General features: G+C 29.8%; 83 protein-coding genes, 2 other RNA genes, 4 pseudogenes and 2 riboswitches (2 of these 91 running past the window's edge). Of the genes and pseudogenes, 22 read left to right on the top strand and 67 right to left on the bottom strand.

The genetic code is table 11. From position 1 onward, the window contains the following. From AXY43_RS24735 to AXY43_RS24720, 4 genes are all read right to left on the bottom strand, one after another. A protein-coding gene (locus AXY43_RS24735; RefSeq protein WP_039772904.1) for a PrsW family glutamic-type intramembrane protease crosses the window boundary here: on the bottom strand, positions 1–269 show its start. Its footprint begins 835 nt before the window's first position; 269 of the gene's 1,104 nt are visible here — the first part of the coding sequence; its start codon is at positions 267–269; the stop codon falls past the left edge of the window. A 221-nt stretch (positions 270–490) separates the two neighbouring features. After that, entirely contained in the window at positions 491–2,056 is a 1,566-nt protein-coding gene (locus AXY43_RS24730) for a hypothetical protein (RefSeq protein ID WP_105412315.1), read from the bottom strand. A gap of 45 nt (positions 2,057–2,101) precedes the next feature. After that, positions 2,102–2,749 (bottom strand): Fe-only nitrogenase accessory AnfO family protein, encoded by a 648-nt coding sequence (locus AXY43_RS24725; protein WP_023975849.1) that lies wholly within the window; start codon positions 2,747–2,749, stop codon positions 2,102–2,104. A 491-nt stretch (positions 2,750–3,240) separates the two neighbouring features. Continuing rightward, positions 3,241–3,804 carry a GNAT family N-acetyltransferase gene (locus AXY43_RS24720; protein WP_012058179.1) on the bottom strand — a complete coding sequence of 188 codons (564 nt, stop codon included), beginning with the start codon at positions 3,802–3,804 and terminating at the stop codon, positions 3,241–3,243. A 154-nt stretch (positions 3,805–3,958) separates the two neighbouring features. On the opposite strand from AXY43_RS24720, the gene AXY43_RS24715 reads away from it, so the two are divergent. Continuing rightward, positions 3,959–4,783 carry an MBL fold metallo-hydrolase gene (locus AXY43_RS24715; protein WP_105412314.1) on the top strand — a complete coding sequence of 275 codons (825 nt, stop codon included), beginning with the start codon at positions 3,959–3,961 and terminating at the stop codon, positions 4,781–4,783. A 155-nt stretch (positions 4,784–4,938) separates the two neighbouring features. Here the strand turns inward: AXY43_RS24715 and AXY43_RS24710 are convergent, their stop codons facing one another. Then, positions 4,939–5,895, bottom strand: a complete 957-nt coding sequence (locus AXY43_RS24710; RefSeq protein WP_105412313.1) for an NAD(P)-dependent oxidoreductase — start codon at positions 5,893–5,895, stop codon at positions 4,939–4,941. A 280-nt stretch (positions 5,896–6,175) separates the two neighbouring features. Here AXY43_RS24710 and AXY43_RS24705 point away from each other — a divergent pair, with 280 nt between their 5' ends. Then, a complete protein-coding gene (locus AXY43_RS24705) occupies positions 6,176–6,610 on the top strand; it encodes a CBS domain-containing protein (RefSeq protein ID WP_012058176.1) in 435 nt (144 codons plus the stop codon). A gap of 109 nt (positions 6,611–6,719) precedes the next feature. On the opposite strand, the gene AXY43_RS24700 is transcribed toward AXY43_RS24705, so the two are convergent. The 15 genes and pseudogenes from AXY43_RS24700 to AXY43_RS24630 all read right to left on the bottom strand — a co-directional run bounded on the left by AXY43_RS24700 (position 6,720) and on the right by AXY43_RS24630 (position 23,525). After that, entirely contained in the window at positions 6,720–7,940 is a 1,221-nt protein-coding gene (locus AXY43_RS24700) for a Zn-dependent hydrolase (protein WP_017209570.1), read from the bottom strand. 32 nt (positions 7,941–7,972) lie between these two features. Next, a complete protein-coding gene (gene preA, locus AXY43_RS24695; protein ID WP_171781196.1) occupies positions 7,973–9,472 on the bottom strand; it encodes an NAD-dependent dihydropyrimidine dehydrogenase subunit PreA in 1,500 nt (499 codons plus the stop codon). A gap of 143 nt (positions 9,473–9,615) precedes the next feature. Further along, on the bottom strand, positions 9,616–10,983 hold the full coding sequence (gene hydA, locus AXY43_RS24690) for a dihydropyrimidinase (protein WP_023975844.1): 1,368 nt from the start codon (positions 10,981–10,983) through the stop codon (positions 9,616–9,618). A 240-nt stretch (positions 10,984–11,223) separates the two neighbouring features. Beyond that, a complete protein-coding gene (locus tag AXY43_RS24685) occupies positions 11,224–12,285 on the bottom strand; it encodes an ABC transporter substrate-binding protein (protein WP_012058172.1) in 1,062 nt (353 codons plus the stop codon). A 155-nt stretch (positions 12,286–12,440) separates the two neighbouring features. Further along, positions 12,441–13,208 carry an ABC transporter permease gene (locus AXY43_RS24680; protein WP_077831006.1) on the bottom strand — a complete coding sequence of 256 codons (768 nt, stop codon included), beginning with the start codon at positions 13,206–13,208 and terminating at the stop codon, positions 12,441–12,443. A gap of 12 nt (positions 13,209–13,220) precedes the next feature. After that, positions 13,221–13,997: an ABC transporter permease gene (locus AXY43_RS24675; protein ID WP_077831007.1), complete on the bottom strand. Its 777-nt coding sequence runs from the start codon at positions 13,995–13,997 to the stop codon at positions 13,221–13,223. Between the two features lie 2 nt (positions 13,998–13,999). Continuing rightward, positions 14,000–14,833, bottom strand: coding sequence for an ABC transporter ATP-binding protein (locus AXY43_RS24670; RefSeq protein WP_023975841.1), 834 nt, complete (start codon positions 14,831–14,833; stop codon positions 14,000–14,002). Between the two features lie 72 nt (positions 14,834–14,905). Then, the gene (locus AXY43_RS24665; RefSeq protein WP_023975840.1) at positions 14,906–16,057 is read right to left on the bottom strand and encodes an iron-containing alcohol dehydrogenase; all 1,152 of its coding nucleotides are present in this window, start codon (positions 16,055–16,057) and stop codon (positions 14,906–14,908) included. A gap of 13 nt (positions 16,058–16,070) precedes the next feature. Continuing rightward, positions 16,071–17,395 (bottom strand): annotated as a pseudogene (locus tag AXY43_RS24660) (aminotransferase class III-fold pyridoxal phosphate-dependent enzyme). 226 nt (positions 17,396–17,621) lie between these two features. Further along, positions 17,622–18,776, bottom strand: coding sequence for a PucR family transcriptional regulator (locus AXY43_RS24655; protein ID WP_023975838.1), 1,155 nt, complete (start codon positions 18,774–18,776; stop codon positions 17,622–17,624). Positions 18,777–19,052: 276 nt separating this feature from the next. After that, a complete protein-coding gene (locus AXY43_RS24650) occupies positions 19,053–19,412 on the bottom strand; it encodes a hypothetical protein (RefSeq protein ID WP_039770417.1) in 360 nt (119 codons plus the stop codon). A gap of 277 nt (positions 19,413–19,689) precedes the next feature. Next, a complete protein-coding gene (locus AXY43_RS24645) occupies positions 19,690–20,967 on the bottom strand; it encodes an FAD-dependent oxidoreductase (RefSeq protein WP_077831009.1) in 1,278 nt (425 codons plus the stop codon). A gap of 200 nt (positions 20,968–21,167) precedes the next feature. Then, positions 21,168–22,346 carry an iron-containing alcohol dehydrogenase gene (locus AXY43_RS24640; protein WP_077831010.1) on the bottom strand — a complete coding sequence of 393 codons (1,179 nt, stop codon included), beginning with the start codon at positions 22,344–22,346 and terminating at the stop codon, positions 21,168–21,170. A 206-nt stretch (positions 22,347–22,552) separates the two neighbouring features. Continuing rightward, complete coding sequence (locus tag AXY43_RS24635; protein WP_242986152.1) at positions 22,553–22,927, bottom strand: hypothetical protein; 375 nt, start codon at positions 22,925–22,927, stop codon at positions 22,553–22,555. Positions 22,928–23,156: 229 nt separating this feature from the next. After that, entirely contained in the window at positions 23,157–23,525 is a 369-nt protein-coding gene (locus AXY43_RS24630) for a hypothetical protein (protein ID WP_039770408.1), read from the bottom strand. Positions 23,526–23,948: 423 nt separating this feature from the next. On the opposite strand from AXY43_RS24630, the gene pknB reads away from it, so the two are divergent. Then, the gene (pknB, locus tag AXY43_RS24625) at positions 23,949–25,418 is read left to right on the top strand and encodes a Stk1 family PASTA domain-containing Ser/Thr kinase (protein ID WP_039770406.1); all 1,470 of its coding nucleotides are present in this window, start codon (positions 23,949–23,951) and stop codon (positions 25,416–25,418) included. Between the two features lie 34 nt (positions 25,419–25,452). On the opposite strand, the gene AXY43_RS24620 is transcribed toward pknB, so the two are convergent. Both AXY43_RS24620 and AXY43_RS24615 read right to left on the bottom strand, forming a co-directional pair. Continuing rightward, entirely contained in the window at positions 25,453–26,559 is a 1,107-nt protein-coding gene (locus AXY43_RS24620; RefSeq protein ID WP_031276074.1) for a DUF3810 domain-containing protein, read from the bottom strand. Positions 26,560–26,832: 273 nt separating this feature from the next. Next, positions 26,833–28,827 (bottom strand): FAD-dependent oxidoreductase, encoded by a 1,995-nt coding sequence (locus AXY43_RS24615; protein ID WP_023975830.1) that lies wholly within the window; start codon positions 28,825–28,827, stop codon positions 26,833–26,835. Between the two features lie 209 nt (positions 28,828–29,036). Here AXY43_RS24615 and AXY43_RS24610 point away from each other — a divergent pair, with 209 nt between their 5' ends. After that, positions 29,037–29,582: a PadR family transcriptional regulator gene (locus tag AXY43_RS24610; protein ID WP_023975829.1), complete on the top strand. Its 546-nt coding sequence runs from the start codon at positions 29,037–29,039 to the stop codon at positions 29,580–29,582. 492 nt (positions 29,583–30,074) lie between these two features. Then, positions 30,075–30,593, top strand: a complete 519-nt coding sequence (locus AXY43_RS24605) for a hypothetical protein (RefSeq protein WP_023975828.1) — start codon at positions 30,075–30,077, stop codon at positions 30,591–30,593. Between the two features lie 52 nt (positions 30,594–30,645). On the opposite strand, the gene aspD is transcribed toward AXY43_RS24605, so the two are convergent. Further along, positions 30,646–32,280, bottom strand: coding sequence for an aspartate 4-decarboxylase (gene aspD / locus AXY43_RS24600; RefSeq protein WP_023975827.1), 1,635 nt, complete (start codon positions 32,278–32,280; stop codon positions 30,646–30,648). A 230-nt stretch (positions 32,281–32,510) separates the two neighbouring features. Between aspD and ffs the strand changes: the two genes are divergently transcribed. Continuing rightward, an RNA gene (ffs, locus tag AXY43_RS24595) (signal recognition particle sRNA large type) lies at positions 32,511–32,776 on the top strand. Between the two features lie 275 nt (positions 32,777–33,051). Here ffs and AXY43_RS24590 read toward each other — a convergent pair. Continuing rightward, positions 33,052–34,257 (bottom strand): MFS transporter, encoded by a 1,206-nt coding sequence (locus AXY43_RS24590; RefSeq protein ID WP_012058154.1) that lies wholly within the window; start codon positions 34,255–34,257, stop codon positions 33,052–33,054. A gap of 333 nt (positions 34,258–34,590) precedes the next feature. Between AXY43_RS24590 and AXY43_RS24585 the strand changes: the two genes are divergently transcribed. Both AXY43_RS24585 and aguB read left to right on the top strand, forming a co-directional pair. Beyond that, a complete protein-coding gene (locus tag AXY43_RS24585; protein WP_023975826.1) occupies positions 34,591–35,634 on the top strand; it encodes an agmatine deiminase family protein in 1,044 nt (347 codons plus the stop codon). A 22-nt stretch (positions 35,635–35,656) separates the two neighbouring features. Then, positions 35,657–36,535 carry an N-carbamoylputrescine amidase gene (aguB, locus tag AXY43_RS24580; RefSeq protein WP_023975825.1) on the top strand — a complete coding sequence of 293 codons (879 nt, stop codon included), beginning with the start codon at positions 35,657–35,659 and terminating at the stop codon, positions 36,533–36,535. Between the two features lie 437 nt (positions 36,536–36,972). Here aguB and AXY43_RS24575 read toward each other — a convergent pair whose 3' ends face one another. The 4 genes from AXY43_RS24575 to murQ form a co-directional block, all read right to left on the bottom strand. Next, positions 36,973–37,818, bottom strand: a complete 846-nt coding sequence (locus AXY43_RS24575) for a MurR/RpiR family transcriptional regulator (RefSeq protein ID WP_017209592.1) — start codon at positions 37,816–37,818, stop codon at positions 36,973–36,975. Positions 37,819–37,856: 38 nt separating this feature from the next. Beyond that, positions 37,857–38,930, bottom strand: a complete 1,074-nt coding sequence (locus AXY43_RS24570; protein ID WP_023975824.1) for a DUF871 domain-containing protein — start codon at positions 38,928–38,930, stop codon at positions 37,857–37,859. Positions 38,931–39,072: 142 nt separating this feature from the next. Continuing rightward, a complete protein-coding gene (locus AXY43_RS24565; RefSeq protein WP_077868573.1) occupies positions 39,073–40,434 on the bottom strand; it encodes a PTS transporter subunit EIIC in 1,362 nt (453 codons plus the stop codon). Between the two features lie 14 nt (positions 40,435–40,448). Then, positions 40,449–41,369 carry an N-acetylmuramic acid 6-phosphate etherase gene (gene murQ / locus AXY43_RS24560; protein ID WP_435867744.1) on the bottom strand — a complete coding sequence of 307 codons (921 nt, stop codon included), beginning with the start codon at positions 41,367–41,369 and terminating at the stop codon, positions 40,449–40,451. A gap of 374 nt (positions 41,370–41,743) precedes the next feature. Here murQ and ssrS point away from each other — a divergent pair. After that, a non-coding RNA gene (ssrS, locus tag AXY43_RS24555) (6S RNA) lies at positions 41,744–41,936 on the top strand. Between the two features lie 104 nt (positions 41,937–42,040). On the opposite strand, the gene AXY43_RS24550 is transcribed toward ssrS, so the two are convergent. Both AXY43_RS24550 and AXY43_RS24545 read right to left on the bottom strand, forming a co-directional pair. Continuing rightward, a complete protein-coding gene (locus AXY43_RS24550) occupies positions 42,041–42,733 on the bottom strand; it encodes an SIMPL domain-containing protein (protein WP_181246074.1) in 693 nt (230 codons plus the stop codon). Between the two features lie 164 nt (positions 42,734–42,897). Continuing rightward, positions 42,898–43,362, bottom strand: coding sequence for a hypothetical protein (locus tag AXY43_RS24545; protein ID WP_023975820.1), 465 nt, complete (start codon positions 43,360–43,362; stop codon positions 42,898–42,900). A 377-nt stretch (positions 43,363–43,739) separates the two neighbouring features. Here AXY43_RS24545 and bioB point away from each other — a divergent pair, with 377 nt between their 5' ends. After that, complete coding sequence (gene bioB / locus AXY43_RS24540; RefSeq protein ID WP_023975819.1) at positions 43,740–44,702, top strand: biotin synthase BioB; 963 nt, start codon at positions 43,740–43,742, stop codon at positions 44,700–44,702. A gap of 35 nt (positions 44,703–44,737) precedes the next feature. After that, positions 44,738–45,283 carry a biotin transporter BioY gene (locus AXY43_RS24535; RefSeq protein ID WP_023975818.1) on the top strand — a complete coding sequence of 182 codons (546 nt, stop codon included), beginning with the start codon at positions 44,738–44,740 and terminating at the stop codon, positions 45,281–45,283. 477 nt (positions 45,284–45,760) lie between these two features. Here AXY43_RS24535 and AXY43_RS24530 read toward each other — a convergent pair whose 3' ends face one another. From AXY43_RS24530 to AXY43_RS24495, 8 genes and pseudogenes are all read right to left on the bottom strand, one after another. Then, the gene (locus AXY43_RS24530) at positions 45,761–45,964 is read right to left on the bottom strand and encodes a hypothetical protein (RefSeq protein WP_012058142.1); all 204 of its coding nucleotides are present in this window, start codon (positions 45,962–45,964) and stop codon (positions 45,761–45,763) included. Between the two features lie 117 nt (positions 45,965–46,081). Then, a riboswitch (cyclic di-GMP riboswitch) is annotated at positions 46,082–46,165 on the bottom strand. Positions 46,166–47,034: 869 nt separating this feature from the next. Further along, complete coding sequence (locus AXY43_RS24525; RefSeq protein ID WP_023975817.1) at positions 47,035–48,429, bottom strand: NAD(P)/FAD-dependent oxidoreductase; 1,395 nt, start codon at positions 48,427–48,429, stop codon at positions 47,035–47,037. Between the two features lie 26 nt (positions 48,430–48,455). Continuing rightward, positions 48,456–48,560, bottom strand: a riboswitch (purine riboswitch). Between the two features lie 247 nt (positions 48,561–48,807). Further along, positions 48,808–49,418, bottom strand: a pseudogene (locus AXY43_RS24520) (ECF transporter S component). Positions 49,419–49,754: 336 nt separating this feature from the next. Beyond that, complete coding sequence (locus AXY43_RS24515; protein WP_181246075.1) at positions 49,755–51,155, bottom strand: hypothetical protein; 1,401 nt, start codon at positions 51,153–51,155, stop codon at positions 49,755–49,757. A 127-nt stretch (positions 51,156–51,282) separates the two neighbouring features. After that, positions 51,283–51,564 (bottom strand): SoxR reducing system RseC family protein, encoded by a 282-nt coding sequence (locus AXY43_RS24510; RefSeq protein WP_023975814.1) that lies wholly within the window; start codon positions 51,562–51,564, stop codon positions 51,283–51,285. 240 nt (positions 51,565–51,804) lie between these two features. Next, positions 51,805–51,987: pseudogene (locus tag AXY43_RS24505) on the bottom strand (DsrE/DsrF/DrsH-like family protein); the annotation flags it as partial. A gap of 123 nt (positions 51,988–52,110) precedes the next feature. After that, complete coding sequence (locus AXY43_RS24500) at positions 52,111–52,266, bottom strand: zinc-ribbon domain-containing protein (RefSeq protein WP_012058137.1); 156 nt, start codon at positions 52,264–52,266, stop codon at positions 52,111–52,113. Positions 52,267–52,409: 143 nt separating this feature from the next. Next, positions 52,410–52,907 carry a CarD family transcriptional regulator gene (locus tag AXY43_RS24495; protein ID WP_012058136.1) on the bottom strand — a complete coding sequence of 166 codons (498 nt, stop codon included), beginning with the start codon at positions 52,905–52,907 and terminating at the stop codon, positions 52,410–52,412. 504 nt (positions 52,908–53,411) lie between these two features. Here AXY43_RS24495 and fba point away from each other — a divergent pair. Then, entirely contained in the window at positions 53,412–54,278 is an 867-nt protein-coding gene (fba, locus tag AXY43_RS24490) for a class II fructose-1,6-bisphosphate aldolase (protein ID WP_012058135.1), read from the top strand. A gap of 80 nt (positions 54,279–54,358) precedes the next feature. Here the strand turns inward: fba and AXY43_RS24485 are convergent, their stop codons facing one another. Then, positions 54,359–54,715 carry a hypothetical protein gene (locus tag AXY43_RS24485; protein WP_023975042.1) on the bottom strand — a complete coding sequence of 119 codons (357 nt, stop codon included), beginning with the start codon at positions 54,713–54,715 and terminating at the stop codon, positions 54,359–54,361. Between the two features lie 247 nt (positions 54,716–54,962). Here AXY43_RS24485 and AXY43_RS24480 point away from each other — a divergent pair, with 247 nt between their 5' ends. Next, the gene (locus AXY43_RS24480) at positions 54,963–56,312 is read left to right on the top strand and encodes a [Fe-Fe] hydrogenase large subunit C-terminal domain-containing protein (RefSeq protein WP_023975043.1); all 1,350 of its coding nucleotides are present in this window, start codon (positions 54,963–54,965) and stop codon (positions 56,310–56,312) included. 137 nt (positions 56,313–56,449) lie between these two features. Here AXY43_RS24480 and AXY43_RS24475 read toward each other — a convergent pair whose 3' ends face one another. Beyond that, positions 56,450–58,483, bottom strand: a complete 2,034-nt coding sequence (locus AXY43_RS24475) for a penicillin-binding transpeptidase domain-containing protein (RefSeq protein ID WP_023975044.1) — start codon at positions 58,481–58,483, stop codon at positions 56,450–56,452. Between the two features lie 177 nt (positions 58,484–58,660). After that, on the bottom strand, positions 58,661–59,038 hold the full coding sequence (gene gloA, locus AXY43_RS24470) for a lactoylglutathione lyase (protein ID WP_012058131.1): 378 nt from the start codon (positions 59,036–59,038) through the stop codon (positions 58,661–58,663). A gap of 298 nt (positions 59,039–59,336) precedes the next feature. Between gloA and cax the strand changes: the two genes are divergently transcribed. Then, a complete protein-coding gene (gene cax, locus AXY43_RS24465; protein ID WP_105412310.1) occupies positions 59,337–60,383 on the top strand; it encodes a calcium/proton exchanger in 1,047 nt (348 codons plus the stop codon). Positions 60,384–60,460: 77 nt separating this feature from the next. Here cax and AXY43_RS24460 read toward each other — a convergent pair whose 3' ends face one another. Beyond that, positions 60,461–61,381: a magnesium transporter CorA family protein gene (locus tag AXY43_RS24460; RefSeq protein WP_023975046.1), complete on the bottom strand. Its 921-nt coding sequence runs from the start codon at positions 61,379–61,381 to the stop codon at positions 60,461–60,463. Positions 61,382–61,663: 282 nt separating this feature from the next. Here AXY43_RS24460 and AXY43_RS24455 point away from each other — a divergent pair, with 282 nt between their 5' ends. Both AXY43_RS24455 and AXY43_RS24450 read left to right on the top strand, forming a co-directional pair. Then, positions 61,664–62,230 (top strand): LemA family protein, encoded by a 567-nt coding sequence (locus tag AXY43_RS24455; protein ID WP_012058128.1) that lies wholly within the window; start codon positions 61,664–61,666, stop codon positions 62,228–62,230. Beyond that, entirely contained in the window at positions 62,227–63,021 is a 795-nt protein-coding gene (locus AXY43_RS24450) for a TPM domain-containing protein (RefSeq protein WP_105412309.1), read from the top strand. The genes AXY43_RS24455 and AXY43_RS24450 overlap by 4 nt, the downstream gene beginning before the upstream one ends. 87 nt (positions 63,022–63,108) lie before the next feature. Here AXY43_RS24450 and AXY43_RS24445 read toward each other — a convergent pair whose 3' ends face one another. The 16 genes from AXY43_RS24445 to AXY43_RS24370 all read right to left on the bottom strand — a co-directional run bounded on the left by AXY43_RS24445 (position 63,109) and on the right by AXY43_RS24370 (position 78,533). Continuing rightward, positions 63,109–63,378, bottom strand: a complete 270-nt coding sequence (locus AXY43_RS24445) for a late competence development ComFB family protein (RefSeq protein ID WP_012058126.1) — start codon at positions 63,376–63,378, stop codon at positions 63,109–63,111. 235 nt (positions 63,379–63,613) lie between these two features. Beyond that, the gene (locus AXY43_RS24440; protein WP_023975048.1) at positions 63,614–64,573 is read right to left on the bottom strand and encodes a methyl-accepting chemotaxis protein; all 960 of its coding nucleotides are present in this window, start codon (positions 64,571–64,573) and stop codon (positions 63,614–63,616) included. A gap of 14 nt (positions 64,574–64,587) precedes the next feature. Further along, positions 64,588–65,619: an FIST signal transduction protein gene (locus AXY43_RS24435; protein ID WP_023975049.1), complete on the bottom strand. Its 1,032-nt coding sequence runs from the start codon at positions 65,617–65,619 to the stop codon at positions 64,588–64,590. A 266-nt stretch (positions 65,620–65,885) separates the two neighbouring features. Then, positions 65,886–67,217, bottom strand: a complete 1,332-nt coding sequence (locus AXY43_RS24430) for a CCA tRNA nucleotidyltransferase (RefSeq protein WP_023975050.1) — start codon at positions 67,215–67,217, stop codon at positions 65,886–65,888. Positions 67,218–67,323: 106 nt separating this feature from the next. Beyond that, positions 67,324–68,220 (bottom strand): MurR/RpiR family transcriptional regulator, encoded by an 897-nt coding sequence (locus tag AXY43_RS24425; protein WP_012058122.1) that lies wholly within the window; start codon positions 68,218–68,220, stop codon positions 67,324–67,326. 224 nt (positions 68,221–68,444) lie between these two features. Continuing rightward, positions 68,445–69,155, bottom strand: coding sequence for a pseudouridine synthase (locus tag AXY43_RS24420; protein WP_012058121.1), 711 nt, complete (start codon positions 69,153–69,155; stop codon positions 68,445–68,447). Between the two features lie 193 nt (positions 69,156–69,348). Continuing rightward, the gene (locus tag AXY43_RS24415) at positions 69,349–69,600 is read right to left on the bottom strand and encodes a ground-like protein (protein WP_105412308.1); all 252 of its coding nucleotides are present in this window, start codon (positions 69,598–69,600) and stop codon (positions 69,349–69,351) included. Between the two features lie 169 nt (positions 69,601–69,769). After that, positions 69,770–70,837: a hypothetical protein gene (locus tag AXY43_RS24410; protein WP_023975052.1), complete on the bottom strand. Its 1,068-nt coding sequence runs from the start codon at positions 70,835–70,837 to the stop codon at positions 69,770–69,772. Continuing rightward, positions 70,818–71,714 carry an ABC transporter ATP-binding protein gene (locus tag AXY43_RS24405; RefSeq protein WP_105412307.1) on the bottom strand — a complete coding sequence of 299 codons (897 nt, stop codon included), beginning with the start codon at positions 71,712–71,714 and terminating at the stop codon, positions 70,818–70,820. Before AXY43_RS24405 ends, AXY43_RS24410 begins: the two co-directional genes overlap by 20 nt. After that, positions 71,698–72,096, bottom strand: a complete 399-nt coding sequence (locus AXY43_RS24400) for a GntR family transcriptional regulator (protein ID WP_011969208.1) — start codon at positions 72,094–72,096, stop codon at positions 71,698–71,700. The genes AXY43_RS24405 and AXY43_RS24400 overlap by 17 nt, the downstream gene beginning before the upstream one ends. Then, positions 72,089–72,616 (bottom strand): hypothetical protein, encoded by a 528-nt coding sequence (locus tag AXY43_RS24395; RefSeq protein ID WP_023975054.1) that lies wholly within the window; start codon positions 72,614–72,616, stop codon positions 72,089–72,091. The genes AXY43_RS24400 and AXY43_RS24395 overlap by 8 nt, the downstream gene beginning before the upstream one ends. A gap of 202 nt (positions 72,617–72,818) precedes the next feature. Further along, entirely contained in the window at positions 72,819–74,315 is a 1,497-nt protein-coding gene (yjeM, locus tag AXY43_RS24390; RefSeq protein ID WP_023975055.1) for a glutamate/gamma-aminobutyrate family transporter YjeM, read from the bottom strand. Positions 74,316–74,560: 245 nt separating this feature from the next. Then, on the bottom strand, positions 74,561–74,965 hold the full coding sequence (locus AXY43_RS24385) for a YmaF family protein (protein ID WP_011969205.1): 405 nt from the start codon (positions 74,963–74,965) through the stop codon (positions 74,561–74,563). A 249-nt stretch (positions 74,966–75,214) separates the two neighbouring features. Next, a complete protein-coding gene (locus AXY43_RS24380; RefSeq protein ID WP_017209624.1) occupies positions 75,215–76,492 on the bottom strand; it encodes an FAD-dependent oxidoreductase in 1,278 nt (425 codons plus the stop codon). Continuing rightward, positions 76,489–77,478, bottom strand: a complete 990-nt coding sequence (locus AXY43_RS24375) for a sulfide/dihydroorotate dehydrogenase-like FAD/NAD-binding protein (protein ID WP_023975056.1) — start codon at positions 77,476–77,478, stop codon at positions 76,489–76,491. Before AXY43_RS24375 ends, AXY43_RS24380 begins: the two co-directional genes overlap by 4 nt. 200 nt (positions 77,479–77,678) lie before the next feature. Continuing rightward, positions 77,679–78,533 (bottom strand): D-alanyl-D-alanine carboxypeptidase family protein, encoded by an 855-nt coding sequence (locus tag AXY43_RS24370; protein ID WP_023975057.1) that lies wholly within the window; start codon positions 78,531–78,533, stop codon positions 77,679–77,681. A 141-nt stretch (positions 78,534–78,674) separates the two neighbouring features. Between AXY43_RS24370 and AXY43_RS24365 the strand changes: the two genes are divergently transcribed. Further along, on the top strand, positions 78,675–79,217 hold the full coding sequence (locus tag AXY43_RS24365) for a DUF2953 domain-containing protein (RefSeq protein ID WP_023975058.1): 543 nt from the start codon (positions 78,675–78,677) through the stop codon (positions 79,215–79,217). Positions 79,218–79,240: 23 nt separating this feature from the next. Continuing rightward, positions 79,241–79,711: a GerW family sporulation protein gene (ytfJ, locus tag AXY43_RS24360; RefSeq protein WP_011969200.1), complete on the top strand. Its 471-nt coding sequence runs from the start codon at positions 79,241–79,243 to the stop codon at positions 79,709–79,711. 166 nt (positions 79,712–79,877) lie between these two features. Here ytfJ and scpB read toward each other — a convergent pair whose 3' ends face one another. The 4 genes and pseudogenes from scpB to AXY43_RS24340 form a co-directional block, all read right to left on the bottom strand. Then, positions 79,878–80,468, bottom strand: coding sequence for an SMC-Scp complex subunit ScpB (scpB, locus tag AXY43_RS24355; protein WP_039771842.1), 591 nt, complete (start codon positions 80,466–80,468; stop codon positions 79,878–79,880). Next, positions 80,461–81,207 (bottom strand): segregation/condensation protein A, encoded by a 747-nt coding sequence (locus AXY43_RS24350; RefSeq protein ID WP_023975061.1) that lies wholly within the window; start codon positions 81,205–81,207, stop codon positions 80,461–80,463. The genes scpB and AXY43_RS24350 overlap by 8 nt, the downstream gene beginning before the upstream one ends. Before the next feature lie 426 nt (positions 81,208–81,633). Then, positions 81,634–82,823 (bottom strand): annotated as a pseudogene (locus AXY43_RS24345) (D-alanyl-D-alanine carboxypeptidase family protein). Between the two features lie 176 nt (positions 82,824–82,999). Next, entirely contained in the window at positions 83,000–85,189 is a 2,190-nt protein-coding gene (locus AXY43_RS24340; RefSeq protein ID WP_105412306.1) for a DNA topoisomerase III, read from the bottom strand. A 563-nt stretch (positions 85,190–85,752) separates the two neighbouring features. Between AXY43_RS24340 and AXY43_RS24335 the strand changes: the two genes are divergently transcribed. Together AXY43_RS24335 and AXY43_RS28200 are read left to right on the top strand one after the other, a co-directional pair. Continuing rightward, a complete protein-coding gene (locus tag AXY43_RS24335) occupies positions 85,753–86,244 on the top strand; it encodes a hypothetical protein (RefSeq protein ID WP_105412305.1) in 492 nt (163 codons plus the stop codon). A 126-nt stretch (positions 86,245–86,370) separates the two neighbouring features. Further along, positions 86,371–86,526 carry a hypothetical protein gene (locus AXY43_RS28200; RefSeq protein ID WP_011969194.1) on the top strand — a complete coding sequence of 52 codons (156 nt, stop codon included), beginning with the start codon at positions 86,371–86,373 and terminating at the stop codon, positions 86,524–86,526. Positions 86,527–86,685: 159 nt separating this feature from the next. On the opposite strand, the gene AXY43_RS24330 is transcribed toward AXY43_RS28200, so the two are convergent. From AXY43_RS24330 to glyA, 3 genes are all read right to left on the bottom strand, one after another. Beyond that, entirely contained in the window at positions 86,686–86,934 is a 249-nt protein-coding gene (locus AXY43_RS24330; RefSeq protein WP_011969193.1) for a hypothetical protein, read from the bottom strand. Positions 86,935–87,060: 126 nt separating this feature from the next. Beyond that, positions 87,061–87,576 (bottom strand): isochorismatase family cysteine hydrolase, encoded by a 516-nt coding sequence (locus AXY43_RS24325; protein WP_054249133.1) that lies wholly within the window; start codon positions 87,574–87,576, stop codon positions 87,061–87,063. Positions 87,577–87,796: 220 nt separating this feature from the next. After that, a complete protein-coding gene (glyA, locus tag AXY43_RS24320) occupies positions 87,797–89,032 on the bottom strand; it encodes a serine hydroxymethyltransferase (protein WP_023975066.1) in 1,236 nt (411 codons plus the stop codon). Positions 89,033–89,379: 347 nt separating this feature from the next. On the opposite strand from glyA, the gene AXY43_RS24315 reads away from it, so the two are divergent. After that, positions 89,380–90,138: a threonine/serine ThrE exporter family protein gene (locus AXY43_RS24315; protein WP_105412304.1), complete on the top strand. Its 759-nt coding sequence runs from the start codon at positions 89,380–89,382 to the stop codon at positions 90,136–90,138. A 64-nt stretch (positions 90,139–90,202) separates the two neighbouring features. After that, positions 90,203–90,652, top strand: a complete 450-nt coding sequence (locus AXY43_RS24310) for a threonine/serine exporter family protein (RefSeq protein ID WP_011969189.1) — start codon at positions 90,203–90,205, stop codon at positions 90,650–90,652. 10 nt (positions 90,653–90,662) lie between these two features. Here the strand turns inward: AXY43_RS24310 and AXY43_RS24305 are convergent, their stop codons facing one another. Both AXY43_RS24305 and AXY43_RS24300 read right to left on the bottom strand, forming a co-directional pair. Then, positions 90,663–91,220: a hypothetical protein gene (locus tag AXY43_RS24305; RefSeq protein ID WP_077723651.1), complete on the bottom strand. Its 558-nt coding sequence runs from the start codon at positions 91,218–91,220 to the stop codon at positions 90,663–90,665. A gap of 76 nt (positions 91,221–91,296) precedes the next feature. Beyond that, positions 91,297–91,398: the 3' portion of a DUF6483 family protein gene (locus AXY43_RS24300; RefSeq protein WP_023975068.1), read on the bottom strand. 558 nt of this gene lie beyond the right edge of the window; only the last 102 of its 660 coding nucleotides appear in the window; the start codon falls outside the window, past its right edge; its stop codon occupies positions 91,297–91,299.

The raw sequence follows: 91,398 nt of genomic DNA, 5'->3' as shown, positions 1-91,398 counted from the left end.
CCGCAAATAAATGTATTTTCTCTCTCTTCTGGTGTGTGCTTTTTAAATACATTAACAACTAGATCTCTTAATCTTAATTCTACTTTCCCGCTTCCTCCCGCTATTTTGTTTAACTCGCTCAAAAAACTATCATTTCCATTATTAGTTTCTTCTTTAGCTCTTATATAATTTTCATCACTATCAAGATTTAGTCCGCATGAACTACAAGACTTTGAATTATTAGCAGTTTTTTTCTTGCAATTTGGACATTCCTTAGTGTTTTTTTCCATACATCTATCCTCCTTCAATCTGGTTCTAATTATTTTTCCCAATATTTTTTTTGTAATTCAAATTTTCTGATTACATACCCAACCTATCCCCTAATAAGTATAAAAATAATTTCTACATCCTTTAACACTTGCTAAATATCATAAATTAATTAATTCATTTTTTTATGAATTAATTTATAACTCACCCATAAATTCTTTGTTACATAAAAATTTAATTATTTCTAGTATATATACTCTTCATTATTTCCTTCGCATGTAATTATTTTTTCGATAATTTCTCCCTCTACAAGATCTATATTCGTCTTTCCTATATATCCAAATTTACATTTATTAAGCTTAATAAAATCCATAGCTCTATGAAACGTCGAATGATTCATATATTGGGTATAAAAAAATATGTAATCAGCTGTATTTAAAATTCTTATATCAAAGTTTTCGTTGAAACCATTTAACATTCTTATTTCTGGATATTTTATTCTAAATCGCCTTCTCCATTCCTTATCTCCGCCAATTATAATAATTTTTTTGATGATAGTATATTTCTCTAATCTTTTGTTAGAATCCGAAATTCTGTGATTAGTATCAGAATTAAACTCATATTCTTTTAAATATTCTAAATCCAATTTTAAAATCTTTTCTTCATTTAATTTGTTCTCAAGAATTCTAATTTGATCTTCCTTCTTCTTTATTTCTAATTTATATATGCTATCTAGCTTGCTTAATTCAGACTTCAATCTCTTTTCATACATTAACTTTTCCTTGTTAAAATAATCAAGTTTATTTTTTAAGCTAATGTTTTCTTTTTTAACTTCAATCATCTGCTCTTCTAATATGCTTAATTTATAGCTACTTGACTCCTCCATATTATTAAAATATAAGTTTCTTGCCTTCGTATACTCATTAATAAGTGATTGCATAAATATTCCACTAATAATAGAAAATAAAATTATGTCTGAGTCTTCATTTTTTACTATCCTCACATAAGGCAGTATAATTTTCTCAATACAAATAAATTGCGAGTCTTCAAACATACTCTCTATATTAATCCCATTCATTATAAACAAATCTTCTAAAATTTCGCCTAACTTTCTAACATCTTCATTATTATTTCTCAAGATATCTTTAAAATTATATATCTTCCCAAACTTTCGCTTTATTAGCAACCTAACTTCTTTTATTCTATTCTTATAATTATCAAACTCCATATCAATATTTTGATTTATAAAATTTTTAGATTCAAACTCCTCAATATCGTTTAGAATAGAAATTACGAACCCTTGATCTACTATTTCTGGTGAAATATAAATAGCAAAATATAGATATACTGCCGCATCAAATTTTGCTTCTATATTTCTAGTTATTAAATCCATTTTCATGTACCTATTTTTCAATATTTTCTTATCATGCTTCTTTACAGCATTATATATAATTGGATAATACTTTCTAAGAACTTTAATAATTTTGCTTCTTAGCATACTATCCGTTTCCCCTTCTATAAGTACCCCAACAATCCTACGTGAATATATTTCTTGTTCAATATTTGCTTGCTTTATAGTAGTATAATTTATACAAGTGTCATTTATAGCCGCATTATAATATTTCAGTCTATCCTCATAATATATTTTATCAATATCTTTTTTCATTTCTTTGCTTCTCGTTAGACTTATACTTATATTAGCAAATATATAATTTCTTATAATGTTACTATCAATATTTAAATGTTCAGCAATAATTTTTGAAAAAGAACTTACATTTATCTTTCTATTATTACGCACTTCAATATCCACTATTTTTTCCTCCTTGCATTTAATACTGAATCTAGAATCTAAATCCTAATACCCATCATAATTATTTATTACAACAATATAATCACTTTCTCCAATCTTTGAAAACTGAAATTTAAGATTCAATTTTGTTAAATCTTCCTCTAACCAATTTGGAATATGACTGCAGGCTATTATTAGCTCATTAAAAATTTTTCTATTTAGAAATGGCTTCAAAGCTTGCTTAGACGTAATACCTATATTATCCTTCTGCAAATTCTTAAGATTTAATATATAACGCCCACATCCCCCATTACCTAATGAGATAATAAATTGCCCATCATTACTTATATCTGAATGATTTATAAATTTACTTACTTTCTCTTCCTCTTTTTCTTGTTCTAATATATAATCCAAAAAACATATTGGATTTCCATCCATATTCCACAAACTCAATCCCATTTTATCCAATGTAGTATGAACTAAATCTGAAAAATTCTTAGCAACAAAAACTTTGCATTTTCCTAGCTCTTGCACAATATTTAAAACTTCTAAGTAACTTTCTTTACTATCCTTTGTATAACAGAATTCAAATACTAATTCTTTAACCACTCTCCATTCATTTCTCTGCTTTGTAAAAACCTTAATAAATTTGGTTTTCTCATATTCAGTAACCTCTCCAAAATCATTTACACAAACTGCAATTTCATTAACCATAAATACCTCCATGTTTATACTTAATTTCTGTAAATTCTTTTGTAATAAATTTTATTTTTAGTTACAAAAGAATTTGATCTTTTTAATTAACAGAAAGAACAAAATCGCAGGCGACTGTGGAGCCTGAGATTTTTTCACGCATCTGCCTTTTCGAACGCATGTGAGAAAAATTTGGCAGGCGAATAAGATTTCTTTTTTATTCTTTTTAAAATACAAGAACTAATCAATCAACTTTTTTTAAATTATCCACAAATTTTATTGGAATATAATTTTCTCAAGGAATAAAAAAAGCCTAATTCATATACTTTTTTAGTATAAAAATTAGACTTCATAGCCATTTTGAAAGAATTAATTTATCTTTATTTTTTACAGCTTTGATTTAGATAGCTATTTAATAACATTATTATATATTTTAAAATTACATTTTTCAATAAGCCTTTGCTATTATTTAATCTAGTAAAAATAGACCTTTTATATTTTAAGGATTTAAACTATACATAACTCAATTCAACATATTTTGAATATAAGCTTCCTGGAATTATTTCTTTATATATATCCTTTAATCCTGAATAAATTGCCAAATCATCAAGATCTACATTACATAAACACATAATGCAATAATCTATATCAAATAATTTACAATAAATATCTGTCATTCTCATCCCGTTTCTTTTATAAAAGTCAATTCTTCTTTTCCTAATAATTTTCTCGCTTTCATTAGGTCCGCATTCTACTCTCTCTACTTCTACTATAATTCCATCATAATTTCTAAAATGCTCCTGTAGTATATTTAAAAATTCACTTCCAATTCCTTCATCTCTATGTTCTTTACATACCGCATAGTAATCAATTAACAAATATGATTTTGATGAAGCTAAAAGTGCGTATGCTAGAAGTTCATTATTATTATACAAACCTATACATATGTAATTTTTTCTTTTATTAAGTTTCTGTATTACATCAAGAGGCTTTAATTCCCCATACGGAAAATCTTTTATCATATGTTCATTATAGATAATTTCAATATCTTCGTTATTTAGTTCTTTTAGATTCATTTTCGTTCATCCTATCATTATCTTATTTTCTCAAAACTATTTCTCTAATTATAACATATTTTTTCTATTCTCAAATTCTTACTATTCAAAAAAATAATTACAATATGAACCACTTGTGGTAATATATAATTATTTCAAAAAGGATGGTGTTATTATGAAAACTGGAATTGAATTGATAAAAGATATTGATGAATGTATTTTAGAAAAGGGAGATGTTGCGTTCTGGTGGCTTGGACAGCTAGGATATGTTATTAAGATAGCTGAAACCACCATCTATTTAGATGCGTTTCTATCGGATTGGCCTAATAGAAATATTCCTCCACTATTAAAGCCAGAGGAAATTGTCAATGCAGATTTTATAATTGGCACTCATGATCATCCTGACCATATTGATCGAGATGTATGGCACCACTTATCTATTAGTTCACCCAACGCAAAATTTGTAGTTCCAAAGCTTCTTATCACTGAGCTTTCAGATGACTTAAAAATACCTAAAAATAGATTTATAGGTCTGGATGATGGATTATCCATTTCAGAAAAAGATTTAAAAATATCCGCAATTCCTTCAGCTCATGAGTTTTTAGATCAAGATTCGTCCGGGCATTATCCATACTTAGGTTATATAATTGAGGGAAATGGATGTACTGTATACCATTCTGGTGATACCTGTATGTATGATGGTATCTTCTCAAAATTAAGGCAGTGGGATAACTTTGACATTATGTTTCTTCCTATCAATGGGCGAGATGCTAAAAGATATAGGGAAAATTTAATAGGAAATATAACTTATCAAGAAGCAGTTGATTTAGCTGGAACTATTAAACCGAATTTGGTCGTTCCAGGGCACTATGAAATGTTTGATGATAATAGCGAAAATCCTATATTGTTCTATGATTATCTTAATGCAAAATATCCTGGAATTAAATGCTGGATTGGAGATCATGGTGAGATGGTTAAAATATGTAAAGCACATAGATGAGCAAATAACCTCACTAATTTTCTAAGTAGCAATAAACAACTAGTATATATCCCAACAATTATTATTAACTAATTGCTGGGATATAGTTTTTGTCATATAAAACCTAGTGAATATATTGTAAATCTCAAAACATACGCATTACTTGATACTTAATCTTAAACAATAATATTAACAGGTTCGTTCTTAATAAAAGCTTCGATATTATTTGCTAATAAATTTATAAGCCTTTGCCTAGACTCAAAACATTTCCAACCTATATGTGGAGTAAGAATGACATTCTCCATGTTAAAAAGTGGATTATTTAATTCTGGAGGTTCTGGATCTTGAACGTCAAGTGCAGCACCTGCAATCTTTTTATTATTCAGAGCTTCAATTAAATCAGTTTCTTTTATAATGGCGCCTCTAGATGTATTTATAATGAATGATGACGATTTCATAAGATCTAATCTAGACTTGTCAATAAGATATCTTGTTTCTGTTGTAAGTGGACAATGTATTGTAACAAAATCACTTTCTTTTAGAAGTTCTTCAAGGCTGACAAATTTGATGTTTGAATCACCTAAATCTTTATAGCTTCTACTGTATACAAGTATTTTCATTCCCAATGCTTTAGCTACATTCATGACTTGTATTCCTATAGATCCAGCACCTATAATTCCAAGTGTTTTATTTTGTATTTCTATATGAGGGACCTGAAGATATTTAGTAAAATTACTGTAATTTTTATTTTCAATCATTCTTTGCTGCTGCGCTAATGATGAACTTAAATTTAGAATAAATGTAATTACTAGTTGTGCAACCGCTTCGCTGCTATATCCTGGTACATTGCATACAGATATACCCTTTTCTCTTGCTGCTATTATGTCAATATTATTATACCCAGTACCAGCCTCACAAATTAATTTAACACTGGATGGAAACTTTTCTATTAACTCCTTGCTAATTGTAAGTTCCTTTGTAATTACAATATTTTGTTCTTTTACCCGTTCTAAGATTTCATCATTGCTGCTATCTTCATATTTAGTCACTTTACCTAAATTATCTAGCGATGAAAAATCAAGTTGTCCATCAAAGTTTATTCTGCTTGCATTAAGAAACACAATATTATTCATTTTATCCTCCTACTTCTCTTTTTCACTTTTTATAGCGTGAAAGTATTAAGTAATATTACTCTACAATATTATAACATTTTAAATGTTAACTTTATCCTATTAATTAAAATTTAATAATATTTCACCTCTCTTAAAAAATAGATGTTTTTTCTGCATTTTTTATTTCAAGAATTAACATAAGTATTTCGATAAATCTATTCATTCTAAATTTTTATCAGCTAAGAAATTTTAATAATAAAAAACATATTCATAGGGAAATATATTTTTGGAGGTGATCATTATGCAAATAAAAGATGTAATGTCAAAAGATATAGTGAGTTTAAATTCAGAAGATTCTATTGAAAGAGCTGCTCAAATGATGAGACAATTTGACGTGGGCGCAATACCTGTTTGTGATAACTCAAACAAATTAGTTGGAATGATTACAGATAGAGATATTGCTTTGGATTGTGTAGCATCAGGTGCAAGTGCAGACCAACAAAAGATATGTGATTATATGACTTCAAATCCTGTTACAGGAAGTCCTGATATGGATGTTCATGATGCAGTAAGACTAATGAGCAGACATCAAATAAGAAGATTACCTATTGTAGAAAATAACAGTGTTATCGGTATCGTTTCTCTTGGTGATATTTCACAAGAACCAAATCTACAGGATAATGCTGAGGTTGCTCTTAAAAATATTTCAGAACCTGGAACAAACAATCATATATAAATGTTATATCAGTAAAAAATAGTACAATTATACTTTTTTTAATTGTAAATATAAAAACAATTTCATGATGTTTATGCCATGAAATTGTTTTTATTTAATGTTATAAAAATTAATTATTATCAATATCTAATATTGTCTTCAACAAAACATTTGCACCCTTTAAACAGTTTTCAAGTGGTGTAAATTCTTTTTCGCAATGACTGTGCCCCTTTTCACTTGGAACAAAGATCATTGTAGTTGGAATGATATCTGTAATAAATTGTGCATCATGTCCCGGACCACTATACATTCTTTTTGTTGAATATCCAAATTCTTTTGCATTTTTTTCAACATAATCTACAAAGTCAGAATAAAAATGAACTGTATTTCTTGACCAAGCTTTTTCATAACTTGTTTCACATTTTTCAACAACTTTAGGAATAGCCTTAATTATTTCAAGAACTTGATTAATTACTTCTGGATCTTGATGCCTTGCATCCAAAGTGAATTTAACATAATCAGGAATTACTGTATGGATATTTGGATGAGCTGAAATCTTTCCTGTTGTATATACTAGCTTACTATCAAGCTTGTCTAGTTCATCATGAAGATATTGAATAGTTTTTACAGCCGCATATAGAGCATCTTTTCTATATTTCATTGGAGTTGTTCCAGCATGATCTGCTTGACCTTTAAATGTAAATTCATAATTTATCATTCCACAAACCCCTTCAACTACCCCTATATCAATTTTTTCATCTTCTAAAACAGGTCCTTGTTCAACATGTAATTCAACTAGTGCCCTGTATTTTTCTGGATTCATTCGATTTTCTATTTTTCCCATATATCCACTAGCTTCTAATGCTTCCTTAAATGTAACTCCTTCAGTATCCTTAGATGCTAACATAACATCTTTATCAAATTTTCCTGTAATAACACCTGATGACATCATTGCTGGTTCAAAGCGCGCCCCTTCTTCATTAGTCCATATAACAACTGTTATTGGATGTTTATGAGCTATTTTTTCAGTTACTATAGTTTCTGCAACTTCTAATCCAGTAAGAACTCCCAAAATACCATCATAATTACCACCTTGTTTAACTGAATCAGCATGAGATCCCATCATAATAGCAGGTAACTTTTCCTCTCCTGGAATGGTTGCATATATGTTCGCCATATCGTCGGTTTTTATCTCCATACCAAGTGCTTTGCATCTTTTGCAAAATTCCTCTCTTGCTTCTAAAGCAGCAGGTGATAAAGACAACCTCGTGATTCCTCCTTTACCTGTATCCCCGAATTTACTAAATGTTGTGATTTTGTCTTGAAGCCTTTCTTTATTACAAGTTAACATATGAATATCCCCCTTTAAATTTAGTATAGTAATTATTTTTTCACTCTCTTTCCTGGTTCTACTGCTCTTGCAGGACATACAGTACTGCATAATTGACAGCCTACACATTTATCTACTAACAATATTGGCATTCTTGTATTTATGTCTACCTTAATTGCTTGATGCCCACCATCATAACATGATAAGTAACATCGTCCACATCCTATGCACTTTTGCCTATCAAACCTTGGATAACAAATACTATCTCTATCAAGTTTATCTGTTGGCACAATATTAGGTAAAGCACTACCAACAATTTCAGATATATTTTTATAACCTTGTGAACTTAAGTATAATTTCATCCCATTAATTAAATCATCGATAATTCTATACCCGTATTGCATTACAGACGTTGTTATTTGCAAATTTTCACATCCTAAGGCCATAAATTCAGCTGCATCTTTCCATGTTTCAATACCGCCCATCCCACTTATTGGCGCATCTTTTAGTTCTTCACAAGCTTTCATATCATGAATAAAGCGTAAAGCAATTGGTTTTACTGCTTTTCCTGAGTATCCTCCTACACTAGTCTTACCTTCAACATTAGGTTCCGATTCAAAGTTTTCTAGGTTTAGATTCATAATACTCTTAATTGTATTAATTGCTGCAATACCTGTTGCTCCTGCCTCCATTGCAGCCATTGCTGGTATTTCCATATTTCCAATATTAGGTGTCATCTTTGCAAGTATAGGTAAATTTGTTCCCTTTCTAGTAGCTTTAGTATATAGTGCTACCAAATCTGGATTTTGTCCAACATCTGAACCTACGCCTTTACTTGTCATATGCGGGCATGAGAAATTACATTCAATAATGTCTGCTCCTGCCTCTGTCATTAGCTTGGCCAATTTAGTCCATTCTTCTTCGTTTTGCCCCATGATTGATGCAACAATAATTTTGCTTGGATAGTCTTTTTTCAATCTTTTTAAAAATCCTATATTCTCTTCCAATGTGTGATCCGAAATCTGCTCTATATTTTTGAAACCAACAAATGGAACACTTTCTTTACTTAAAGCAGTAAACCTTGGTGAAACCTCCTTTGGTACAAACATTCCAATAGTCTTAAATGCTACCCCTGCCCAGCCCATTTCAAATGCTTTAGCTACCATTTCGTAATTACTTCCAACTACTGATGATGAAAGGAAAAATGGATTTTCACACTTCACCCCACAGAAGTCTATTTCTAAATCAACTTCATTTTCTTTAACTCTAGATTCAGTTGATATTGCTTTCATAACTTTGTCAATTGGTACTGATTCATTAATTTTCCCTTTTAAGCAAGCCTCCTTACATGGCTTTTCTTCACATGTGTCACAAGGAAGTAGATTGGGCAGTTTATTTACTGCCCCAGCCTTATTTTCAAACCTTAAAGAACGGATAATAGCATCCACTTCAATGGAGTGGGGACAAGCTTTGCGACAAGGTGCTTCATCGCACAACAAACACCCTGACACATATTCATTTGTTGAAATATCTTTATAAAATAAACTACTCATTTCCATTCCTCCTAAATTATCGCTTATCTGATGTTTAGCCACTATAACTCTCATTATTCTTAATCTGTAGATAACAGTATCATAATCCTAGATAACTTGAACTACAGTCCAGGCACCAAATATCACCTAAGCCAAGTTCCTATTTACTTTCTTCCTACTCGTTTCACAAATTGTCCAAATCCTGCTTTTCCAACGAATTCACCATTATCGTAAACTAAATTCCCACGCACATAGGTTTGAACCGGATATCCATGAAGAGTTTTTCCTTCCCAAATTGTATGATCATAATCTGAATGCATATTCTCTACCGAAATTGTGAAGTCTTTATTTGGATCATAAATTACAATGTCTGCATCTTTTCCAACGGTTAGAGAACCTTTTTCTGTACATCCAAATATTTTAGCTGGATTAAATGAACATAATTCTACCGCTCTATTAAAAGTTATTTTTCCTTCATTTGCTGCTGAAAGCATATATGGATATAAATTTTCTACACCTGCACACCCATTTGGAATCTTCGTAAAATCATCTTTCCCCCAGTCCTTTTCATAGCTTTGGAATGGGCAGTGGTCTGTAGCTACAGTATCAATATCTCCTGATTTAATAGCTTTCCAAAGTGCATCTTGACTTTCTTGCCCTTTCATTGGTGGTGAACATACAAAATTTCTGCCATCTTCTCTTTTATAAACATCGCACGTAAATTCCAAATATTGTGGGCATGTTTCAACATATATATCATGACCTTCTCTTTTGGCTTCAATAGCAGTTTCTAATCCTTCCTTGTCTGCCATATGAACTAAATATAGTGGGGCTCCTATGGATTTAGCTAAATGCACTGCCCTTTTATCTGCCTCAGCTTCAACAAATTCTGGTCTGCTTAAGTAGTGATACCATGCTGAAGTTTTTCCTTCTTTTAAGAAGTTTTCAATATTTAAATCAATCAAATCGGGATTTTCAGCATGGATGTTTGTCATCGCCCCAGTTTCTTTAGCCTTCAATAGTATTTTCACTAAAGTCGCATCATCCACCATCATCCCCTCTTTTTTATAAACTAAGAAACATTTAAAACTAGGTACTCCATATTCAACCGCATCTTCAAATTCATCTAAGATAGTTCCTTCATTTAAATCAGTTATGATACAATGAAATGCATAATCTACGCACGCCTCTGGATCACACATTTCTTTTCTTGTTTCAATGGTTTCAATTATTCCGTTGCCTTTTCTTTGCATTGGATAATCAAATACTGTTGTAACACCTCCGCAAGCAGCTGCCCGTGTTCCGGCAAGATAGCTGTCAGCTGAAACAGTACCTCCAAACGGCATAGCTAAATGAGTATGTGCGTCTATAGCCCCTGGTAATATTAACTTACCTTTAGCATCTACAACACTTGCACCTTCTTCTGAAAAACCTGTTCCAATCGCTACAATCTTTCCACCTTTTACAGCAAGGTCAGCTACATAAGATTCTAATGGTGTTACAATAGTTCCATTTTTAATAATTAAATCCATAAGTATTCTCCTTCCATTTATATATATCCTTAATATCTAAATAACTAATTTAGTTAATAATTTTCTCTTTAATGCTTCTGCTTTTTGTTGTACTTTTGATTTAGGCTTCCTAATATATTTGTATTTTTAATAAATTAGTTCTTTTGCGATAAATTACTTTCTTAAATTAAAATTTTTGTTATATAAATCTTAAGATGATTCTGTGTGGATTTAACCACACATGAATCAATTTTTATCATATTATTTTGTTGCTTCTTCCCAATACTTTGAAGTGAATGTTGTATCATCTACCACTGGAGTTTTAGCTAAATCTTTATTATAAAGTTTTAAGAAATCCCCTGTTTGCTTAATTGCATTCATATCTATTTGTCCAATTTTTGAAGTATCAAATCCTTGAGGTGCTACAAGTTTAGCAACTTCTTTCGCCATATAAACTTGGTGATCTAATGAAACTGATTTATCTACATCATAAACTGTTTTTCCTGCTGCTTCAGGATCTTGGACTGCATCTTTCCACCCCTTTATAGATGCCTTTAAGAAACGAACTAATAAATCTTTATTCTTACCTGCCCATTCAGAGTTTACAAATAAACAATCTTCCATCATTGCAACACTTTCATTGTTCATATCAATCACATTTAAATCCTCTTTCTTCATGCCGCCTTCAAGTAATAAACCAAATTCGTTATAAGTCATCGCTGATGCTGCATCAACTGATCCTTCTTTTAATTGATCCATTGTAAAGTCTTGTTGTACAAGTTTTAGGTCTTTTTCTTTATCTAAATTGTATTTTGAAAGTAGTGCAAGAAGTTCATATTCATTGCCACCAAACCAGTTACCTACTTTCTTACCAGCTAGATCTTTTGGCGAATTAATACCTTTTTCTTTTTTAGATACTAATAACATACCTGATTTTTGAAATACTTGAGCGATTTCTTGTAAATCATACCCTTGAGCTTGGTAAGTCATTAAACTTGAAACCCAAGTTACCCCTATATTGGCTACACCATTATAAACATTTTGTTCTGGAATAATGTCACTTCCTCCTGGAAGAATTTGAATATCTATTCCTTCATCTTTATAGTACCCTTTTGCTGCTGCTACGTAATATCCCATAAATTGTGATTGCGGAAGCCATTTTAATTGAAGTGTTACTTTTTCTAACTCCCCATCCTTCTTTGTAGTATCCTCTGATTTAGTTGCATCTTTCGCTGTTGTTTCTGATGTTTTTGATCCACATCCTATAAGCATCGTCCCCATCATTAATACAGCTAACCCTAAAGCTAATAACTTCTTTTTCATAATAAATTCCTCCTTATTAAATAAATATTATTTATCTTATACATGCCATCTGTGTGTTCTCTTGAAGTTCTAAGAGATATCGATGACTTTCAATTTTACTCATAAAGCAAATAGTATATTATGTTGAACTAAACTTTTCTATTTTAAAGTTGATATTATCTTTGTGACGCATGCCATTTTATGGTTCTACGTTCTATTAATAAAATAATTAAGTATAAAACAATCCCAACTAATGCTGCCATTACTATATAGGACCACCCCATGGCCATCATTCCTTTTCTTAAATTATCTTTAATTCCAAAACCAATACCTGAAGTTGATGCTGCAAAGTATTCACTTATCATAGACGCCATTATTGCTGCTGCCACATTAATTTTTAATGCAGTTAAAACACTCGGAAGACAATTAGGTAAACGAAGCTTGAAAAATATAATTTTTTCTGGTGCTGCATATGACTCTAATAAATCTTTTGCAAATGGTTTCAAATCATTTAATCCCCTATATGAGTTAATTGCCATTGCTGCCATACATACAACCGTTACAACACCAACCTTTTGTGCAAAACCGCTTGTAAACCAACGATTCATAATAGGCGATAATGCAACTATTGGAATTGCATTAAATGCTGCTATTACACTAAGTCCTGTATATCCCCACTTTGGAAACTGCGTAGCTATCACTGCGACAATAAATCCAATTATGCATCCTAAAGCAAGTCCTACCAATGCCCCTGAAACTGTAATCATCGTGTCAGTTAGAGCTTTAGAAAAATTATCACTTAAAGTTTTAATAATTTGTGATGGTACTGGTAATTGAAAGGGCTTAAAACCTAATGCATCATGAATGATACCAACTTGCCATGCGATTATAATCAATATTCCAAAACCTAAAGGCCATAAGACATTTTTAATTTTTTCATTCATAAAATTACCTCCCTATGTAGTCTGTTTCCTCCAAGGCATACAAATTTTTTCGAATAATATTACTATAAAATAACTCAAAATCCCCATTAAAGCGCTGGTAACTACTGATCCCCAGAATACATCTTTTGTTCCTGAGTATAACGAGTATAAAAGTTTCACTCCAATTCCACCACTTGAACCTAACATGTCAACTAAGATAGATGCTGTTATTGACATTGGTGCCGCTATTTTTAAACCAGCAAATAAATATGGCATTGAATATGGAATCATAAGCTTATAATATATGCTTTTCTTTTTTGCAGCATATGAGTATAGCAATTCTTTCTTATCGCTTTCTACACTATTTAATCCACTAAGCATATTTACTGAAACTGGAAAAAATGTGATATATGCTGCAATTACTATTCTAGAAGTATTCATATCCCTGACTAAAGTAAAGATTATAGGTGCTAACCCGAGTACAGGTATCATTTGTGATATTATTAAATAAGGTAATGATATTTTTTCTGCTATTTTCGACAAACTCATAATTATTGCTAAAACAAATCCTATTGCAGCTCCAAGTGCAAACCCAAATACAGCTCTTGAAAAAGTAAGTCCAGCTGCGCTCATTAAATCAGTGAAATTTTCTGCTATTGATATGATGACACTATGTGGATAAGGCAGTTTTGCTCCAGCCATTGGATCATGCATCACTTGTTCTAGAAAGAAAGCTGCTAATTCCCAAACTATAAAAATTCCTATAGCCCAAACTAGATTAACTTTATATTTCTCTTTCCTGCTAATCATAATCATACCCCCTCAAAGCTATTTCTTATTTTGGTTATATAATCATAAAATTGTTTTGACTGTTTTGACTCCATATTTCTTGGTCTTGGTATGTCAATATCAATCACAGCAGAAACACGTCCTGGATGTGGAGATAAAACCACAACTTTATCCGATAAAAATACTGCTTCTGAAATATTATGGGTTACAAAAACTACTGTCTTTTTGGTCTTTGTCCATATTTCTAAAAGATCTTCATGAAGCTTTTCACGTGTAAATTCATCTAAAGCTGAGAATGGTTCATCCATAAGAAGTATTTCCGGATTAATGGCTAATGCTCTTGCTATACCAACCCTTTGCTGCATCCCTCCACTTAATTCATAAGGATAATGCGTACCAAAGTTAGTAAGTCCAACTAGATCAAGCATTTCCGTAACTCTTGAAGTACGATCCTGCTTCTTCATTCCTAGAAGCTCCATTGGCATACAAACATTTCTTCTTACTGTTCTCCAATCGTATAGAACTGGATTCTGAAATACTATGCCATATTTCTTTTGAAGTCTTATTTCTCTTGGGCTTTGTCCTCGTACTATCACTTTTCCTGAAGAAGGTTGCAATAGATCAGCTATAATACGAAGTAATGTTGTCTTTCCACAACCAGAAGGACCTAGTAATGAAATAAATTCTCCTTCTTTGATTTCTAAATTAACATTCTTAAGCGCTGTTACTGGTTCTCCACCATTCTTATCTTGGTAAACCATACTTAAATCTTCAATTTTAATTTCTACTTTTTCTTCTTTCTTCCTAAAAGCATTTCTGCTTTCAAATTCTGTATCTATTTCATTTAACATACTCATTGATTTACGCCTCCTTTTAAACAAAAAACGGTACAAAACTATTTGTTTTGCACCGTTGCAATCACTTCATATTCACCATAATTTACTGTATATAATTAATAAGTCTTCCTTTTTAACTTCTTTTATAGTATTTGATGGACTTCCACTGTTCATAGCATCTTGCGCCATCTTATCTACGACTTTATTGAATTCTTCTTTATTAATTCCATACTCTTTTAAAGTTGGTATTTCACATATGTTACATAACTCTGTTAATTTTTCTAGAAAAGCTTCTGCTGCTTCCTTATCGCTTTTCTTATCATTTGTTGCATTAATTGCTCTACCTATTGCACCAAAACGTTCATAGCTTCCATCTAAAACATAAGATAAGCATTCCTTTATAAGCATAGCATTTGAAATTCCGTGAGCAACATGAAAATTAGCTCCAATTGGTCTGCTCATGCCATGTACCAAGGTAACTGAAGAATTATTTATACATACGCCAGCTTCATATGCAGCAATAGCCATTTCTTCTCTAGCCTTTTTATTTTCACCATCTTTATAAACCAATGGTAAAAACTCAAAAATTCTTTTGATTGCAGATAATGCGAAGGTATCTGTTAAGGAATTTGCTTTTCTTGATGTATAAGCTTCTACCGCATGAGTTAGGGCATCCATTCCTGTTGCCGCTGTTACGCTTTTAGGTGATGTCATTGAGAATTTGGAATCAATCACTGCCAAATCAGGTAGTAATGCTTCTCCCTTTAGAAGCATTTTTATATTCCTCTTTGAATCTGTAATAACCGTAAATTTGGTAGCTTCTGAACCTGTCCCTGCTGTAGTTGGAATCAAAACCAATGGTGGAAAATCTCCTTCAATTGTTTTTCCCATATAATCAGATATTGAACCTTCTAATTTTGTCATAGCAGCAATTGCTTTACCGCTATCTAATGAACTCCCTCCTCCGATGGCAATACAGAAATCACATTCAGCATTTTTATAAACTTTTACGCCACTTTCAATCATTATATCAGTAGGCTCTCCAATGATATCATTGAAAATTTCATATTCAATTCCTAAGTTATTTAAACAGTCTGTCAAAACTTTAACTGTTCCAATTCTAGTTACATTTTTTCCAGATACAATAAATGCTTTTTTTCCAAAGGATTTTATCAAATTTTCACTTGATTCTAATGCATTATCTCCAATAATCGTACGTCCTGGTAAACTAAATTCATATGCCATTTTCTCACCTCATCTAGATAAATTGTTTGTCTACAATTCCAAGTACTTCGTCTAATTTAGCTAGTTCCTCTTCTAACTGCTCCTTTGTAATTATTAATGGAGGAGCAACAAGTATCATGTTCTCATGAGTATATGTCATAAACTTTCTTTCCTTTAATAATCCTAGAATTTTCCCCATAACTCCTTCCGGATCCTTTCCATATGGTACTAAGGGTTCCTTGCTTCCTTTATCCTTTACTAATTCTACTGCTGAAAATAATCCAATATACCTCACATCTCCAACTGATGGGTGAGAAGCTTTCATCTCTTCTAGTTTTTCACCAAGTACACTACCTACTTCGTTAACATTTTTTAGTATACCTGCTTCTTCATAATAGTTTATACACGCTACACCTGCTGCACAAGCTAGGGGATGTCCACTATAAGTTAGTCCGCAAGATAATAAATTATCATCAAAGTAAGCTGTATTTCTTTACTTACTACAACTCCACCAAGTTGAACATATCCACAAGTAACACCTTTTGCAAAAGTTACTATATCTGGTTTTACATCAAAATTCTCAAAGCCAAACATTCTACCGGTTCTGCCCCAGCCTGTCATAACTTCATCACAAATCATTAAGATTTTAAATTCATCACATAAAGCTCTAACTCCTGGAAGATATCCTTTTGGCGGAATGATAACTCCATTTGAACCTGTTATAGTCTCTAAAACTATTGCAGCCACACTATCAGGTCCTTCATAAATTATTTGTTCTCTTAGCTTGGCCAAGTAATATTTTGTTGCAGCTTCTTCTGATTCGAATTCTATTGGTTCTCTATAAATATATGGATCAAAGAATTTTACGAATCCTGGAATACCAGGTTCTAATTGATATCTTCTAGGTTCACCTGTTAAATTACCAGCACCAAACGAAGATCCGTGATAACTTCTATAACGGCTGAACACCTTTGTCTTACCTGTGAACATTCTTGCTATCTTTACGGCATTCTCATTTGATTCTGCACCTGCATTTGTGAAAAATACCTTTCCCATATTATCAGGCATTAATTCAATGATCTTCTTTGCAAGCTTGGCTCTAGATTCGGCTCCATAAGATGGCCCTACAAAACAATATTTATCTACTTGTTCTTTTATTGCATCTCCAATCGCTTTATTTCCAAAACCTAAATTCATATTAACAAGTTGTGACGACATATCTGAATATCTATTTCCATCATAATCCCAAAAGTAAATACCATCAGCTTTTTCAACTGAAATAGGATTTAAATTTCTTTGTTTGCTCCATGATTGTAAATTATATTCTTTTAAAGTACTCCTAATTTCTTCACCATTCATCTTTATACACTCCCTCATATACATTTAATATTCTCCTCAAATAAAAAAACAGAACTTATTCAAGTGAACAAGCTCCGTTGCTGTTATCTCTATTAAATTCGTTTTTTCTTTAAGTTGTTTTTATTATATACTAGTAAAACTGTTATATCAATGAATAAGTGACTAAGTTTATTTGTGCAATTGCACATTTAGGCACATGAATATAAATAACAAGTCCCAAGTTTCCCTACATAACATCCTTCACAAAAAAACCTAAATAAAATCGTAGTTTTTCTTCTAAATTTGATGGATTATATCCAGTAATCTTTTCAATCTTTTTAAGCTGATTATTTACTGTATTCCTATGAATATATTGTTTTTCAGCAACAAGACTTTGACTACCGTTGTTCTGTAAAAACATATATAAGAAGCTCATTAAATCAGTATTATTTTCCTTATCATATTTTTCTAACTTACCTAGAGTATCATTGTAATATTCTTTAAGCACCTCTTTATCCTTAGCATTTAAAAGCAATTTATGAATATCTAATTTATCATAAAACACCATTTCTTTGCCTTGTTTTTTGGCCATCGTCATTGCCGTGAAAGCATTATTAAAATTCTCCGCCTGCATTTTAATACCTGCTTTATTTTCACTTATTCCCATATGAACCTTCCATGAAGGTTCATTCCAATTCTTAAAAAAAGTATCAACAAAATTAGTGACATCGTAATTTCCATAATTCACAAGAGCCAGAACCCAAGAATCTTTATATGAAAATGAAATATATAATTCATGAATACTTCTAGCTAATCTTTCTGAATACATTTTAATTTTATTCATATCAAATTCTAATTGATTGTCTTCTTTGTGTTCAAAGGACATGACTATAAAGCAGAAATGACTGTCTCTCAAATACCCATATCTCTCCATCTGTAAAATTAATGTTTCTATATCACCTGTTTTAAATATAATATTCTTAATCGTACTTGCTATACTTATTTCTACTTGCTCACTTTGCATTATTCGATAACATATATTCCGTGTTAAATCTACCATTCTTGTTTCCCATGGAATAGTATAAAGAGGCATTTTTATTCGGTCACAATATTCTATAACATCGTTAGGTATTGACTTGGTGTATGGCCCAATATTTACAACAAAAGCGCTTGCCCGAGCAGCATATAGCTTTTTTGTATATTCTAACAACCATCCATCGCCATCATTTAGAATGCCTGATGTAAGGACAACTTCATTTCCATGAAGAAATTCACTCACCTCATCATTTTCAATAATATGTACCCATTCCACTAGATTATTAAGGCCTTTCTGTCCTGCTAGCAGTTTCATTTGATACAAAACGGCCCCATTTCCAAATAATTTCCCTACAGTAATTGACATATTATCACCCCAATTTTATATAAAACTATAAGAGTTTTATGCCTATTATATCATAATTTTATTTTAATTAAATTTTATTAAATAATACAAAAACTTATTTATATTATTTATTTATAAACAGAAACTTAATAAAGTTAAGTTGGTTTTACAATTAGTACTATTTACTATAAAATAATTAGGATGTATTCTGCATAAAAAAATTCTACCCATATTACTTAAAGCAATAAATAAAGAGGCACTTTGATAAAAATCAAAATACCTCTTTATTTTGTTGCTTTACTTATTATTACTTGACTTTAAATATTCTTTAACACTTGGCGATATTCCTATAATATATACGCTAAAGATATACACTATCATTAACATAGTAATCATTATATTAGGCGAAATCATAATTGCTGCAACTGCCGCTAGAATGACAATTATAAGCAAAATTATCATTATAATCTTAGCCCATGCTTTTCCTTTAAATATAAAATATAAGAGAATAGCTTCTACTACAGTCCTAGTTAGTCCTGAAATTATTCCTATGTTTCCTTGCATAAAATAGCTAACTGCAGTTGTAACTATACTTACAGCTAATATTGCTATCACCATGGATAAAAATAGTTTTTTTCCTTTTTCTACACTTTTCATAATATCCTCCATAACAATGTATTAAACCAATTGGATATAACGTTTTAATTAAATAAGTTATCTCTCTTTATTTAGGACGTAATTATTATTAATAATTACTTATTTATTTTTACTTAACATTGCGTTATTATTCTTTAAAAATAAATATTTATGTACATTACCATATTTTATATTTATTATAACATGAATTCATAGAATTTATATTCTTATTTTCATTCATAATTATTGGGAAGCTAATAAAGGCTCCCCAAAATTTAATATTTTTAATTATAGAAACTTAGTTTTTACATTGCTTTGAAAATATATTTGTTAAATTTAGTTTTTTAACTCTTGATCTTATTTCATCATTATCTATGCTATACAATCCTAAATCTTTCATCCTTTCAAAATATTCTGCTCCTGAAAATGTATATCTTTCACTCATTTTTCCTTCCTTAACTTTGTCATTTGCATATGCAATAATATCACCTGTAGCAAGCTCTCTTGGCAATTCTAATAAAGACTTTTTCTCCAAATATTGAACTGCATTATAACCTGCTAAAGTCCCTGTAGTCATAGCCTCAGTATGACCTACAAAGAATCCACTTTTTTCACCTCCACAAAATAAATTTTCAACGCCATTTACTTGCATTGAATTATTTCTAGGCGCAGCACATAAATATCTAATTGAATTACCATTACTTCCAACCAGTGGATCTATATAAACTACATTTTCTAATCCTTTGATTTTCCTTAACTTGTCCAATGGATAGTGAGACGTCATAAGCTTTACGCGCCCCGTATCTAATAATATAATATTCTCCGCAAATTCTAAGGTAGCATATTGTTGGCATACCTTTTGTTCTAACTTTTCTAAATGTACATCTTCCTTAGGTATAGGAATAACTACAACTCCATTTTTCTCTAATTCTTTTATTATGTCTTTTGATAAAGATTCTCTAGGAAATTCACAAGATCCGCTCATTGCACCCTTCATTCCATTTGTTCTTTCTCCTACTAAGTCATTTACTCCTGCTCTACTGCTTATACTAACTCTTGCACCAAAGCTAGGACATCTTAATGTACACATGACGCATCCATTTCCATACTTCACACAATTAGGCATTGATCCTGTTGAGCCTGTAGTTTCTACAAATACATCTCCAGTTATAATATCTTTATTAAATAATACCAATGATTTTATTTTATTGCCTTCCATATTTACATCTGTTATTCTACTTTGCAAAAATATTTTAACTCCACATTCTATTAAATATCTTCGAACAATGGGTTCAGCTTTACCTATATCACATAGCCATGCATGTTTGTGCTCTGGGAAATCTATATTCTTATGAATTGCTATTGAATCCATAATTCTTATGAAATCACCTGCACCAAGATTTATCAGCTCTTCTGCAGCAGTATATCTTCCATTATTCCTCATTATTCCACCAACATTTCCTACTCCAAGTAGCAAATCAGTTCTCTCATATAACTCAACTTCTGCACCTAATTTTACTGCTTCTAATGCGGCAGAGCACCCTGCCCATCCTCCACCTATAATTATAACCTTCATTTTATTCTCCTTTAAAATAGTTATCTGTTATATATTGTATTCAATTTTTTGTCTAAGTTGAGTCTTATCATGTTTACTGATCAAATTCTCTAAAAATTTATCACCACCTATTAACATATAAAAGAGCCAAAAAGCTTATCTTGTATACTTTTTGGCTCTTTAAAGATTTATAACACTGACTATAATTCCCGAAATAATTTTTATCTAGCCATTATATAAATTTTTTTCATGTCTTCCATATTGAGCTTTTGAAATTCCCCTATGGTTCTAGTATCTTTGAAGCTACATTTATAAGCTAGGTCAGCAATTTGATCATCTGTCAAATTAACTCCAAGTTCTTTTATTGATATTGGCATATCAATAGAATGATAAAAACTTTCCATTGCTTCTATTCCCTCTAATGCAACTTTTTCTGGATTATAAAAGTCATTGGTTATTCCCATTACGTTTACAGCGAATTGTACAAAACGGCTTATATTACTTTTGTACACATACCTAGCCCAGCTTCCCCAAACTGCTGCCAAACCAGCTCCGTGGGCAACATCAAACATACCTCCAAGTTCATGTTCTAATTGATGACATGACCAATCACCAACTGAACCACATCCAGTTAAATCATTATGCGAAAGACTTCCTGCCCACATTACTTCAGCACGTGCATTATAATCTTTTGGATTTTTCATTAATATTTTTACATTATGAATTACTGTTCTCATTAATCCTTCGCTAATTCTATCTGTTATCTCCATGCTCTGTTCTTTTGTAAAATAACGTTCCATAGTATGCATTAATATATCAGTAGCTCCACTGGCAGTCTGATATTTAGGTAATGTATAAGTAAGTTCCGGATTCATAATTGCAAATTTACAACGTGCATACTCAGAATTACATCCTCTTTTCAGCCATCCTTCTTCATTTGTAATAACTGATGAATTGCTCATTTCACTTCCTGCAGCTGCAATAGTTAAAACTGCCCCAACAGGTAAGCAGCCGGTTGGAATAACTTTTTTACTATATATATCCCATACATCACACTCATTAGATATGCCATATCCTATTGCTTTTGCTGAATCAATAACACTGCCTCCTCCAACAGCTAATATAAAATCTACCTTTTCCTTTTTGCATAAATTGATTCCTTCATATACTTTTGAAAGTCTAGGATTAGGTACAACTCCACCTAAGCTAACATAATCGATTTCAGCTTCCTTTAAAGATTCAAAAATTTTATCCAAAAGCCCAGACTTTTTTGCACTGCTTCCACCAAAATGAACTAGGACTTTCTTACAATTTTGATTCTTTATAATAGTGCCGATCTGTTTTTCTGAATCCTTTCCAAAAATCACTCTCGTAGGAGCATAAAATTCAAAATTCTTCATTATTAATACACTTCCTTATTTCTAATTTAGTATTAAGTTCTTTAATAATATATTACTCCTTCGAGACAACTCTAAGTCAAGAGAAATATATGAATAAAATGGTAAAATAAAAAACTAACTTCTTGATTGCAAGAGTAAATTTATCTTACAAGAAGTTAGTATCAATTGAATACTCAACCTATCACAGCTTCAAATAAAAATTTATTTTAGAGTGTGATGTTATTCATTTCATTTATCATATTGGTGACTAGATCATCCATTCCTATATTCTCTAGCCCACTAGGAACTATAAAATTAGGATTGTCTAACTCTCCACCAGCTTTAGCTATAATTTGTTTTGCCCCTTCAGCATTATTTTCATCTGTATTTACAATTACCTTATAATTTACATCAGCTATTTCTTCAAAACCGCCCATACCGCTTACCATTGGATTTGCAGCTGCCATTGGCCCGTAACCTGGATCAACCGTAGGATTATCGTTAGATAGTATTAAGTTTGCCAGACTATTTGTGCTGCTTTCAGTGCCTAGCCTGTTTTGTCCAGGGTTATCATTTGTATAATGATCATTTATATCTGCCACAGCATCTTTTATACCTATTTTATTTAATGCTTCTACAACTTGATTAGTAGCTTTTATACCACTAAAGTAACCTTCTGTTGTAATCTTATTCAGTGGTATTTTTTCACTATGCTTAAACTATTATTCCTAAATCTTGAATATCTAAATATCTTTTTTAAATTCTTTACACTAAAAAGCAACTGCAGGGTTGCTTCATTTACCTATCCCACAATTGCTTTTTTATAATTACCTATTTATTGGGTTCACATGGATATATATAATTTCCTATGGTACGAACTCTTAATCTTTCTGGATCACATTCTTCTTGTTCTGGAATTACGAACACTACTTTACGCTCAATAGTTCCACATGCATCACGATCGCAAGGATCTTCATGTGCCATTGTTACAAATCCTTTGAATGCAAGTATTCTATCACAATCATCATATAAAATAGCTGCAATAGCTACTTTTTTGCCTAAGCAAACATTATTTACTTTTATTTTTACTGTTACTAATTTTGCACCATGCTTTTCCAAATTAACTGGTTTTGATTTGATTGTACTACATAATTCGCAGTCATGCTTAGTACACTTACATTTATTTTCATATCTTTCCATTCTATACAACTCCTTGCATATAAACTCAAAATGAAATAAAAGTTACTTATATTGACTTGGTCATTTTAAATTTTTTATAGTTACATATATCATTAAAATATATCTTCAACATAAAGAATAAGTTGATATATGTTCTCCAAAATCAAATGAGTATCTTTAAAACGCTTTTATTGCATATATGCAATGCTTTATGAGCAGCGAATTTTCAATGAAAATATTTAATGCGCTTCCTATGTTTATAATATATTCTCTAATAAATATTTATGTGAAAGAAAACGACATTTTTTCCTATAAAATAAAATCATTAATTAAAATAAAATGATATTTCCTGCAATAATCTTCTTTTTTCTTTGCTATTATTTGAAAACAAATATAAAATTAGTTATGATATAATAGATATACAACTGTTTTAGGGGGACATATATGATTGGAACATTACTTATAAACAGGTATGAGTTGCTTGAAAAAATAGGTGAAGGTGGCATGGGAATTGTCTATAAAGCAAAATGCCATTTATTAAATAGATTTGTAGCTGTAAAAATATTAAAATCAGAATTAAGCAATAATGAAGAATTTATTCTCAGATTTAAGAGAGAGGCAAATTCAATTGCAAGTTTATCACATCCAAATATAGTAAATATTTATGATATTGGCTCAGAGAATAATATTAATTTTATTGTTATGGAATATATTAATGGTAAAACATTAAAACAAGTATTAAAGGATAATGTACGACTCAGTCCAGATACCACCTTAAATATATCTTTACAAATGGCTGAAGCTTTAATATACGCTCATAAAAATAATATAATTCATAGAGATATAAAGTGTGATAATATTTTAATTTCAGATGATAACATTGCAAAATTAACAGACTTCGGAATTGCAAAACTTCCAAATTCTTCAACAATAACAAATTCAAATAAAATTATAGGCTCAGTACATTACTTTTCACCAGAGCAAGCTAAAGGAGGATATGTTGATTTCAGGACTGACATCTATGCTCTTGGTATTGTCATGTATGAAATGATTACTGGAAATGTTCCTTTTAATGGAAAAACATCTATTTCAGTAGCAATTATGCATATACAAGAACCTGTTATTCCGCCAAAGAATTTTATTACAGATATACCTGAGAACATTAATTTAGTAATTCTAAAAGCCTTAAAAAAAAATCCAGCCGATAGATTTAAATCAGCCAAAGAATTTGCTAATGTTTTAAGTTCACTAAAAGAAAATCCCAACTTAAAAATAGACTTTAATAGCACATTAATAGATGATTCAACTGTCATGATTGATACCCATAAAGAAATTGATCCCACTGTGGTTATGAGCAAAGAGCCAATACAAGAAACTGTGCTATTAAAGAGCGTCACTAATAATTTACATATAAGCAACCTAAAAAGTAAATCAAAAAAAGTTATTTTACCAATTGGGCTAATTGCTTTTTGCATTGCTGCCTTTGCCTTAGGTAAGTATTTCTATGGAGGATTATCTAGAAATACAGGATATAAGGATTCTCCTATAAATAGCAGCATTGAAGAAAATCCTTTAGGAACCACTAGTAAAGAGAATAATGACAAGTTGCAACCAAGTGAAAAAAGGCAAGTACCACTATTAGTTGGAAAATCTCAAGATACTGCTGAATCTCTTATAAATAGTAATGAATTTTTACTTGGAAATATCAGTTATGAATACAGCGATAATGTATCAAACGGTCTAGTTATAAGTCAATCTCCTACTGTTGGTACATCTTATGAAAAAAGTGGAAAGATAGATTTGATTATAAGCCAAGGACAAAAAGTTACTCAACCTGCACCAGAAACGAGAAAAAATAATAGCAATAATAATGGTAACGGTAATGGAAAAGAGAAAAAGCAAAAAAATAAATGACCAAAGGAAAGTTTATCTCCTTGGTCATTTCTTATTAAAATTGAACTTTATACCCTGATATAAGTAGTTTCACGACAGCATTATAACTTTTAATTCCTTCTGTTTGACCACCAGCTTTTAATATCTTATCATATACATTATCATACAGCTTTGATATTTTACCTCTATAATTGCTCCAGTATAATGAATCATTTTTTAATTCTAATTTCACATTATCTGAAAGTTCATTATTTATTCTTTTAAAGGCTTCTTGATTGAAATAATATAAATCATTCATGCAGTAAGAATACGCCATAAGATATCCGCTATATTGATATTCATAATTTTTAGAGTTAGTGCATGCTAGAAAACTTATATAATTTGCCTCATCTTCACTATTAAAACCTCTTACATGGCTCAATTCATGACAAATTGTACTTGGAACGTTCCATTTGGGCATATCATTATTATAATTAGCTTCAAGTGTAAAAGTTGTTTCTCCCTCCAACAATTGATATGACATAAGTTTTGAAAAAACAACTGGCTTTGGATTTGGATAAAAACCTTGCAAAGATGGATAAATTTCTCCTATACGTTCCATACTGATTATTCCTTCTTTTCTTGCATCATAATCTAGCTTTAGTAGTCCATCTTCATCTCTTTTTATATTTCCATCTAATTCATTTAGTCTAACTTTTAGATAATCACAAAGTTCTATTAGTTTTTCTTCTGAATTATCCTGCACTTTTAATCCAGTTAATTCAACAAAATTTGATCTGAATGAGTTTATCCCTAGAGTCATTATATTTAAAAATACAAATGCTGATATATATATAAGCACATTTGAAGTTACTCTGATTATTATTTTTTTTAATGAAAGTTGTTTTGAAAAAAGTAAATATGTATAATTTACTATTCTTACAAGAATATATATAAGGAAAGCATATAATATTATTTCGTATACTGAAAATGGTATTAATGACAAACATCTTGAAAGCGTATTTACCAATATTGAATAAATATACTTGTAATAGAAATTTGAAAATCCATATATATATCGTGCCATTGCAAATAAAAGGATGCTGAATCCAAGTAGTAATCCACTTGTTATAAACTTAGTTTTAATTGATATATTCTTTTTTCTTTTTAGTAAATTTCCCATTCTCAATATTCCTTTCTTACTAAGAAACTAACCTTCTAATATTGTAAATCAGTTCCAATATCATTATAATATCACTTTTTATTTTTACATTCTATACTAAAAAAGGCAGTAAATTTATAAATACAAATTCACTGTCTTTTTATAATTCCTATACATATCTTACAATATTGATTTTGTAAATAAAATTTACTCCTGAGATACTATATAAAAAACCTTCTAAATATAAAGTGCCATATAAATAGCTTATATGACACTTTACCGACATTAAATCAATTATATATGATTTGCGACCTCATATGCATCCCAGATAGCATACATAATATTCGAAACCTTACGTGCATCTCCTAATAGATAAATTTCTGGAATATCAAATTCCAATTCTCTATATAAAGAATTTTCTTCTTTATATCCTACTGAAAGTATTACTGAATCACATTTAATTTTTTCTACTCCATTTTCTGTTTCTATCTCAAGATTTCCATCCTTATAGGCTTTAACTTTTGAATTTACTTTTACTTCAATACCGTTAAATGGTATTAATCTTTCAAGCATTTCACTATTTGCAGAGCACAAAGGACCATTTAGTGCAAGAATCTTATGCAATGCTTCTACTATAGTAACTTTCTTACCCTTCTTAGCTAGATCAAGCGCTAATTCACATCCAACTAATCCACCACCAACTATTACAGTATTATTACCTGACTCTTTCTTTCCTAATAATACATCTGCTGCTGTAAATACTTTATCATCATCTCCCAATGAAAATACTTTAGGAGTAGATCCTGTTGCTATTATCACAGAATCTGCCTTATGACTTAGTATTTGCTCTTTTGTAATTTCACTATTTAAATTAACTTCCACCTTTAGTTCCTTCAATGTATTTGCATACCAGTTAGCTAATGCAATATCATCTTCTTTAAAGTCTGGCGAACCTCCTGGTATAAGATTTCCACCTAATCTATCAGTCTTTTCATAAAGTACTGGCTCATGCCCTCTAAGAGCTAAAACTCTTGCTGCTTCGCAACCTGCAACTCCACCACCAACTATAAGTACTTTTTTCTTTCCTAATATAGTAGTTAATGCATTGTCCTTTTCTTTACATGCTTGTGGATTTACCGCACAGTTAAGCATAGCATAATTTTGAAGACGTCCCATACATCCTTCTTGACATGATATACAAGGTCTAATTGAATTACACTTATTTGCCCTTAATTTATTTACATAATCAGGATCTGCAAGAAGTGGCCTTCCAAGACTCACAATATCACAAGTTCCATTTTCAATTGCCTCAAGAGCCATATCAGGATTGTCCATTCTTCCAGCACATATTACTGGAACATCAACAGTTTCTTTCATTAATTTAGCATATGGTCTGTATAACCCCTTTTCTTGATACATTGGTGGGTGACTCCACCACCATGAATCATAAGATCCAACGTCTGTATCTAATGAATCATATCCATAGGATACAAGTAACTTAGCAGCTTCAATACCTTCTTCTAAATCTCTTCCTTTTTCAATAAATTCTTCTCCTGGAAGTGCTCCATCTCTTAAATCTTTAATAAAACTCTTTGGAGAATATCTAAGAGTTACAGGGAACTCCTCTCCACATCTATCTTTAATTTCTTCTACTATTTCACGTGCAAATCTAAGTCTATTTTCTAGGCTTCCACCATATTCATCAGTTCTATGATTAAATAATGAAATAGCAAATTGATCTATTAAATAACCTTCATGTACAGCATGGATTTGAACACCATCAAATCCTGCTCTCTTTGCATTATAAGCTCCATCTCCAAATTTTTTAACTATAGATTTAATTTCATCTATTGTAAGTTCACGACATATTTTATCAAGCCATCTATGTTGAATTGCTGATGGTGCAACTGGTGGATATTCTCCAAGATTAGTAGGAATTGTAACCCTTCCAAATCCACCTGACATTTGTAAAAATACTTTTGCATTATATGCATGTATCCTTTCAGTCATTTCTTTGCTTGTTCTAACAAAATGTACTGGATTATGTGTAGGACATGGAGTACTTGGCATACCATGTTCTTCTACTTCATTATCTACAAAAGTAACTCCAGTTATAATTAAGCCTGTCCCACCTTTAGCTCTTTCAGTATAGTAGTCAATTCCCCTTTGATTAAATCCACCTTCGCTATCAGCTAGTCCAAGTGGTCCCATTGGCGCTAATGCAAAACGATTTTTTATCTCACAGTTACCAATTTTAATAGGTTCAAATAGCTTTTTATACTTATTCATAAATTTCCTCCCATAATGTTTAAACGTTTAATTATCTGATTATCCTAATTCCTTTATTCAACTATATTATAATACTGCAAAAATAAACATGTCAACATTTACATGTTTAACAATTAATATTTTTCTATTTCACTTTATATTTTACTATGCTAAAATTGTCATTGGATAAACTCAAGCAAATAAGCTACAGAAATATTAGAGGTGCATGTATGAGAACTTTAAAGTATGCTATTTTAGGACTTATTAATAGAAATCCTTTAACCGGATATGATATAACAAAGGAATTTAACTCTGGATTAGTTGAATTTTGGTATGCTAAGCATAGTCAAATATATCCTGAATTAAAGAAATTAACCGATGAGGGGTTAATTTCATACGAGACTGTTATACAAGGAGAAAAGTTAGAAAAAAAGTTATATACTATAACTGAAAAAGGGCGGAAGTCATTGCAGAAATGGCTTTCAAAAGACGATCCTTTAGAGCCAACCCCAAAAGATATTTTTAAACTTAAAGCTTATTTTTGTGATGAGATGGATCACGATACTTTAGTAAAGCAGTTTAAAAATACACTAACCAAACACATTGAAAGATTGGAATACCTTGAAAATTCAATGGATGAGCTTTTAAAGGCAAAAGACATTTTAACAGTATCCTCTTCAGATTTCGGGGGCTATATAATATTGAACGGGGCCATCATGAGGGAAAAATCATACATAGAATGGCTAGAAGATTGTTTAAAAAAGATGCATTTATAGTATACAATTTTCTTGGTAAATTAATCTTTAATTGCTTAGATATAGATAAACAATATATAACTTAGACTTATGCAACCACCTGCCGAAAGTAAAAACATTGTTATTTCACAGGGCTATGAAAATTTCGCTGAAAGTACTAAATTGCAGGTTGCACCGCTAATGCTTGCCCCAATTTCATTGTGACAAGCATTAGTTGAACAACCTACAATTAAGAGCTTTTAACAGCTCATTTTCAATGCCTGATGCATAAAAATGTTTCTACTTTCTAATATGGTATTTATTAAAAACTAGATTTATGTGATAACTTATGGAAATCACAAATATTTTGATTCCGAAAAGCTATGAAAATATCGCTGAAGGTTCTAATCAGAAGGTTGTATCCTCTTTACTAAAATAAATTAAAAATTCAAGTTATTTTTATCAATAAATTAGAATTATTTTTTTAATGTGAAAAAAACTATATAATAAAATATCTTAAGGAGGATCACAAAAATGAAAAACTCTAGATCAAAAAGCTTATATATATTAGTAATAATATTGTTTATAGTAATCATATCTGCATTTTCTTTTTTCAGACATTCCAATAGTAATCCGCCCAAAGGCAATAGTGATTTATCAAATAACGAAAGCCAAGACCCTTCATACTATAAAAGTCTATATGGTACTTGGACTATTGAAAAGCATATACCTTCCAATATAAAAACTACTCTAAGTGAGTCTACTATTTCTCTATGTATAGGTCAAAAGTTTACTATAGAGAAAGATAAGATTTCCTCAATTTACGGAGCTGTATCTGATCCAACTATTAATGAAGGAACAATTACAGCTACAGAATTTTATAACACTTATAATGATACTTTCAAAAATCTTGGTATTTCAGGTGATAAAATTAAATATATAAAAATAACTGAGCCTGAAAAGACAACTCATTCTGCAACTCTTTTTATTACCGATGATGAAAAAGTCTATGCCCTATTAGGTGGAGCACTTTTTGAATTAAAGAAACAGTAAGAAAGCCAAAAAGATAACTAAATTAATACTAGTTATCTTCTTAGCTTTCTTATTATTTATTTCCTTGATTTCTCCATGAAGTAACATATTCATCTAAAATTTTATGAAGTGCCTCTCCAATCCTTGAATATGCATCATCATTAAGATTAGCCAGAGATATTCTAATTGACCACTCTGGTCCTTTAAAACCTCCACCACTTAATAGAACTATAGCTGATTCCTCAGCTAATTTGTATAAAATATCTACCGGCTTATAGTTAATTTGAAGATATTCACCAAATTCACTTCCATAATAGCAAGTAGCCCATTCTAATAAATCAAATTCTGTATAATATGCAGCATCATACGGATCTTCTCTTAAATCCAATCCGAGGCCATTAAACAAAAGCTTTTGTCTTCGTTTGCAAATATCTTTGGTTTGTTTTTTATATATGTTTTCTTCGTCTAATAGAGCAAACGCACAAAAGAAGGCCATTTGAACTTGCTGTGGAGTTGATAATCCTGCCGTGTGATTAAGAGCTACTTGTCGGCTGTCTGCTACAATTCTATCTATAAATTTTATATCATCTGGAGTCGTTGAAAGATCTCCATACCGCTGCCTTAACTCAACCTTTTTATCTTCTGGTAAATTCTTTAATAATTTATCAAAGACATTCTCTGAATAAAGTGATATTGTTCCAAGTCTCCATCCAGTTACTCCAAAATATTTCGAAAAAGAATAAACACCTATCGTATTATATGGCAAGTCTGCCATTAGAGATCTATAATTATTTACAAAAGTACTGTAGACATCATCTGAAATAATCATTAAATTATGGTTATGTTTTTCTACTATATTTATTAACTGCTTAACGCTCTCTGGTTTAATTGCTACAGAAGGGGGATTGCTTGGATTAACAACAAATAGAGCTTTAATACTAGAATCTTTAAGCTTATTAAGCTCTGATTCTGGGTATTGCCAAGTATGAGTTCCATCCTCTGTAAGTTCCGTCGCTTCAATATGTACAATTTCAAAGTTATATCGTGGCAAATGTGGTATTTCCAAATAAGGCGTAAAAACTGGAACCATTAGTCCTATTTTGTCTCCAGGAGCCAGCAATTCATTTGCGATTAAGCTATCGAATATATAACACATTGCTGCAGTAGCCCCTTCAACTGCAAAAATATTAAATCTTCCTACAGGTGGTTTATTGTAACAAAGCTCTGAAACAAGATACTCATGAACAATTTTTTCAATATGTATTAGCATCCGATCTGGCACTGGATAATTATCTCCTATAATAGAATCTGTAAGCTCAAATATCCAGGAGTCTGCATCAAACCCTTGATTTTTAATACCATAATCGCTTATTCTTCTTAAAAGCTCTATTCCTGGCATCTCTTTATTTTTGTCTAAAAAATCATAAAATCTTTCAGCTATCCCCTCTTTTTTAGGCATACCAGCTAAATCGCCATCATTCCAAACTCTTCTTGTTTCTTCTACTGCAAAAATTCCAAAAGTAAAAAAAGCTTCCCTAGGTGTTGCAGCAGTCCAATTAGGATTACCTCTTCCTGCGTTTAATAACGTACGGGCACTCTTTTTTCTTTGCCCCTCAGCTAAATTTATTAATTCATTTTTGAATTCAAATGGACTTATTTTACCATAAACTTTTTCTATTTCTTGACGCTGAACATTTTTAATACTCATAAATAGTACTCCTTACTCAAGTTATATGAACATATTTGTTATTATTGTTCAACAAGTTACGATAATTTATTCCTAACTGATTATACAACTTTTTAGAAGAATATTTTTTCAGATACTGAAAAATTATCAAATGTGCACTTAAATTCCCACGGAAATGTCTCTTGAATATAAGCTTTAAAGATGTTATTATTATTTCACTGCAAGAAAATGCTTGTCATTATAAGTAATTTTCGTGCTAGATGGGGAGCTAGCGGTGCCCTGTAACCTGCAATCCCCTATAGCAGGATTGAATTCTCATTATAGGCTTTAATCCATTTGGTCAGTCTAATACAAGCGGTGTTGAGAATCGGGTCCCATGCAGCAGAAACTCGTGAATTCCGTCAGATCTGGAAGGAAGCAGCGGTAAATGATAACTTCTGAGTGCCGTGGATAAACCTAGTTTGAGCTAACTATATTAGTAGCGCAAGTATGTTAATTGTCAACAATGAGTGCACGTTTCCTTGATTATTAATTCTGAGATATTCGTTAAGCTCTTATTTTGAACCTACAAATTAAATTCTGGAGTTTAATATTTAGATGATGAAATGTACTTTTGAGTGAATCCTTTTACGGTTTTAAAAGCGATTGAGGCATCTGTGAAAACACCCACCTATCGAGAGATAGGCGTCAAAATTAGAGTACCGATATTTGGGATCTTATTTTAGAGATTTAAAGCCAATGCTTAATAACATTAAGCATTGGCTTTTTGATTTCTTGCAAATAAACGAGGTTCTATCCATGATTTTCTATCTTAATAAGTTTTAAAACTGATGATAAGCCAATTAGAATAAAAAATGCAACTGCCAAAAAGCATGATATCATGATAACAACGCCTTCCCATCCGTATAAAGACCAAAACGTTCCTCCAGCGGTTCCACCAACGCTTGAGCCAACATAATAAAATAATAAATAAAGCGATGACGCCTGAGCCTTATCATGAGTTGCTATTTTGCCAATCCAACTACTAATTATTGAGTGTCCTGCAAAAAAACCAAATGTTAAAAGAGCTATTCCAATAATCTTTAGCAAAAGACTCACATTTAATGTAATGCTTATCCCAAATAACATTATAAAAATTGAAATGCATAACATTATATATTGTCCATGTTTATCTGCTAGACGTCCCATAAATGTTGAACTAAATGTTCCTACTATATATATTACAAAAATAAAGCTCACTAAGGTTTGGCTCAAATTGTATGGTCGTTCAATTAATTGAAAACCTATAAAATTATATAACGAAACAAAACTTCCCATAATTAAAAATCCAATACAATATAAGCAAAGAAGATTAGGATTCTTTAAATGATTAAAACTTGATTTAATTAAATTTTTAATTTCAAAGGATCTAGCCTCGAAATGCTTTGATAAAGGCAGCTTTCTCCAAAACAAAAAACTTGAAATAAGTCCCAAAATACCTATAACTGCTAACGCTAATCTCCAGTTAAAAAAATCATTAATTACCCCTATAATAATACGTCCGCTCATTCCGCCTATAGAATTACCACTTATATATAATCCCATTACTAACCCTAAACTTGATTTATCAATTTCCTCACTAATATAAGCCATAGCTATTGCAGGTAATCCCGCTAAGACAAATCCTTGCAAACATCGTATTACTAGCATACTGTTAAAATTAGGAACAATAGCCGTCAATACCGCTAGTATTGATGATGCAAAAAGAGAAAAACACATAATTGGCTTTCTCCCAAGTACCTCTGACAATGAACCAAAAATCAACATACTAACAGCCAATGTACATGTTGTAACAGACAGCGACAAACTCGCCATTGTAGGTGATATACCAAATTCCTTAGACAAATAAGGCATTAATGGTTGTGTACAATATAAAATCGCAAATGTATTAAAACCGCCAGCAAATAAAGCAATACTAGCATGGCGAAATTCACGTGTACCTTTTTGAATATAGCTCATAATAATCACTCCATACTTTATTCTATGAAACATGGTTATAATAACCACTATAATTTTAGCACAATGAATTATACGTTTAATTCATAAAAATAGTGTAATATCTTGTATTAGGCCTATGGTAACGTTTATAGATGTATATTTCTACAATTTTCATAAAAACATAAACAAGGTAACAAATATACCTTATTCTTAAAAATGTAACCGTTAAAAATCCATCTATATTCTTCCTATAATTCAGGCCTTGACATTGATGCAATGTGGAGTTTATTATATGATAGATACTATAATATAGTATTAAAAATATAAAATATAATCATGAAAAAGAGGTATTGTATGTATCCAAAAGATTTTAATTATAAAATGCCTGCTGAATGGACTGCTCATGAGCGTACATTCATATCTTGGCCAGTAAAAGATTCAATGTGTCATCCAGATAACTATAAAGATGTTTGCGCTGGATATGCAGAATATATTCAAGCAATTGCTGAATTTGAACCAGTTTCAGTAATTGTTAATCCATATGAATTGGATAATGTAAAAAAACTTTTTAGTGAGTCTAATATAGAACTACTCCCTATTAAACATAGTGATGCATGGCTTAGAGATAATGGCCCTACATTCCTAATTGACGATGAAGGCAATAGAGCAGGTGTAAATTGGAAGTTTAATGCCTGGGGTGAAAAATATGCACCATGGGATTTAGATGATAAAGTAGCTCCGCAAATTTTAGAACATTACGATATTAAAAAATTTGATGCTCCTCTAATTATGGAAGGAGGTTCTCTTCATACTGATGGTGAGGGGACATTGATTACTACTGAAGAATGTTTGCTAAATCCTAACAGAAATCCTAACCTTACTAGAGAACAAATTGAAACATATTTAAAACAATACTTGAACATAGAAAAAATTATTTGGCTTAAGAACGGACTAGATGGTGATGAAACTGACGGCCATGTCGACAATATAGCCTGCTTTGCTGAACCTACTAAAATAATTATTCAAACTTGTGATGATCCAAATGATGCAAATTACAAAATTACTTTAGAAAATATTGAAATCTTAAAGAATTCAACAGACGCAAAGGGCAGAAAGTTTGAAATTATCCCAATTAATCAGCCACCTAGAGCTGAATACAAAGGAGAAAGGCTAACTCTAAGTTATCTAAACTTTTATTTTGTTAATGATGGTATTATCTTACCTACTTTTGGTGGAAATGCATCAGAAGCAGACAAAACGGCTGAGAAGGTATTAAGTTTAACTTTCCCAAAAAGAAGAATAAGAACTGTAGATGGAATGGCTGTTATTAAAGAAGGCGGTAATGTACATTGCACAACACAACAAATGCCATTTCCAAGAAACCTAAAAGTACTATAGAAAAATAAGATGAGGTGATAACATGAGAAAAGTTAAAGTTGCAGCTACACAAATGAGCTGTTCTTGTAATATTGATGAAAATATTTCTAAAGCAGAAAAATTCGTAAGAGAAGCAGCTGGAAAAGGTGCTCAAATAATTCTACTTCAAGAATTATTTGAAACTCCATATTTTTGTCAAAAAGAGAAGTCTGATTACTACGTATATGCTACCGAAGTAGCACAAAATAAAGCAATAAATCATTTTAAAGAAATTGCTAAAGAGCTTAAGGTAGTGTTACCAATCAGCTTCTATGAAAAGAAGAATTATGCTAGATATAACGCTATAGCGATAATCGATGCTAATGGTGAAATACTTGGAACTTACAGAAAGAGTCACATTCCTGATGGTCCTGGATATGAAGAAAAATTCTACTTTAATCCTGGAGATACCGGATTTAAAGTATGGAATACACGCTACGGGAAAATAGGTGTAGGTATCTGTTGGGATCAATGGTATCCTGAAGCTGCTAGATGTATGACTTTAATGGGAGCTGAAATGATATTCTATCCTACTGCTATTGGCTCTGAGCCACAAGACGGTTCTATTGATTCAAAAGACCATTGGCAAGCTTGCATGTTAGGTCATGCTGCTGCAAATTTAGTTCCTGTAATTGCATCAAACCGTGTTGGAGTTGAAGAAGATGAAGATTCTAAAATAACATTTTATGGTTCTTCTTTTATAGCAGGTCCTCAAGGAAATAAAATTGTTGAATCTAATCGTACAGAAGAAACAGTATTAGTTGCTGAATTTGATTTAGATCAATTGGAGATACAACGTATTGAATGGGGAATATTCAGAGATCGTCGCCCTGATTTATATAAAATAATTACATCATATGATGGAGATTTAATAATTAAATAGCTACTATTTTCATTATTAAATATTACAATTTTCGAAAAAAATAATAAGAGTAAAATACTTTTTAAAGCATTTTAACTCTCTCTAAATATTTTAAAAAATTCATTAGTTCAAAAGCTATGATTATAAGATATCAACTAATTTTGTAACCATAGCTTTTATTTTACTCTTATGATATTTATAATTTGAATTTTCCTTTTCCCCCTATGTTTCCTCTTTATTAATATTTTCATAAGCTATTTACCACACATCTTCTTGCTTATTACATTTCATAGCCTTTCATTCTGCTATTAGAAATTGCTGTTTTGCAATTGCTTCCTTTATATAAATGCTCTATATCCCTGATTTTTCTTATAAATTGTATATTTTTAAATTGTTAAATTTAAACACTTTTTAACTTTTAAATGTAAATATGTTTTAATTCTTATGTAATTTTACTTTTATAGTTCTTTAACAGCTTTCCTTGTAGAAATTAATTTCTCCTCTACTTCTTTTATGTTATTTCTAATCATCCCAATATATAACATATCTATTATTGCTAATTGAGAAATTCTCGAGCTAATTGCTCCTTCTCTTATTGATTTTTCTACAGCTGGTATGCGAATTACTATATCAGAAATATCAGCTATTGTATTATTTACACTAGCCTTTGTTATTGATATAACTGGAACTTTTCTATGTCTTGCATTTTTTACACACTTAATGACTTCCTTAGTCTCTCCTGAATATGATATTGCTAGTGCTACATCTCCTTCTTCTAATAATACAGATGAAGTTATTTGAAGGTGAGTATCTGTATTACATATACATCTCTTATTCATCCTGCTTAGTTTATAATAGAAGTCCTGGCCAACAAGCCCTGATACCCCAACACTAAAAATATAAATATTTTTAGCGCTTATAAGTAGTTCTATTGCTTTGTCTAAACATTCTTCATCTAGTAAGCTGACCGTTTGTTCCATAATTGAATCTACTGATTGTTTAATTCCATAGATAATATTTTTTGTTCCTAAATCGTTGTCTAAATATTGAAACTGTATAGCTCCTGCTTCCTCTTCTTTGCTAATATTAATAGATAATTTTAGTTTCAATTCATTTAAAGTATTAAACCCTATTTTTTTAGCAAATCTTACTACTGTTGGAGCTGAAGTTTTTGTAGCCTCAGCTATATCTCTTGCAGACATTGATATAATCCGTTCCTTAGTTTCTATTAAATAATCTGCTATTAACTTTTCTCTATCTGTAAAACTGTCATAATTTTGCTTAATATACTGTAATACATTCATAATCTCACACCTTATCGTACTTGGTTTTGCTCTTACAATTATTTTATATTAAAATAAAATCTTTTACCACCATCTATATATTTCAATAAATATAAGTAATCTTTCGTAACTGAAGCTATGACATTTGTTCTAATATCAGCTTTTTGATTTGTTTTAAGAATCTGTAATTCCCCCATATATCTCATATAATTTACATTATCCAATGTAATATCACCGAAGTTCTTGTCTATTGTATTAAATGGCTCTATAGTTTCTCCATTAAGAAGCAATCTACTTTCAGCTGCTCTTATTGCATCTCTAGCCTCATCTATTCTTTGGGTATAAGTTTCTTTTAGCAATTTTAGAGTTATATCATTATAATCTTTTAACTCTATTAGTAGCTCAACTGCATTAGGATCTAATGATGATAAATCTTCTAATTCTTTTTTACTTGGAAGAGAATCTCCAATGAAAACGCATTGATTTCCTAATGCAAATAAATGGTTAGCAGCTTCTCTTACATTTTTCCCTCTATGATCCTCTAATGTTGGTAATCCATCTTTTAAAGGTGCTCTCCTTCTATTATTCGATTGCACAAAAGCAGAGACTTTAATCCCTCGCTCGCTCAAAATAGCATTTTTTTCTTTCATACATTCTTCAGAGATTCCAGTTCCCACCCTTGGATAAAAATTGTGAAGTGCATCTATATTCTCATAGTCTGGTGAATAATTATCTAATCTCTCAAAAAATCTCTTAGTAATTGTTGATGCATTTAATTGAATTTTGATTCCATAAGGATTTTTGCTCATTCTCGCTATTTCTTCTTCGGTATATCCAAAATCTATTCTAATAGTCTTAACACCAATGTTACCTAATTCTTTTAAGTCCATGTTTTCTAATTCTAAGAACTTAAAAGTATTAGGTGATATATCACTTATTATATCCATATTATATTCTTTTGCTAACTTAAAAAATTCTATTACTTCTAACTTTAAGACATTATAATTTGCCTCTGGTATATGAAGGGATGTAAATATCCTTGTAATATTCAGATTATGTGCATCCTTTAACAATTTTATATTTTCTTCTTTAGTATTATCCAATCCAAAATAAACAGAAAATCCATAATTCATAATAATGCCCCTTTACTATATTTATATGAAATTAAATAAAAGTTTTTTATAATTCACATATCATGATAAATTATTCATACATCTACTATGATCCTATTCTCTTATTCATTAACTAAAAAGACCCTTTCGGGTCTTTTTAAAATTATTCAATTGGGTCATCGAAGCCTAAAATGTTAGTAAATAGATATCCACTTGCATATGAAACCAATACTCCTATTAAGAACACCCCAATTTTCCCATTTGCAATTAACAATGCTAAAGGTAATCCTGATACGCCCATAGCAACTGCTCCTACTTTAAATATAGCCATTGCTGCACCACCTACTGCAGCTCCTAAACAAGCTCCAACAAATGGTTTACCAAGTGGTAAAGTTATTCCATATATTAATGGTTCTCCTATTCCTAAAAATCCTGGTACTAATCCATTTTTAGCAATTTTCTTTAGTCTTTCATTTTTTGTTTTTCTTAGTACAGCTATAGTTGCTCCTACCTGTGCCATTCCTGCTGTTGCTAGTATAGGCAATAATACAGTATACCCAACATTCGCTATTAAATCTGCATGTATTGGAGTTAAAGCCTGATGCATTCCTGTCATAACTAGTGGTAAGAATAAACCTCCTGATACAGCACCTGATATAACTGCTATAAGAATATTATCTGATGCTATTGTTTTTGCAACTAAGAATCCTATACTATCTGAAATAGCTCCTCCAACTGGTTGAAGGATAAATAGTGCCGCTAATGCTGAAACTGAAAGTGTAACTAATGGAGTAACAAACAAATCTAATACATCTGGCACAACTTTTCTGCATGCTTTTTCAATGAAACAAGCTAACACTACTACTAATATTACTGATATAACCCCTCCACGTCCTGGAGTTAACTTTTGTCCAAAAAGAGTTATGTTTGCAAGAGTTGCTGATGAAAGAATTCCGCCTAATACTCCACCGAGCATTGGCATTTGTGAGCCAAATTCTTTTGCTGCATTTACACCAACTAAAACTGATAATATAGAAAATACTCCATTTCCTATAAGCCCTATAATTTGAGCAGCTGTTGTTTTTGTATAAGCATCTTTAAAATACACTCCTGCAATATTATTTATTGCAAGCACAAGGCCACAAGCCACAAATAATGGAATCAAAGGAATGAAGACATTTCCTAGTTTTTTAAGAATATTCTTAAACTTAGTATCATTCTTTTCCTTCAATTTAGCCTTTGTTTCAGCTACTGCATCTTCTCCTATAACTACCTTTGTCCCTACTAATTTCTTTACTTCTTCAGTTACTTTATTAACCTTTCCTGGTCCATAAATAACTTGTAGTTGTTCTTTTGTCTCAACTATACCAAGAACTCCTTCTGATTTCTTAATTGCTTCTATATTAGCTTTTGAAAAGTTATTTAATTCAAATCTACAGCGTGTCATACAATTAGTAACTGATTTTACATTATCTTTGCCTCCGACTAATTCTACTAATTTTATAGCAATCTCTTTATTTGTCATAAATCTCCTCTCCTTTACTTATTATCTATTTCTTGTAACGCTTTAGCTATATAACCTTTATTTTTATCCAATTTAATTCTCGCCTCATCTTTATTTAGCTTTGAAAGTATCATAAATATTGCTAGTTTGACATCGTAATCTGTTTTATTTAGTGCTTCTGTTGCCTCTTCCATGTTTATACCCGTTGCTTTACAAACTATTCCTTTAGCTCTTTCAATTAGCTTTTCATTTGTAGCTCTTAAATCTACCATTAGATTTCCATATACTTTTCCAAGCTTAATCATGACACCAGTTGATATCATATTTAATACTAGCTTTTGAGCTGTCCCAGACTTTAGTCTCGTTGAACCTGTTACAACTTCCGGACCAACTACTGGTGCAATTGAAATATGGGCCTCCTTTGCAACATCTGAATTTTCATTACAAGTCACTGAAACTGTTAACGCACCGATTTCATCAGCATACCTCAATCCTCCTATAACATAAGGGGTTCTTCCGGAGGCTGCTAGTCCTATTATTGTATCATTCTCTGTTATATTTTTACTCTTTAAATCTTCCACTGCTAATTCTTCTGAATCCTCTGCTCCCTCTTTTGCTCTAAATATAGCTTCTTTTCCCCCAGCTATAATTCCTTGCACCAATTCTTCTGAAACTCCATATGTTGGTGGACATTCTGAGGCATCTAATACGCCAAGCCTTCCTGATGTTCCTGCACCTATATAAATTAATCTTCCTCCTCTATGAATTCTTTCAGCTATCATATCTATAGCTTTTGCTATTTTAGGAATCTCTTTTTCTACAGCGTTTGCTACCTTTTTATCCTCATCATTCATGATTTTTACCATTTCTAAAGTCGATACTTTATCTATATTTATTGTAGTTTCATTTCTGCTTTCAGTTGTTAGATTTTTTAAATTTAAACTATCCACATTCATCGCCTCCATATAAAACATTTAATTTTGACTACGTTTTCACTTGATATATACATCATAACATTTTTGAAATTTTGTTTCAATATATTTTAAAAAATATATTATTTTGTTTCTAAAATATAATTTAATTATATCATCTGTTCTCTATGCCTCTAGGTTTAACAAATTTCTTTATACAATTTTGTTATATTAATTCTAAACAACCTTAATAAAAACCGCTTAAATGCCTTGTGTAAATACTAATACAAATTATCTATAAACATTAGCCTAAATTATCATAAAAATCTCTTGCATAAGAAATTTAAATATGTTATTATATCTTCACGGCCTAAGAACAAATGATATTAAGTTGTTCAAGTAGGCTTATATATTGATTATAAATTCTGGAATATTCGTTAAGCTCTTATTTTGAACCTACACTTAAAATACGGGAGTTCAATTATCTAGATGTGGAAATGTACTTTCATATGAGTCCTTTTACGGCTTTGAAGGCGATTGAATCATCTGTGAGAGCACCCACCTATCGAAGGATAGGGGTCAAAATTAGAGTACCGGTATTTTGGATATTATATAGGACATTCTATGCCAATGCTTAATGTTAAGCATTGGCTTTTTATTTTCATGAATTAAAACTAAAATAAATGTTTAAGAGCTCAAATTAATCTCTGCTCTTTTTAGTAATTATTTTTATTATCCACATATGTGAATATAGCCTCTATATCTGCATTTATAATATTTTCTCCTGCTTCAATAGGGGTAGTATTACTGGTAGATTTAAGAGTCATTACTAGTGGTGTACTAGTGGTCTCATTTTGTTCATTTATTTGAATTGGTATAATATTCAACTTTACTTTAAGTTGATCAGCTACAACTCGTGCTTTATTTTGAGCATCTTGTAGAGCTCTTCTTAACGCTTCATAATAATACTTTGTTTCATCTGAGACAATAAAGATAATCCCAGTTAATGAATTTGCACCATTGCTTACTGCAGTATCAATTACTGCACCTACATTATTAATATTACTAATTAAAATCTTCAAATTGTTTATTACTTCATATCCTCTAAAAACCTGCTTTCCATTGATGTAATCATAATTTGGCCGTATGCTATAATTTTCGGTTTGTATATTCTTAAGAGGTATTCCCAATGCTCTTATACTATTTATAACTTCTTGAGTTATCTTAGCATTCTCCTCCTGCGCAACTTCCAATTGCAAATCTTCAGTTATAACTCCAACGACTATTTCTGCTAAATCTGGTTTTACACTTACCGTTCCTTTTCCTATAACTTTTAGCTTATTAGATGAGCATTGATCATCGTTAAAATCATTTAAGCTATAGATACCGCCCTGCCCTAAAGTATGCATCTCATTTTCCCCTTCAAAAAATTAATCATTAATTCATAATATGATGAATCACTCGAAATGTCTCTAAGCTACATACATCAATCTTTGGAATACTTTATGGTTAGAAAAAGTCTTAAATTCATCTCAAATTTAAGGCTTAAATATACTTTACTGAATTCAAGATCCTAAAAAGAATAATGCTTTTCCACCACTTCTCTTGTAAATCCATAATCAATGATGACTGGCTTTCCATCAATCATTCCCCAACTGCTTTTCCTACAAAAATCCCCCAATAACAACCTATAATTTTTCTTTATTTCTTGCAATTCCTGAGTTTTTAAAAATTCATCCCTATTCGATACATTAAAATACTTCCATACATATAAAATATCACTTATCTTGCTTGCTTTTTGCATTATAAGTAAGCTAAAGTCACTTGAAACTTGTATAACTTTTGCAAATAACTTAGTATGATCATTATCCGAAATGATATATTCAGCTTTATTTTGTGCTATTCCAGCCTTATTTTTTGCTATCTTCAAAACATATCCATTTCCTAAATCGAATGCTTTCCTGCCAGAACCTGAACCAATATATTTATAATAGCCTTGTTTTATATTAAGCATAACTTTATCAAAATCAATAGTCATTCTAGCACCTACTCATAACTATATTTTAATCTATTCGAACTCTACATATTACATTACTCTATTCTATTAAAATTTGTTCTTATTAAACTAAACTTTATTTTTATTAGTGCTATGCAATTTCTTATATAGATTAAAATAATAAATCAACATTTGAATCTCTAGCAAACCAAGTGCTCAATTAAGAGCATAATATAGAAACTTAATTGCAATATATTATATATACTTATAAAATATTTTGTTAATCCATTGGTTTTATATGCATATATTAAGCACAACCAATATTGTTAACTACATTTTCATATCGAGTTGACAATATTAAATATTAATTATATACTTGTCTTGAAATTATTTAATAAATTGGGGCGTGGTAAAATTATATGGAAAAATTAGCAGAAGAAATTATTAACGGAAGACGATTAACTAGATCTGACGATTTAGAATTTTTATTAACTTGTGATTTAAAGAAAATTTGTGATGGTGCTAATAAAATTCGTAAAACACTATGCGGAGAAAGCGTGGACCTTTGTACAATTATTAATGGTCGCAGTGGAAAATGCAGCGAGAACTGTAAGTTTTGTGCTCAATCAAACCACCACAAAACAGAAATTAAAGAATATGATTTTTTAGATCCTAATGTAATTTTAAAAGACTGCAAAAAAAATGAAGCTAATGGTGTACATAGATACTCTATTGTTACAGCAGGAAGAGCTTTAGTTGGGAGCGATTTTGATAAAGCTGTACAAGCATACAAAATGATGAATAAAGAATGTTCCATCAACCTATGTGCATCTCACGGTTTTTTAAGCGAAGAACAATTTGTACTTTTAAAAGAAGCAGGAGTCACAATGTACCATGCAAACATAGAAACTTCTAAAAGAAACTTTCATAATATTTGTACTACTCATTCATATGATGACAAGATTAAAGAAATTAAACTAGCGCAAAATGCAGGTTTAAAAGTTTGTTCCGGTGGTATTATAGGAATGGGTGAAACTTGGTATGACAGAATTGACATGGCTATAAGCTTATCAGAACTTGGAGTTATATCTATACCAATAAATATATTAATGCCTATCAAAGGTACTCCATTAGAAAATTTAAAGAGGATTTCTAATGACGATATCTTAAGAACGATTGCTATTTTTCGTTACATAAATCCAACAGCTTATATTCGTATGGCTGCCGGAAGAACTTATTTTGAAGATGGCGGCATAGAAATTTTTCAATCTGGAGCTAATGCAACGATAACTGGTGATATGCTGACTACTGTAGGTAACAATACATGCCAAGATAAAATAATGTTGCAAACACTCGGTTTTTTAATTAAAAAAGAATTATAGAAAAGAAATATAATATATAAAGGAGATTTAAAATTATGGAAAATATACGTAGAACTAACGCACGTCAGTTAACAATAATCGGAATAATGAGTGCTTTTATATGTACATCTGCACCATTTTCAATTCCTATTGGTATAGTACCAATTACATTAACAAATTTGGCAATTTACCTTACTATATATATAATTGGAAAAAAGGAAGGAACAATTAGTTATCTTATTTATCTTCTCATAGGTGCATTGGGATTGCCCGTTTTTTCAGGATTCTCTGGTGGATTTACTAAATTAGCAGGGCCAACAGGTGGATATTTAATTGGATTCGCTTTTATGGCATTTATAAGTGGAATATTCATTGACAAATTTCCTAATAAAATTTTTATGTGCTTTTTAGGTATGCTGATAGGTACACTAGTAACCTACATGCTCGGAACAGTATGGCTAGCATATGTTGCACATCTACCATTTAATAAGGCTCTAACAATTGGTGTTCTTCCATTTATTCCTGCTGACCTCGCAAAGATGGTAGTTGCATCACTAATAGGGCCTCAGATTAGAAAAAGAATTAAAAGCGCTGGATTATAATAGTTAAAATATATATATTCGCTAAAAAGGATTTTCTTTAAATTATAACATTAAAGAAAGTCCTTTATATTATAAATCATTCAAATTCACTTCTACTTTTTTCTAACTTCTCTAAGTATTCTCTCACTTATCTCTTCAACTTCTTCATTATTCAATCCTTTTCTTTTAATAGCATTAGCAAATATATTTGTTATTTGTTCCCAATCACTAATTTTCTCTGAATGTAATTTTATCTCCTCTAATAGCTCATATACCTTTTTATTTATACCATTACTCTCCTCGTCAAATCTACCATATTATTATAACAAAAAAATAAGAATCATAAACAATATTTCTAATGTCCATGATTCTTATTAATTAAACCTCTTTATGAGAAAAGTCTGTAATTATTTTATTATCATCATCTTCCGTTTTCTTTATTTTGCCTAATTTAATCTTAATAGTTAGTGTCATGTCTTCCCTCTTCCTACATATTAATTAACGTGAATAATTAATCTTTATATAAGTATTATTTATTATTTTATAATTGAACTTCGCTTTTATACTATCAATACTCGATATCTTTTCAATATAGTACATATCTGCTAAAGTTAAATCTCTTAACTCTGCAACAAATTCAAATTTAGAACACTTTTCCAAATTATCATTTATAACTTTCATGATTTCATTATGTATCTTCATAGCATATCACCTCTCATATATATTAACTTTAAAAAACTATTTTATTTACTTTTAACTCTATTATGTTTAGTTCAAAAATATAAAAAACCAATCAAAACTAATTAAAAAAATTAATTAGTTTTGATTGGTGGGTTGCATCATTAACTCCAAATTCTCAAGATGCCCAAATACAGAGAATTTTTCACAGTTCCCAATCTTTGTATATTTATGTTACTTTATGTCTTTCTATGTATATATTATAACAATAATATAAGAAAAATCAACATTAAATGCAATATTTACCTTACAATAATTGTTACATATTTAAAGGTAATTATTAAATGTATAAAAAATTTTATTTACTGTCCTTAAATATCATATTTAAGTTTATTTTAATATAATGTTTATATTGAATTAACATATTTGTTATAATCTTGTAATAATTATCAGCTATAATAAGAAAATAAGATAATTTCTTATTAACTATTTATCCTTCTATATAAAATCGTTTATGGGTAACTTATTTATGTATTGTAATAAGTTACCCTTATTAATTTTATAATTCTCATATAGATATCCAAATTTAAAACTAAACTTATGTGATAACTTACCGAAATCATAAACTATACTTAGACTATGAAATGTCTTCCAACCAGAAATGAGTAATATACTTTTGTGGAATGTTTCATTGGTAATTTTGATGGATGTGATTCTTTGGCTATAAGTTGTTCCAAATGTGCTAGTTCAAAGCTTGTTCTTTGAGACTAGCACTTTGGGTGCAACTTTTATAGCCTTAGAATCACCCATCAGAATTACCTAGAAACTGGAACAAAAGTATGTTACTCATTTCAGCGAGTTATATGCATAAGTTAAGGTCTTAGTTGGGTTATCTATATTTCTTTATACAATTTATAATCTTAACTTTAGGTTATTACTAATAACACATCATTTAAATTAATATATCTTTTATAAAAAAACAGCATCCCCCATAATTTTCATAAAAAATTATGTAGAATACTGTTTAATGAATGTTATCATTCCCTGAATTTATGAATACTTTATATTAATACAACTTAGTATTTTCAATATTTTTAAAGTTTTCTACCCATTATCACACCCATGGCTGATGCCATCATAAGTCCTCTAGTCCATCCACTTGAGTCACCTAAACAATGTAAGCCTTTTATATTAGTTTCGAAATTTTTATCTAAATCAATTCTATTACTGTAGAATTTTATTTCTGGGCCATATAATAATGTTTCTCTGCTTGCAAATCCTGGAACTACTGTATCCATGGCTTGTATGAAGTTTAAAATATTTGTCATAGTTCTATATGGCATAGCTGATGTTAAATCTCCAGCTTCTGCATCTGGTAATGTATGTCTAACGTTTGATTCATACAATTCCTTTTCCCAAGTTCTCTTACCATCCAATATATCTCCATATCTTTGGACTAATATTTTTCCATTTCCCAACATATTAACAAGTTCTGCAACCTTCTGACCATATTCAATTGGTTCATTGAAAGGCGCTGAAAAATTATGCGAACTTAAAATTGCTAAGTTTGTATTATCAGATTTCTTATCTTTATAAGAATGTCCATTAACTATTGCTAAATTATTATCATAATTCTCTTGACTTACAAAACCACCTGGATTTTGACAAAAAGTCCTAACCTTATCTTTAAATGGTGCTGGATGCCCTATAAGTTTAGATTCGTAAAGTACATTATTTACACTTTCCATTACTTCATTTCTGAGCTCAACTCTAACACCTATATCAACTGGCCCTGCACTATGATTTATCTTGTGTTCAATACACATGTCTTTTAACCAATCAGCACCTTTTCTACCTGTTGCTACAACTACTTTATCTGAAAACATTTCTTCATCATTACTTCTAGTTAATGAATCTGTTATTAATACCCCAGATACTTCATTGTTTCTTATCAAAAGATTTTTAACTGTTGTATCAAATTTAATTTCAACACCAGCATTTAATAGATGTTTTTGAATCTTCAAATATATTTCTTGAGCTTTTTCAGTTCCTAAGTGTCTTATTGGACAATCTACTAGCTTTAATCCACCTTGTATTGCTTTTCTTCTTATTTCTTTAACTGCTTCATTATTTCCTACACCTTCAACTTTAGTATCTGCTCCAAAATCCAAATAAATTGAATCTGTATAATTTATGTATTCTTGTATTAAATCAGCTCCTGCAAGTTCAGGTAGATCTCCACCTACTTCATAGCTTAAAGATAGCTTTCCATCTGAAAACGCTCCTGCGCCAGAAAATCCAGTAGTAATATGACAATAAGGTTTGCATGATACACACTTTTTAGTCTTATCTTTTGGACAATGTCTCTTATCAATGCTCTTTCCTGATTCAACTAAAAGGATTTTAGATTGAGGTTTTTGTTTCTTTAGTTCATACGCAGTAAATATTCCTGCTGGACCAGCACCTACTATTATTACATCATAATTCATTCTTATCTCTCCTTGACATTAAATATAATTTTTAAGTAGACACTTATAGTCCTATAGCAATTTACGGTAGCTTGGTAGAAACATCCGACCCTTATTATCAGATTTATATAAGTGAATATTATTAACTTTTTTTTTAAAATAGTTCTTATTACTAGGTAATTTTAGCTTATATATTAATAAAAATCAATAACAAATTATTTTTTTCTTCTTTTTTCCTTTATAAACACGAACATTAATCTAAACTCAAAGAATAAAACTCTCATCTATGTAATCGTATGGCCTTATAAAAATTAAAATTTATTGTATTTTAAATTGGTAAAAACCACCAAAATCAGAAATTGTGATTTTAATGGTTTCTTACATACAAAAATAAAGTTATTATTTTACTATAGATTTTCTTTCTCCAACTGGTAATAATAATCCAGACTTTGATAAAACGGGTCTTATAGCATTATAAATAATACTTACTAATATTACTGACACTACTGCATTAACAAAGGTTGCAAATACACTTATTTTTGCCAAAACTGCAGCCATTTGCTGCGGCTGCCCAAGAATATATTGTTTATAAAAGTATCCAGCTATAGGATCAAAAACAACATTAAAAGCTAATCCTCCAATTGCAGCAATAATAGTCCATTTAGCTATATACTTTTTATCCCTACTTTCATCTATTTTTGCATATTTATGAGCAATTAAACCAGTTATCAAACCAATGCATAACTTTAAAATGAAAGTTTTAGGTGCTCCGATTGCATATGTTGGATCTAATAGATCTGATATTGTCATACCTATAGCCCCTGATAATCCACCATACCAGCCTCCTAGAAGCAATGCTGCCAATACACAAAAGCATTCCCAATGTGCAGTGAAACCGCATCTTCACCTACAGGTATTTTTATTGAAAGAAAAGTAAATGATACAAAGCATAATGCTGCAAGGACACCCGTCTGAATTACTTTTACAATTCTTGAATTCTTATTTTCCATATAATAGCCCCCCTTATTGTATTATTCTATCTTCATAGGAAAATGTTGTGATTATTATAACACTATAGGAGTTCTCTAGCAATTGTATGGGTTCATTTATATTTCACATTGCATCTTTTATTATATATTATGTTTAAATTTACAATGCACATTTCACAATTCACAATTACGGCTAGAATCCTTGCAATGTTTTTAGAAATTTTATGAAGAATTATTTTTGCAATATATATACAAAAAATAAGACTCCCCTAAATCACAAATTAGTGGAGTCTTTTAATCGTAATCTTCTATTTTAATAATGATATAGCTATTTAATTTAGCCTGATTTTAACTTTGTTAAATAATAATTATTGCTACTATTGTTGTGATAATTAATCCTATAACAACAGGTTTGAGATTTTTTTTAGCTAATTCAAATGCATCTACACCGCAAATCGCTGCTACTGGTATTAGTGCCCATGGGATTACGGTTCCTCCACCTACCCATATTCCTGCAATTTGTCCTAAATCTGTTAATGTTGCTACACCACCACCTAAAGCCGTTGAGAATATTTTCGAAATGGATCCTACCAAAGATATTCCTGAAAAACCTGATCCATCTAAGCCTGTAATTGCGCCAACTACTGTAAGTGTGCCGGCAGAAATAGTTGAATTTATTGGAACGTTATTTGCAAGTGCAGCACCTAAGTCATTAACTATGCCATTTGAGCCTTCTGGAAGTATCTTTCCAAATATATCTGTAAATGCAGAGTCACCTAAATAAAAAAATGCAGCTATTGGTATAACAACTCCAAATATTTTGAAACCAAACTGGAGTCCTTTAACAAGATTATCAGTAATTTTATCTAGTGATTTTTCTTTATAAGCTAGTATTGAAATTAAGCTCAGGATAAATATAGCAGTACCTCCAATAAGCGCTGTTGCATCACCACCTTGTAATTTAGCAATATACATTATAAAAATATCTAATGCAAATAATACTAGAATTAATAACGCTAAAAACCTTCTTACTTTTTTTGAAGAAATAAGCATTGAAGAACTTGAAATTGATGTTGAACTTTCTATTTCCTCATATTCACTAGACATCTCTCCTGATTTAATCTCCTTCCTGAGGAAATAAAATGCAGCAACAGTTGTAACTATTCCCATTGTTAGTTCAAGTGGAATACTTGCAGATATAACCTCAGAAACTGGTATACTTGCTGCATCAGCAGTAAGTTTTGGTGCTGCCTGAATTATATAATCGCTTGATAAAGCTATACCATGTCCAAATAAATTCATTGAAATAGCTACTCCCATAGCTGGAAGTCCAGCTTTCTTAGCAATAGGTAGAAACAATGCCCCTATAAGTGCAACTGCTGGAGATGGCCAGAAAAACCACGATAAAACCATCATAAAAATTCCAATTACCCAATAAGCAATCCAATAATTTTTTATAACTTTTCTAAAAGGAGACACCATCTCATCATTTATTCCAGAGTCCATTAATGTATTACTCATTGCTGTTATTATTGATATTATAAAAATTGTTGGCATCAATTCCTTTGCTGCATAAACAAAACTATTAAATACTCCCATTACAGATTTATAAATTGATTCTGTTCCGGCCAATCCCAGAATAAAAATGCCTAATATACATAAAAGAGAGATATCTTTCTTCTTCACCATAGCCAATATAATTATAATGATAAAAATAAGATAAATATAGTGAAGCGGTGTTAATACTAAGTTAATCATATATTTCTCCTATAAAAGTTCTTGTACTTATAAATTATGTAGGAAATATATTCTTAGTTACTATATATTAAACAATTGTCAACAAATATTTTTTATTTAGCAATTCCTTATTATTTCTATCAGTTATTTATAAATCATCCCAATAAATCTTCTCTGACTTTTCATCTGCTTTTGAATGTTTATCAAACACTTTGACTATTATGGCTGATAACAAAAAGCCAATTACTCCACCTACGATTTGAAAAGTTCTATCAGAAGCCACCTGCATATTTTCACCTATTATTCCACCTATAAAAGCTCCTATAAATACCAGCATTATTGGCAAAATGAAAATCATGAACGCAGCTAGTATCATACTTGTATTTTTCTTTTTTGTCTTTAAATTTGAGCCATTTTCTAAATCTCTCATAAAATCCCTCGCTTTCATATTAATATGTTTATATAAACATTTATTAACTTGTTTTACCTGCATGATAATATTTTCAAATTAAAATATATCCCATTCTAATTATATATTTTAATCCCAATACTTGTCTTCTATAATTTCATATTATCACCAATCATTGTAAAAACAAACAATAAAAAATAGACTTGGTGAAATTATTAATTACCAAGTCTATGAAATATTTATATTACAAACAATTATTAATTAAATAAACAAGTTTAGTCCAGAACCTTCTGTTGATCCTAAATATGAAGCAACTCCACCAATTTCAACCCCATCAATAAATTCTTCTTTTTTAATCCCCATTAACTCCATGCTCATAGAACACGCTCCCACCTTAACTCCCATATCTATAGCATTTCTTATTAATGTTTCTAATCTATCAACTTAAAACGCAAAAACTATCTAGGCAACTTTTTTTAAGTTATCCATAAATTTTATTGGAATATAAATTTCTAAAGAATAAAAAAAGAGTTGTAAGAAAATCTTACAACTCTTAATAAAATAATATTATCTTCTATTATTTTGTTCCTTCTTAATTCTTCTGCAAGATATACATCTTGTAGGTTCATTAGTAAATCCCTTTTCTTGGTAGAATTCTTGTTCCCCTACAGTGAAAACAAATTCTTCTCCACAATCTCTGCATACTAAAGTCTTATCTGTCATATAAAGTTCCTCCTTTAACTAAAGATTAATATATTGATTCATATAATTCTCTAAAGGAGAAATTTACATATCTATAAAAAACCTTTTATTTCATTTACAATATTCATTATAACATACTTCAGTAAAATAGCAAACTTTTTAACTTAACTTTTTAAATTCATTGAGATATCCAATAACTCAGAAGCCTCATCACTTGTTAAACATTTTGCTTGAGCAATCTCTTCTACTACAATTTTCTTTATATGATTTAGCATTTGTTTTTCACTTGAATTTAAACTATGCCATCTTTTCAATTGTGTTAAATCAAAGATAACTTCAATAAATTCATCAAATGTGCCTGATTTCATTTTTATTTTACTTATATTCCTTCTTTCTTTATAATTAATTTTAGAAAATTTTTCTGCTTCTGTCATAAATCTATCCAAATGTTTTAAACTATTCTCTAATGTTTTAATATCGCTCACTAACCTTATATTGAATGTATTTGCTGCACTAATAGGTAAAGTTAATTTCATGGTATTATTAATTAAGTGTATTATATAACATTTTATTTTCTCACCTTTGAGTTCCTTTTCTTCAATAACATCAATTATTCCTATTCCTTGACTTGGGTATACAACCTTATCTCCTATGTTAAACAAAAAATGACCTCCTCACATGTAATAGAATTAATAAAACTAAATTATATAAAATTTTAATATTGTAATTATCTAGATAATACATATAAAATTAAGCGCTCTAAAAGTTCATTTTAAAATGCCTACTCATCTTATGACCATTGTAGTTATAAAAAGTTTTTACTTTCTAGTATGGTACTTATTTCAAAATATAAATCTAACTTTTAGCATTTTTTATCCGTACCATCATTTCTCTACATAAGTCCTTTTTTTAATTAAATTCTACATATTACCACTCTTTCATAAAATAAGATTTTTATTATCTAAATATATATTATGTAAATTTCGTATAAAGATACATATGTTTTATTAAAAGAAGCAGATTTTTCAATTTATTGTTTTCATATAGTTAATTTTAGAGTATAATAAGTTTGAAAAAGGAAAAACTGATGTGTAAAGTACATAAATCATTTTTCCTAAGCTATTATAGTTATTATAATAAATATACAAGTATACGGAGGTCGTAAAATGTTAACATCAGCTAAAGAAATGTTAAACAAAGCTAGACAAGGAAAATATGCAGTTGGTCAATTCAACATCAACAACTTAGAATGGACTAAAGCTGTATTATTAACTGCACAAGAAAATAATTCACCAGTTATCTTAGGTGTATCTGAAGGTGCTGGAAAATATATGACAGGATATAAGACTGTATCTGCAATGGTTAAAGCAATGATCGAAGAATTAAACATTACTGTACCAGTTGCTTTACACTTAGATCACGGCAGCTATGAAGGTGCAAAAAAATGTATCGAAGCTGGATTCTCATCAATCATGTTTGATGGATCTCATTATCCAATAGCTGAAAATATAGAAAAGACTAAAGAATTAGTTGCTATAACTAATGAAAAAGGACTTTCTTTAGAAGCAGAAGTTGGTTCAATTGGTGGAGAAGAAGACGGAGTTATAGGTAAAGGTGAAGTTGCTGATGCAAATGAGTGTAAGCAAATAGCTGAATTAGGAGTTACTATGTTAGCTGCTGGTATTGGAAACATTCATGGAAAATACCCTGCAAACTGGGCTGGATTAGATTTTGAAGCATTAGCTAAAATTGAAGAAGCTGTTGGAACTTCTATGCCATTAGTATTACATGGTGGTACTGGAATTCCTGAAGATATGATAAAGAAAGCTATATCTCTTGGAGTAGCTAAGATCAATGTTAATACTGAATGCCAATTATCATTCCAAGAAGCTACTAGAAAATATATTGAAGCTGGAAAAGATTTAGAAGGAAAAGGATTTGACCCAAGAAAGTTATTAAATCCTGGATTCGAAGCTATCAAAGCTACAGTTAAAGAAAAAATGGAATTATTCGGTTCAGTAAACAGAGCTTAATTTCATTGAATATAAGGAGCACTATATTTAGTGCTCCTTTTTATTTTAAATTAGTATTTCAATCAAATTTCCCTCTTTATCTAAAACAATGCCTTTATAAATATGTTTTCTAGTATTGATATTGAATCTATAATTACTTTTTCTCTTTTTTTAATATAAAAATTGTCATGTATGTTTTCAAGTATCCTATTATAGTCATTATCAACTATAAACTTACTCAAAATCTCAATTCTATCATTTCTATCCAATTTATATTTATCCAAAATTCCTACAATATCTCCTATTTCACTATTAAAACTTTTAAGATTAGAACCTCTTTTGATATTTGCTAACCTCGAAATGCAACCTGTATCATTAATAATTTCAATGTTTGATAACCCCTCAATTTTATTTTTCCTTGCCCCATCTTTTAAAATATTTAATATATAAATAAACATTTTTACATCTCCCCAATAAGAATAAAACTTAAATTTAATTATACGTTTACATTGAATAAAATTCAAGATTAATATAAAATTTATTAACTGTATTTTAAATATTACTTCTACATCTATATTTGTTTTTCCTTCCATTTTCTTATTTTTTTCTATTTTAATTTAACTTATGCTGAATTTTAGTATTAATATATGCAAATAAATATATAATAATATATAATAGATATTTTTGCAATTTGGAGGTGTCTTAATGAATAATAAATATAATGATTTATTCGATGAGTTAGTTAAATCATATTACAATGGTAATTTTGATGAAACTCTTAAACGTATTATGGTATGTCACAAAAAGTCTCCACAAGAAACTTTTGAGATTATTAGATCGTTGTGTGGAGTTGATATGGAGTTCGATAATAATTATGTATATAATCTAAAAAAAGCAATTACAGAATATACAGTTAATACAAGATTAATTGAAAAACTTAAAGGCTGTAATGAATCATGTCCTAGAAATGAAGACGGTAAATTTAGCTGTCAGGTTGCTTGTCCTTTTGATGCCATTCTTTATGATGAAGAAGAAAGATCAACATACATAGATAACGATAAATGTCTAAATTGTGGTGTATGCGTGGATTCATGTAAGCATGGATTAATATTAGATAAAGTTTATTTTCTTCCCGTTTTAGATTTAATGCAGAACAATAAAAAAGTCTTTGCTGCAGTTGCTCCTGCTATTAGCGGGCAATTTGGCGCTGAGGTCACTATGGATCAAATCAGGGCTGCTCTTATAAAAATAGGTTTTACTGATATGATCGAAGTTGCCTTTGCAGCAGACGTATTAACAATAAAAGAAGCTGTTGAATTTGATAAACATGTGAATGGGCCTAAAGACTTGATGATTACTTCATGCTGCTGCCCTATTTGGATAGGAATGCTTAGAAAAGTTTACAAGGAACTTGTTCCTGATTTATCCCCATCGGTTTCACCTATGGTTGCTGCTGCACGAATGATAAAAAGTCTTGATTCCGATGCAAAAGTAGTTTTTATAGGTCCATGTATTGCAAAAAAAGCTGAAGCTAAAGATAAGGATTTAAACGATGCAGTAGATTTTGTATTAACATTTCAAGAGCTTGACGAAGTATTCAGAACTTTAGACATAAAGCCTGGTGATTTGGATGGTGTACCATCTGTTGAGTACGCTTCTAGAGGCGGAAGATTATACGCCCGCAGTGGTGGCGTTTCAATTGCTGTATCAGAAACAGTTGAAGAACTTTTCCCTGAAAAGCACAAGTATTTTAAAGCTGCAAAAGCCTCTGGAGTAAAAGATTGCAAAGAACTTCTTGAAAACGCTCTAAATAGAAATGTTGATGCAAACTTCTTAGAAGGAATGGGATGCGTTGGCGGATGTGTTGGTGGTCCTAAAGCAATAATTCCTACAGAACAAGGTAAGGAATCAGCCGATAAATTTGCTTATGATTCACCTATAAAGGTTCCAGTTCATAGTAAAGTACTTGATGAGGTATTAAATAAACTTGGTATAAATTCAATAGATGACTTTCATGATCATGAAAAAGTAAGTATTTTTGAACGTGAGTTTTAACCTAATTTTATTTTGACTTCTTAATCTATAATTTCATCTGAATGCTAATTAACATAAATATTTATAGTATATTTTACTAAAAAATGGCTGTATAAATCTACAGCCATTTCATATATGAATTGCAATTGTTAATCTTACTAATTTACAGTTTCAAGAGCCTTTTTTACTTTAGGAACTACATAGTGGCTACTACCTCTATCTTTAACATCTTCAATCATCATTACTACCAATAGATTATTGGGAGATTTATTAGTGGTCATCCCAACGAACCATCCTAATTCTGTACCATTATTATCATCCTGAGATGCTTTTATCTCCGCTGTTCCTGTCTTTCCAGCTATAGTTAACCCACTAGTATAAGCTCCATGACCTGTCCCACCTGAATTTTCTACTACTTGTATCAAATCTTGAAGTACCGTATTAGCTGAGTCTTTTGACACAACATTAGCTTTCCATACTTTGTTATCTGAATTATCCTTTTTCACAAGATATGGTGTTAATATATTTCCTTCATTTTGAAACATAGTGTAAAGCGCTGCTAGATGCACAGGATTTACCAAAACTTCACCTTGACCATACCCACTGTCTGCTAGTTGTACCTCAGATTTAAAATCCTTATCACTTGAATATTGTGAATTATATAATGGATATTCAAATGGAATTTTATCAACAAATCCAAAGCTATTTAACTTATCTCTAAGTATATCCTTTCCAATATCTAACGCTGCCTGAGCAAAGTAGATATTATCAGAATAAACAAGTGCATTCGATAGATTTGACGGTCCTTTATAATCGCTTACTCTTGTAACTGAGTAATTTCCCCAACTGCTATCCTTCTTCCAGCTAAGGCCAGTTATATTTTTATTTGCATTGGGATCTATCTTTTTTGTATCTAAACCAATAACCGCAGTAATTGGCTTAAAGGAAGATCCAGGCACTAATGTTGCCTGAAATCTATTATACATAGGTTTTTTAGGATCATTATTCAAACTATTCCACTCATCACCTGACATGCCCAAAACAAAATCATTTGGATTAAATGCTGGTGTACTAACCAAAGCTAAAACCTCTCCTGTATTAGGATTCATAGCAACTGAAGTTCCTTTATCACTACCAAGCTGACTATATAATAAGCTTTGTAGATTGCTATCAATTGTTAATTTTAAATCCGCACCGTTTTTAACATCTTTTGTTATAATTGATTTTTTCTTTTCGCCCTGAATACTTTGAATATATATTTCAGCACCATCAATTCCTCTTAATGTATCTTCGTATGTTTTTTCAAGCCCTGATTTACCAATTATAGAATTTTCAGTATACTCCTCATCTTTATGTTTATCCAATTCATCAGCATTTATAGCTTGCACATATCCAGTTAGATGTGCTGCCTGCTCTCCTAGAGAATAAACTCTTGCATCTTTATCATTAATTTTAACTCCTGGAATTTTAAGAAGGCTCGGAATTCTTTCATCACCATATGGTATTGCCTTTACCGGAATAAACATATCTGGTTTAACATATGATGCATTTAGTTGACTGTTTATATAATCAACAGTTATCCCTAATACTTTTGAAATTTCATCAATTGATTTATCTTTGTTTTCACCTAAGTTTCCTGGAACAATTCCAACGTTAGATGAAAAAGAATCTGTTGCCAGTTTAACTCCATTTCTATCTAATATGTCTCCTCTTTTAGATTTTATTATTTTAACCCTTATTTTGTCGCTATCAGCTAAGTCCGGGAATATTGCTTGAGAATTCCACATTAAAGCATAATCCTTTCCAATCTTCCTACTCATAGTTGCACTATTTGAAAATTCTAATTTTCCACATATAGTATCCATGCTGGTTTCATAATCTACGGTAGCTTTATCACCATCTTTTTTTACATTTTTTACATAGATTTCAATATTACTAGCACCAATACCTTCATAAATATTTTTGTTCCTTGTAATAAAATCATCTTTGGACATCTTTTGTATAATTTCACCATCTGCCAAATCATACATTTTTTCATATTCTTTTGAATTTAATAAGCTAAAGTACTCCAGTAATTTATTTTCCGGTTTGTGTGTCTTATTGTAAAAAAAGAAAGCAGCTAAACTAATAATAAATGGAATTACTACTATTCCTGCACCAATTAATATATAAATATTTTTCTTTTTATCCATAAAATCCAACCTTCTCTATCTTAAATCTATCAGTAAATTATACCATATAAATGTATATCTTTACATCTCGAATTCCACATTATTAAAATATAAAGAGAGACTACTTTTATATTTTCGCAATCTCTCTTAATCTAATATATATTTATATAATTCACTTATTTTTCAAGCATAAAAGTATTATCTTCGTATAACTTCTACTTTATATCCATCTGGATCAGTCACAAAATAATATCCTGGTTTTTCTCCTGGTAATCCTTTCAAAGGCGTAACTTCGTATCCTAGTTCTATATGTTTTTCTCTCATTTCTTCTAAGTTTTCAACACCTATTGCAGTATGGCTGAATCCATTTCCTAAATCGTATTTTTCAACACCATAATTATAGGTAAGTTCAATTTCATATCCCCCCATCTCATTTGACAAATAAACAAGGGTGAATTTATGTTCTGGGAAATCTTTTCTTCTAGTCTCTATAAGACCTAGTGCATCTCTATAAAACTTTAAAGATTCCTCTAAATTTTTAACTCTAATACAAGTATGCAACATTTTTACTGACATTTCAGTTCCTCCTTAATTTAAATAATTTTATAATTTATTTGCATCAATAGTATATATTTCTCTATACAACATTACTTTGCATTTATATACACTAATTTCTTATATTAATATACCACATAAAATGCAAATAATAAAATAGTTTCCTATTCCTAAAATAAAGTAAAAATTACCTTTAACTATTTTCATAATTAGAAAAATATAGCATAATGTCAAATTATAGTTTATAATATTATGATGTATTTATTAAACACTAATTGAAGTTACAAATTTATAATAATTATCAAGGAGGCAATATTTCATGAAATTACTAAAATATATGCTTATTTTTATTCCAATAAGCTTTATAGCAGAATTTGTTATGCATGTATCTCCATCAATAATGTTTATACTTGCAGCATTATCTATAGTACCACTAGCAGGACTTATGGGTGAAGCAACTGAAGAAATTTCATTCTACTCAGGCCCTAAGATTGGCGGTTTTTTAAATGGCACTTTCGGAAATGCAACAGAACTAATAATATCATTTTTTGCTCTTAAAGAAGGCCTTTTTGATGTTGTAAAATCTTCTATAGCTGGGTCTGTAATCGGCAATATATTGTTAGTACTTGGTGCTAGCATGCTTGCTGGGGGGCTAAAACATAAAACTCAGACTTTTAACAAAAAAGTAGTTGAAGTTTCTTCAAGTATGTTACTATTTGCTGTTGTTGGCTTGTGTGTACCTGCTTTATTTACCCATACTGTGGACCCAACTCTTTTGAATACTAGATATGAAGGGTTAAGTATAATAGTTGCAATAGTAATGCTTTCTATTTACATTTTAAGTCTTATTTTTTCATTCTTCACTCACAAAGATATTTATACAGTTTCTGATCAAGAAGAAGGTAGTGCTAAATGGACATTAAAAAAAGCAATATCTGTATTAGTTATTGCTACAGTTCTAGTGGCTATAGAAAGTGAATTCTTGGTAAGTGGAATAGAATCTATAACTTCAAGCTTAGGACTTAGTGAATTTTTCGTTGGTATTATTTTAATCCCTATTATAGGAAATGCCGCTGAACATAGTACTTCTGTTGTAATGGCAATGAAGAATAAAATGGACGTTGCTTTGGAAATAGCTATTGGCTCAAGCTTGCAAATTATATTATTTGTAGCACCAGTATTAATATTCTTAAGTTTATTATTCACTCCTATGAGTATTGTTTTCAATGAATTTGAACTGATTGGCCTTATTGTTGCTGTATTAATAGCTAATAGAGTTTCCAACGATGGAGAATCAAATTGGTTGGAAGGAGTTCAACTCCTTGCTGTCTATTTAATAGTTGCCGCATCATTCTTTATTTTGTAAAATTCAAAAAATAATCTAATTCCATTTTAATGCAATACCTCATAATTTCTTATTTATAAAATTATGAGGTATTATTTTTATAACCACTTATTTTTCTTGAACCATACACCACATAACACAACTACGCTGACACTTATTGAAATCACAAAGGGATATCCATAACTCCAACCATATTCCGGCATATTAAAATTCATTCCATACCACCCTACTATAAGAGTAAGTGGCAAAAATATAGTCGTGACCACCGTGAATAACCTCATTAATTGATTTTGATTTATGTCAACTTGAGCTTGATATGCTTCCCTTACTTGAGTAACATAATCTCTAAGATTATTCACATTCTGATATAGTCTATTAATACGATTAGTGAACATTCTAAAGTATCTTATTATTTTTTTATCAATTAATCCATTATCATTTTCTTCTATAGATTCTGCAATATTTAATAATCTTTCATAATACCTCTTCAATTTTAATAATTTTTTTCTCAACATAATAATCTTCTTTAAGTAATTATCATTCTTTGAAGTCATTAAGCCTTCTTCAAGTGCTGCAATTTCATATTCAAGTTCTTCAATATGATAAGTGTCCTCAAATGTAAGTTTATCAAAAAATGCATATAAAAGCTTGCTAAGATTCAATCCTTTAATCTCACCCGTTTTACTCTTAGAAATCACCTCTTCTAGAATATCATTTCCATCACTTATAAATACAAGTACGTTTTTCTGAAGAAACATACTTACTTTTTTTGATTGTTTTAATACATTATTAATTATAGGAATCTTTAAAGATATGTAATCTAGACCTTCATAACTTTCAAATTTAGATGTTCTTCCATTCATACAATCATATAATAATTTTTCGTTTATATTGAGGATGTCCGAAACTGATTTAAGTTCATCAAATTTGATGACAACAACAAATAATTTATTATTATTTGTTGTAATACTTTCCATTTTATCACTTTGTAATATATCATTCTCTAAAACATAGACCATTTTTAATCTCCTAAGTATAAATTTATTATATTTTAACATATTATCATAATCATTTCATCATATCCTTAAACTTCATAATGATTCGTTAATTAAAATTCGTTTATCGTTATGATACTTAAATTTTAACATCATAAATATTCTCCTTATTTAATTCCGAATCACTAATCTAAAGCTACTTGTAATTTTTGAATTATTATTTTAAATTTTGTTATATGGTTAGTTTACTATATAAAATTTATATTTCTGCACATAATATAATTAATTTAGAAGGGAGGCTTTTTAATGCGAAAAAGTACAAAAATAGCAATAATTGTGGTAATAATCTTGATAGTCGTAGGTATTCCTATAAGTAGTTATAATAATCTAGTTTCTTTAGAACAGACTGCCAATTCTGCATCTTCAAATATTGACACTCAATTGCAAAGAAGATCGGATTTAATTCCTAATTTAGTTAATACAGTTAAAGGTTATGCTACACAAGAAAAATCCATATTTACTGATATCGCTAATGCAAGAAGCAGATTATCTGGTGCAACAAATATACAGGATCAAGCTGATGCTGATAATCAACTTTCCGGTTCCCTTTCAAGACTATTGGCTATAGTTGAAAATTATCCAGAATTAAAATCTAATCAGAATTTCAGAGATCTATCAGTCCAGTTAGAAGGAACAGAAAATAGAATTGCAATAGCGCGGCAGGATTATAATACTGCTGTAACAAATTATAATACTAAAAGAAGAAGTTTTCCAAGTAATATAGTATCTTCATTATTTGGTTTCCAAGAGAAACCACTCTATAAAGCTAGCGAAGGCTCAAAAGAGGTTCCTTCAGTAGATTTTACAAAATGATAGAAAAATTAATACATAGATCTTTAAATTCATTATTAAGCTTTCTTCTTTTAGTTGTTTCTTCAATTTTCCTCATTTCAGCAAGTGCTGAAATTAAAGTTCCTTCTCCTACATCTTACAAATATTTAAATGATTATGTACATATAGCTAGCGAGACTGAGGTGAATGGCATACTCTCTATAGGAAAGGAATTAGAAGACAAAACTGGCGCACAAGCTGTTGTAGTTATTATAAACTCAACTAATAATATACCTATTGAAGACTATGCTAATACTCTTTTTAGATCATGGGGCATCGGAGAAAAAGGTAAAGATAACGGCTTATTGGTTCTTTTGGCGTTAAATGATAGGGCATGGAGAGTTGAAGTTGGCCGTGGACTTGAAGGTGCTATTCCAGACGTTTTAAGCAGCAGAATCATGGAATCAGTTGCTAAGCCTAGTTTTATAGAAGGAAAATATGGTGAAGGTCTACTTAATTCTTATAGTACTTTTTGCGATTATATAGCAAAAGAGTATAATATCACTCTGGATAAATCATTAAATATCTCGGAAAAAAATACAAATACTATTAAATCTAATACCGGAACTAAGGTGTTTGAAAGTATAATTCTAGGTCTGCTATTTCTAGATATTATCTTTAATAAAGGTAGAATTTCTTTTTCACTACTTCAGATTATTTTCTGGAGTAGCATCTTTAGAGGCCGTGGTCCCAGAGGTGGATCATCAGGAGGAGGTTTTGGTGGCTTCGGTGGTGGCTCTTCTGGTGGTGGTGGCTCTAGTGGAAACTGGTAGAACCACCCAAACCATAAAATAAAGGTATTCTTCTAAACGATATTTTATAGTTTTCTTAATATCAGTAGTAATATTTTCCTGAGATGTTTATCTATCATGATTAGGGTTATTACTAACCTTATTTATCGCAGTTGTAACTTGTACTATTATATCAGTTTCAACTTGTTGTTTAGTACTTTCTATTTTGGCCATTATCTTTCCTAAAGGTGTTGCCACATAGTATGGTTTTAAATTGTTAAGAGAAAGTGTGAAGATGTCCCTTTTACATTTATCGCATTTACATCCATCTGTTTTGGCTAACAAGATTTCCATATACTCCTTAACCCATATTTCCATATAATTAATAACATTCTCCATTATGTTTTCTCCTTAATATTAAAGTCTTAAGCATTATCTAATCTTTACCACTGACAATGAGATTGTACCACAATTTTCTAACAGAACAATTATATCACTAATCTTAGAATATTTTAACCCTTATAAAATCATTTATCTGTATTTAAAATAATAAAAGATGAGCTCTACTAAACTCATCTTTTATTGCTTTATGCTTGTTAGTTTACTCACTATGTAAAAATATTTTATACAGCATTTATTCCTTTTTAAGGATTTTAATTTGATTTATATAATTAAGTATGTCTAGGTAACAATCACCCTTTTTCTGTATGCTATATACTAGGTTTTGTAATTGCTGATTTTCAGTTCTTGATTTCTCAACTAAATTAGTTAAATTTACTGATATCTCCTTTATTCCATGTAAATTATTCTTTTGAGAGTCCTGAACTCCTTGTACATGTTTATATACTTCTGATTCAGCATCTATTATTTTATCTAGTATAGACGAAGACCCTTCTATAATGTTAGTTGTTTTATTTATAACTTCAGTTCCTTCGTTAGATTTACTAGATAATTCCTCCATTGATTTTGTCAAATCATCTAAAGAATTCATAATATCTTTAGCATTTTTCTGGGTATCAACAGAAAGTTTTTTTATTTCATTAGCTACAACGGTAAACCCTTTTCCAGCTTCACCAACTCTAGCTGCCTCAATAGCTGCATTCAATGATAATAAATTTGTTTGCTGGGCAATTCCATTTATAATATTAGCAAAGCCTTGAATACTGTTATACTGATTTTGTATCTCTGAAATTAAATTGATAAATTCATCAAAAACCTTAGAAACTGTGCCGACCTGATTTATTAATTCATTAAAATCATTTCTTGCATTATCTATTTCTTTTTGAGAATTATCAAGACTAAGAAAAACATCCTGTACAAGATTTTCTGTCTTATCACTATTGTTAGATAAAACCTGTAAATATTCATTAACATTTTCTGTTTGCTTAGTCGTATATTCAGTACCTTTAAGAAGTTTATCCAGCCCGTACGTCATATTTCCTTCTTCATTAATAACTGTTTTTATATTATTTTCTATTATAGATGTTAACTCCATAACTTCATTCACATATAGGAAGCATTCTTCTTTCTCATTACTGTTAACTTCATTTTGATTTTGTATAGTGCTTATTTCCTTGCTTTTAAATTTAAACATATTAATATCCCCCTTTATTCAACTGCTAATATTACCATAGTTTGATTTACGTGTTTTTTATAAAATTGCTCTCCATAGCTTACAAATCCAGCAGTATTAGGGCAGAATGAAAGTAGTTCTTTATCTATTGCTTTCCAAATATTATCTTCTTGAAACTTCAAACTTCTTAATATACAGTTTATTGACAACATAAAGCTAGGTTTAAATCCAATCTTCTCAACTGTATTTCTTACTTGGCTTATTGGATCAACTGGTTTTAGAACCTCAACAAAGGTATTCGACATAACCTGGCAATAAAATGTGATTGATTTGTCTGGGTTTACTTTCATAGGAGAAGATATAAAAATTTCATCTTCATACATTTTTCCTAAAGGATTATTCATAAAATAATTAGAAAGATCACTTTCTTTTACATTTAAAACTCTTGCATATTCGATGCTAGCTGGAACTTTATTGAATGTCTTTATCGTCCTGCTTATAGGGTCGGCTTCAGTTACTAATAGTCTTTGTCCCATTGGTATATATATATTTTCTTTTATTATAGTAGTTCTTCTTTTTGTATTAAAGAAAATCATTACACTATGAACACGCTTTTTACCTATAAATATGAATGTTTCTTTAAACTTAAGATTATCTCCAGCACTTCCACCTATGACTTTAAAATTATCATCTACAAAATAGAGGGTACCTATAATACTTTCTTCCATTCCAGTTAGACCATCGCATAATAAAAGTGAAAAAGCATTCTTGTTAGTTTTAATTTTTTCATAAGCACCTTTTAAATTATTCACACTTTTTATTGGTGGATAAAGTATCTCTACAACTTCACCATCACAAATATCATATTGAAATCCAGAAATAACTCCATCTTCATAACCATTTCTTCCATACTCTCCAGACGTAGAACAAAGTATAACATTTGAAGATACTAATGTTGATAATTCTGTAACATTTTCTACATTTGAAAATATAACAAATCCTATATTAGAATTATTATTTATAAAATTTGACGCTTCTTGTACGTTTGAAAACATTAACTCTCTCATAATCTTATCCCCACCCTTAATTTTTTCTTAAATGTAAAAATTTTCTCAATTTTCACTATAATTATATCCAATTTTTCTACAAAATACAATCACACAATTATTTTCTCATTAATTAAATTTATTGTATAGATTTAACTAAATAAAAACTTAAATATTTATATATACAAATTAAAAAAACTTAAAATAAAAGATATAAATTCAAAATGAGCAGCGCTTAATTTGAATTTATATCTTTTGATCATTAACATATTCTATATTAATAAATTTTATCTCCATCGTTTCATAACTAATTTAATTAGTTCCTGTTTCTCATTTGATTTAGGATCTTCAATTACAATATCCAACAAATGATTTAAGATTTCACCAATTTCTTTTCCTTTATTAAATCCTAAAGACAATAAATCTCCACCATTGATTTTCAAATTTTTTAAAGTAAAACATTCATCTTTATCAATTATTTTATTAAGAATATTTTCGGCCTCATCTAAATTTATTAAATGTTTTTTAGAGTTTTTGGACTCCTGAGCAAGTATATCCGCTCGCTTAATCTTAATTAGATCTTTAAAAAGATCTATACCTATTTCTCTTAATAGTTTTTTTATAGATACTTTATTATCCATCCTATAGTCATGATACTGTATAAGAAGTGTAACTTTATTAATTGTATTATTATCATATTTCAAATATTTTAATATTTCATTGGCTATTCTTGAGGATTCCTTTGAATAAGAACTGCAATGCAAATTGTCATTTTCATCAGTTCTTATTGTGCAAGCCTTTCCAAAATCATGAAATAGCATACTCAATTTCAAATATATCTGGGATTCTACAGTTTCAGTTGCTATAATTGCATGATTATATAAATCATGTGAATGGCAAGAATTGTTTTTATTAAAATTATAGATTTTGCTTATTCCTGGAACTATGTATTCTAAAATTCCACATTCCCTCAACATTTCTATTTTTCTTGGATTATTAAGTAATATCTTATTAAATTCTTCTCTTATTCTCTCTTTTGATATATTTCTTATATTATCTTTAAGTTCTTTTATTGAATTTAGTGTTAACCTATCAATAGTAAAATCTAGTTGGGCAGAAAACCTAATTGCCCTAAGCATTCTTAATGCATCCTCGCCAAATCTTTTTCTAGGTTCACCTACAGTTCTTATTACCTTTTCATCCAAATCCTCTATCCCATTAAAATAATCTACTAATCCACTTATATTATTATATGCCATTGAATTAATGGTAAAATCTCTTCTCGCCAAATCTTCCTTTAAAGAACTCACAAACTTAACCTCTTTGGGATGTCTATTATCTTCATATTCACCATCTGATCTATAAGTTGTAATTTCATAACTCTCTTTATTTAACATTACTGTAACTGTTCCATGCTTTAATCCAGTTAATATAACTTTATCAAATAACTCCACTACTTCTAGTGGCTTAGCATTAGTTGTTATATCCCAGTCTTTAGGTTCTTTTCCTAGAATACAATCTCTAACACATCCTCCAACCATATAAGCCTCATATCCATTTTCTAATAACCTATCAATGATTAATGCAACATTTTTAGGCATCTCTATATTTTTATTCAATATTTCACCTCTAAACTTATCATTCTTATCAAAATAAATTTATCTTTATCTAATAAAAACAAGCTGCCCTCATAATCATCTGAGAACAGCTCTATTTACTAGAATTTTAATCATCTGCAACATTTCTATTATTATAAGAATAAACATTATACGTCTGCCATATTTGTTCTAAATTACCAAAAATATCAGATATGTTTTCCTTCTCTCGCATTCCTACTGCAATAATTAGTGCATTTATTACCGACATAGGTGCAACTAAAGAATCTACAAATGATGCCATATTACTTTGTGCAATTAATGTGTGATCAGCTTTAGACGCAAGAGGTGATAGTAAACTATCCGTGAGAGCAACCACTTTGGCTCCTCTATCTTGTGAAAATTCTAATGCATCAATAGTTTTAGCAGCATATCGAGGAAAACCAATTCCTATAACTAAATCTCCATCTCCTACATTTATCATTTGTTCAAATACATCTGAAATTCCATAACTTACAATTTTAACATTTTGCAGTATTATATTTAGATAAAACCCTAAAAACTCCGCAAGAGCAGTAGAACTTCTAAGACCAATTATGTATATTCTATTTGCCTCAAAAATCCCCTTTACTACGTCTTCAAACGTGTTTTGATTAATTTTTTCAAGAGTTGCACGTATATTTTCCATATCAGCTTTTAGTACACCTTTTAATGCATCTCCATCAGAAAAATAATCATTTCTAAGCTCTAATCTCTGTACAGTTGTTAGCTTATTCTTTATAAGTTCTTGTAATGCTTTTTGCAATTTAGGATATCCTGAAAAGCCAAGCTCAATCGCAAATCTTACAACTGTCGATTCAGAAACTCCAACAGATATTCCTAGTTTGGCTGCCGTCATAAATGCTGCTTTATCATAATTTTTTAATATGTACTCAGCTATTAATTTCTGACCTTTACTTAGCCTTATAAATTTTCCCTGAATTAATCTCATTAAATCTTTACTGTTTTCATTATTTACTTCATCCATCTTTTGCCTTCCTGTTACAACATTGAATAATATTATCTTAATTCTATCATCTTATTTCTAAATATTCAACAAATAACTTGTTTTTCACAGAGCATATTAAAATTTTGCAATATTTTATCAAGCTACTTTCATTACGTATTATATTTTAAAATCAATATCTTACTTTAATTTATTAATGATGTACAATCAAATTTCCTTTATCTGTCATTATGATTAGTTATTTTCTATAAACTATTAATATAATCTAGTTCTTCTTTGTTTAACTTTCTATATTCCCCTCTTTTTAAATATCCTAGTTTTATTTCCCCTATAGATATTCTTTTTAAAGATAATACATCATGGTGTATAGCAGCACACATTTTTCTTATTTGTCTGTTCTTTCCCTCATGAATACCAATCTCAATAGTCGAAACGCCTTTATCATAACTAATAACTTTAAGCTCAGCTGGAGCAGTAATATACCCTCCAATATCTATACCTATTTCAAACTTCATCTTATCTTTATCAGTTATCTCTCCCTTAACTACCGCCACATACCTTTTTATTATTTCTACCCTTGGATGGATTATTTTATTGTAAATTTCCCCATCATTTGTTAATAACAATAATCCTGAGCTATCATAATCTAATCTGCCAATTGGATATATTCTCTCATTCACCTTAACTATATCCAAAATAGTATCTCTGCCTTTTTCGTCTTTAACCGAGCTAATATATCCCTCAGGCTTATTGAGCATTATATAAACTTTATCTTCTTTCTTTTTTATTTCCTTTCCATCATATTCTATCATATCTTTTAATGGATCTACTTTTATTCCTACTTCATTAACTATAACCCCATTTACTTTAACTTTTCCTGAAATTATTAATTCCTCACATTTTCTTCTTGAAGCTACTCCACAATTTGCGAGATATTTCTGCAATCTTTCTTCCATAATTTAAATCACTCCATTTAGCATATAAATACATTTATACTTTTACATTTTAGATTATATCTTTTTCACTTATATAATACAACTTTCTAATTATTTTTATTTGAATAGTAAAGTAATAGAAACGCTGTCACCAGCGTTTCTATTATCTAATTATAAGGCTACTTTTAAATTGTACTCCTTATGATTAATCAAATTACCAGAGAAATCCTCCGCAACCTGCTCCGCCACCAAGGAATAAAATTAATAAAATCCAAAGCCAGCTTCCGCAGCCACCAAAGCCGCCTCCGCAACCCAAGCCGCCTCCAAAGCCGCCGCCGTAGCCTCCAAATCCACCACCGTATCCTCCGCAGCCGCCGCCGCATCCGCAAACGTTACAGCAACTAGGTTTACAAGAGCAACAAGAATTACATTTACAGCAGCAACAATCATTAGAATGTTTAGACATGTTGATCATCTCCTATTCTTTTGTTAATATATTCTATTCGATACATATATTTTTTGTTCTTTATGATTTAAATAAAATATGAGAACCATCTACAAGTATCATTACTTCATATGGTTCTCACTAATTTAAAATCTATAAATATTTTGTTTATAAAAACTTTTTTTATAACCTAAACTATATTTTTTAATATTCTTTTTATTATTTTATAGGCTATAAATCCAATTAAAAGCATGCATATTATATCTAATCCAAGACCCTTGATTAAGTCTGATCCTATTAATACCATAGAATTTCCATTCTTTCGCTGCAAACTATGAATAAAACTTTCAGTTAAAAACAATGATGCAAATGATCCAGCTGCTGTTGATACTAATATCACTAAAATCTTTTCGTTATTTTGTGATGAAAATATCTTATTAGCGTTCTCTAGTCTATACTTATTTTGAACTACACTGTAAACAATAATCATAATTATAATAACAAATAAAATAATTACCGTCTCACTCCATAAATTTCTGATTATTATATCTTTAACGCTAATTCTATCAAATACAATCTCAAAAAAGCCTCTTCCTAATTTATTTTTATAATCTACACCTCTTATTTTATCTAACAAACTATAATCCTTATTAACTCCAAAATATTCAAATATAGAAATAAATTTAGCTATTATTATGGAAATAGATATAGGTATTATTGAAATCATGCTAATAAATCCTATTACTGAATTAGAAAACATTAAATCTATTATTAACATAAACATTATACCAATAATTCCAAGTAAAATTATTTTTGAAGTTTCTATAATAACTATATTCCAATATCCTTCAACAACGGATATAAATTCAACATTACCGAAATATGATACTGTTGCAATATAAACATAAGTCATTACAAAAAGTATTAATGTAATTAAAAGACATATAAATTCATTATATCTAATCTGCTTTTTTGTATATGGTCCACTACATAAGAACATTTCAGTATTTCTCTTATTAATTCCCTTTGCTATAAAATATATAGCCACAAATATAATTGCTAGCATGAAATATTCATTCCAAGAATTTGTATAGTAGTAGTTATCAAAATTGTTTGCAAGTTGATTTCTAACATTACTTAAATTGCTCTTTATAATTTCATATGCTACAGCTCCCCATACTAATAATCCTATAGAGATGGCTGCCTTAGCAGAATTGAACCATGCATATAGCAATCCTTTATTTAAATATTTTTTCATCATTATCCTCCTTATCAACTTTATAGATAAAGATATCTTCTAAGCTTAAATCTATTTCTTCAATAAATAACGGTTTGAATTTTTCTAAGCTTTTTATAAATTCCCCGTCATATTCATCAGTTATTATGGTAAAGACTCTGCCAACTCTACTAATTTTAAATATTCCCTTAAGTTTTAAATCTTCTTCGTAAACAGGCTCATCAAAAGCCACTTGTATCTTTTTTATCTTATTCTTCATATTTTCCACAGAATTTTCATATGTAACTACGCCTTTATCTAAAATAGCCACATCATCACAAATTCTCTCAAGTTCATTTAAATGATGAGAACTTATTATTATAGTTATACCATTTTCAAAAACTTCATCTGCAAATATCTTTAATAATTTATTCTTTAGTATTGCATCTAGTCCTGATGTTGGCTCATCCAATATTAAATATTCAGCATGAATAGAAAAAGCTAGCATTATGGAAAGTCTCATTTTCATCCCTTTGGACAATTGGAATATATACTTATTAGTTTGAATTTTAAAAATTTTATTTAATTCATTAAATTTCTTTTCATCAAAATTTTTATATGAATATTTATAATACTTCAGTATTTCGCTAACTTTAAAATTTGTTTGCATGATATTCTCATCCGCTATATAGCCAATTTTATTTTTAACGTCTATATTATCATAAACATCTTGTCCCTCATAAAATACATTTCCTGATGTCCCTTTATAAATTCCTGTTAAGCATCTTAAAAGTGTAGTTTTTCCCACACCATTTGGTCCTATAATTCCAAATATTTTATTTTTATCTATTCTAATATCTATATTTTTCAAAATTTGTTTTCCATCAATCTCAAAGGATAGATTATTTACTTCTATCATTATCATCCACCCCTAACTCGGAAAATATTTGAAGTGCCAACCTTATAAATTCTTCCTTACTAACGCCCCCATAACTTGCCTCAAGTATAATTTTTTTTAATTCATTTGAAATGTGCTCCATTTTTTTATGATCCCCCTTACCTTCATAATTAGATGTTATAAAAGTTCCTTTTCCCCTTAAAGTTTCAATTATACCTTCTCTTTCAAGTTCACCATAGGCTTTGCTTATTGTATTGGGGTTTATCATAAGTATTGATGCCAACTCTCTAACTGATGGTAATTTCTCTCCCATCTTTAAAGCTCCTTTTAGAATAAGTTCCTTTATCCCAAGTTCTATTTGTTCATAGATAGGAGTACTACTCCTAGGATCGATTCTAAGCATTGTCATTACCTTCTACATAAGAATGATACATAATATAATCAATTACTAAACCTTCCCCCTCATCTACGAAGACTAAGTTAACTTTTAGCTTTTGTGATCTATCATCTTTTTCTTTTAGAGAGCTGTAATTATATGCATCAACAATTAAGCTTACTGGTTCTTCTCTTGTTATCGGACGTCTTTTAGAAAAATTATTTCGGAATCCATCATATTCACTTAGCATCTCACTTTTATCCTTTTCATTAAGATCACATACTTTTTCTATGTTTACCTTCGAAAAATTAAACTCGAAATTAGTTAACCTTTTTCGTTCTGAAAAACATTCCTTAAATTCATTTGTTTCAGTTAACTTTCCGGTATCATCAATTGCTTTTAACGGTTTATCATTTAGTTGATCTAGAACCTCATTCACAGTTTCGAAATGCTTCTGTTTCTGATACATTTTATTATTATCCATCCCAAGAAAAGCAGTAACTATAATGACAATTCCAAACATAATAATTATCGTTGATTTTTTCATAAACTTCCCTCCTAATTGTATTAAGTGTACTAGCTTATATAGTACACTTGAATTATAAAACTCATTTCTTGCTTTTTCAATTAATAATTGTTTAACATTTCTTAATTTTTCCTTAATATACATAATGTAACCGAAAATATTAATAATAAAAATAACTAGAGATTTTAACCCCTAGTTATTTTTACTATGTACAAACAATTTTCTAAATATCTTTTTTCTTCTCTCCATTAGCATAGATTAATAATGCTGCTACAGCAAAAACTACAGGTCCCGCAATCATAGCAAATGTCGATTTGTAATCCCCATGGATTGCCGGCTCGACAATTGTAAAGAAATTTGCGAATCCAACCACTGCCGTAACTATAACTCCTATAAATATAGCAAATGATTTACTTTTCAATATTATAAAAGGCTTCTCTATATTATCTTTTTTTCTAAATGATATATACGCACTTGATAAAAATAAATATGGTATAGTCATTGCGACATTAGTCATTAATACTAACATTGTGAAAAATAATTTTGCACTGCTTCCTCCCATAGAAACAAATAGCACCATAACTGCTACTATAATAGTTTGAATAAACATTGCATTTATTGGCATCTCGTTTTCATCAATAACAGCCATCTTTCCTGGCCAAAGTTTTGCTGGCGTTCCTTCTATTAACTGTTTAAGTGGAGAATATGATAGTGTAAAAAACGCTCCTGTTAATGCTAAAAACATTGATAATCCAACAAACCTAGCTACCCAATTTCCAACTTGTATAGATAACGAATTACTTAACCCCATTGAACTGCCCAAAGTATATCCTAAATTATTCATAACAACATATGCAACGTTTGCCATATTGATGTTTTCACCTGAAAGAGTGCCTGCCCAGTTTGTAAATATTCCAATCAAGAAAATTCCAAGAGAATAACCAACAGAAATTATAGCTGCTGCCATTAAAATTCCCTTAGGAAATGTCTTCTCTGGATTTTCAGTTTGATCAACAAGTCCACTCACAGCTTCGATACCACCATATGCAAATAAAGCAAAGACTAGGAATGATAAAACTGAACTAACATTCTGATAAGCTGGATTTGGTGAATTAACAAAAGACATTATAGATGTAATTTCCTCTCTAAATTGTCCCTTATTTAATATAGATATTATAATTGCCCCTATTATCAAAACTATGTTTAGAAGTGCTACCGCTATTCCTCCAACTGATGTAATCTTAGTTATTTTGCTTATTCCTCTTTTTGATATAAGATATGTTGCAGATACCCATATAACACCAAGTACCCCTAAAACCTGAGTTGAATTCAATCCAAGTATTCCCCAATTTGATGTAGTATCTATTCCAAATATTGTATTTGATAATGGAATCCAAATAGTAGAACATATATTTATCATCCATACTACATAAGAAGAATACCACATGAAAACTCCTACAAAGGCAAACTTAGGGCCCACAGACTTCTCCATCCATGAGTATATACCACCTTTTTCATCTTTAAATGCAGATCCATATTCTGCCATCATGAATGCAAATGGTATAAAATATGTTATCCCTCCTAATATAAACCAAGGAATTGCACCATAACCCATAAGATAAAAAGATCTTGGCATATTAGCAAATCCGAAAACTGATGTAAAAATCATTAGAATTAATGTAATTAATGTTAATTTCTTTTGTTTATTATTTTCTGCCATTTTTGTTACTCCTTAATTTTAAATACTTAACATATTCAAATAGAATGAATAATATTTTTATTTATTATTTGCAATTTTGATGTACTTTTATGCTATATTTAAATATTTAAATACATTATAAATTCTTAAAGAATAGAAAAACTAATTAACCACACTCTATTTATACTAGAGTGTGGTTAATAACTATGACGACTCATATTTGTTTATGCAATAATATATGCAAATAAAAACATCTTAATTTATCGTTAATTTCTATCTGGTACATTAGATGGATCGTCAATTAGAGTAGTAAAAAAATAATCGTGATCATGCCCATCATTGAATGATGTTTGCCCTTGAACTATATGAATATGCTTATTTCGTGAAATATAAATCGCTGGACCAGTTGTAATGCAAACTCTATGATTATGATCATTAAATGTGTCTGTGACTTCTTCGATTCTATGAACATGAGACAGTCCAACCCTTATTGCTGGGCCAGTGGTACCAGCAATGCGATGATTGTGTTCTTCACAATTCTCATCTTCTTCATAATTTGTGCTTGATAGAAATTCATGATTATGATCCCTATACCTATAATAATTATCACCAAGTTGGTTTCCTCTATAATGACGACCATAAGCAATATCGCAATTATTATTGTTGCTCATATCTAATTCCTCCTCAGTTTTTATATACTATATGTTATGTACGATCATATGATTGGTGTTAAAAAGCCTAACTTATTTCATCTATCTTTCTAATTAACTAAAGTTTATTTAATGTCAACTTATAGAATAAAATTTTCCTAACTTATTTAAACTAACGTGTACATTATGTTTATTTGTAAAAATAAAAGACATGATTTTAAATACCATGTCTTTTAAATCTTTATAACTTCCTCTTAACTGTAATAATTATTATAATAATTTTTGGCTAAAAACATTATCTAAATTTACTTTTTGGATTCTTTTTGTAATTTCATCTACATCTATTGTATACAGGCCTAATTCTTTCATCCTATTAAAATATACTGAACCTGCGAAAGTATATCTATCTTTTCTTCCTTCTCTAGTACTCGCCTTTTCATTTGCGTAAGTTATCATATCTCCGATTGCTATAGATGAAGGAAGTATCAAAAGCGGCATTCCCATAGCCAATCTTACCGCATTGTGTCCAGCTAAAGCACCAGTACACATTGCTTCTGTATGACCAACAAATAATCCACTTTTCTCACCTGCACAGAACAAATTATCTACGCCAATTACCTTTAAGTCATTAGTTCTTGGTGCAACTGATAAATACCTAATTGAGTTTCCTTTACTTCCTGCGTATGGATCAACATATTTAGCATTTTCTAATCCTTTTATTTTCCTTAGTTTGTATAACGGATAGTAAGTTGTCATTAGCTTTGCATGTCCCGTATCCAAGAGTATGATATTCTCAGCAAATTCTTTGAGCGCATATTGTTGGCATACTTTTGTACTTAATTTATCATAATTTATATCTTCCTTAGGAACTTTTAAAATTACAACACCTTTAGAATCTAACTCATTTCTTATTTCATCTGACAAACTTTCTTTAGCCAATTTACAAGAACCAGAGAACGCCCCTAAGATATCATCTCCTCTTTCTCCTTGAATATCGGAAACTCCACATCTTTCACTAATACTAATTCTAGGCCCAAACGCAGGACATCTTAAAACACACATTGAGCAGCCATTTCCATAACGCAAGCAATTTCCCATAGGCCCGGTAGTTCCTGTTGTCTCTATAAATACGTCACCTTCTATATAAGTTCCATCGCTAAGATAAGCACCTTTTATTTTTTGTCCATCAAAATTTATGTCATTAACTCTGCTCTCCATCATTAGGTTTATATCTAATGATTTCAAATATTTGCTAACAACTCCCTCTATTAAATTAACATTATACAGTGTAGCATGTTTATGTCCTGGAAAATCTATATTTTTATGAGTTGAAATTTCATCTGTGATCTTAATCAGATCTCCTCCGCCAAGAGCTATTAATTCTTCTGCAGCAGTATATCTACCATTATTACGCATTATTCCACCTACATTACCAAGTCCAAGTAACAAATCTGTCTTTTCGATTATAGTAACATCTGCTCCAGCTTTTTTACTCGAAATTGCTGCCGCGCATCCAGACCAACCTCCGCCAACAATAATAACCTTCATATAAATCTTCTCCCTTCAAAAATACTTCTCGGGTCAGCCTGTTCTTTGCAGAATCTTTTTACTCTGTGACCTGAAAATCTTGATGTACATGCTCCACAAATTCCTTCACCGCAGCACATCTTAAAATTATTACAACATGAAAGTGAGACATCATTTCTATTAATGTCGCTTAAATAATTAATAACACCATAAGTCAAGATATCGGCTCCTGCTACATGAATATAATTAGTTCCATTTTTAAGCGAATCCTTAATCAATACTTTTGCATGATCTGAGAGCTTGCCCTTATCCAGTAGTGAACACTCTGATACCTCTATTTTATATTCGGATAAAATTTCTTCAGAAAAATTTTCCTCAAATGGATCTTTATCGATTATTATTTGTATATCATTATTTTGTGAAATTAACTTTCTTACTACAGGTATCATAGGAGCTAATCCAATACCTCTTGCAAGTACTAATGCTTTATTATTCTTTTGGGCCAATATATTTTTAATTCCAAAAACACCATTCCAGTAAGGTCCACGTATTACTATGTTCCCGCCTGTTTTAATATCTAATAATTTAGCAGTTTTAACCCCTCTAATTTCAACAGCAACCATGATAATGTCACTTTCTATATCTGAATTCATTATAGATATCGGAACATCGAAATAAGTATTTCCATCAGTTCTTATAAATATATAACTTCCAGGCTTCACCAAATCTATAACTAATTTATGAGGAGCTTTAAATTTAATTATCACTAATTCATCATTATAATTTAGTACCTCTGTCACATTACATTCAAAAGTTTTACGCCCTTCTTTTGCTTTATTTCCATTATTATGGAGTTCTTGATATATACAAACCCCCTTCCAATTCAAACAATCACAAAAAACTTCTCCTTGGCATTGGGAACATGTCAAACACTGCCCATACTCTGCAAGTTTACATGGACAATACTCCGTTCCCGCATCTATACAATCAATAGCTTCTTTTACCATTTTTTCTCCTTTAGATAAAATTGCTTCTAATATAAATTATTTTAAAATATCTAATTTGACACAAATATAATTGTTTAAAATTATTTATTTTCCAATATTCTAATCTATACCTTATACCCTAAGAATTTATTTTTGATTTTCTAAATATTTTATTTAATAAAAAAAGTAGATAGTAATAAAAAACTATCTACTATTGCTTACTAAACCAATTCTTTAACTGTATGATTCCCAAATGCTACTTTCTCTAATACATAATTATATATTTTTTCTGTCACATTCCATCTATCTGGACAATTTAAAACTACAATTATCACATCTTTGCCATTATTATTAATTGATGAAACTAAACACTTACCAGCTTGGCCTGTATATCCTGTTTTAACACCATTAGCTCCTGGAATTCTCCACAATATTTTATTTATGTTATTATAATCTCTTGTAAAATTATACTTTTCTTTTGAGATTTGTTTACTTCCTACTACTTCTCTAAATAGATCATAATCCATGCCCTTAGCAGTAAGTATCGCTAAATCATATGCTGAAGAATAGTGTTTACTACTATCCAATCCATGAGGAGACTCAAAATGTGAATCTAATATTCCTATGCCCCTAGCATAATGATTCATTATTTCCGCAAATCCTTCTATTGATCCCCCTAATTCCTCGGCAATAGCTATTGCTGCATCATTTCCCGACTTAAACATTAATCCAAAAACTAACTCCCTCAAAGTAATTTCTTCATTTTCTTTATATCCAACTGTAGACCCTCTTATACTAGCTGCTTTTTTACTTATTACTACTTTTTTATCTAGATTACCTTGTTCAATAGCTATTAAAGAAGTAAGTATCTTTGTTGTACTTGCCATTGGAACTATTTCATAAGCATTTTGTTCAAATAAAACTGCATGACTTTCCTTATCCAATGCAATCGCAGATCTAGCATTTACCCTTAAATTATTACCTTTACCTTTGGCATTTGCATCTATACATATTATTTGAGTACATATAAGAATTAGTGCTATCAATGAAGTGTATTTACTAGTACCTTTTCGCATAATTAATCACCTTCTAAACTTACTATTTGGTTCTAGTTTACCTTTAAAATTAATTTTTAAACCTAATTTTGATAATTTTCTAGGTTTATTTTTTTATTATTAGTCAATAATTATGGAGTAGATGTAGTTTGGAGGAATTTTATGAAATTATTTTATGTCTTTTTAGTGGTCTTATTAATATTTTTTATTCCTATTCCCATTAAATTTAGTATTTACTATTCTACCGTAGATTATTATATAAAATTATATGGATTTAATCTTATCTCTAAAAATAAGAAAAGAATAACACGTATAAAAAAACTCAAAAATTCACCTTTAATTAAAAGTAAGCATAAATTTTTTTCAAAAATTAATAGTAAAATAAATTTCAAGCATCTGATTTCTACTTTAAATAATTTAAAATATAAGCCACTGTTAAAAATAAATTTATCTATGGAATACTCACTAAACGATGCTGCGAGAACTGCAATTTTCTATGGAGTCATATATAATACAACATCATTAACTTACATTCTCCTTAATTACCTTTTTAATATAAAGAAATTTAATTTTAAAATAACTCCTGTATTTGATGATAATTTTTTACTAAAAATTGAAACTTCAAGTATAATTTTCTTATCACTTGCAAACATTATATATATAATAATTAATTTATTAAAAAATAACGATAAACAAGGGAGGTGACCCCTTAATAAAGGGGATTTATTATGTCAAGTGAACAACATGTAGAAAACTTAATGAAAAGTACCATGGAAAATCTTAAGGATATGATTGATGTAAACACAGTAATAGGGAAAGCCATAGAAACAAAAGATGGAGCTTATATCGTTCCTGTTTCAAGATTAAGCTTTGGATTTGCTTCTGGTGGAAGTGAATGTCTAAATTTAAAGCAAAATATCACAAGCACAACATTTCCTTTTGGAGGCGGCTCTGGAGCAGGGGTTTCTGTTAAACCTGTAGCATTCCTAGTTGTTAAACAAGATGGTGTTAGAATGCTACCTGTAGATCAAGATACTACATATGATAGAATTGTGGATACAGTTCCTCAAATCTTAGATATTGCAAAAAGTTTAGTAAAAGATATATGTGGAAAGAATAAAAAATCTGCTACTGTCAATACTACTACTGTTGATAATAATTCCGAAGAATGTTATTGCAGTGATAGCGATAATATTTAAATTGCTCCTAATTTTTAATTCAAGAGAGAAATAGTTATTTAATAATACACTATTTCTCTCTTAAATTTAATAAAATAAATATAAAATATCTAAAAATAGATTTTATTGTTTTTTAAAATTTCAAGTATTAATATATTTATAAATTCCGATGATATATCCTTAAATTTTATTCCTGTTCATGATCTTCCTGAACATCTTCTTGCCCAAATAAATCTAGAGTAGGAAGTTCTTTTAAATCTTTCAATTCAAATTGTCTTAAAAATTCATCTGTTGTTCCATATAAGATTGGTCTACCAGGCACTTCTAGTCTGCCAACCTCTTTTATAAGATCTTTTTCTAAAAGCCTTTGGAGAGCACTCTCTGATTTAACTCCTCTAATTTCATCAATATCAATTCTTGTTATAGGCTGCTTATAAGCAATTATGGCTAAACTCTCTATAGATGCTTGTGATAAAGATTGTCTTTTGTTTTTCTTCAAAAGCTTCTGTATATAATCAGAGTTTTCAGCTTTCGTAACTAACTGGTAATTTCCTTTAATACATATTATTTTTATTCCTCTATTATCATTTTCATATTCTTCCATCATTTCATGTATGATAATTTCAATAAGTTTATTTTTTTCTTCAAGATGGTTAACCAAATCCTGCAAACTTAATGGTTCACCACTAGCAAATAGTAAAGATTCTATTGCTGATTTTAAAGAATTTTTTTTCTTGTCATCTATAAATGGAATTTGAATCCCTTTATCATTACTCATCATCTGTTCTCCTTTCAATCAATATATTGCTAAAATTTTCGCTTTGATATACTTTGATCATCCTCTGTTTAATCATCTCTAGCAATGCCAAAAATGTCACAACACACTCTAATTTGCATTCACAATTTTCGATAATCTTGTGAAAGCTGCTTACCTTCTCTGTTTTTAACTTGTCCATAATATATTCTAACTTATCTTCTATTTTATATTTATCCATATATATTTTTTTCTGAATTATGTTATTTCTATTTTGCTTATTATTATATATCTCAAGTAAATTATTATATATATTAAACAATTCTATAAGACTTATATTTTTTAATAAATCTTTTTTATCAGTATCATCTCTTTTTTCTTCTATTACCTCTGGTTTCTTTCCATATATCTCGCCAGCACTAGTATATCTGTCTTTTAAAAATACTGAAACCCCTTTTATTTTCTTATAAAGAATAAGTTTTTCTAAAAGCTTTTTCTCATCATCTTCTTCATCATTTTCTTGTTTTTTAAGCTTCGGCAACAAATTCTTAGATTTAATTTCTATTAAGGTAGCCGCTACTACAATAAACTCAGAAGTTATTTCTAAATCCATCTTTTTCATTTCATTAATATAATTCAGATACTGATTAGTTATTTCATATATTTTTACATTATATATACTCATTTGATTCTTTCTTATTAAATGCAATAGAAGATCAAACGGGCCTTCAAAATCATTAATTTTAATCTTTGGAAGTTCCATATATATCTTTTTTACCTCCATTATGAATTATACTTAAATTATAACTTTAAATCTAAATAATAAGTACTATAATATATAATAACAAGTTATAACATCTAAAACAAGAATCATTAATATATATATATGTTGCAATTCACAATTCACAATTACGGCTAAAATTCTTGCAATATTTTTAGAATTATAATGAAGAATTATTTTTGCAATATATATATTTTGAATAACAAATTTACATTTGAAATTTTCTTAAGTTAAATGTTTCACTTAAGAACAATATATAAGAGCTAATTAAAAATATGTATATTATAAAAATATAAAACAAGCATAGCTAAATAAATTTAATTAAATTTATTGTTTAGCTATGCTTGAATTATTTCTTATTTATAGTTTTACAAGAAAAATATAAAATTCATAATGTTTTTTATCGGGCTATACACCTTTTTCGAATAAGTTTTTAATATTATATTTTATATTGTCAATTATATTGCCTTTCTTGACATCTCTATCGCAATATATATCTACCTCTCCTACTTTTTCGCTACCCAAATAAACTTCACATTTTCCAACTATATCTCCTGCTTTGTATTCTTTTCTTAGCTCATCTATAACAATTTTTTTCTCTAAATCCTTGTTGTCTCCCTTAGGAAGTATAACATTTAAGTCATCTTTAGCCATTGCCATAAAGAACTTATCTGTTTGTTCATCCATATATACTTTATCTATTTCTTCATCTTTAGATACAAGCTTTTTCCCTTCATACTTTGAAAATCCATAATTAAGTAAAACACCCGCATCACGATTTCTTATTTTATAAGTTGGGGCTCCCATTATTACAGTAGCATTCTTACTCCATTTCTTGTTGCTGTAGCGCTAATGCAGTATTTAGCTTCATCCGTAAATCCAGTTTTTAATCCATCACAACCTTCAAAAAATCTAACTAATTTATTGTGGTTTACTAGTTCTATTGGAGATTTTCTTCCTTCTGATATATTATCCATATAAGTTCCTGTGTATTTTAAAACCTTTGGATGTTTCAATAACTCTTTTGACATTATTGCTATATCTTTTGCAGTAGACATATGTCCATCTGCTGGCAATCCATTACAATTCTTGAATGTCGTATTAACCATTCCAAGTTCTTGCGCTCTTTTGTTCATCATATTAACAAATTCTTGCTCTGTACCTCCAAGATATTCTGCAAGTGCAACGGCTGCATCATTTCCAGAAGCTATCGCTACACCTTTCAAAAGTTCTTCAACAGTTCTTATTTCTCCAGTGTCTAAAAGCATTGTACTTCCGCCCATTTTCTTAGCATTTTCACTACAAGTTACTTTATCATCTAATTTAATTTTTCCGCTATCTACGCCCTCCATTGTTATCAACATAGTCATAATTTTTGTTACAGATGCTGGTGCAAATTTTTCATCTGCATTCTTTTCATAAAGTATTTTACCGCTCATTGGTTCCATTAATAAAGCTGATCTTGCTTCAATATTAGTTCCATCTGATTTTACTTTTTCATCCGTATCTACAGCTTTGGCTAAGTTAATTGGTAAAAGTAATAAAGTAAAAATAAATATCAAAGTAAAAGATATAATTCTTTTTGCATTATTTTTCATAGTTACTGCCTCCTTTCAAAATTAGTGTTACCATAAGAAGAAATAATATAACAAGTAATTCTATTTTTCTTAACAATATGACAATATTTTTAACTTATGCATAACTACCGAAATAAAGGGTATAAATATATTTAATAAAAAACTTCTAGTAACTTTAAGCTACTAGAAGTTTTTTACTATTTATCAAATTTTATATCACCTAATAATGCAGCAAAAGGATTATCGTTAAATTCTTCTGCTTCTTTCTTCATTTTCTTCATATAATTATTCACTTCTCTTTTATCAATCTTTCCATTTTTCTCAAATCTCTTCTTAAATTGAGAGGCTTTTTCTCTAAAATTGCAGTTACTGCCAGGGCATACGTATATTGCTCCCTCACCATTTCCTCTTAGTTCCAATTTCTTCTTGCACTCTGGACATCTAGCATTTGTCACTCTAGCTACACTTTCCCTATATCCACATTCTCTATCTTGGCAGACATTCATTACTCCATTTTTACCTTTAACCTCTAATAGATACTTGCCACAATTAGGACACTTCTTTCCAGTTTTATTATCATGAACAAACTTATTATTTGTACCTTTAACATCTTCCACTAAAGCAACTGAATAGTTTTTCATTTCTTTTATAAATGAATGATCATCTCTTTTTCCTTTTGATATTTCATCTAATTGGCTTTCCCATTTAGCCGTTAAAAGTGGTGATTTTAAATCCTTTGGCACAAGTTCCATTAGTTGCTTTCCTTTTGACGTAGGAATTATTTCCTTGCCCTTTTTTTCTATAACAAATGAATTAAATAATTTTTCAATAATATCTGCTCTTGTAGCAACTGTACCAAGCCCACCTGTTTCACCTAAAGTTTTAGCAGCTTCCTTGGAAACATTAATATATTTATGAGGACTTTCCATTGCTGATAAAAGGGTAGCTTCTGTAAACCTAGCTGGTGGTTTTGTTTCACCTTTCTTTATATTAGCACTCTCTACTCTAATACTGTCCCCAATAGACACTGTAGGAAGAACTTGCTCTTTTATTTCTTCTTCATCACTATCTTCTTCTAATCTATCATAAAGCTTTTTCCATCCTTTAGCTTTAATAACTTTTCCTTTAGCTACAAGCTTTTCCCCCTGAACCTCTGCCTCTATTGTAGTTTGAATATATTCAAAGGGTGGAAGCATAACGCTTAAAAATCTTTTAACCACTAAATCATAAATTTTTCTTTCTTCAGATGATAAAAGTGCTAAATTAGGCTTTTGTTCCGTTGGAATAATAGCATGGTGATCACTTACTTTTGAATTATCTACGAAACTCTTATTGCCAATTATTTTTCCTTTAAGTAGTTCTTCTGCTACAATTCTATATTCTCCAATAGAAATTGCTTTTAATCTATCAGGAATAGTAGCCACAATATCAGTAGTAATATATCTTGAATCTGTTCTTGGATAAGTTAATATTTTATAATTTTCATAAAGCCTCTGCATTATGTTTAATGTCTGTTTTGCAGAATATCCCCATATTTTATTTGCATCTCTTTGAAGTTCTGTTAAATCATAAAGGGCTGGAGAAAACTTTTTCTTATTGGCTTCATTTATATTTACTATTTTCCCCTCTGAATTTTTTAGTTTTGAAGCTACCTTATTAGCAAATTCTTCATCAAATATTCTCGAATTATTGTCCTTATTTACCCATGCTAAGTTAAATCCCCTAGTTTTTCCTTCCAAAGTATAATAAGTTTTTGGTTTAAAATTTCTTATTTCATCTTCTCTTAACACAATCATAGATAATGTTGGAGATTGAACTCTTCCTGCTGATAATTGTGCATTATATTTACATGTCAAAGCTCTTGTCACATTAAGTCCTACAAGCCAATCAGCTTCTGCTCTACATACTGCTGCTTTATAAAGATTTTCATAAGCTGCACCTGGTTTTAAATTTCTAAATCCATCTAAGATTGCTTTTTCTGTTTGAGATGAGATCCATAATCTTTTAAGCGGCTTTTTCACCCCTGATTTCTCCAAAATCCACCTAGCAACTAATTCCCCTTCTCTTCCAGCATCTGTAGCAATTACAATATCGCTAACATCATTTCTCAATAATTGTTTTTTTACTTCATTATATTGTCTCCCTGTTTTTTTTAACACCGTAAGTTTCATATGTTTAGGAAGCATTGGGAGTGTTTCCATTTTCCACTCTTTATATTTATTATCATATCCTTCAGGATCCATAAGCCCAACTAAATGCCCCATTGCCCAAGTCACTATATATTTACTACCTTCTATATATGAACCTTTATTTTGGTTACACTTAAGAACTTTTGCCAAATCTCTCCCCACTGATGGTTTTTCTGCTAATACTAATGTTTTACTCATTTTTTCTCCTTGTCGATAAAAAATTCAATAATAAAAATTTATTTCTTATAATTGTTTATTTTCTATACTTAATTTTATTTTAGTAAAATATATATTTCTCAAATTAATCATATTTATTTTACAAATTTTAAGACGTCTTATCGTTTATTTAATTATTCTAGTATATGATTATCAGTATGATTTTTAATTACTTTACCATTATACAACGTTTTTCTTGATAATCCTATTATTTTGAATCAACTATTCTCAGCTTAGTCATTTTTAAAATCACTAATTCTTTACACCCACCATTATTTTTTAATAATTAACTTGAATTTATAATTACCCCTACTATTATATATGCTTAATGACCATTTTTCACTGTACTATTATCATATAAATATAAATCATATCTACATAGTCTTTGTCAAATAATTAGTTAATTATTTAGCTTATAATTTGTTTTAAAGTAAAAACTCAATTCTATTCAAACATATTTATGTATATATTTAAATATACTAACTTAATTTTATTATAAATTTATATAATAATAACTTTAATGTTCATTAATAAAGGAGGTTTTTATGGGAACTCAAAGATGGATTGCCAATGTAGATAATATAAATTATACTATAGAATATTCTAAAAATTTTTTAAGAAAGAGCCTACTAGTAAATAACATTCCTGTAAAACTTCAAAGCTCTAAAACTTTTGGAGTTACACGCGAGACTACATTTAAATTAGGAAGTAAAACCGCCATTCTGGTAAGTATAGATAATAATTGTGATATTGCTATTAATGGTACATACTTAGATTCAGGAGAAAAATATGTCCAAGTAAAATACATGCCTGGCTGGAATTTTATATTTTTAGGCTTAATTTTACTTATCTTTATACTCTCTTACGATAGTCTATGTTCTGCACTTTTTACTTTAGCAGGTTTTTATTTTATTATAAGAGTAAGTATAGAGCCATCTTTAAATACAAGGCAAAGACTTCTAATTTGCTCATTTATAACATTCTCCATTCATTTGTTTTTTTGGGGTGTTTTATTTGTATTAATTTCTATTTTGTAATATTTTCTTGCAAAAGGATTATAAAATAGAATATTATTTTTTATAATCTCTATACTAAATTTACCACAATTAATTTTTCTTAATGTAGACATACTATATATATAATAAATTAAAGGAGATGATTTTGTGGACAATAATAATAATAAAGATTATTCAGAAAGTAATTTTTTAAGAAATGGTAACAAAACTCAAAATCAATATGCGAAAAGTAGTTACAATACAACAATAAAAAAGCCTGGAAGAAATGAAAGTGGTATTGAAGCTGAAAAAAGAGGATTTTAATTTCCGAGCCAAATTAACATATTAATAATAAATTTCCCCTAAAAATCTATTATGCTTTTTAATCTAAAATAGAAGAAGTTTCATATAGTTAAATCCTTACAACTATATGAAACTTCTTTTATTCAATAAGTACTTGAAAATATATAATTCTAATTTAAATCATTTATAAATATTATACTCATCTAATAATCCTAAGATTCTTTTTACCGCATGCTTTGCATCTTTAGGTAATCTTTCCATAGCTTGTTCCCTTTGACTTTCATCACTAATTTGAGCTATTTGAATAACTCTTTGCTGAAGTCCTGGCACCTTGTTTAATTCAGATACAGCTTTATTAAATTTATTAGCAAAGTCAGGATCTTGTTGCATTCTTTGTTGAACATTCATAATTAATTGATAAGGATTCATTAATTTTTCCTCCCATAAAACCTTCTTTCTTCATAATATATATTATTCTGAAATACTTTAAATGTTCATGAGAAATTTTTAAATAAAATATTTATAAAAACTTAATCTTAATTTTATTAGTTTTTTTCATATATAAGCTACTCCAATTGACTTTAATTTGTTCGTTATTCTACTATATTTTTCATTATTAATAATTCCTATGCTATTGCTGGGTATGATAACATTAAGTCCAATCTTAACCGCACTTCTTGCAGTCTTAAAAATACATTCATTATTATCAACTCCAACCAACTCTATTTTACTCACTTCATTCTTTTTCATGAATTTCACTAAATTACTATTTCTAAAAGCACTTGTAAATTGTTTTTCAAAATAATTTTGCGATACTATCTTAATCCTCTTATCCAATTTGGCCCCTTTAGTTCCTACAAGACCGTATCCAAAAAACTTCTTATAAAAAAAATTATTAGGAAGTACACTAGCAATATAAATTACTATATCTTTATTTCTCTGATAAAATATAATTTTCTTATTTATATTATTAATAAGATTATCTACATCTTCAAAATTAAATTTCTCTTTATTACGCTGTTCACCAATAAAATCTTCTTGAGCATCAATAATCAAAAGTGCTTTTTTCATCTATCTCCTCATCTTCCACATAAATCATATTATATTTTCAAAATCTCTTATGTAAATTCTAAACCTCAATTTATTTTATTATTATCTCAAGTATTTAATTACTTATTTAATTATAAATAATAGCGACAATAAAAATAAAAATTTCTATTTACTCTTTAGAATTCTAGATAAATATAACAAGAGGCTTCATATAAATGAAGCCTCACTATGTCCTTATTACTTAATTATATAATGGATGTTTATCACATAAAGTTTCTATTCTAGTCTTAAGAGCTGATAAATCTCCATCTCTCTTCTCTATTGCCTCTGATATAACTGCTGCAATTTCAGCCATATCATCCTTTACAAAACCTCTAGTTGTTATCGCTGCTGTACCAATTCTGATTCCTGAAGTTACAAATGGACTTCTTGTTTCATTAGGTACTGTGTTTTTATTAACAGTTATTCCAACAGAATCTAATAAAGCTTCTGCTTCTTTTCCTGTTATGTCTTTGTTATTTAAATCAACTAAGAATACATGGTTATCTGTTCCACCTGATACAATTTTAAAACCTCTAGCTATTAATTGTTCTGCAAGTTCTTTACAGTTTTCAACTACATTTTCTCCATATGTTTTAAAACTTGGATCTAATGCTTCTTTAAAACAAACAGCCTTAGCAGCTATAATATGCTCTAAAGGACCTCCTTGTATTCCTGGAAATATGTTTTTATTTAATACTTGAGCATATTTATCTTTACAAAGTATTAACCCACCTCTTGGACCTCTTAAAGTCTTATGAGTTGTTGTTGTTACAAAATCAGAATATGGCACTGGTGATGGATGAACACCTGCAGCAACAAGTCCTGCAATATGAGCCATATCTACCATTAATAATGCACCAACTTCATCAGCTATTTCTCTAAACTTTGGAAAATCTAAAATTCTTGCATATGCGCTTGCACCAGCAACTATAAGCTTTGGCTTATTTTCAATAGCTAGCTTTCTTACATTTTCATAGTCAATCATCTCAGTTTCTTTATCAACTCCATAAGATACAAAGTTAAACAATTTTCCTGAAAAATTAACTGGAGAACCATGAGTTAAATGCCCACCATGGCTCAAATCCATACCCAATACAGTATCTCCTGGTTCTAATACTGCAAAATATACAGCCATATTAGCTTGTGAACCTGAATGAGGTTGAACATTAGCATGCTCTGCCCCAAATAATTCCTTAGCTCTATCAATTGCAATTTGTTCTATTTCATCTACAACGTGACATCCTCCATAATATCTTTTATTTGGATATCCCTCAGCATATTTATTAGTTAAATAAGAGCCCATAGCTTCCATAACAGCCGGACTTACAATATTTTCTGAAGCTATTAATTCTATTCCTTTTTGTTGTCTAACTAGCTCTTTCTCAATTAAATCATAAATTTCTTTATCTTCTCTTTGTATATTTTCAAAATTCATCTTAATAAATCACCCCAATATATTTTTGTTCCCTAACGGGCACGAGAAACCACTTTAACATAGTATAAAATATGTACAAGAGTTTCACTTATATTCAAATTATATGTTTTCTTACTAAATTTATCAACTATTTTTTATATTTTTATATTGCCTTTAGTAGAATTTGTTATATTTTATATTATCTTATAGATTCAGTCTACTATATTAATATGCTTAACTTCCAATGATTTTATCCGCTGATAACATATAATCTTTCATTATTAAATATTATATAACTTACTCCTATAAGAATTATTTATTATGTGCTATAATTCATTTGTTATAAAAAATATATTGGAGAAAAAATTATGGACTTAAATAAATTACTCAAAGTATCTACATTGGCTGGAAAAATAATGCTAGAAAGTGGTGCCGAAACTTATAGAGTCGAAGAAACCATTAGTAGAATATGTACTGCCTTTGGTGCTCATACAGTTGATAGTTTTGTAATACCGACAGGGATAATTGTAACAGTCACTTATTACGATGAGGTTGCTACCATTGTTCAAAGAATTATTTCTAGGGGTGTTGATTTACATAAAGTAGATTTAGTCAATGATCTTTCTAGAAAAATACAAACAGAAACTATTGATATAAATGAATTTAATAAAGAACTTACAAACATATCGAATAGCCATAGGTACTCTAACTTAACCACTTTATTGTGGTCTGCTCTTAGCGCAGGATGCTTTAGTATTATGTTTGGTGGAAATCTTAAAGACTTTATTTCTGCAAGCATAATTGGTGCAGTAATAAAAATCATTGTTGTTATATGCCAAAAATTAAATATAAACGAATTTTTCACTAATTCCTTAAGTGGAGGATTGTGTGCATTTTTAGCTATAGCATTCATAAAATTAAATTTATCTAATAATTTAGATAAAACTATTATAGGTTCTATTATGCTTCTTGTTCCTGGGCTCACAATTACTAATGCAATTAGAGATACTATAGCTGGTGACTTTTTATCTGGTATAACAAAAGCCTCTGAAGCATTTTTAGTTGCGGTTTCTATAGCTGTTGGCACTGGTGCAGTTTTAAGCCTATTTATAAATAACTTAGGTTAATTCTAATCCAAATAATAAGCTAATAGAATATATTTCATTTTTATTATAATATTTAGGAGGTTTTATGCTAACACAAATTGCAGTCTCATTTTTAGCATCCTTAGGCTTTGGAATAATTTTTAATATAAAAGGAAAGAATTTAATATTTGCATCTATAGGTGGTGCTATAAGTTGGTTTTCTTATCTTTATTTAAAAGAAAATTATATAGGTGATATCTTATCATTGTTTATATCCTCAATACTATTTAGCATATATTCAGAAATTTGTGCAAGGCTTTTAAAAACACCTGTAACAACTTTGGTAATTTGTGCACTTATTCCACTAGTTCCTGGTTCTGGAATGTACTATACAATGTACGAAACAATAAGTGGCAATATAAGCCGTGCAGTAGAATTAGGGTTAAATACATTAGCTAGTGCTGGAACATTAGCATTAGGGGTAATATTTGTATCTACTATAACAAAACAGGTAACAAATTTAAAAAAAGTTAAAGAAAAATTACTAGAAAAATAAATTAACTGGATTATTTTTCTAGTAATTTTTTAATCTCTTTTATTTCTTCTCTTAAATCATTTAATGATAATTCCAAATGGTTTATCTTACTATCCATGTCCTCTTCTGAATTTTTCTTCTTAATATCATTTGTTGATTTATTAGGTTTATTTTTGCTTGAGTTAGTATTTTGCGAACTACTACAAAACGGATTACTTACATTATAACTTTTAGGATTAAAGTATATTCCTGGTCCTCCTTGGAAATATTGCTGCTGGGCATTATATGTCTCTATTACTTGGCCAACTAATTGCAGCCAATTTCCTAATGCATTTTGAACATTGAACGGAAGCCTTCCTGATAATATATTTCCCAATATCTCTCCTATAAGAATAAATAGCTGTGGATCTACATCTTGAAATCCGTTTGGAATATCTCTACATTCTGAATTTTCAAACTCATCCTCTGTTTTATCTCCATTGTCATTTTTACCACAACTACTATATCCACAAGCTCTCGCTAGATTCTCAAAATCATTCCATCCCTTAAACTCCATAGTTTCCTCTAAATTGTAATTACTTTTTATCATTATATTATTTATTTTTAGCAATGTTCCTATAATACCAACAGCAAGTCATTTCTACTTACTTCATTTAAGTAAAGATTTATAAACCAAGTCTTCTTTCAAGCTCCAAAATTCCATCTTTAACTTCCTCTATAGGAAGATTACCTTCCGCTAATTCATCGTAATCTTTTTCTTTAAGTCT

The organism is Clostridium sp. MF28, from assembly GCF_002969175.1.
In the GTDB taxonomy this organism is placed as follows: domain Bacteria; phylum Bacillota; class Clostridia; order Clostridiales; family Clostridiaceae; genus Clostridium; species Clostridium beijerinckii.
Note: the sequence above shows the minus strand (reverse complement) of the source record. Positions and strands in the feature narration are given on the sequence as shown.

Excerpts from the sequence above, each read along its gene's own strand:
- AXY43_RS24330 (WP_011969193.1), bottom strand. The coding sequence starts at position 86,934 with ATGAATCCTTATCAATTAATTATGAATGTTCAACAAAGAATGCAACAA.
- AXY43_RS24570 (WP_023975824.1), bottom strand. The coding sequence starts at position 38,930 with ATGAATTATGGATTTTCTGTTTATTTTGGATTGGATAATACTAAAGAA.
- AXY43_RS24585 (WP_023975826.1), top strand. The coding sequence starts at position 34,591 with ATGTATCCAAAAGATTTTAATTATAAAATGCCTGCTGAATGGACTGCT.
- AXY43_RS24675 (WP_077831007.1), bottom strand. The coding sequence starts at position 13,997 with ATGATTAGCAGGAAAGAGAAATATAAAGTTAATCTAGTTTGGGCTATA.
- AXY43_RS24530 (WP_012058142.1), bottom strand. The coding sequence starts at position 45,964 with ATGAAGATACATAATGAAATCATGAAAGTTATAAATGATAATTTGGAA.
- AXY43_RS24670 (WP_023975841.1), bottom strand. The coding sequence starts at position 14,833 with ATGAGTATGTTAAATGAAATAGATACAGAATTTGAAAGCAGAAATGCT.
- AXY43_RS24305 (WP_077723651.1), bottom strand. The coding sequence starts at position 91,220 with ATGATAAAAAGTAATTACAATTTAGAGGAAACTATGGAGTTTAAGGGA.
- AXY43_RS24395 (WP_023975054.1), bottom strand. The coding sequence starts at position 72,616 with ATGAAAAAATCAACGATAATTATTATGTTTGGAATTGTCATTATAGTT.
- AXY43_RS24550 (WP_181246074.1), bottom strand. The coding sequence starts at position 42,733 with ATGCATACTTTAGGGCAGGGCGGTATCTATAGCTTAAATGATTTTAAC.
- AXY43_RS24665 (WP_023975840.1), bottom strand. The coding sequence starts at position 16,057 with ATGGCATATGAATTTAGTTTACCAGGACGTACGATTATTGGAGATAAT.
- AXY43_RS24375 (WP_023975056.1), bottom strand. The coding sequence starts at position 77,478 with ATGGTAAAAGAAGCTATTGATTGTATAGATGCGGGAACGGAGTATTGT.
- AXY43_RS24365 (WP_023975058.1), top strand. The coding sequence starts at position 78,675 with ATGAAATTATTTTATGTCTTTTTAGTGGTCTTATTAATATTTTTTATT.
- aspD (WP_023975827.1), bottom strand. The coding sequence starts at position 32,280 with ATGAGTATTAAAAATGTTCAGCGTCAAGAAATAGAAAAAGTTTATGGT.
- ytfJ (WP_011969200.1), top strand. The coding sequence starts at position 79,241 with ATGTCAAGTGAACAACATGTAGAAAACTTAATGAAAAGTACCATGGAA.
- AXY43_RS24590 (WP_012058154.1), bottom strand. The coding sequence starts at position 34,257 with ATGAGCTATATTCAAAAAGGTACACGTGAATTTCGCCATGCTAGTATT.
- AXY43_RS24455 (WP_012058128.1), top strand. The coding sequence starts at position 61,664 with ATGCGAAAAAGTACAAAAATAGCAATAATTGTGGTAATAATCTTGATA.
- AXY43_RS24610 (WP_023975829.1), top strand. The coding sequence starts at position 29,037 with ATGAGAACTTTAAAGTATGCTATTTTAGGACTTATTAATAGAAATCCT.
- AXY43_RS24485 (WP_023975042.1), bottom strand. The coding sequence starts at position 54,715 with ATGTTTATTTATATATTAAATATTTTAAAAGATGGGGCAAGGAAAAAT.
- AXY43_RS24425 (WP_012058122.1), bottom strand. The coding sequence starts at position 68,220 with ATGGATGAAGTAAATAATGAAAACAGTAAAGATTTAATGAGATTAATT.
- AXY43_RS24420 (WP_012058121.1), bottom strand. The coding sequence starts at position 69,155 with ATGGAAGAAAGATTGCAGAAATATCTCGCAAATTGTGGAGTAGCTTCA.
- yjeM (WP_023975055.1), bottom strand. The coding sequence starts at position 74,315 with ATGGCAGAAAATAATAAACAAAAGAAATTAACATTAATTACATTAATT.
- AXY43_RS24480 (WP_023975043.1), top strand. The coding sequence starts at position 54,963 with ATGAATAATAAATATAATGATTTATTCGATGAGTTAGTTAAATCATAT.
- hydA (WP_023975844.1), bottom strand. The coding sequence starts at position 10,983 with ATGGATTTAATTATTAAAAATGGAACTATTGTAACACCATTAGAATCT.
- AXY43_RS24565 (WP_077868573.1), bottom strand. The coding sequence starts at position 40,434 with ATGACAAATAAAGAGATTGCTATAAAATTAGTAGAATTAGTCGGAGGC.
- AXY43_RS24525 (WP_023975817.1), bottom strand. The coding sequence starts at position 48,429 with ATGAATTATGATGTAATAATAGTAGGTGCTGGTCCAGCAGGAATATTT.
- AXY43_RS24380 (WP_017209624.1), bottom strand. The coding sequence starts at position 76,492 with ATGAAGGTTATTATTGTTGGCGGAGGTTGGTCTGGATGCGCGGCAGCA.
- cax (WP_105412310.1), top strand. The coding sequence starts at position 59,337 with ATGAAATTACTAAAATATATGCTTATTTTTATTCCAATAAGCTTTATA.
- AXY43_RS24685 (WP_012058172.1), bottom strand. The coding sequence starts at position 12,285 with ATGAAAAAGAAGTTATTAGCTTTAGGGTTAGCTGTATTAATGATGGGG.
- AXY43_RS24440 (WP_023975048.1), bottom strand. The coding sequence starts at position 64,573 with ATGTTTAAATTTAAAAGCAAGGAAATAAGCACTATACAAAATCAAAAT.
- AXY43_RS24575 (WP_017209592.1), bottom strand. The coding sequence starts at position 37,818 with ATGAATGTATTACAGTATATTAAGCAAAATTATGACAGTTTTACAGAT.
- AXY43_RS24460 (WP_023975046.1), bottom strand. The coding sequence starts at position 61,381 with ATGGTCTATGTTTTAGAGAATGATATATTACAAAGTGATAAAATGGAA.
- AXY43_RS24510 (WP_023975814.1), bottom strand. The coding sequence starts at position 51,564 with ATGAGAGATTTAGAAAATGGCTCAAATTTAAAGACAAAAAAGAAAAAT.
- AXY43_RS24340 (WP_105412306.1), bottom strand. The coding sequence starts at position 85,189 with ATGAGTAAAACATTAGTATTAGCAGAAAAACCATCAGTGGGGAGAGAT.
- AXY43_RS24680 (WP_077831006.1), bottom strand. The coding sequence starts at position 13,208 with ATGAATGAAAAAATTAAAAATGTCTTATGGCCTTTAGGTTTTGGAATA.
- AXY43_RS24500 (WP_012058137.1), bottom strand. The coding sequence starts at position 52,266 with ATGACAGATAAGACTTTAGTATGCAGAGATTGTGGAGAAGAATTTGTT.
- fba (WP_012058135.1), top strand. The coding sequence starts at position 53,412 with ATGTTAACATCAGCTAAAGAAATGTTAAACAAAGCTAGACAAGGAAAA.
- AXY43_RS24615 (WP_023975830.1), bottom strand. The coding sequence starts at position 28,827 with ATGAATAAGTATAAAAAGCTATTTGAACCTATTAAAATTGGTAACTGT.
- glyA (WP_023975066.1), bottom strand. The coding sequence starts at position 89,032 with ATGAATTTTGAAAATATACAAAGAGAAGATAAAGAAATTTATGATTTA.
- aguB (WP_023975825.1), top strand. The coding sequence starts at position 35,657 with ATGAGAAAAGTTAAAGTTGCAGCTACACAAATGAGCTGTTCTTGTAAT.
- AXY43_RS24475 (WP_023975044.1), bottom strand. The coding sequence starts at position 58,483 with ATGGATAAAAAGAAAAATATTTATATATTAATTGGTGCAGGAATAGTA.
- bioB (WP_023975819.1), top strand. The coding sequence starts at position 43,740 with ATGGAAAAATTAGCAGAAGAAATTATTAACGGAAGACGATTAACTAGA.
- AXY43_RS24400 (WP_011969208.1), bottom strand. The coding sequence starts at position 72,096 with ATGCTTAGAATCGATCCTAGGAGTAGTACTCCTATCTATGAACAAATA.
- AXY43_RS24545 (WP_023975820.1), bottom strand. The coding sequence starts at position 43,362 with ATGACTATTGATTTTGATAAAGTTATGCTTAATATAAAACAAGGCTAT.
- AXY43_RS24720 (WP_012058179.1), bottom strand. The coding sequence starts at position 3,804 with ATGAATCTAAAAGAACTAAATAACGAAGATATTGAAATTATCTATAAT.
- AXY43_RS24645 (WP_077831009.1), bottom strand. The coding sequence starts at position 20,967 with ATGAAGGTTATAATTATAGGTGGAGGATGGGCAGGGTGCTCTGCCGCA.
- AXY43_RS24350 (WP_023975061.1), bottom strand. The coding sequence starts at position 81,207 with ATGGAACTTCCAAAGATTAAAATTAATGATTTTGAAGGCCCGTTTGAT.
- AXY43_RS24655 (WP_023975838.1), bottom strand. The coding sequence starts at position 18,776 with ATGTCAATTACTGTAGGGAAATTATTTGGAAATGGGGCCGTTTTGTAT.
- AXY43_RS24410 (WP_023975052.1), bottom strand. The coding sequence starts at position 70,837 with ATGAAAAAATATTTAAATAAAGGATTGCTATATGCATGGTTCAATTCT.
- AXY43_RS24385 (WP_011969205.1), bottom strand. The coding sequence starts at position 74,965 with ATGAGCAACAATAATAATTGCGATATTGCTTATGGTCGTCATTATAGA.
- AXY43_RS24650 (WP_039770417.1), bottom strand. The coding sequence starts at position 19,412 with ATGAAAAGTGTAGAAAAAGGAAAAAAACTATTTTTATCCATGGTGATA.
- scpB (WP_039771842.1), bottom strand. The coding sequence starts at position 80,468 with ATGAGTAATGATAAAGGGATTCAAATTCCATTTATAGATGACAAGAAA.
- AXY43_RS24335 (WP_105412305.1), top strand. The coding sequence starts at position 85,753 with ATGGGAACTCAAAGATGGATTGCCAATGTAGATAATATAAATTATACT.
- AXY43_RS24415 (WP_105412308.1), bottom strand. The coding sequence starts at position 69,600 with ATGTCTAAACATTCTAATGATTGTTGCTGCTGTAAATGTAATTCTTGT.
- AXY43_RS24620 (WP_031276074.1), bottom strand. The coding sequence starts at position 26,559 with ATGGGAAATTTACTAAAAAGAAAAAAGAATATATCAATTAAAACTAAG.
- AXY43_RS24725 (WP_023975849.1), bottom strand. The coding sequence starts at position 2,749 with ATGGTTAATGAAATTGCAGTTTGTGTAAATGATTTTGGAGAGGTTACT.
- AXY43_RS24435 (WP_023975049.1), bottom strand. The coding sequence starts at position 65,619 with ATGAGAGAGTTAATGTTTTCAAACGTACAAGAAGCGTCAAATTTTATA.
- murQ (WP_435867744.1), bottom strand. The coding sequence starts at position 41,369 with ATGAATGTGGATAGTTTAAATTTAAAAAATCTAACAACTGAAAGCAGA.
- AXY43_RS24315 (WP_105412304.1), top strand. The coding sequence starts at position 89,380 with ATGGACTTAAATAAATTACTCAAAGTATCTACATTGGCTGGAAAAATA.
- AXY43_RS24705 (WP_012058176.1), top strand. The coding sequence starts at position 6,176 with ATGCAAATAAAAGATGTAATGTCAAAAGATATAGTGAGTTTAAATTCA.
- AXY43_RS24325 (WP_054249133.1), bottom strand. The coding sequence starts at position 87,576 with ATGAAAAAAGCACTTTTGATTATTGATGCTCAAGAAGATTTTATTGGT.
- AXY43_RS24310 (WP_011969189.1), top strand. The coding sequence starts at position 90,203 with ATGCTAACACAAATTGCAGTCTCATTTTTAGCATCCTTAGGCTTTGGA.
- AXY43_RS24370 (WP_023975057.1), bottom strand. The coding sequence starts at position 78,533 with ATGCGAAAAGGTACTAGTAAATACACTTCATTGATAGCACTAATTCTT.
- AXY43_RS24640 (WP_077831010.1), bottom strand. The coding sequence starts at position 22,346 with ATGAAGAATTTTGAATTTTATGCTCCTACGAGAGTGATTTTTGGAAAG.
- AXY43_RS24535 (WP_023975818.1), top strand. The coding sequence starts at position 44,738 with ATGGAAAATATACGTAGAACTAACGCACGTCAGTTAACAATAATCGGA.
- AXY43_RS24445 (WP_012058126.1), bottom strand. The coding sequence starts at position 63,378 with ATGGAGAATGTTATTAATTATATGGAAATATGGGTTAAGGAGTATATG.
- AXY43_RS24715 (WP_105412314.1), top strand. The coding sequence starts at position 3,959 with ATGAAAACTGGAATTGAATTGATAAAAGATATTGATGAATGTATTTTA.
- gloA (WP_012058131.1), bottom strand. The coding sequence starts at position 59,038 with ATGTCAGTAAAAATGTTGCATACTTGTATTAGAGTTAAAAATTTAGAG.
- AXY43_RS24700 (WP_017209570.1), bottom strand. The coding sequence starts at position 7,940 with ATGTTAACTTGTAATAAAGAAAGGCTTCAAGACAAAATCACAACATTT.
- AXY43_RS24405 (WP_105412307.1), bottom strand. The coding sequence starts at position 71,714 with ATGATAGAAGTAAATAATCTATCCTTTGAGATTGATGGAAAACAAATT.
- AXY43_RS24710 (WP_105412313.1), bottom strand. The coding sequence starts at position 5,895 with ATGAATAATATTGTGTTTCTTAATGCAAGCAGAATAAACTTTGATGGA.
- preA (WP_171781196.1), bottom strand. The coding sequence starts at position 9,472 with ATGAGTAGTTTATTTTATAAAGATATTTCAACAAATGAATATGTGTCA.
- AXY43_RS24605 (WP_023975828.1), top strand. The coding sequence starts at position 30,075 with ATGAAAAACTCTAGATCAAAAAGCTTATATATATTAGTAATAATATTG.
- AXY43_RS24515 (WP_181246075.1), bottom strand. The coding sequence starts at position 51,155 with ATGATTAACTTAGTATTAACACCGCTTCACTATATTTATCTTATTTTT.
- AXY43_RS24630 (WP_039770408.1), bottom strand. The coding sequence starts at position 23,525 with ATGGAAAGATATGAAAATAAATGTAAGTGTACTAAGCATGACTGCGAA.
- AXY43_RS24450 (WP_105412309.1), top strand. The coding sequence starts at position 62,227 with ATGATAGAAAAATTAATACATAGATCTTTAAATTCATTATTAAGCTTT.
- pknB (WP_039770406.1), top strand. The coding sequence starts at position 23,949 with ATGATTGGAACATTACTTATAAACAGGTATGAGTTGCTTGAAAAAATA.